100 protein-coding genes and 1 tRNA gene (2 of these 101 cut by a window edge) are annotated in these 115,343 nt (G+C 47.4%); 84 read left to right on the top strand and 17 right to left on the bottom strand.

Annotation, left to right across the window (positions count from 1 at the left end):
* A protein-coding gene (locus NYE45_RS08135; protein WP_340016333.1) for a DUF4272 domain-containing protein crosses the window boundary here: on the top strand, positions 1-403 show its 3' end. It extends 776 nt beyond the left edge of the window; the window shows 403 of its 1,179 coding nt (coding positions 777-1,179); its start codon lies beyond the left edge, outside the window; it ends in the stop codon at positions 401-403.
* An 81-nt stretch (positions 404-484) separates the two neighbouring features.
* On the opposite strand, the gene NYE45_RS08140 is transcribed toward NYE45_RS08135, so the two are convergent.
* A complete protein-coding gene (locus tag NYE45_RS08140; protein ID WP_340016334.1) occupies positions 485-1,522 on the bottom strand; it encodes a LacI family DNA-binding transcriptional regulator in 1,038 nt (345 codons plus the stop codon).
* A 530-nt stretch (positions 1,523-2,052) separates the two neighbouring features.
* Here NYE45_RS08140 and NYE45_RS08145 point away from each other — a divergent pair.
* The 19 genes from NYE45_RS08145 (at position 2,053) to NYE45_RS08235 (ending at position 28,418) form a co-directional block, all read left to right on the top strand.
* On the top strand, positions 2,053-3,432 hold the full coding sequence (locus tag NYE45_RS08145; protein WP_340017333.1) for an extracellular solute-binding protein: 1,380 nt from the start codon (positions 2,053-2,055) through the stop codon (positions 3,430-3,432).
* Between the two features lie 249 nt (positions 3,433-3,681).
* The gene (locus NYE45_RS08150; RefSeq protein ID WP_340016335.1) at positions 3,682-6,609 is read left to right on the top strand and encodes an extracellular solute-binding protein; all 2,928 of its coding nucleotides are present in this window, start codon (positions 3,682-3,684) and stop codon (positions 6,607-6,609) included.
* A 75-nt stretch (positions 6,610-6,684) separates the two neighbouring features.
* Complete coding sequence (locus tag NYE45_RS08155; protein WP_062833376.1) at positions 6,685-7,596, top strand: sugar ABC transporter permease; 912 nt, start codon at positions 6,685-6,687, stop codon at positions 7,594-7,596.
* A 2-nt stretch (positions 7,597-7,598) separates the two neighbouring features.
* The gene (locus NYE45_RS08160; protein WP_017689719.1) at positions 7,599-8,462 is read left to right on the top strand and encodes a carbohydrate ABC transporter permease; all 864 of its coding nucleotides are present in this window, start codon (positions 7,599-7,601) and stop codon (positions 8,460-8,462) included.
* An 11-nt stretch (positions 8,463-8,473) separates the two neighbouring features.
* Positions 8,474-9,940 (top strand): NHL repeat-containing protein, encoded by a 1,467-nt coding sequence (locus NYE45_RS08165; protein WP_340016336.1) that lies wholly within the window; start codon positions 8,474-8,476, stop codon positions 9,938-9,940.
* Positions 9,921-10,541 (top strand): YIP1 family protein, encoded by a 621-nt coding sequence (locus tag NYE45_RS08170; RefSeq protein ID WP_340016337.1) that lies wholly within the window; start codon positions 9,921-9,923, stop codon positions 10,539-10,541. Before NYE45_RS08165 ends, NYE45_RS08170 begins: the two co-directional genes overlap by 20 nt.
* Positions 10,542-10,555: 14 nt before the next feature.
* Entirely contained in the window at positions 10,556-13,141 is a 2,586-nt protein-coding gene (locus NYE45_RS08175; RefSeq protein ID WP_340016338.1) for a DUF5696 domain-containing protein, read from the top strand.
* The gene (locus NYE45_RS08180) at positions 13,138-14,037 is read left to right on the top strand and encodes a sugar ABC transporter permease (protein WP_340016339.1); all 900 of its coding nucleotides are present in this window, start codon (positions 13,138-13,140) and stop codon (positions 14,035-14,037) included. Before NYE45_RS08175 ends, NYE45_RS08180 begins: the two co-directional genes overlap by 4 nt.
* A 28-nt stretch (positions 14,038-14,065) precedes the next feature.
* Complete coding sequence (locus NYE45_RS08185; protein ID WP_340016340.1) at positions 14,066-15,076, top strand: carbohydrate ABC transporter permease; 1,011 nt, start codon at positions 14,066-14,068, stop codon at positions 15,074-15,076.
* Positions 15,077-15,105: 29 nt separating this feature from the next.
* A complete protein-coding gene (locus NYE45_RS08190; protein WP_340016341.1) occupies positions 15,106-16,068 on the top strand; it encodes a glycosyl hydrolase in 963 nt (320 codons plus the stop codon).
* Between the two features lie 223 nt (positions 16,069-16,291).
* Complete coding sequence (locus NYE45_RS08195; protein ID WP_340016342.1) at positions 16,292-16,828, top strand: hypothetical protein; 537 nt, start codon at positions 16,292-16,294, stop codon at positions 16,826-16,828.
* A 205-nt stretch (positions 16,829-17,033) separates the two neighbouring features.
* Positions 17,034-18,611, top strand: a complete 1,578-nt coding sequence (locus NYE45_RS08200; RefSeq protein WP_340016343.1) for an extracellular solute-binding protein — start codon at positions 17,034-17,036, stop codon at positions 18,609-18,611.
* 45 nt (positions 18,612-18,656) lie between these two features.
* Positions 18,657-19,604: a sugar ABC transporter permease gene (locus tag NYE45_RS08205; protein ID WP_340016344.1), complete on the top strand. Its 948-nt coding sequence runs from the start codon at positions 18,657-18,659 to the stop codon at positions 19,602-19,604.
* 68 nt (positions 19,605-19,672) lie between these two features.
* On the top strand, positions 19,673-20,536 hold the full coding sequence (locus NYE45_RS08210) for a carbohydrate ABC transporter permease (protein ID WP_157116298.1): 864 nt from the start codon (positions 19,673-19,675) through the stop codon (positions 20,534-20,536).
* A gap of 43 nt (positions 20,537-20,579) precedes the next feature.
* Complete coding sequence (locus NYE45_RS08215; protein WP_340016345.1) at positions 20,580-22,934, top strand: AraC family transcriptional regulator; 2,355 nt, start codon at positions 20,580-20,582, stop codon at positions 22,932-22,934.
* Positions 22,935-22,976: 42 nt separating this feature from the next.
* A complete protein-coding gene (locus tag NYE45_RS08220) occupies positions 22,977-24,494 on the top strand; it encodes a sulfatase-like hydrolase/transferase (protein ID WP_340016346.1) in 1,518 nt (505 codons plus the stop codon).
* 150 nt (positions 24,495-24,644) lie between these two features.
* Positions 24,645-26,543 (top strand): hypothetical protein, encoded by a 1,899-nt coding sequence (locus NYE45_RS08225; protein ID WP_340016347.1) that lies wholly within the window; start codon positions 24,645-24,647, stop codon positions 26,541-26,543.
* Positions 26,544-26,636: 93 nt separating this feature from the next.
* Positions 26,637-27,641 (top strand): formylglycine-generating enzyme family protein, encoded by a 1,005-nt coding sequence (locus NYE45_RS08230; protein WP_340016348.1) that lies wholly within the window; start codon positions 26,637-26,639, stop codon positions 27,639-27,641.
* 168 nt (positions 27,642-27,809) lie between these two features.
* Complete coding sequence (locus NYE45_RS08235) at positions 27,810-28,418, top strand: DUF1349 domain-containing protein (protein WP_062833387.1); 609 nt, start codon at positions 27,810-27,812, stop codon at positions 28,416-28,418.
* Positions 28,419-28,444: 26 nt separating this feature from the next.
* Here NYE45_RS08235 and NYE45_RS08240 read toward each other — a convergent pair whose 3' ends face one another.
* The gene (locus NYE45_RS08240; protein ID WP_340016349.1) at positions 28,445-29,551 is read right to left on the bottom strand and encodes an MFS transporter; all 1,107 of its coding nucleotides are present in this window, start codon (positions 29,549-29,551) and stop codon (positions 28,445-28,447) included.
* An 88-nt stretch (positions 29,552-29,639) separates the two neighbouring features.
* A complete protein-coding gene (locus NYE45_RS08245) occupies positions 29,640-30,170 on the bottom strand; it encodes a TetR/AcrR family transcriptional regulator (RefSeq protein WP_340016350.1) in 531 nt (176 codons plus the stop codon).
* A 191-nt stretch (positions 30,171-30,361) separates the two neighbouring features.
* Between NYE45_RS08245 and NYE45_RS08250 the strand changes: the two genes are divergently transcribed.
* From NYE45_RS08250 to NYE45_RS08350, 21 genes are all read left to right on the top strand, one after another.
* On the top strand, positions 30,362-31,207 hold the full coding sequence (locus NYE45_RS08250; RefSeq protein ID WP_340016351.1) for an AraC family transcriptional regulator: 846 nt from the start codon (positions 30,362-30,364) through the stop codon (positions 31,205-31,207).
* A 178-nt stretch (positions 31,208-31,385) separates the two neighbouring features.
* On the top strand, positions 31,386-31,973 hold the full coding sequence (locus NYE45_RS08255) for a nucleotidyltransferase family protein (RefSeq protein ID WP_340016352.1): 588 nt from the start codon (positions 31,386-31,388) through the stop codon (positions 31,971-31,973).
* 50 nt (positions 31,974-32,023) lie between these two features.
* Complete coding sequence (locus NYE45_RS08260; protein WP_340016353.1) at positions 32,024-32,758, top strand: YdcF family protein; 735 nt, start codon at positions 32,024-32,026, stop codon at positions 32,756-32,758.
* Between the two features lie 162 nt (positions 32,759-32,920).
* A complete protein-coding gene (locus NYE45_RS08265; protein ID WP_340016354.1) occupies positions 32,921-33,442 on the top strand; it encodes a hypothetical protein in 522 nt (173 codons plus the stop codon).
* 117 nt (positions 33,443-33,559) lie between these two features.
* On the top strand, positions 33,560-34,450 hold the full coding sequence (locus NYE45_RS08270) for a TIGR01777 family oxidoreductase (protein WP_340016355.1): 891 nt from the start codon (positions 33,560-33,562) through the stop codon (positions 34,448-34,450).
* Between the two features lie 343 nt (positions 34,451-34,793).
* Entirely contained in the window at positions 34,794-35,795 is a 1,002-nt protein-coding gene (locus tag NYE45_RS08275) for a beta-ketoacyl-ACP synthase III (RefSeq protein ID WP_340016356.1), read from the top strand.
* On the top strand, positions 35,785-37,077 hold the full coding sequence (locus tag NYE45_RS08280) for an ATP-grasp domain-containing protein (RefSeq protein WP_340016357.1): 1,293 nt from the start codon (positions 35,785-35,787) through the stop codon (positions 37,075-37,077). Before NYE45_RS08275 ends, NYE45_RS08280 begins: the two co-directional genes overlap by 11 nt.
* Entirely contained in the window at positions 37,074-38,069 is a 996-nt protein-coding gene (locus NYE45_RS08285) for an SDR family NAD(P)-dependent oxidoreductase (protein ID WP_340016358.1), read from the top strand. The genes NYE45_RS08280 and NYE45_RS08285 overlap by 4 nt, the downstream gene beginning before the upstream one ends.
* Positions 38,063-38,923 carry an MBL fold metallo-hydrolase gene (locus NYE45_RS08290; RefSeq protein WP_340016359.1) on the top strand — a complete coding sequence of 287 codons (861 nt, stop codon included), beginning with the start codon at positions 38,063-38,065 and terminating at the stop codon, positions 38,921-38,923. Before NYE45_RS08285 ends, NYE45_RS08290 begins: the two co-directional genes overlap by 7 nt.
* Positions 38,920-40,248 (top strand): F390 synthetase-related protein, encoded by a 1,329-nt coding sequence (locus NYE45_RS08295; RefSeq protein WP_340016360.1) that lies wholly within the window; start codon positions 38,920-38,922, stop codon positions 40,246-40,248. The genes NYE45_RS08290 and NYE45_RS08295 overlap by 4 nt, the downstream gene beginning before the upstream one ends.
* Positions 40,249-40,307: 59 nt before the next feature.
* Positions 40,308-41,228, top strand: a complete 921-nt coding sequence (locus tag NYE45_RS08300; protein ID WP_340016361.1) for an SDR family oxidoreductase — start codon at positions 40,308-40,310, stop codon at positions 41,226-41,228.
* 49 nt (positions 41,229-41,277) lie between these two features.
* Positions 41,278-41,424, top strand: a complete 147-nt coding sequence (locus NYE45_RS08305) for a hypothetical protein (RefSeq protein ID WP_340016362.1) — start codon at positions 41,278-41,280, stop codon at positions 41,422-41,424.
* Positions 41,425-41,440: 16 nt separating this feature from the next.
* Positions 41,441-42,022 carry a DJ-1/PfpI family protein gene (locus tag NYE45_RS08310; protein WP_264930205.1) on the top strand — a complete coding sequence of 194 codons (582 nt, stop codon included), beginning with the start codon at positions 41,441-41,443 and terminating at the stop codon, positions 42,020-42,022.
* Entirely contained in the window at positions 42,019-42,597 is a 579-nt protein-coding gene (locus NYE45_RS08315) for a GNAT family N-acetyltransferase (protein WP_076330232.1), read from the top strand. Before NYE45_RS08310 ends, NYE45_RS08315 begins: the two co-directional genes overlap by 4 nt.
* Positions 42,594-43,478, top strand: coding sequence for a serine/threonine-protein kinase (locus NYE45_RS08320; protein WP_340016363.1), 885 nt, complete (start codon positions 42,594-42,596; stop codon positions 43,476-43,478). Before NYE45_RS08315 ends, NYE45_RS08320 begins: the two co-directional genes overlap by 4 nt.
* A 92-nt stretch (positions 43,479-43,570) precedes the next feature.
* Complete coding sequence (locus NYE45_RS08325) at positions 43,571-43,939, top strand: hypothetical protein (protein ID WP_340017335.1); 369 nt, start codon at positions 43,571-43,573, stop codon at positions 43,937-43,939.
* Between the two features lie 2 nt (positions 43,940-43,941).
* The gene (locus NYE45_RS08330; protein WP_340016364.1) at positions 43,942-44,661 is read left to right on the top strand and encodes a GNAT family N-acetyltransferase; all 720 of its coding nucleotides are present in this window, start codon (positions 43,942-43,944) and stop codon (positions 44,659-44,661) included.
* The gene (locus NYE45_RS08335; protein WP_340016365.1) at positions 44,658-44,822 is read left to right on the top strand and encodes a hypothetical protein; all 165 of its coding nucleotides are present in this window, start codon (positions 44,658-44,660) and stop codon (positions 44,820-44,822) included. The genes NYE45_RS08330 and NYE45_RS08335 overlap by 4 nt, the downstream gene beginning before the upstream one ends.
* A gap of 114 nt (positions 44,823-44,936) precedes the next feature.
* Complete coding sequence (locus NYE45_RS08340) at positions 44,937-45,275, top strand: hypothetical protein (RefSeq protein ID WP_340016366.1); 339 nt, start codon at positions 44,937-44,939, stop codon at positions 45,273-45,275.
* Between the two features lie 238 nt (positions 45,276-45,513).
* On the top strand, positions 45,514-46,296 hold the full coding sequence (gene murI, locus NYE45_RS08345; protein WP_340016367.1) for a glutamate racemase: 783 nt from the start codon (positions 45,514-45,516) through the stop codon (positions 46,294-46,296).
* A 15-nt stretch (positions 46,297-46,311) separates the two neighbouring features.
* Complete coding sequence (locus NYE45_RS08350) at positions 46,312-46,872, top strand: histidine phosphatase family protein (RefSeq protein ID WP_340016368.1); 561 nt, start codon at positions 46,312-46,314, stop codon at positions 46,870-46,872.
* Positions 46,873-46,943: 71 nt separating this feature from the next.
* Here the strand turns inward: NYE45_RS08350 and NYE45_RS08355 are convergent, their stop codons facing one another.
* Both NYE45_RS08355 and coaA read right to left on the bottom strand, forming a co-directional pair.
* Entirely contained in the window at positions 46,944-47,306 is a 363-nt protein-coding gene (locus NYE45_RS08355) for a DUF423 domain-containing protein (protein ID WP_339169297.1), read from the bottom strand.
* Between the two features lie 68 nt (positions 47,307-47,374).
* Entirely contained in the window at positions 47,375-48,304 is a 930-nt protein-coding gene (gene coaA / locus NYE45_RS08360; RefSeq protein ID WP_340016369.1) for a type I pantothenate kinase, read from the bottom strand.
* 194 nt (positions 48,305-48,498) lie between these two features.
* Between coaA and NYE45_RS08365 the strand changes: the two genes are divergently transcribed.
* The 6 genes from NYE45_RS08365 (at position 48,499) to odhB (ending at position 56,076) form a co-directional block, all read left to right on the top strand.
* A complete protein-coding gene (locus NYE45_RS08365; protein ID WP_340016370.1) occupies positions 48,499-49,287 on the top strand; it encodes a DUF3891 family protein in 789 nt (262 codons plus the stop codon).
* A 230-nt stretch (positions 49,288-49,517) separates the two neighbouring features.
* On the top strand, positions 49,518-50,027 hold the full coding sequence (locus tag NYE45_RS08370; protein ID WP_340016371.1) for an 8-oxo-dGTP diphosphatase: 510 nt from the start codon (positions 49,518-49,520) through the stop codon (positions 50,025-50,027).
* A 291-nt stretch (positions 50,028-50,318) separates the two neighbouring features.
* On the top strand, positions 50,319-50,804 hold the full coding sequence (locus NYE45_RS08375; RefSeq protein WP_062833408.1) for a GNAT family N-acetyltransferase: 486 nt from the start codon (positions 50,319-50,321) through the stop codon (positions 50,802-50,804).
* A gap of 53 nt (positions 50,805-50,857) precedes the next feature.
* Positions 50,858-51,292, top strand: a complete 435-nt coding sequence (locus tag NYE45_RS08380) for an NUDIX domain-containing protein (protein ID WP_340016372.1) — start codon at positions 50,858-50,860, stop codon at positions 51,290-51,292.
* 633 nt (positions 51,293-51,925) lie between these two features.
* Positions 51,926-54,799, top strand: coding sequence for a 2-oxoglutarate dehydrogenase E1 component (locus NYE45_RS08385; RefSeq protein WP_340016373.1), 2,874 nt, complete (start codon positions 51,926-51,928; stop codon positions 54,797-54,799).
* A gap of 5 nt (positions 54,800-54,804) precedes the next feature.
* A complete protein-coding gene (gene odhB / locus NYE45_RS08390) occupies positions 54,805-56,076 on the top strand; it encodes a 2-oxoglutarate dehydrogenase complex dihydrolipoyllysine-residue succinyltransferase (protein ID WP_340016374.1) in 1,272 nt (423 codons plus the stop codon).
* A 116-nt stretch (positions 56,077-56,192) separates the two neighbouring features.
* Here odhB and NYE45_RS08395 read toward each other — a convergent pair whose 3' ends face one another.
* The 4 genes from NYE45_RS08395 to NYE45_RS08410 form a co-directional block, all read right to left on the bottom strand.
* Positions 56,193-57,173 carry an alpha/beta fold hydrolase gene (locus NYE45_RS08395; protein WP_340016375.1) on the bottom strand — a complete coding sequence of 327 codons (981 nt, stop codon included), beginning with the start codon at positions 57,171-57,173 and terminating at the stop codon, positions 56,193-56,195.
* A 41-nt stretch (positions 57,174-57,214) separates the two neighbouring features.
* Positions 57,215-58,192 (bottom strand): type I phosphomannose isomerase catalytic subunit, encoded by a 978-nt coding sequence (locus NYE45_RS08400; protein ID WP_340016376.1) that lies wholly within the window; start codon positions 58,190-58,192, stop codon positions 57,215-57,217.
* 189 nt (positions 58,193-58,381) lie between these two features.
* The gene (locus NYE45_RS08405) at positions 58,382-58,966 is read right to left on the bottom strand and encodes a class I SAM-dependent methyltransferase (protein WP_340016377.1); all 585 of its coding nucleotides are present in this window, start codon (positions 58,964-58,966) and stop codon (positions 58,382-58,384) included.
* Positions 58,967-59,920, bottom strand: a complete 954-nt coding sequence (locus NYE45_RS08410; protein WP_076330245.1) for a TIGR01212 family radical SAM protein — start codon at positions 59,918-59,920, stop codon at positions 58,967-58,969.
* Positions 59,921-60,359: 439 nt separating this feature from the next.
* Here NYE45_RS08410 and NYE45_RS08415 point away from each other — a divergent pair, with 439 nt between their 5' ends.
* Both NYE45_RS08415 and trmB read left to right on the top strand, forming a co-directional pair.
* Complete coding sequence (locus NYE45_RS08415; RefSeq protein WP_036610190.1) at positions 60,360-60,560, top strand: hypothetical protein; 201 nt, start codon at positions 60,360-60,362, stop codon at positions 60,558-60,560.
* 152 nt (positions 60,561-60,712) lie between these two features.
* The gene (gene trmB, locus NYE45_RS08420; RefSeq protein ID WP_340016378.1) at positions 60,713-61,468 is read left to right on the top strand and encodes a tRNA (guanosine(46)-N7)-methyltransferase TrmB; all 756 of its coding nucleotides are present in this window, start codon (positions 60,713-60,715) and stop codon (positions 61,466-61,468) included.
* A gap of 129 nt (positions 61,469-61,597) precedes the next feature.
* Here the strand turns inward: trmB and NYE45_RS08425 are convergent, their stop codons facing one another.
* Positions 61,598-63,850: an AraC family transcriptional regulator gene (locus NYE45_RS08425; protein WP_340016379.1), complete on the bottom strand. Its 2,253-nt coding sequence runs from the start codon at positions 63,848-63,850 to the stop codon at positions 61,598-61,600.
* 398 nt (positions 63,851-64,248) lie between these two features.
* Here NYE45_RS08425 and NYE45_RS08430 point away from each other — a divergent pair, with 398 nt between their 5' ends.
* The 3 genes from NYE45_RS08430 to NYE45_RS08440 all read left to right on the top strand — a co-directional run bounded on the left by NYE45_RS08430 (position 64,249) and on the right by NYE45_RS08440 (position 67,768).
* Complete coding sequence (locus NYE45_RS08430) at positions 64,249-65,154, top strand: ABC transporter permease subunit (RefSeq protein ID WP_017689672.1); 906 nt, start codon at positions 64,249-64,251, stop codon at positions 65,152-65,154.
* 30 nt (positions 65,155-65,184) lie between these two features.
* Positions 65,185-66,114 carry a carbohydrate ABC transporter permease gene (locus NYE45_RS08435; RefSeq protein ID WP_340016380.1) on the top strand — a complete coding sequence of 310 codons (930 nt, stop codon included), beginning with the start codon at positions 65,185-65,187 and terminating at the stop codon, positions 66,112-66,114.
* Positions 66,115-66,220: 106 nt separating this feature from the next.
* Positions 66,221-67,768: an extracellular solute-binding protein gene (locus tag NYE45_RS08440; protein ID WP_340016381.1), complete on the top strand. Its 1,548-nt coding sequence runs from the start codon at positions 66,221-66,223 to the stop codon at positions 67,766-67,768.
* Between the two features lie 141 nt (positions 67,769-67,909).
* Here NYE45_RS08440 and NYE45_RS08445 read toward each other — a convergent pair whose 3' ends face one another.
* The gene (locus NYE45_RS08445; RefSeq protein ID WP_340016382.1) at positions 67,910-69,061 is read right to left on the bottom strand and encodes a glycosyltransferase; all 1,152 of its coding nucleotides are present in this window, start codon (positions 69,059-69,061) and stop codon (positions 67,910-67,912) included.
* A 50-nt stretch (positions 69,062-69,111) separates the two neighbouring features.
* Positions 69,112-69,639, bottom strand: coding sequence for a phosphatase PAP2 family protein (locus NYE45_RS08450; RefSeq protein ID WP_340016383.1), 528 nt, complete (start codon positions 69,637-69,639; stop codon positions 69,112-69,114).
* A gap of 712 nt (positions 69,640-70,351) precedes the next feature.
* Here NYE45_RS08450 and NYE45_RS08455 point away from each other — a divergent pair.
* From NYE45_RS08455 to NYE45_RS08495, 9 genes are all read left to right on the top strand, one after another.
* Positions 70,352-71,590 (top strand): glycosyltransferase family 2 protein, encoded by a 1,239-nt coding sequence (locus tag NYE45_RS08455; protein WP_062833421.1) that lies wholly within the window; start codon positions 70,352-70,354, stop codon positions 71,588-71,590.
* Positions 71,591-71,933: 343 nt separating this feature from the next.
* A complete protein-coding gene (gene infC / locus NYE45_RS08460) occupies positions 71,934-72,428 on the top strand; it encodes a translation initiation factor IF-3 (protein ID WP_062833422.1) in 495 nt (164 codons plus the stop codon).
* A gap of 24 nt (positions 72,429-72,452) precedes the next feature.
* On the top strand, positions 72,453-72,656 hold the full coding sequence (gene rpmI / locus NYE45_RS08465; RefSeq protein ID WP_017689665.1) for a 50S ribosomal protein L35: 204 nt from the start codon (positions 72,453-72,455) through the stop codon (positions 72,654-72,656).
* 88 nt (positions 72,657-72,744) lie between these two features.
* Positions 72,745-73,104, top strand: coding sequence for a 50S ribosomal protein L20 (gene rplT, locus NYE45_RS08470; RefSeq protein WP_017689664.1), 360 nt, complete (start codon positions 72,745-72,747; stop codon positions 73,102-73,104).
* Positions 73,105-73,682: 578 nt separating this feature from the next.
* Positions 73,683-74,723, top strand: a complete 1,041-nt coding sequence (locus NYE45_RS08475; RefSeq protein ID WP_340016384.1) for a BMP family ABC transporter substrate-binding protein — start codon at positions 73,683-73,685, stop codon at positions 74,721-74,723.
* 183 nt (positions 74,724-74,906) lie between these two features.
* Positions 74,907-76,445: an ABC transporter ATP-binding protein gene (locus NYE45_RS08480; RefSeq protein WP_145146709.1), complete on the top strand. Its 1,539-nt coding sequence runs from the start codon at positions 74,907-74,909 to the stop codon at positions 76,443-76,445.
* Entirely contained in the window at positions 76,438-77,517 is a 1,080-nt protein-coding gene (locus NYE45_RS08485) for an ABC transporter permease (RefSeq protein ID WP_169478866.1), read from the top strand. The genes NYE45_RS08480 and NYE45_RS08485 overlap by 8 nt, the downstream gene beginning before the upstream one ends.
* A complete protein-coding gene (locus NYE45_RS08490) occupies positions 77,518-78,480 on the top strand; it encodes an ABC transporter permease (protein ID WP_062833426.1) in 963 nt (320 codons plus the stop codon).
* A gap of 215 nt (positions 78,481-78,695) precedes the next feature.
* Positions 78,696-79,085: a hypothetical protein gene (locus tag NYE45_RS08495; RefSeq protein ID WP_076330250.1), complete on the top strand. Its 390-nt coding sequence runs from the start codon at positions 78,696-78,698 to the stop codon at positions 79,083-79,085.
* Between the two features lie 6 nt (positions 79,086-79,091).
* On the opposite strand, the gene NYE45_RS08500 is transcribed toward NYE45_RS08495, so the two are convergent.
* Positions 79,092-79,538, bottom strand: a complete 447-nt coding sequence (locus NYE45_RS08500) for a GNAT family N-acetyltransferase (RefSeq protein WP_139331817.1) — start codon at positions 79,536-79,538, stop codon at positions 79,092-79,094.
* A 600-nt stretch (positions 79,539-80,138) separates the two neighbouring features.
* Between NYE45_RS08500 and ilvB the strand changes: the two genes are divergently transcribed.
* From ilvB to NYE45_RS08520, 4 genes are all read left to right on the top strand, one after another.
* Positions 80,139-81,890, top strand: a complete 1,752-nt coding sequence (gene ilvB, locus NYE45_RS08505; protein ID WP_062833428.1) for a biosynthetic-type acetolactate synthase large subunit — start codon at positions 80,139-80,141, stop codon at positions 81,888-81,890.
* Positions 81,887-82,369, top strand: coding sequence for an acetolactate synthase small subunit (gene ilvN / locus NYE45_RS08510; RefSeq protein WP_024628317.1), 483 nt, complete (start codon positions 81,887-81,889; stop codon positions 82,367-82,369). The genes ilvB and ilvN overlap by 4 nt, the downstream gene beginning before the upstream one ends.
* 266 nt (positions 82,370-82,635) lie before the next feature.
* Entirely contained in the window at positions 82,636-83,628 is a 993-nt protein-coding gene (gene ilvC, locus NYE45_RS08515; RefSeq protein ID WP_062833429.1) for a ketol-acid reductoisomerase, read from the top strand.
* A 139-nt stretch (positions 83,629-83,767) separates the two neighbouring features.
* Positions 83,768-85,309: a 2-isopropylmalate synthase gene (locus tag NYE45_RS08520; RefSeq protein WP_062833430.1), complete on the top strand. Its 1,542-nt coding sequence runs from the start codon at positions 83,768-83,770 to the stop codon at positions 85,307-85,309.
* A gap of 311 nt (positions 85,310-85,620) precedes the next feature.
* Here NYE45_RS08520 and NYE45_RS08525 read toward each other — a convergent pair whose 3' ends face one another.
* The gene (locus tag NYE45_RS08525) at positions 85,621-86,601 is read right to left on the bottom strand and encodes an aldo/keto reductase (protein ID WP_036669756.1); all 981 of its coding nucleotides are present in this window, start codon (positions 86,599-86,601) and stop codon (positions 85,621-85,623) included.
* Between the two features lie 232 nt (positions 86,602-86,833).
* Between NYE45_RS08525 and leuB the strand changes: the two genes are divergently transcribed.
* The 14 genes from leuB (at position 86,834) to zapA (ending at position 107,600) form a co-directional block, all read left to right on the top strand.
* A complete protein-coding gene (leuB, locus tag NYE45_RS08530; RefSeq protein WP_076330251.1) occupies positions 86,834-87,919 on the top strand; it encodes a 3-isopropylmalate dehydrogenase in 1,086 nt (361 codons plus the stop codon).
* Positions 87,920-88,196: 277 nt separating this feature from the next.
* The gene (locus NYE45_RS08535; protein WP_036610146.1) at positions 88,197-88,736 is read left to right on the top strand and encodes a peroxiredoxin; all 540 of its coding nucleotides are present in this window, start codon (positions 88,197-88,199) and stop codon (positions 88,734-88,736) included.
* Between the two features lie 356 nt (positions 88,737-89,092).
* A complete protein-coding gene (locus NYE45_RS08540) occupies positions 89,093-89,509 on the top strand; it encodes a hypothetical protein (protein WP_062833433.1) in 417 nt (138 codons plus the stop codon).
* A 449-nt stretch (positions 89,510-89,958) separates the two neighbouring features.
* Entirely contained in the window at positions 89,959-91,065 is a 1,107-nt protein-coding gene (locus tag NYE45_RS08545) for a PAS domain-containing sensor histidine kinase (protein ID WP_062833434.1), read from the top strand.
* 121 nt (positions 91,066-91,186) lie between these two features.
* Positions 91,187-92,152, top strand: coding sequence for a MoxR family ATPase (locus NYE45_RS08550; RefSeq protein WP_340016385.1), 966 nt, complete (start codon positions 91,187-91,189; stop codon positions 92,150-92,152).
* 4 nt (positions 92,153-92,156) lie between these two features.
* Positions 92,157-93,272 (top strand): DUF58 domain-containing protein, encoded by a 1,116-nt coding sequence (locus NYE45_RS08555; RefSeq protein WP_340016386.1) that lies wholly within the window; start codon positions 92,157-92,159, stop codon positions 93,270-93,272.
* Positions 93,269-94,582: a hypothetical protein gene (locus NYE45_RS08560; protein WP_340016387.1), complete on the top strand. Its 1,314-nt coding sequence runs from the start codon at positions 93,269-93,271 to the stop codon at positions 94,580-94,582. The genes NYE45_RS08555 and NYE45_RS08560 overlap by 4 nt, the downstream gene beginning before the upstream one ends.
* 83 nt (positions 94,583-94,665) lie before the next feature.
* A complete protein-coding gene (locus tag NYE45_RS08565) occupies positions 94,666-95,622 on the top strand; it encodes an aldolase catalytic domain-containing protein (protein ID WP_076330255.1) in 957 nt (318 codons plus the stop codon).
* Between the two features lie 409 nt (positions 95,623-96,031).
* Positions 96,032-98,158, top strand: a complete 2,127-nt coding sequence (locus tag NYE45_RS08570; RefSeq protein WP_062833439.1) for an EAL domain-containing protein — start codon at positions 96,032-96,034, stop codon at positions 98,156-98,158.
* Positions 98,159-98,320: 162 nt separating this feature from the next.
* Positions 98,321-98,391 (top strand) — tRNA-Gly (locus NYE45_RS08575).
* A gap of 451 nt (positions 98,392-98,842) precedes the next feature.
* Complete coding sequence (gene abc-f / locus NYE45_RS08580; RefSeq protein ID WP_340016388.1) at positions 98,843-100,735, top strand: ABC-F type ribosomal protection protein; 1,893 nt, start codon at positions 98,843-98,845, stop codon at positions 100,733-100,735.
* 414 nt (positions 100,736-101,149) lie between these two features.
* On the top strand, positions 101,150-102,184 hold the full coding sequence (pheS, locus tag NYE45_RS08585; protein ID WP_047842255.1) for a phenylalanine--tRNA ligase subunit alpha: 1,035 nt from the start codon (positions 101,150-101,152) through the stop codon (positions 102,182-102,184).
* 82 nt (positions 102,185-102,266) lie between these two features.
* Positions 102,267-104,720 carry a phenylalanine--tRNA ligase subunit beta gene (pheT, locus tag NYE45_RS08590; protein WP_340016389.1) on the top strand — a complete coding sequence of 818 codons (2,454 nt, stop codon included), beginning with the start codon at positions 102,267-102,269 and terminating at the stop codon, positions 104,718-104,720.
* Positions 104,721-104,858: 138 nt separating this feature from the next.
* Complete coding sequence (gene zapA / locus NYE45_RS08595) at positions 104,859-107,600, top strand: cell division protein ZapA (protein WP_340016390.1); 2,742 nt, start codon at positions 104,859-104,861, stop codon at positions 107,598-107,600.
* A gap of 104 nt (positions 107,601-107,704) precedes the next feature.
* Here zapA and NYE45_RS08600 read toward each other — a convergent pair whose 3' ends face one another.
* Both NYE45_RS08600 and NYE45_RS08605 read right to left on the bottom strand, forming a co-directional pair.
* Positions 107,705-108,091, bottom strand: a complete 387-nt coding sequence (locus NYE45_RS08600; RefSeq protein WP_062833443.1) for a cytochrome C oxidase subunit II — start codon at positions 108,089-108,091, stop codon at positions 107,705-107,707.
* A gap of 221 nt (positions 108,092-108,312) precedes the next feature.
* The gene (locus NYE45_RS08605; RefSeq protein WP_036610114.1) at positions 108,313-108,672 is read right to left on the bottom strand and encodes a phage holin family protein; all 360 of its coding nucleotides are present in this window, start codon (positions 108,670-108,672) and stop codon (positions 108,313-108,315) included.
* A gap of 188 nt (positions 108,673-108,860) precedes the next feature.
* On the opposite strand from NYE45_RS08605, the gene NYE45_RS08610 reads away from it, so the two are divergent.
* The 4 genes from NYE45_RS08610 to NYE45_RS08625 all read left to right on the top strand — a co-directional run bounded on the left by NYE45_RS08610 (position 108,861) and on the right by NYE45_RS08625 (position 113,749).
* A complete protein-coding gene (locus tag NYE45_RS08610) occupies positions 108,861-111,227 on the top strand; it encodes an endonuclease MutS2 (protein ID WP_340016391.1) in 2,367 nt (788 codons plus the stop codon).
* 71 nt (positions 111,228-111,298) lie between these two features.
* Positions 111,299-111,718: a DUF350 domain-containing protein gene (locus NYE45_RS08615; protein WP_062833445.1), complete on the top strand. Its 420-nt coding sequence runs from the start codon at positions 111,299-111,301 to the stop codon at positions 111,716-111,718.
* A 119-nt stretch (positions 111,719-111,837) separates the two neighbouring features.
* Complete coding sequence (locus NYE45_RS08620) at positions 111,838-112,404, top strand: hypothetical protein (RefSeq protein ID WP_340016392.1); 567 nt, start codon at positions 111,838-111,840, stop codon at positions 112,402-112,404.
* Positions 112,405-112,534: 130 nt separating this feature from the next.
* Positions 112,535-113,749 carry an MFS transporter gene (locus NYE45_RS08625; protein ID WP_340016393.1) on the top strand — a complete coding sequence of 405 codons (1,215 nt, stop codon included), beginning with the start codon at positions 112,535-112,537 and terminating at the stop codon, positions 113,747-113,749.
* 128 nt (positions 113,750-113,877) lie between these two features.
* Here NYE45_RS08625 and NYE45_RS08630 read toward each other — a convergent pair whose 3' ends face one another.
* Positions 113,878-115,098 carry an FAD-dependent oxidoreductase gene (locus tag NYE45_RS08630; protein WP_340016394.1) on the bottom strand — a complete coding sequence of 407 codons (1,221 nt, stop codon included), beginning with the start codon at positions 115,096-115,098 and terminating at the stop codon, positions 113,878-113,880.
* Positions 115,099-115,196: 98 nt separating this feature from the next.
* On the opposite strand from NYE45_RS08630, the gene NYE45_RS08635 reads away from it, so the two are divergent.
* Positions 115,197-115,343 carry the 5' portion of a hypothetical protein gene (locus NYE45_RS08635; protein WP_062833449.1) on the top strand. The gene runs 87 nt beyond the window's last position, so 147 of the gene's 234 nt are visible here — the first part of the coding sequence; its start codon is at positions 115,197-115,199; the stop codon falls past the right edge of the window.

Raw genomic sequence — 115,343 nt, forward strand, 5'->3', positions numbered from 1 at the left:
AGAGAAGGCATTTATCAATCAGCACGGAGCGGAGCAGCAGGAGATCATCTCCTTCTCCTGGGGATATGAAGCCTACCACGTGATGTTGTGGGCGCTCGGCTATGTGAAGGAACTGGATGCACCAACGGAGTTGTGTAACGTAGGGAAGGATGTCGGTTATTTGCAGCAGAAGGATAGCTTTACCGACTTTCTCTCGGATGCCTCTCTGCGTAGCAAGAGCGAGATTTTGGATGAAGCCGACCTCATCTACCGTTATAACTGGGTGTGTGTGGATAGTCGTGTAAATGACAGAACACCTCCCGCTGGTCTGAATGGCGGAGTGGCTTACGAGCGTCATCGTGCATTGAACTGGCTGATCTGTTATCTGGATCAGGACTGGGATGATGTGCGTACGGATACGTAGAACGTGATATTACAGAACATACAACAATACAAACACCCCTATAGCCGTAACAATACGGTTAAAGGGGTGTTTGGCGTGCTTTTATCCACTATGCCTGCCGAACTGTTCACGAATAATGACATCAGCAAGAATCAGCTTTTTCTCTACGCTGCTCTCGGGGTTCGCAATGCGCCACAACATCTGATCCACTGCACGTGAGCCCAGCAATTCCTTGTTCACATTGACTGTGGCCAGTAATGGAATGTTGTCGTATAGATTATCAAAACCGGTGACTACACACTGATCGGGTACACGAATACCCATACTCTCAAGGGCTTCTATGGTGTATAGCCCATAGAAATCATTCGCACATACAAAAACTTCAGGCAGATTATCCGCATTGATCACCGAAGTGAACGTCTGGCGGAACTCGTCCAAGGCCTGATTACTCAGCTCGGGAATCTGGTTAATCTCCATCCCGTGACCCATGAGTACAGAAGTATAAGCAATCCAGCGTTCATAGAAGCTATGAGCATCACTGATATTGCCGACGAACTGGAAGGTTTTGAAGCCCTTGCGGAGCAAATAGAGCATGATCTCGCGCATGGATGCAAAGTTATCGGTGAATATGCTGTCGCTGTGGAAAACAGGGTCCAGATGATCCACCATCACGACCGGAATACCAAGCCGCTTGATTTCAAGCAGAATTGGCGTGGAGATGGAGCCGACGGTGATGATTCCCCGAATGGCATCCGGATTTAACAAGGTGAACAACTGGTCTGCTGATGGTTCCGTTAGCGTCAGAATATTAATGCCTTTCTGATTTAGCTTGGACGAGATCCCGTTAAATACGGGTCCCCAGTATACGGATTCTTGATTTTGATAACGAACATTGGGAAATAAAATTAAGATCGTACCGCTTGAACGGGTGTTCTTCGGGTCCTGAGATTCATTGTTGTTATACAGTTCACCAGACAACATGCTGTTATCTTTGAAATATCCAAGTTTGCCAGCGGCCTTGAGAATGACATCCCTCGTCTGATCGCTAACGCCCGATTTTCCAGACAAAGCCCGTGATACCGCGAATTTCGACAAACCCGTAAAATGTGCAATTTCCTGAATTGTTACCTTCGTCTTCATCATACCATCCTTACACTCGTAGTTCTGCCGTATTCCTTATTTGGAGCGATATCCAACTGATTCTAGTATAGCATGATGTATTTCTCTTAATCTAATAACGGACAGAGAATTCAAAATGTTAGTGATGCACAGCATTTTACGATAGACATTGAACATGAAGGTAAGCATATTTTCAGATAGTATGACGAATTTTGTCTTATGAATTATCATTTTGTTATTTTTAAAAAATAACAAAATAACGAAAATTACTACTGCTTTCAATAAGCGTGTACTTAGTGAACGTACTCATGAATAAGCTGAAATACAGGAAAATTTGAGCTTAATCAGCATTTTATCAGAATAAATAGAAAATGTTAACAACAAAAATGTTGACGCTTACATTTTGCTGTGTTAAATTTTGTTTGTCAAAAACAAACAAGAAAATAACAAATGGTGGTGGTCGTTTATTTTCGATTGGTTGATGAGCGGGGTTAATGATGTAGGGTGAACCATGATTGGTATACACATTCGGGGAGGTTGTTAAAATCATGATGAGAAGATGGAATGTTCTACCTCTGATGTTATTGGCTGTGATGCTTTTTGTATCCGCTTGCAGTGGTGGGGGAATAGCGCAGACGGGGACCGATGCAGAGGGAACGACGAACTCAGGCAACAGCACCGAAGTCGCTGAGACAGAGAAAGAAAGCGTAGCGGAAGAAGCTGTGGTGGATGTTCCTGATCTGGGTGGACGTGTCATCAAGCTTGCGGCCTGGTGGGATCTGAAACCGGCAGGAGAGACGGCTTCCGATAAGGCCAGACTTGATAAAATTGCAGAGGTCGAGAAGAAATACAACGTAAAACTGGAGTTCATCAACGTACCTTTTGAAGAGTACATGAACAAATTCACAACGTCTGCACTGGCTGGCGAACCGTTCGCCGACATCGTTCAGATGGAATACAAATCCGCACTACCCGCTATCCTCAAAGGGCAGCTATTGCCCATCTCCGAATTCACTACACCTGAGAACAACATCAACCAAGAGGCTAACCTAATTGCAAAATTTCCTGCCATTGCAGGCAATGAATACGCCTTCGAATCTCCAACCAGCATCGGTCTGGGACTTCACTATAACCGTGACTTGTTCAAAAAACTGTCATTGCCTGATCCGCAAGAACTGTATAACCAAGGCCAATGGGATTGGGACAAATTCATGGAACTCGCCAAACAGGCAACCAAAGATACCAATAACGATGGCAAAATCGACGTATACGGATTCTCAGGCTGGGCCCTTGATGTCGTTCGCCATTTTACCGCAGCCAATGGTGGCACGATCGTAGATGATGCAAATAGCAAAGAAGGATTGTCTGATCCGAAAACGATTGAAGCTGCCGAATTCGTCAAACGCCTATATAACGTGGAAAATGTCGTGAAGGTCAAAACTGGCGACAAAACCAACTGGGAGGAAAGCAATACGTTCAAGGATGGAGACGTAGCTCTGTTCACCGCCGCCGAATGGCAGTTGGGCGATCTCACCTTTGCAGTCGGTGTTGTGCCGATTCCGAACGGGCCACAGGGTAGCAAAGAGGTAACCTATGCAAACAACGCGGCATCGGCGAAGTTCATTCCAAAAGGCGTGGAGGATCCACAGATCGTCTACCAAATCTATGAAGAGACCTTCGACATCCCGCAGATTGAAGAGTATCCAGGTCAGGATTATCTGGAAAGTCGTTATACCGATGAGAAGGATATTGCGATCATTCGCGAGCACATCGCTGGAACAGGCCGTATCTTGCTGGATGATGCCTACACAGGATACCCTTTCGGAGATTTTGTGAATGATATCATCAAAAACAATGCTTCCGTGACGGCAACAGCCGAGAAATATAAGGCACAGGCACAAGCGGCCATTGATAAACTCGGCAAACAATAAGAACACTTATCATCGAATCAATTTCATAATACCTTCAGTAACTTCAATCAAGGCTAGATATAGATCAAAATGATTCAATTTGTCTATATCTAGTTACAAAAAACGAAAATTTAATGAGTTATGAAATTGATATCACCAGCAAACGATTCAGGCAGGGGGCTCGTGTCGGCAAAGTTGCACGGAGCCCCTTTTTCCTGAACCACCAAATCGGCATTGCTGGCATCAGCCTTGATGAGGAGGACTCGTAGGATGGCTGGAATTCTACAACGCAAGACATGGATATTGTCCACAGTGATCATCGTGGCGGCAGCCTGCATCATTCTATATGTAACTTCCGGCCCTGATGTGAAGAGTGCAGACATTCCACCTGGCAGTCTGCCTGCCATTGAAGTGGATGCGATCTTGCAGCAGACCCGGCAGAAAAAGGGATACGAACAGTATCGATCCGGAACGGGCCAGGCTTCGCAGCCGAATGTGGACATCACCATTGAAGCAGGAGATTACATAAGAGCCGAAGGTGAAGACGTCCGCAAACTGACTAATTATGAAGAAATGGATGGTGTATCTCTCCATACCGGAGAGACCGGACAAGTCGACTGGACCATTAACGTACCGGAGACCGGGCTGTATAACCTGTCCGTGATCTATTTTCCCGTTGAAGGCAAGAGTTCGGCCATTGAGCGTGCATTGTACATTGACGGTGAACTTCCATTTGCGGAAGCCGCCTATTTGCAGTTTGACCGGGTATGGTCGAATGAGAAAGATGTTGTTGAACAGGATAACCAAGGCAATGACCTTCGCCCGAGACAAGTGGAGCAACCTCGCTGGATGGAAGAAACGTTTCAGGACTCAGACGGGTACGAACAGGCTCCATTCAAGTTTTATTTGGAAAAAGGGGAACACACGCTAACGCTAAAATCATCGCGTGAGCCCATGGTGATCCGATCCATTCGCCTTTTCAATGAGAAGACAGCCGTTCCTTACTCGGAGACTGCGGGGGCACAACAATCGGATTCCTCAGGGCAGCCGAAGGATGTACTTATTCGCATTGAAGGAGAAGCCGCAATTGCCAAATCTTCACCTACGTTATACCCGACGAGCGAAAGGTCAAGTTCTGCTGTATCTCCTTATAGCGCTTCCCAGGTACGCATCAATACGATTGGTGGCTTTAATTGGCGTCTGCCAGGACAATGGATTGAATGGGAAGTGGATGTGCCGGAGAGCGGACTTTATCATATCGGTTTTACCGCACAGCAGAATTTTGTCAAAGGCATCTATTCTACACGCAAACTGACCATTGACGGTGAAGTTCCGTTTGCAGAGATGGCCAAAGCACCTTTCCGTTACCAAAGCGACTATCGCATTGACGTCATGGGAGGCAAGGAAGCATACAAGTTTCAATTGGACAAAGGAAAACATGTGCTACGGCTGGAGAACAGCCTCGGTGACTTTGCACCCCTTATCCGCAATGTGGAGGATAGTCTGTACAACTTGAACTCCATGTACCGACGCATTCTGATGATTACAGGTACCAAGCCTGATGAGTTCCGGGATTATCGGGTGGAAAAGCAGATCCCGAATCTGCTGGAAGTATTCAGCAGAGAAAGTAAACGTCTCAAGGACGTGGCTGCACAGCTTCGTCTCTTGTCAGGACAGTCCAGCGATCAGGAAGCCTTGATTAAGACGATGGCGCTTCAACTGGACGAGATGATTGACAAGCCAGATACCATTCCAAGACGGCTTGCGGCTTATAAAACCAATACAGGCGGTCTCGGCACATGGGTGCAGCAGGCACGAGAACAGCCCCTGGAGATCGACGCACTGTACGTCACTTCGATCGACCGCGATATTCCCGGCACAGGCATGGGGCCACTTGCCAAGCTCGGTCATGAAGCGAAGATATTCTATCATTCGTTCTTCATTGATTACAACCAGATCGGCAATGTAGCCACATCGGAAGATCAGCGGACGGTAACCGTCTGGATTGGTAGCGGACGTGACCAGGCGAATACGATGAAAGCGATGATTGACAAGACCTTTACACCAGACAGTGGTATCAATGTCAATCTGAAGCTGGTGAATATGGGAACCCTGCTGCCAGCGACTTTGTCTGGTGAAGGACCGGACGTAGCGATGCAGATTGGCAATGATCTGCCGGTGAACTTTGCGATGCGGAACTCGGCTGTAGATCTGACGCAATTCAGTGATTATAGCACCGTGGAACAGGAGTTCAGGGAAAGTGCGATCGTGCCGTATGCGTATGATTCAGGCGTATATGCTCTGCCGGAAACACAAACCTTTAATATGCTGTTTTATCGTAAAGACGTGCTTGAAGAACTGGGGCTTGAAGTGCCTCAGAACTGGGAAGATGTTGAGGCTCTGCTCGCGATTCTGAGCAAGAATCATATGGAATTCGGTATGCCGATCGTGACCCAGGCCAATATGCAGGGTGTCAATATTCCGCCGAACTCGCAGTATGCAACGATGCTGCTTCAGAACGGAGGCGCTTTCTATCGGAACGATGACAAGGAGTCGGATCTGGATTCCCGGATCGGGATCGAGACGTTCAAGCAGTGGACGGAGTTCTATACCGATTACAAGCTGGAACGGGAATATGATTTTGCCAACCGTTTCCGGACAGGACAGATGCCTATTGGACTAACGGAATACACCATGTACAACCAGTTGTCCGTATTTGCACCGGAGATTCGGGGACTATGGGGATTCGTTCCTGTCCCGGGAACCGTTCAGGCGGATGGAACCTTGAATCGGGACGTACCGGGTGGAGGCAGCGCGGTCATGATGCTGGAGAGTGCCAAGGATCAGGATGCTGCGTGGGAGTTCATGAAGTGGTGGACCAGTACGCCGGTTCAGGCGGAATTCGGACGGGAGATGGAAGGGCTGATGGGTGCGGCTGCCCGTTATCCAACGGCAAACATCAAGGCACTGGATTCCCTGCCGTGGCCTGCGGAGGATTACGCCAATCTCAAGGCTCAATTCGAAACGGTGAAGGGCATTCCTGAAGTACCTGGTGGTTATTTTACAGGCCGCCATCTGTTCAATGCATTTTACAAAACCGTTGTTGGCCAAGTGGAAGCCAGGGAATCCATTATGGATTATACCCAATATATTCAGGACGAGATTCGCGTCAAGCGTAATGAATTTGGTCTTCCGTAAGCAGAGGGAGGGTTAATCGTGCCACAAATATCACTCCGAGACGGACAAAACAGTCCTCCTGAGAAAGCGTCAAGGATGGGCATGAAATCGTGGTGGAGCTGGAAGCTCCAGGAAATGAAGGCCAGCAAACATTCCTATGTCCTGCTTGCACCTTATATGCTCCTGTTCATCATGTTTACCGTGATTCCGGTTGTCATCTCGATCATACTCAGCTTCACCTACTTTAACATGCTGGAATTTCCGCGTTTTATTGGCTGGCAGAACTATACTCGTCTGTTTCTGGAGGATGATGTATTCCTGATTGCCATCAAGAATACGTTGCTGTTCGCCATTATTACCGGACCAATCAGTTATATTGCCTGTTTTGTCTTCGCGTGGATCATTAATGAGTTAACACCGAAATGGAGAGCGTTCATGACGCTGATCTTCTACGCGCCCTCCATCTCGGGCAATGTGTATTTTATCTGGCTGATGATCTTCTCGGGAGATCGTTATGGCATTGCGAATGGGTTGTTGATTAAATGGGGCTTTCTGCTGGAGCCGATCCAATGGCTGAAGACAGAAGCTTACATTATGCCGATCCTTATTCTCGTGCAGCTGTGGCTGAGTCTCGGAACCGGATTTCTGGCGTTTATCGCTGGTTTGCAGACGGTGGACCGGACGTTGTACGAAGCAGGAGCGGTGGATGGCATCAAGAATCGCTGGCAGGAGCTATGGTACATTACCTTGCCTTCGATGCGTCCGCAGCTCATGTTCGGCGCAGTCATTCAGCTCACAACCTCGTTTGCCGTGGCCGATGTGTCGATCGCACTGGCCGGGTTCCCGAGCGTGAACTATGCGGCAGAGACGGTGGTCACCCACTTGATCGACTTCGGTACAACACGGTTTGAGATGGGCTACGCATCAGCGATTGCCACCGTACTGTTCATGATTATGGTGGGTACCAACTTGCTGGTACAGAAACTGCTTCGAAGGGTGGGAGAATAGCTATGGCTGCAATTGCGACAGGCAAAAAGCGGGTAAATCGATCGCTATCGGGAAGTCTCTCCCTGTTTGCCCTTCTGCTCGTATTTGGTGCCTTCATGGTGCTGCCGCTGATCTATGCAATCAACAATGCATTCAAACCATTGGATGAGATTTTCACCTTTCCACCAACGCTGTTTGTCAAAAATCCGACGTTCAGCAACTTTACTGATCTGCTGAATCTGCTGAGTGACTCGTGGGTGCCGTTCTCACGTTATATATTCAACACGGTGTTTATAACCGGCATCGGTATCGTAGGCCATGTGCTGCTAGCTTCCGCAGCGGCCTACCCGCTTGCCAAACACAAGTTTCCGGGCAAAGTATTCATGTTCCAAGTGGTCGTACTGTCACTGATGTTCACACCTGCGGTGACGGCCATTCCGAACTATATGATCATGTCATGGCTCGGATGGATCGACACGTACTGGGCCGTCATTATTCCGGCATTTGCCTATTCACTCGGGTTGTATCTGATGAAACAGTTCATGGAGCAGATCCCGGATGCGCTGCTGGAAGCGGCCAAGATCGATGGTGCCAGTGAATATCGGATCTTCTGGTCCATCGTCATGCCCAATGTGAAACCAGCCTGGCTTACATTGATCATTCTGTTGTTCCAGATGTTATGGGGCAGTGATGGCAATGGATACATCTACAGCGAGCAGCTCAAGACCCTGCATTATGCAGCAGGTCAGATTATTCAGGGCGGAATATCCCGGGCAGGAGCGGGTGCTGCGGTAGCACTGATTTTGATGAGTGTGCCGATCACGCTATTTATTTTCTCTCAGAGCCGAATCATTGAGACGATGGCGAGTTCGGGCATGAAGGATTAAGGGGGAACGATATGGCACCCACAGTGAAAAGATGGCTTGTTCTCCTGGCGGCAGTATCTCTGCTGCTGGTGAATGCCGTGCCTGCGGCGGCCTCCGCGGCGCCGTATGAGAGTTATAACTACAACTACTGGAAAGAGGCTGTTCCTTCACCAGATGCCTATCTGCCCGAGCGTACCATATCAGGCCGTGATCTCGGCATTAGTGAGTTCAAAGACCCCGGTGATGTGAACGTTTCTCCCTCTGGATTGATCTATATTTTGGATAGCGGTAACAGCCGAGTTGTCGTATTGGACCCGGGCTTTAAGCTGCTGCGCGTCATCGATGGATTCATGATGGAGGGTAGCAAGGAGACCTTTAACCTTCCAGGTGGATTGTTTGTAGATGAAGAAGAACGCATATATGTCGCCGATACGGGAAACAGTCGTGTGGTTGTCCTTGATGGAGAGGGGACACTGATACAAACCATCACGAAGCCCGAGTCAGATATCCTATCGACCCAATTCCAGTTCCAGCCCTTGAAACTGACGGTGGACCATGTAGGCCGAGTGTATGTTGTGGCACAGGGGGTCTACGAAGGCATTATGCAGTTTGACGAGAGTGGGAAATTTATCGGATACGTCGGTACCAACAAAGTGGAGCGGGACTACGGCGAATATATCTGGCGCATGTTATCGACCAAAGCCCAGCGCGCACAAATGGTCCTGTTTGTACCAACGGAATTCTCCAATGCGGATATCGACCACAAAGGATTTGTGTATGCGACGAATATTGATCCCGGCTCAAATGAACCGATCAAGCGGCTTAACCCGTCTGGCGAAGATGTACTGAAACGGTTTGGTTATTACGATGTCAAAGGCGATATCCGGTTCCGTAACAATCCCGGTCCATCCAAACTGATCGATGTGAAAGTGCTTGGCAATGGCATGTACAGTGTACTGGATGCGACACAGAACCGGGTGTTCACGTACGACGATGAAGGTCATCTGCTCTACATATACGGTGGCAAAGGAAATCAGGTGGGCACACTCAAAACACCTGTCGCGATTGAACAATCGGGTGAGCATCACTTGGTTTTGGATCGGGGCAAGAACAACCTTGTCGTCTATGAGCCGACCCGTTTTGGTGCCCGTGTGAATGAAGCGGTGGCACTCCACTATCGGGGCGAGGACACAGAGGCCGTGAATATATGGAGAGAAGTGCTTAAGCTGAATGCTAACTATGACATCGCTTATATCGGTATCGGCAAGTCCGTATTAATGGAGAAGAAAAACGAGGAAGCGCTAGGTTACTTCGAACTTGGAATGGACCGCAAGAGTTATTCTGTCGCGTTCAAGAGGCACCGGCGGGAGATGATGAAGGAACATTTCGGTACATTCCTGACCGCTGCAATCGCGCTGATTGTCATTCTGATCCTGACCCGGGTAGCGGTTAAATGGAGACGGAGGAGGCAGGTTGATCGTGAAGCAGGATTTCATTAAGTTTCCGCTGCATCTCATTTTTCACCCCATTGATGCATTCTGGGACCTCAAGTCGGATAACCGGGGACGGCTTCTTGTTGCTTATGCAGCACTGGCGCTTACCATTGTCATGATGATTTTGCAAAAGCAGTACGCAGGATTTCTCGTCAATTACATCGATCCTCGTACGATTAATAGCATCATCGAGATCGCCACGGTTGCGGTCCCTTTCTTTCTATGGTGCACGGCCAACTGGGCGGTAACGACCTTGATGGAAGGGGAAGGCAAGTTCAGGGAGATCGTTCTGGCGACAGGTTACTCGCTCATTCCAATTATTCTGATCTATGCCCCGATGATCGTGATCAGCCGGTTCATGGTGCAGGAGGAGACTGCTTTTTATTATCTGTTCAATAGTATTGCATTCTTCTGGTTTATACTGCTTCTGTTCATTGGCATGATGACGGTACACCAGTACACGGTGATTAGAACAATGATAACGATGGTGCTGACACTCATTGTGATGGGCATTATCGTATTCCTTGGCGCACTGGTCTTCAGCATGCTGCAACAGTTGTACGAATTCGGTTATAACATTTACCGCGAGTTGATTTTTCGGACCTAAAGGAGGCGGCATCCGTGAACAAAAGGCAACGATTATATACGGTGCTGGCTGGTGGTACAGCTGTGATCATGATTGCAGCCGGGCTGCTGTATATAAACAACAGGGGGGTTCCTGCCGTAGAAGCCGCGGCTTATCTGGATACGACAACCAAAGCCATGCCCGTGACGGAGGACCCATTGCAGTTCCTTAGCGACTCCTCGCAGGGGGTGCCTGGTATGCAACTGGTCGCCGAAGATCAGGGGATGGCCCTGTATTATAACGAGGAGACAACGGAAATTGCAGTACGTGACGGGAAAAGTGGAGAGATCTGGTATAGCAACCCGAAAGAACGGGCTGAGGATGGTCTTGCTTCTGCATATGAAAAAGAAGTGCTGTCCTCCCAGCTGAATGTGTCTTTCCGGGATGCGATGGGCACACTGGAGAACTTTCCAAATTTCAGTTCGAGTATTAGCAATAAACAATTCACAGTGGGTCAGATCGATCAGGGCATTCGGGTGAACTATACACTTGGTGATACATCACTTGGTATTGATGCACTACCGAAGTTGATCAGCAAGCAGCGACTGGAGGAGAAAGTGCTTTCCAAGCTGGATGCTACTGTCGCAAGGTACACATCTGCCCGATATTATCCAACCAAGAACAATCCGGATGTTCTGGAACGGCTGGATGGACAGATTTCGAAGCAACTTGTGCTGAACAAGATGCTGGGTGCCTTTGAGACGGCGGGTTATACCGCGGACGATCTGGCTTTTGACAATCAGGAGAATGGAGTCGAAGGCGGAGGCGTATCGGATAAGCCCAGCTTCGTCATTTCTGTGGAATATCGACTTGAGCAGGGGGCACTTGTTGTGACCGTGCCTCTGAGCCAGGTAGAGGAAAGTGGGCAGTACCGCATTCGGAATATTGATTTGCTCGCTTATTTTGGTGCTGCGGATACAAAGGGCGAGGGTTATATGCTCGTGCCTGACGGTTCCGGCAGCCTGATCCATCTGAACAACGGAAAAACCCAGGAAGAGCAGTATGTACAGCGTGTATATGGCGCAGACCCAAATGATAATTCGCTCAGTCGTCCTCAGGTTAGTGAATCCGCGTATATGCCTGTGTTTGGTCTGAAGAACGGGGAAAATGCCTGGTTTGCAGTCATTGAAAAAGGGGATGGCATTGCCAGTATCTCCGCGGATATTGGAGGCAGACAGAATAGCTACAACCATGTACACGCGACCTTCTCCCTGCGGGGGGAGGATGAGCTGGAGATGTACACCTCGCAGAAAATGCAGGAGATCCAGCTGCTTAGCGATGAGCCTTTCCGTGGAGACATTCAGGTTCGCTATCATTTCCTTCATGGAGAAGATGCCAGTTACTCGGGTATGGCCCGCCTGTATCAGCAGCAGTTGATCGAGCAGGATGTACTGAAGCCGCTCGCAGAACAGACGGAGCTGCCGTTCTATGTGGATGTGCTTGGTGCAGTGGATAAAAAGGCTTCGTTCCTGAGTGTGCCCTATCGGACCACCTTAGCTATGACGACGTACGAACAGGCCACCGAAATGGCGGCGAAGTTACAGCAGGAAGGTGTGAACCGCGTACAAATGCGTTATCAGGGATGGTTCGGTGGCGGCATCAGCCATCATACGCCAACCCGGGTGAAATTGGATAGTGAAGTAGGTAGTCGTTCCGAGCTACAAGCATTGTCCGCTAAGCTGGAGCAGTCGGGTGGAGCTCTGTTCCCGGATGTGGCTTTCCAGCATATGTATCACGATGATTTGCGCTTTGCTCCTTCCTCGGATGCAGCTCGGTTTGTAACGAAGGAGACAGCGGAACTGTATCCATACAATCCTGCCCTTAATCGCATGGATCAGAGTAAGGACAGCTATTATTTGCTCTCAGCGGCCAAGCTTCCTTATGTGGTGAGTGAGTTTGCTGACAAATTCAATAAACTGGGCCTTGGTGGATTATCTCTTCGTGATCTCGGGCAGGTCCTGACTTCAGATTATCGGGATAGTCGGGTGATTCATCGGGAGACGGCGAAGAACATTGTGAAGGAGCAGCTAGGCAAGCTGGAACAGTCATATCCGAACCTGATGGTATCCGCAGCAAATAGCTACGCTTGGGGAAGTGCACAACATGTTGTGAATGTACCCGCAGGGTCGAGTCGGTTCAATATTACCGATGAAGAAGTTCCTTTTTATGCGATGGTCATACATGGATACATGAACTATGCGGCATCTCCAATGAACACGTCGGGGGATCAGGATCTCCGCAAACAGTTGCTGCGCAGTCTGGAGCTTGGGGCAGCTCCATATTTTCAATGGACCTATGAAGCATCATCCAGGCTGAAGCTGACGAATTATGATTCGGCCTACGCAACGGAGTATGCATATTGGGTGGATGATGCCGTTGCCTTGTATAAGCAGGCCAATGAAGTGCTGGGAAATCTGGCGAATGAGCAGATTCTCAAGCATGAACGCATTCAGGATGGCGTGGTCCGGATCACCTATACGGGTGGGGCATCCATCCTTGTGAATTACAATGCGGATGCAGTAACCGTGGATGGCACAACGGTTGGCGGGACGGACTATGTGGTGGGAGGAGTGAACCGATGAGAACCATTCGATTATCGCTGAAGTCACGGAGAGCGCTGCTTGGACTTGCATTTATTTCTCCGTGGCTGCTGGGTTTCATCTTCCTCTTTGCCACACCACTCCTGCAATCGATTCGGTTCAGTCTGAGTAATCTGTCCGTTGCTCCGGGCGGGTACGTTCTGGACTTCGTTGGATTAAAAAATTTCAAGGATGCACTTCTGGTTGATGCTACATTCAACCGGATTCTGGTGGATTCAGTTGGAGCGATGGTGCTGAACGTACCGATGATTCTGTTCTTCAGTTTGTTTACGGCGACATTGCTCAACCAGAAGTTCAGAGGAAGAACGATGGCACGTGCGATCTTTTTCCTGCCGGTTATTCTGGCTTCCAGTGCAGTCGCAGCAGCTGAGTCTGCGGGATTAATCAATCTGATGGGGGATGCGAGTGCGGTGGATGCATCAGCCGATGGCGGTGCTTCGTTCAACGTGGTATCCATTGTGCGGATACTGGCGGATGTGGGATTGCCGATGGCCTATGTGGATTACATCGTTGAAGCCATCATGCGGATCTATGAGATTATTAGCAGCTCAGGCGTTCAGATTCTGATCTTCCTCGCCGCGCTGCAATCGGTACCGGGATCGATGTATGAGGTTGCGAAGATCGAAGGGGCGACAGCTTATGAATCGTTCTGGAAAATTACATTTCCCATGGTCAGTCCGTTGATTCTGACGAATGTCATCTATACGATCATTGATTCATTTGCCGGGAGTCCAGTCACACAGGCCATCTACCAAACCGCATTCAAAACCCAGAACTTTGGCTTAAGCTCGGCGATGTCCTGGCTGTACACGCTGGTCATTGGTCTTGTATTGATCGTAGTGGGCTGGGTCTTGTCACGGCGGGTTCACTACAACTGACGGTTAACGTTGAGGGAGGCTTCAGATTATGGCTGCGTCAGGGACAGATCGCATGGTGGTGGTTCCGAAACAGAATTATCACATGCATCGGGTGCGAAACAAAACATCGGACCTTCTCTATTCCATATTCAGATATGCACTGGTCATTGGTATTTCATTTATTATTTTATACCCGTTATTTCTCAAAGTGTCAGTTGCGTTCAAGGATAAGCAGGATATCTACAATCCAACGATCTATATGATTCCCCAGCACTTTACATTGGATAATATCCGGCTAGCGGCGCAAGTAATGGATTACCTGCCTCTGCTGGCGAACACGTTATTGTTTGTTACCATCACAACGCTTCTGACAGCCATGTCCTGTGCGCTTGCAGGATACGGCTTCGCCCGGTTTACTTTTCCGGGTAGCAATGTACTCTTTGTGCTGGTAATTCTCACGATTCTGGTACCGACAAGTACGCTCATGGTGCCGATGTATCTGCATTTCCGCAGTTTTGACTTTCTGGGCATCTTCCAGTTGTTCACCGGAACGAATGGCATCAATCTGCTGAATACGTATTGGCCTTCAATAATTACGGCTGCTACAGCGGGAGGACTGAAGGCGGGACTGTTCATCTATATTTTCCGTCAGTTTTTCAAGGGCATGCCAAAGGAAATCGAGGAGGCCGCACTGATTGACGGTGCAGGTGGATTTAAAACGTTTGCTCGAATCATGTTGCCCAATGCAATATCGCCATTGATTACGGTCATTTTGTTCTCCTTTGTATGGCAGTACAATGATACATTCTATTCGGCATTGTTCATGAGTGAAAGCCCACTGATCTCGCTGAAGGTGGCTTCCTTACCTGCGCAGGCGAACCAGTTGATTCCGCAACTCATGGGATTTGGTTCGAACTCGGGCATTAAGGCCGATCCGAACTATGTGGCCATGATCGTGGATACAGGCATTTTGCTGGCGATTGCACCGCTGATTATTTTGTATCTGTTTGTACAGCGCTATTTCGTGGAGAGTATTGAACGTTCCGGTGTCGTTGGTTAACATGGTAAACCCAATTGGAGGTGTTAGTGATGACGGTGCGTACGATCAACAGTGCTCCGGTGAATGAAGCAGCGACATCTGAAGCGAGAGAACTAATGGCGTTTCTGATCGAGCGTTATGGGAAAGGGATGTTGTCAGGTCAGCAGGATTACAGCAATCTGAACTGGATTAATGAAAACACAGGCCGCAAACCAGCTGTGATTGGCTTTGATCTCATGGAATATTCGCCATCAAGAACAGCGCGCGGCGCGGTCTCCCAGGAGACCCGGGATGCGATTGCATGGCACCGACAAGGTGGCATTGTGACGCTGTGCTGGCACTGGAATGCACCGACGGATCTGATCGATGAACCAGGTAAAGAGTGGTGGCGGGGGTTCTATACGGACGCGACCACCTATGATCTTGCCTCCGCGCTAGCTGATACTGAATCGGATGCATATCAGTTATTGATCCGGGATATCGATGCGATTGCATTTCACTTGCAAGAGTTGAAGGATGCTGGTGTGCCTGTTTTATTCCGACCACTTCATGAAGCGGAGGGCGGCTGGTTCTGGTGGGGAGCGAAAGGCCCCGAACCTGCCATACAGTTATACCGGTTGTTGTATGATCGATTGGTTCAAGAACATCAGCTGCACAATCTCATCTGGGTCTGGAACTCAGAAAAACCGGAATGGTATCCAGGGGATGATGTCGTGGATATTGTGAGTGTGGATGTGTATCCGGAAGCAGGAGACCACAGCCCCCTGGCTGCACGTTACACCAACCTGCGAGAGCTTGTGAAGGATAGCAAAATCATTGCACTGGCCGAGAACGGCTCCATCCCTGACCCTAAGCAAATGAAGGAACAGGATGTACACTGGAGTTGGTTCTGTACCTGGACAGGTGGATTCCTGAGAGACGGGAGTCATAATGAACTAACGTTTTTGAAGAAAGTGTATAACAGCGAAGAGGTTATTACGCTCGATCAGTTACCGAAGTGGAGTTGGTTGTAAGGCTGTCATGGAAAGGATACTCAACTTACCAAAAGCGTCAGCAAGGCATGAGAGAATTATGCCAATGCTGACGCTTTTTATATGAAACGATCTCATGCGAATGGATACAGGTCTCGATGAATGAACTAATTTGCTACAGTTATTTCCATAAATGTTGGCATGATGTACACTATGACTAACGAATACGGATACGGAACGATTTGTTGGAGGTGGTGAGAATCCTATGACGGACTTGAAGGCGTATCATTATTTTGAACAAAGTCTTGGACCTTTCCGCAATCTCTCTAGCCTGTCTAATGAAGAAGCCGAAATAGTTACTCAACAAATCCGTGATCAAGGCCGGAATTTTGCCAGTAAGCGATCAGCGGACTATATGACCATCCGTAGAGCACTTGAATATAAAGCCTACGAGCAGTTTAAGGCCAAGGGAGGAACCCCCACCAATCGATATCCCCACTATCTGACTCTTGGTGCATGTGAATGGCTGTCATCCTGGTATACCGAACCGGATCTAGTGATGATTCTGTGGGAAGATCTGCCTGCCGAAATTGTGAGCTTCACGTATGGAGACCTCTTTCCAACAATGCGATATATGGATGATAAACCTTACCGTAAGCAGATATACACCAAAGATGAAATCCTGGAAATTATTCAGGCCTATGGTTGGCCTCAAGAATGGAACCGTCAAGGCAATCAAGGCCCGGAACGATATATTGAAGTACAAGTGTGGGACGAGCGCATCATCAGACCTTATCGTTGAAAGCCAAGGCGTTTAGGGCGCGTTTTTACCGTTTCTAACAGGTGCAAAAAAGTGCAATTGCAGGAAATACGGGTGTTCGTTATAGTGAGTGAAAGCTTTGACCGGTCAGGAAGAATCTTCTTCAAGAGCCTGTCAAAGCCCCTTTTTTAATCGTTAATCCGATTAAGACTATAGGTTTAAGAGACTAAGGAGGATGGGAAAGCCTATGCAAAAAGTGGGGAAACGCAACACCCGTAATCTGGCCTGGATCATATCGGTTGTCATGGTCATGTCCGTGGTGCTTAGTGCATGCGGAAATAATGAAGAAGGACAGGTAAGTGGCAGCAGTGGCAATGCCGACGATCCGTTGGAAGTCAGCATTATGACCATCACGCCGAGTGCCGTCCCCGCTGCTGATGATAATGTAATCAAACGCGCCATTGAAGAAGCGACTAACTCCAAAATGAATATCCAGTGGGTCTCCAACAATATCTACGGTGATAAGCTCAATCTGACCCTGGCTTCCGGGGATATACCTGATCTCATCATGATTAATGATCCATTTGGAAGTACCTTCACCAAGATGGTCAAACAAGGTGCTTTTTGGGACATCACCCCTTATATCAAGGACTATACCAACCTTAGCGGAGGCATTCCCGATATTGCCTGGGATACAACCAAGGCAGCAGACGGCAACAATTATGGGATCCCGCGACCTCGCCCGGTCACTGGAGATTCTTTTTTCATCATCCGCAAGGATTGGCTTGACCGATTGAATTTGCAGGTGCCAGAGACCACGGATGAGTTGTTCAACGTGATGGAGGCTTTTGTGGAGCGGGACCCCGATGGTAACGGAACCAAAGATACCACCGCACTTGCCGCTTATATCAGTCCTGATGATCTCGGTTGGGGAGGTAATCTGGGCCCAGTACTCGGTGCCATTGAGAATTCTTTTATCGGCACCAATAGCAGTTGGAAATGGGATGAGTCGCAGGGGAAGCTGGTCTACAGGGAGTTGCTACCTGAGGTGAAAGAATCCCTTCAATATCTAACCAAAGCCTATAGCAGCGGCATGATGCCGGAAGATCTGCTTTCGCTCAAGCTGACGCAGGCCAGGGAACTGTTCAAGCGCAATCAGGCGGGCATTATCGTGGACAAGACAGGTACAATGCGCAAAATCTATGCCGATGACCTGAAGAAGGTTGATCCCTCTTTCAAATATACGGATTTCTATCCTTTGACCAATCTGAATGGATATAATCCGAAGGGTTCGGGATACAACGGTATTCTGGCGATCCCAGCGAGTGTGCCGGAAGAGAAGATGAAACGAATTCTCCAACTCGTTGATACCTGGATGAATCCGGAAGTATTTGAAATCCAGCAGTTCGGGATTGAAGGTACGCATTATGAAGTGGTCGATGGCAAAAAGGTAGCGAGTAGTGAAAAATTGACGGCGGATAACGCGTCGGATTTCAATCATATCGTTAACGTCATCGACCTGCCTTGGGATACCACGGGTGAAACGGATGAAGAGACACAGGCCAATGAACTGTTCAAAAAAGTGGAGGCAGAGCGAGACAAAACGAGCGTAGCGGATCTGGCCGCTGGTCTTCAGTCCGAGACTGGGCAGAAAGTGCTGCCTGAACTCAACAAGAAGATCCAGGATCTGAAAGCGAAAATTATTTTGGGCCGGGAGCCGATTGAAGCTTGGGATGCCTTTGTGGAAACCCTGCGGAATGATCCGAATTTCCAGGCGATGAGTGATGAGATGACCGAAGCTTACAAGAAAAGAAATGGACAGTGAATCTGAGGGAAGGAGCTGCACACCATGAGCACCCATGAGCAACGAATGAGTAAGGTTAAGGGGAGGCAGACTTCATCCAAAAAGAAAGGCTTAAACCTGCTGTCCGCACTTCGGCGTGACCGGTCGTTATATTTGCTCGCATTGCCGGGCATATTGTTCTTCCTCGTTTTCAAATACATCCCGATGTGGGGCATCATCATTGCATTTCAGGATTACTCGCCCTTTCGGGGGATTCAGGGCAGTGAGTGGGTGGGCTTGCAACACTTTACAGCACTCTTTGGTAATCCGGATTTTGCTTTGTTGTTCCGAAATACGCTGGCAATCAGCCTGCTCAATCTGATTTTGTTCTTTCCTTTTCCGATCCTGATTTCCCTGGGACTCAACGAACTGCGAAGTGTGGCGTATAAGAGACTGATTCAAACGATTATCTACATGCCGCATTTCCTCTCCTGGGTGATCATTGCCGGGTTAACACTGCTGCTGTTCGCCAAAGGAACGGGACTGATTAATGAGTTATTCACTTTATGGGGGTGGCCCCGCGTGGATATATTGACGAACCCGGACAGCTTCTGGATCATGGTCACCTTGCAAGCGATGTGGAAGGAAGCTGGTTGGGGCACGATTGTGTTCCTGGCCGCCATGGCGAGTGTGGATACTCAGCTGTATGAGGCAGCACGCATGGATGGAGCGGGACGATTGCGCCAGATCTGGCATATTACGTTGCCTGCCATCCGCAGTGTCATCATCGTGCTCTTGATTTTAAGACTCGGAGACATCATGGAGGTGGGATTTGAGCAAATCTTCCTTATGTACAACGGCGCTGTATCTGAAGTGGCCGAAGTGTTCGACACCTATGTATACCGCACAGGGATCGAGCAGGGCGATTTTAGCTACAGTACAGCAGTTGGACTGTTCAAATCCGTAATTGGTCTGGTACTGGTCGTTGTCGCAAATCGTGTGGTTAAGCGCATGGGTCAGGAAGGCGTCTACTAGTTCGATCCGGCACCTATCCATACCCGGTCAGCCATTAATCAATGGAGAGGAGGTTTCGAATGCATCGCATGAAATGGAGTGAGCGGATTGGACAGTCCCTAAATGTGGTTACGCTTGGACTACTGGCTGTGGTCATGTTTTTCCCGCTATATTATGTTTTCGTCGTTTCATTCACGGACCCGGGAGAATATTTGCAAAAGAAAATTGTACTCTTTCCGGAACGCTGGTCTGTTGAAGCCTATACGTATTTGTTATCCACGCCTGCCTTTGCACGCTCGCTGGGGAACAGTGCATTTCTGGCAACCGTCGGCACGGTGTGCAGCCTGGCTGTATCATCCTCTCTGGCTTATGCGCTGTCCCAGAAGCGATTCCACTTCAGAAAAATACTGATGTTCCTGATTGTACTAACCATCTTGTTTAGTCCGGGCATCATTCCAAATTACCTGCTGGTGCGGGAACTCGGGCTGATCAATAATATCTGGGCATTAATTCTGCCTGCGCTCGCCAATGGCTGGACGGTGTTGTTGATGAAAAATTTCTTCGACAGCCTGCCCGCAGAGATCAGCGAAGCGGCATCCATTGATGGCTGTAGTGCCATCCGAACCTGGTACACGATTGTGTTGCCCTTATCGATGCCTGCGCTTGCTGCTTTTGGATTGTTTTTCGCTGTAGGCTACTGGAATCAATTCTTCGCGGCACTGTTATACCTGAATGATTCTGCCAAATGGCCCATCCAAGTATTATTGCAAAACATGTTGCTGAACGCATCCAATATCGATCTGGTTGCGCCTGGACAGCAGGTGGAGACACCGCCGACAGAAATGTTGAAGATGGCCGCGATTATTGTAGCCATATTGCCAGTACTGGTGGTGTATCCATTTATACAAAAGCATTTTGCCAAAGGAGCACTGATCGGCTCGGTCAAAGGATGAATCTGCATTCAGGCGGGTATTCCCGGGAAGGAGGTCCATACAGATGATATTCAAGCGCACAGCAGACCCATTACCCAAAGGGCGTTATTTCAGGCGAAGCCTGATGATGATTCTGTTTATCGCCTGCATTCCGGGAGTCATTACAGGGGTGCTGCTGTATGGCTGGGTCACCGTCAAAATGGAAAAGATTTTGCAGCAAACCCATCTGCATCAGTTTGAACAACGTACCGTGTGGGTTGGCGATCAATTGGATGCACTTGAATTGACCTTCTCGCAGTGGGCCTTCGATCCGGTTTTCGATAATCGTCTGAAAGAGCTCGATTTTGTATTCAAGTATAAACAGGTGCATGAACTGTACCGATTGCTGCTGATGATTCAGAATTCCAATACATTGATCGGCAAAGTTCAGTTGTATCTGGGGGAACCCCAGGCCGTGAAGATGGATTCTGAACGGTATGATTTTATCAAAGACGCTGGGGAGATTGAGAAGTATGAACGGTTGACTCACCAGCCCCAGGCCACATATTGGTCACGTTCCATGGAGGGCACATCCATGATGATGGTGAATCGACTTCCGGGTGGAAGCGACGATGCACTGGGGGCACTAACGATCACGCTAGATAACAAGCAACTGGGTAACATGTTACAGACCTTGTCTCCGTATAATGGCGGGACGACATTCCTGCTGGATGAGCAGGGGAAGCCCATGCTTCCACAAGACCAGGCGCTTGGTGGATTACAGCATGCTGTCCGTGAACATCTGTTGAACCAGGAAGGGAATCTGTCTTCATTTCTGATGGAATATGAGGGCCTGACCTACTCGGTTCAATCGGGCACCTACCGCAGACTGGGTACCGATTGGACTTATGTGTCCGCGGTTCCCCTCAATGAAATTGTAGCTCCAATTGTGTCTGTGCCCCGAATCATTCTTCTCGTCAACGGATCTGGACTCTTGCTGGCTCTGATCCTGTCGTGGGTCGGTTCACTGCAGCTCTATAAACCGTTTACGAAATTACTGCGAATATTTACCGTGGCTTCTGTCCGCCCGAATGGGTCTGTACAACTGGATGAAATCAAGCATATTGAACAGCGCTGGATTGGCGTTAATCAGGAGAGAGAATCGTTGCAGCAACGGTTGGAAGAGCAACTTCCACTCGCTCGGGAAAGCTTGCTGATTCAACTCACGCTGGGTCATCTGTTACTGTCATCCGACCATGAATGGAAGCAACGTCTGGCACAGCTGGGCTGGGTCCTTCGGGATGAGCGGTTCATCATCCTGTTTGCTCACATTCGTCCGAGTACAGTTCTTCTGTATGGGGCAAAGGAGCGAAATCAGAGTGAATCTCAGGAGTGGATCAGTTTTGCCGCAACGGACATGCTGAACAGGCAGTTGGAGGATCTTCCTTACCTTGCCGAAACGATTAATTACCATGACATGTCCATTGCACTGTTGCTCGCTATCCCTCCAGAGGTCCAGCCAGAGACGCCTGAATTCAGAGATGAATTATCTCGGATGGCTCAGCATTGGCTGGAAGCCGTGCATTCGGAATGGAACGTTCGTATGACAGTCTCGATCAGTAAACTCACATCAGATGCCTCCCATATCCCACAGCTGGTCAGAGAATCGAGGACTGTGTTGAGGAAAAGACAATTCTCTTCCAACGCGACCATCATTGATATGAATGAGGAGGCAGAGCAGGATGTGAATGAACATGGAGTATATCCGCTTGAGCTGGAGCAGGCCATCATCTCGGCATTACGTAGTGGTGAACAGGACTCTGCCCTGGAACAGTTCAGCATATTTATTGGCACGTATGCTGGATCTGAAGTGCCGGAGAAGCATGTTCGTCAGGCTTTATTCCAACTGCTGGCACGCATACAACATACCCTTTTGCAATTAGGGGAAGATCCGGTCGAACTGTTTGGGGTAGGGATGTATGAAGAGGTGCTGCAACTGCATGATCTGGATGAATTGTTCCTGTGGTTCAGGGAACGGATTGTGCACGTATGTGTAGAGGAATTCACAGGCAAGGAAGAGAAGCAGATACAGATGGCTGTTCATCAGATGAAGGAGCATGCGCAGCAGCAGTATGCAGAAGCGTTATCGCTGGATGAATTGGCCGATCGTCACGGGATTCATTCCTACACGTTAAGTCGGGCGTTCAAGCAGACATTCGGGCAAAATTTTGTGGACTATTTGACTGAGGTAAGGCTCCACCGGGCCAAGGAGCTGCTTGAATCAACAGACATCAAGATCAGTGAAATTGCGGAGCAGGTGGGCTATCAGCCCAGTTACTTCAATCGTTTGTTCAAAAAAAGTGAGGGAACGACGCCAAGTCGTTACCGGGAAGACATTCACAAGCATACCGGGCACAATCGGGGTAACCGCTCCGTTTAAATCACGCCTTAGTTTTCAGCCGAAAGGAGAGTGGGATGTGACGTGTCACAGGACAAGCCAAATATTATTTTTCTCATGACGGATCAGCAGCGATGGGACTGTATTGGAACGTTCAATGAACATATTCATACACCGAATCTCGATAAACTTGCAGCCGAGGGAATCACGTTCCGCGATGCGGTCTGCCAATCGCCAATGTGTGCGCCAAGTCGAAGCTCCATGATGATGGGGTATTATCCGTCCCAGCTTGGGGTCCGAACGAATTATGGCGGATTGTTCGAGGAAGACAAGCTGCCTTCCGAACCTTTGCCGGAGTTAATGCACCGCGCAGGGTATCAGACAGCGGGATTTGGGAAAACGCATTGGAACCATAGTGATGGTGTAGATGAGCCTTCCACGCGAGGGTTCGAAGTAAGATCGATCGGTCTTTCCCGTCAAAGTGGTCATTATGAACAGGGAGCAACAATGATGGGTGACTTCCATCCCGAAGCACTGGAAGCCTATCATCAGGAGACCAAGGATTTTGGCAGCGGTGAGGAAAATGTCAACGGTTATACAGGGCTTACGAGTCAGATTCCGATGAATCAGCATCGGGATGGCTGGGTAGCCGAGCAGGCGCTGCAGTTTTTGGATGAAGGGGTCGACCCGGAGCGGCCGTTATTTTTTTATCTGTCTTTCCTGAAGCCACATGCCGGGTTCAATGTGCCCAAAGCATTTGAAGACCTGTATAGGCTGGAAGATATTCCGGATATCCCACAACCGCCGTGGGAGGATGAAATGCAGACTCACCTGGCAGCTTCCGATGAACTGAATTCGAATAGTCGACAGTCATACCTCGACAAGAAGAAGGTATGGGACCAGCGAAGTTTGGAGGAGCGAAGGAGGACTACGTTAAGATACTGGGCGAATTGCTCCTGGCTCGATCATTACTTTGGACTCGCTTTGGAGAAGTTGGAGAACCTGGGAAGGCTGGAGAATGCGCTGATTGTATTTGTCTCGGACCATGGAGAGATGCTGGGGGAACGACAGTTTCGCTTCACCAAATACAATCTGTATGACAGTAGCGTGAGGGTGCCGCTTATCTTGTCCGGTACCCACATTGAGGAGCAGAAGCGCGGAACGATTGACCAGGGGCCTGCGGAATTGGTGGATCTGGTGCCGACATTGACACGTGCAGCCGGACTTGAAGCGAATCTGATGCTTCCTGGTGTCGATCTGCTGGGCGATCTCCGGCATCGAGGAACGTTCTGTGAATTTCATGGAAAGGGCGTAACGGCGCCTCATTCGGCTCCGGCCTATATGTGGCGGACCACGGAGTGGAAGCTCATTCTGTACATGGAAGGCTCTGTCGCGGAATCCGCATCCAGAGTGCATGAAACGAAGGGGGAATTGTATCTCCTGACGGTTGACCCTCATGAGTGGACGAACCTGTATGATGAGGAGCAGCATGCTGTAATTCGGGAGCAACTAAAGACCGAACTGCTGATGCATCTGGCGGTCAGTTGGGCGAAAGGGCCCTTTTTCTATGATCGTGGAGGAACCAAGCCGTTAGAGCGGTAGATAGACCATGTTGACCGGGCAACCGGAGGCAAAGCAGTTATTGCTGAACCAGATCAGTCGATCTCATTAGATTGGCTCGTGGGGACAGAGATAACCGGCTTTGCTTTTTTTGTAAGCATATACTAACCAATCGACGGAGGGGAATTGTAAATGAAAACCAAATCAACTGTGGCCAGAGGAACAAAAGTACTATTCACATTGCTGTTAAGTGGAGTTATTGGATGGACTGGTGTTGTTTCACCGGGAGGGGGCGTACTTCAGGCAGATGCAGCAGAAGGATCTGCACCACGTCTGGTTGAAAATCTGGGAAGAGGTCTCACTGCCGTATATCTGGGAGAGAGCAAGGTATATCTGAGCTGGCGTCTGCTTGGGACCGAACCGCAGCAGGTTACATTTGATATCTATCGTCGGACGGGTACAGAAGAGGTGAAGCTGAATGACCAGCCTTTGACACAGGGAACCAATTATACGGACACCAATGTAGATGTAACCCAGAGCCATACGTATATCGTGAAGTCTTATGTGGAGGATAGCTTACAGGATGCGAGTGCCGAGGTCGTATTGGCAGCCAATCCCGAGATCCGCAGTTATTTCAGTATTCCGTTGCAAAATATAACATCCAATCCGTCCGATTATTTTGTGCAGCATGGTTGGCCTGGGGATCTGGACGGTGATGGGGAATATGAATACGTCGTCACCCGCATTCCGGTGAACGGAGGCAATAAATATGTGGAGGCCTACAGTCTGACCGAAGGTTTCCTGTGGCGGATTGATCTGGGGCCATACAGTGTCACGACGATAGATACATATAATGCGCCGCCTGCTTCCGTCAGTGAATTTGGGGTGCCGGGACTTGGAGGCTGGCGGGACAACGACAATATAACGGTGTTTGATCTGGACAGTGACGGGAAGGCTGAAGTGCTGCTGCGTACCTTTGAAGGGGTAGCGTTTGCGGATGGTGAGGTCGTTCCTGCCACAGCGGAGCGTGCACAGTATGTTTCCGTCGTGGATGGATGGACGGGAACAGAAGCGGCACGCACAACGATAACCAATGATTATGCAGCCGATGGTCCGCTCAGTGGGCACTTTGGCATTGCTTATCTGGATGGTGAACATCCAAGCCTGATTACGGCGCTCAAAAATCGTGCGCTCAGCCGCAACTTTCAGTATGTGACGTCAGCCTATGACTATGCAGGCGGTGCCCTGACCGAGCGTTGGAGACATGCGGGAGCGGACGGCGAGTTTTTCCACCAGATTCGTATACTGGATCTTGACGGGGATGGGAAGGATGAGGTGTCATTCGGAGGCTGGGCGCTGGATGATAATGGGGAGACCCTATACAGTCTGCCGGGTGTAGTCCATGGCGATCGTTTCCACATTACAGACATTGATCCGGCTCGACCGGGGCTGGAGCAATTCGGGATTCAGCAGGCGGAGAACGGAAACGTCAATCAATTCCCTTGGTTTTATGCCGATGCGGCGACGGGCGAGATCATTCGTACAGGGGAAATCCCGCAGGATGTCGCACGGGGAACACTGGCAGACATTGATCCAACGCACAATGGGCTTGAGATGTGGTCCAGTTCAGGCAATATCTACAATGTGGACGGCGAAGTGATCAGCTCAGTTCAGCCCTCAACCAATTTCAGAATTTGGTGGGATGGTGATGTGCTCGGCGAGCTACTGGATAAGAATTTTGTGGAAAAGTGGGATTGGGAGCAGAACACAACAACACGTCTGTTTACAGCCGATGATGTTCGCGTGAATTCCAGAAACGCCCCTGTACTCTATGGCGATCTGCTGGGGGATTGGAGAGAAGAAATTCTCTATGAAACGAATGATTTCACAGCATTGCGTCTGTATACAACAACGATACCATCCGATGCCCGCATCTACACGTTGCCACATAACCCCGCCTACCGCAATGGGCTGGCGGTGAAAGGATACATGCAATCCTTGTTGACGGATTATTATCTGGGTGAAGGAATGACAACACCAACCGTCCCGAACATTCTTCCCGTCGTGTACAATGGGGATCATGAGTCTTAAACCAAAGGGAAGGGGATGCTTTAGATGCATGGTCAGATATCCAAAAAGGAAACTTCCTGCTGTTGTTCTGCAAGCCGAAGCGGCAGGATGGAAGTGAAAATTCAATCAGAGGACACGCCAGAATTGACGGCTTCCCGTGACATGAGTGTAGCGTCTGACCATGCATCTCCACTTTCCGTTGACCGCCTACCGCTTAGTACGCTGGCGGGAGATGATGGATACATCGCCGGGCGAAAGGACAGGGACCGCCTATGGATTGAAGGTGGACGTTTCCTTATGGGCACCAATGATCCGGAAGCTTTTGCAGGTGATGGGGAAGGGCCTGTCCGGGAAACCGAGGTGGACTCCTTTTATCTGGATGAATGCACGGTGACCAATGCGCAGTTTGAACAGTTTGTAAGGGAGACAGGTTATCGAACGGAGGCCGAGCGATTCGGCTGGTCCTTTGTTTTTCATTTATTCGTTTCTTCGCAAACGGCTGCTCATGTTCGTACCGTGGTGCAGCAAACGCCCTGGTGGTGGGTTGTTGAAGGTGCGGACTGGTCACATCCCGAAGGGCCTGACTCTGATGTAAATGACAGGGCTGACCATCCCGTTATCCATATCTCCTGGAACGATGCCAATGCGTATTGTGGCTGGGCGGGTAAGCGCCTGCCCTCAGAAGCCGAGTGGGAATATGCAGCCCGAGGTGGATTAATCCAGAAGAAATATCCCTGGGGCGACGTTCTGCGGCCGGATGGACAGCACCAGTGCAATATCTGGCAGGGAACCTTTCCAACTCAAAATAATGCCGCAGATGGTTATGCGGGTACAGCTCCATCCCGATCCTTTACTGCGAACGGATATGGATTGTACAACATGTCAGGTAATGTATGGGAATGGTGCGCTGACAACTATGTTACGGATCATGAAAAGTCTATACTTGCTCAGACTGTTGCTTCTCCCGATGAAGTTCGCAAGGTGTTAAAAGGTGGTTCCTACCTTTGCCACCGTTCCTATTGCAATCGGTACAGAGTGGCAGCACGGATTCCCAATACGCCGGATACATCCACCGGACATATCGGTTTTAGATGTGCATCCGATGTATTGCCGGTATAGCGTGTTATTGATAGGACATACCGAATACGATTATGTATATGAAAGGAATACAAGCGACTCATGTGAGTCGCTTTTTTCCTTTTACTGATCCGAAAGGATAATTCCGTTATTTCACGAATACAACAGAGAACTCAGCGAATTCAAAATTACAGACAAAGGGTGTGCCACATGACGAATCTATTCGAACAATGTTCAGGTCAAACATTATCTGCTAATCTGGGATGGCTGAACGAGCCAGCAGATTGGTCCATTGAAGACGGCAAAGTAACGATAACCGTTTCGCCGATCAGTGACTTTTTTATTGATCCGGGAGGTGACCCGGTGAAAGCCTCAGCTCCATTTTTACATACGATCATCAAGGGAGATTTCAGCATTGTCACTCAAGTACAGGTGGACATGAAAGAACAGTATGATTCAGGCTGCCTGATGGTGAGAGTGGACGATACGAATTGGGCTAAAGTTTGCTTTGAGTATTTCGAAGAACAGCCGTCCATTCTCAGTGTCGTGACTCGTGGTAACTCGGATGATTGTGTATCAGCACCTGTAGAGGTTAGCAAGCCTTATTTACGTGTAGCCCGGGCAGGCAACAGCTTCGCTTTCCATTATTCTCAGGATGGAGAGAAGTGGAAGCTGGTTCGTTATTTCGGACTCGACTGCCCGGAAGAGATCAAAGTTGGCATTGTGGCCCAATCCCCCATTGGGCAGGGGACGACGGTTACTTTTACAAATGTACAGCTTCAACATGGGGTGACCGGAAGTGTTCGCCGAGTAGAATAACATCGATCAGAAGGTAGTTCTGTCATTTATTTCACCCGAATTAGCAAGCCGAACAGGCCGAGTACAGCAAAGGCCAGAAATGCCGTTGTATTGGAAAACACTTCAATCGTGTAACCTGCCATGGATGAGCCGAGGAATTGCCCCACACCCAGCGCGAGAAAGGCAAGGCTGATTCCGATGGATACATTCGGACTGAATAGTCTCGTGGCCCAAACGATGAACACACTGGTCAGGAAAATATACGTGCTGCCAAACATGATTGCAGAGATGAGGCTGGCAGTCATCGATGGCAGAAGGATAACCCCGAGCGAAATAGCCAATAACAGTATGCCTATTCGGTAGGACCACCCAATCTCGAACCGTTCAATAATGCGACCAGCGCATCCGCCGAGTATCCCCATAACCCCCATCACAATCCAGAACAACACGGCTTCCGAATCGGAGGCCCCTTTCTCGTCTGTCAGGAAGTTGCGGGCAAAAGTCCAGTAGATTGCTGAACTAACACCTGTCAACAGACAAGCCATCAGCAGAGCAGAACCCGCTCTGGTTGGTTTCATGCATGTCCAGATGGATTTGGTACAAGGCAGTGTCCTTGTAGGTGGAATAACACGTCTGTTCCACAGCAGAACCACAACACCAATCACAGCAAACAGGATGTAGGTTAGACGCCAGTAATCCGTGAACAGCCAGTAGAGTGGACCCGATATTACAATCCCGAAGCTGGTCCCTGTGTTAATCCAGCTGTTGCCTCTTGCTTGCAGATTGGGTGCAAGCTCGGCATTAACCGTGTTACCGAGGGCTGGAGAGGCCCAGCCTGTACTCAAACCTGCTAGAAATACACTAAGTGTAAGAACCCATGCATTCTGAGACAGAGCGATGCCGGTTAATCCGAGTACTGCGCTGATCCCGGCCAATTGGATGACATAATGATGCCCTTTGCGATTGATTAACAGCGGTGCACTTAGAAGGGACAGACAATATGCAATATACGTTCCGGAGTTAATCGCACCGGACGCTGCATCGTTCAATTGTAAGGCTTCCGAAATTTCCGGCATAAATAGTCCATAACTGAATCGTCCGAATGCATAACATACAGCGATCAGTGCAATGCCTGGAAAGATAATTTTTTTCATTAAATTCACCGCCTTTTAGATAGAACGATCATTATATTTCTTGTGAAATAAAAAAGTGAGTTGAACTACTAACTCACCCGGAATGTCATTACTTGAAACTGGTCTGCGTCATGTGGATCAGTTCGCGGCAGACTTCATTTACATTTTCTGTCTCGGCCAATGCAGTAGAACCCTCCAGTAGCAGGGAGAATCGCAACAGATCTCGATCACTTGCGGAAGGCGCCAATGTATGGATTAAAGTTCTCATATGTCTTTTATGCGCATTCACTGTCTGGACGATAATATGGTCTGCATGACCTCCGAATTCTTCTTTGGCACGTAAAAATAAGCACCCTCTTGATTCATGTTCCTTTAGCCAGGTTGCATGTCCTTCAGCCAGATTGAGAAACATGGGTTGTGCTTTATTGTCTGCATATCGCCTGAGCTGTTCCAAATAACGCTGTTCGCGCCGCAGAAGCACCTGCACGATGAGGTCATCCTTGGACTCAAAGTGGTTATATAACGTCATGATGGCGATCCCGGCATCCGTGATAATCCGCTTTAAGCCAATGGAATGGAAGCCGTGGAGGTAGAATAATTCTTCAGCCACGTTTAAAAGCATTTCCTTTTTGCTGCTCATGATCAGTGATACTCTCCCTTCAAAATGAGATAGAACGATCATTATACTCGTAGGCTATAATAAATCGTTTACATTGTCAAATTCTGTGGCTTATCTCGTCTTGTGCGCTTGAACCGGACAAATGAAAGCACAGCATGACAGGTTATGGCGTTGTTTTTCAGTTATATTAGACATCAAGGAGTGATTAACACATGAACTGGATCAACGCATTACAGGTCGCTATTCAATATATGGAAGACCACTTGCTCGAAAATATGACGATGGAGCAGATTGCAGCGCAGGCCCATATCTCTCCTTTTCATTTTCAACGTACCTTTGCCTTATTAACTGATGTTACTGTAGCCGAGTACATAAGACGCAGACGGTTGACATTGGCAGCACATGAGCTGCTTCAGAGTGATGTTAAAATTATCGATTTGGCACTTAAATACGGTTTCGATACACCCGAATCTTTCTCCAAAGCCTTTCGTAGACAACATGGTATCGCACCCAGTGAGGCTCGAAAGAATAGTAACGCTGTCCAATCGTATAATCGTCTGGTTATTCAAGTGAGTCTAAAAGGAGCAGAACCGATGAAATATAAAATTGTTGAACATCCTGAATTTACGTTAGTGGGAGTGAAGCAGGCTTTCTCATATGTAGATGGGGAACATCTGCAAGGGATCGGGAAGATGTGGCAGGAAGCGTGGACGAGCGGTACAGAGGATCGTTTGTTTGAACTGAACAATGGGGCTATTCCAGGGTTACTCGGTGTCGTTGTGGATCAGAGCGAAATCAAGGAAAAGCAACTGGAATACTGGATTGCTACGGCTTACGATGGTGAAGTACCGGAAGGATTATCAAGCTTCACAATGCCTGCTTCCAAATGGAGTGTATTTGAAGTAGAAGGCCCGATGCCGGAGAGCATGCAGCTACTGTGGAAACAGATTATTTCGGAATGGTTTCCATCCAATCCTTATGAGCACGCGTATATGCCAGAGCTGGAAGTATACCCGGGACCCAACCAACCGCCGCAAATCTGGATACCGATTAAATAAATATTAACCATCTCAAATGCTATACAAATGTAGCCCATAGACAGTCGGATAACCGCCGATGTTTACGGGCTATTTGGTTGTGATTGGTCAGAAATGCGAAATAGTGAAGAGGATGTTCAAGCGTTGTTCATTTTATTGCAGATAGGTAAACATGATATATTGGAACAAGGGTTTATTAATGAGAGAACATAAGGTGAACCGCAGGGAGGCAGACATGTTGCATGAGGAGAAATTCGTTCGAGCGATTATGGATCATGAGGAATTAATGCACGACCTGCGGCGAGTTCGAAGTCTGCAATTGCCTCAATGTTACATAGGCGCAGGATATGTTCGTAATTATATCTGGGATCTTCTTCATGGATATGCCCTTCGCGAGCTGCATAGTGATATCGATGTTATCTATTATGATGCGTCAGACCTGCGTGAGGAACGAGATATACAGCTCGAACAACAGCTTCGTGAAGAGACGGGAAATTCAAAGTGGTCGGTCAAAAATCAGGCGAGAATGCATCTGCGCAATGGCACAGTTCCTTATCATTCTACTAAAGATGCTCTTCGCTATTGGCCAGAAATTGTGACTGCTATAGGAGTACAGTTGGATGAAGAGGATCGGGTGAACATCTGCGCTCCGCATGGTCTGCATGATCTGTATCAACTCGTAGTCCGCAAAAGTCCGTTCTTCACGGATGCTGACTATTATAATCAACGCGTACAGAAGAAGTGCTGGCAGGAACAATGGCCGAAACTAACGATAATAACAGCTTGAATAATAAATGATTTGCGGAATAGCGGGTACAAGAAGGAGTGTCTACGGATTTGATAAAAAAGTTCTTACAAAAAAATGGACTGATCATTGATCTTGTCCTGTTGGCATGTTTTGTGGCATTTCTGATCTTCTGGGGCCAAAGGTTTGCAGTCATGTTTTTCGGAATGATCACGGTGGCTTTTATCGTGCTAAGACGAATCGACTATCAGAAGCATGTTATTCTGAAACGGATTATCCTCACCGGATTTGGCGTGGTTGCCGTCTCTTTTGTCATTATTGAAGCACTTGTATTCACACAGCTTGGTGCGAATGATCCGGAAGAAGCGGACTATGTCATTATTCTGGGTTCGGGTATCAGAGGAACAGAATTGTCATTGACCCTGAAGCAAAGGCTGGATACCAGTCTGGACTACATTCGCAGTCATCCTCAGACACCGGTCATTGTATCGGGTGGGCAGGGACCGGGAGAATCGATTCCTGAAGCGCTCGCCATGAAAAACTATCTGATTGAACAGGGGATTAGCCCCGCCCAAGTCATTATGGAAGATCGCTCCACAAGCACACAGGAGAATTTGGCCTTTTCCAAAAAAATCATTCTTGAGTCCGGGCTGGAACACCCCGAGATCATGATCGTCACCAGTGACTATCATATGTTCCGATCCAAATATATCGCTGCCAAGAACGGTTATGCGGCAGAATACGGCATATCTGCCCCGTCACCGGGATATTTGAAACCGGTCAACATGATCCGTGAATATTTTGCTGCGATCAAAACATTTATCTAATGCATCGGCATGAATACAAAAAGACAATTTCAAGAAGACAACTCCAAGAAGACAGCGATTGACTCCTGACAGCGTGTGAACGTTGTCTTTTTGTATTCAGATATATGAATCTCAAACCATGCTATAATATAGGTCATTAATAGAAGAACGATGTAGGAGTGAATGATCATTACAGCATATCAATTACCTGCTCTATATGAGCAGAAGAAAGTTTCAATGCAAGAGATGGAAGAGATTGTACGCCTGTTGGCCCAAGCACCGCTACTATATGATGATGGACAGAGCATTCAGGTTCAGGATTACATGGGAGGATTGGAGGTCGAACTTGAGCATGTGGTACGTCGTGCAGTGATCGAGTTGTATGGACTGGCTGTTCAGGCCTGCCGCGCCTTCGCTGATCCATTGGCGTACGAGCAGTTTCAGGATGCGCTTGGGTTACAGGCTGAGTTATGGCAGGAGGGAGTGCTCACTCTTGCGAAGTGGATGGACTGGTTGAAGCAGATTAGTGAAGGAAAGAAAACACTGCCAGAGTATAACTTTACAGCCATGCTTGGCAACTTGCCAGACGGATTCATGATCCATGACTTTTATGATGAACTCCGATATCAACTGGAACAAAACTCTGCAAACGCATGGGCGATCGAAGAGCGGGATCGTTTGTACGCAGCTCTGGGTGCGAATTAAATCAAACCAAATGGTCACCAGCGGTGTTTAATCTAATATAAGCATTATGCATGCATAGAAGCATTCCAATCTATATCTTGCGAATTCTTTACCCAGTATGGGAAATGAGGGGATACCGTGAAGAAGGTTGTATTGGCTGGTGGAACGGGATTTGTCGGACAGGATTTTGCACAAAGGTTCAAGAAGCTGGGTTACGAGGTGCTGATCATCTCGCGGCAGGCCGGTCATATTGGCTGGGAGGATCGAGCAAGAATCATAGAGGCACTCGAAGAAGCAGAGATGCTGATTAACCTGGCAGGTAAATCGGTGAACTGCCGTTATACGGATGAGAATCGCAAAGTCATTCTGGAATCCAGAACCCGTACTACGCGTATTCTCGGCGAAGCCGTCCTGGCCTGTAATCATCCTCCAGAGTTATGGATTAATTCGAGTACAGCAACCATATACAGACATGCCGAAGATCGTCCCATGACGGAAAAAGAGGGCGAGATTGGCTCCGGCTTCTCGGTTGACGTTGCCAAGGCGTGGGAACAGGCTTTCTTCGAATTCAGTCTGCCGTCTACGCGTCAGATTGCATTGCGGATTGCGATTGTGCTGGGTGAGGGCGGCGTGATGGTACCCATGACGAACCTGGTCCGTTTTGGCCTGGGTGGTTCGCAAGGAGCGGGAACACAGCAGTTCAGCTGGATTCATATCGAGGATCTGTTCCGCATGGTGATCTATCTGCAGGAGCATCCACACCTGAATGGTGTGTTCAATGCCTCCTCGCCGCATCCCGTTACGAATCGCGAGCTGATGGCGAGCCTGAGAGAACAGATGGGTGTTCGGATCGGACTGCCTTCCCCTCGCTGGATGCTTGAAGTGGGCGCACGTTTTATTCAGACTGAAACAGAGCTTGTCCTCAAAAGCCGATGGGTGATTCCCGAGCGACTGGAGAGGGAAGGATTCACTTTCACATACGGTACGCTAGATACCGCTCTTGCGGAGATTTTGAATAAGAAGAAATGACACTTCATAACAAAAGAAAACACAACAGGAAGGGCAGAGGCATCTGCCCTTTTATTATATATTTTAAGGTTTACGTCATGGCGTTTCGCCATTTGAGGTGGAGGATTCATTTCATTTATATATGTTCAACTAAACATTTACACGATAACGGAGAGGGCAGAAAAAACTGAAGAAGCGAAGCGGTCGCCTTTATCCCCGGATTTTCCCTTTTTAAGAAGGGAATCAAAAAAATCTGGGGATAACAGCGATCGGAAGGTTGTTCTGTCATCGGAGTGTCAGTGTAAATACAATACTAATTAGCTGAACTTATTATCAGTCAGATGAACAGAAAGAGGTTGGGGAAATGCAACTTAGAAGAGTAAGGATCGCGGGAACAGGGAAGTACCTGCCTGAACAGGAAGTTACCGATGAGGAACTGGACCGTCGCTTGGGCGTGCCTGCCGGCTGGGTTAGCAAAGCAACAGGCGTAGGTGTACGCCACTATGCTTCGGGTGAAGAAACCTCTTCCTTCATGGGTGCGCGGGCTGCCGAAGCTGCACTGGCGGATGCAGGACTGCAATTTGGGGATATCGACTGTCTGGTGTGTACCAGTGGCACGAAGGAACAACCGTTGCCAAGTACGGCGGTATTTATCCAGCAGGCCATGGGGCAGCAAGATTCGGGCGTACCTGCCTTTGATATGGATGCAACTTGCCTAAGTTTCCTGAACGGACTGGATGTAATCTCCTATATGGTAGATGCCGGACGTTACCAGCGAGTACTGCTCGTAGCCACTGAGATTGCCTCAGCGGGACTGAATTGGTCGGATAAAGAGAGTGCTGCCCTGTTCGGAGATGGAGCGGCCGCCGTTATTATTGAACGTACGCCTGAAGGATCATCGTCACAGATCGTCCATGCTTCACTTCGGACCTACAGTCGAGGTGCTCGCTTCTCGGAGATTGCCGGTGGAGGCACACGGCTGCATGCATCTAATTACAAGGCAGATCAGCCGGAGCCCTATTTATTTCATATGGATGGACAGGCCATCTTCCGCATGGCTTCCAGACTTCTGCCTGGATTCATCAGCGACATGTTACAGGCGACCGGGAATCGTATGGAGGATTTTCAATTGGTCATTCCACATCAGGGGAGTGCCATGGCGATGAGATTGATTCGCAAGAAGCTTGGGATTGCTGAAGATCGGTTCATGGACATCACACGAAATCACGGCAATACGATTGCGGCGTCCATCCCGATGGGGCTGCATGAAGCGATTAGACAACAGCGCATTCAGCGGGGGGATCGAGTGCTGATGATTGGCACGGCTGCCGGATTATCATTGGGAGGACTCATTTTTGACTACTAGATCTGGGGAAACCGGACATCACACATCTGCTTCTCTCCGTGTGTTGCTTACAGGCGGAAGGGCCCCCGTAACGCTCGATTTGGCACGCATGCTTCATCGGGCAGGCCATCGGGTCTATGTTGCGGAGAGTGCCGTACGGCATCTGACCAGATCATCCAGTGCAGTGGAACAGTGTGCTGTGGTCCCATCACCGCGTCATGACACACGTGCGTATCTGACGGAGCTGGAACGGTTGGTTCAGAAGTGGCAGATTGATCTGTTGATTCCGATGTGTGAAGAAGTCTTCTATGTTGCTCAAGGGGCAGACAGACTGCGTGCATATTGTCGTGTCCTGGTTTCAACTCTGGAGCAACTGCATGAGCTGCACCATAAATATGATTTTATCCAGCTTGCAGGGTCACTCGGTCTTTCGGTTCCAGATACACGCCTGATCAATAGTCAGCAGGAATGGATGGAAGCTCAGTCTGTTCTGGGGAGAGTAGGAGATTGGGTGTGGAAACCGGTGTATTCCCGCTTCGCAGCCAAAGTTCGCATGCCGACACTCATGACCGATGACACGGGGGCAAGGACTGATCAGCAAGGGAATGTAAGCCAGAAGAATCATCGACATTTACGTAACGATCCGCCGGACGAAGGGGAATTATCCTCTATTTCACCTTGGGTTGCACAGGTATTCATTCCAGGTCAGATGTTATGTACATACAGCATAGCGCATGAAGGGCAACTGGTTGCGCATTCCACTTACGACAGCTGCTATCGTACAGGTAGCGTGGGAGCCAGTGTTTTTTTTGAACAGGTGGAACATGAAGGTGCCCTTGCGTGGGTGAGACAATTTGCCCAGGCAACGGGGTTTAGCGGACAGATTGGGTTTGATTTTATAGAAGGTCAGGATAGGCGAGTGTACGCAATTGAGTGTAATCCGAGGGCAACGAGTGGGATTCATCTGTTTCACCCCGGAGATGACTTAGTGCGTGCACTAACTGAACCGGAGACGTTGGTCAAGGAAGGAAAAATGATCACACCCGCACTGGGCAGCAAAGCCATGCTCATGCTTCCCATGCTGGGAAGCGGGGTTCAGCAGATCTTCGGCAAAGGAAAGTTCCGGGCATGGATAGCAGCGTGGCGTGGCACCAGGGATGTGGTCTATGCACGACAGGATCTTCAACCTTTAATGGAACAATTTGGAGTGGTGCTGGCCGCATGGCGCCTGGCAAGATCGCAGAAGTGCTCGCTGACTGAAGCTTTGACTCACGACATAGAATGGAACGGTGAACAACAATGAACAGAGCATTGGTTACAGGAGCTACAGGATGTCTGGGTAGGCACCTCGCGATCCGACTTGCAAAAGAGGGATGGGAAGTCACCGGTATGGGCCGACAGCCTAAGGTTGGTGCAGAACTTGATTCTGCAGGAATCCGATTCCTGAATGGAGATATACGGGATGAGGCAGCAGTAAACGAAGCGTGTGCGGGGCAGAATGTGGTGTTTCACTGTGCGGCACTATCCTCGCCATGGGGCCGATATCGTGACTTTTATAGCAGTAATGTAGAAGGGACACAGAATCTCGTAGATGGCGGTATACGTGGTAATGTAGAGCGATTCATACATGTCTCGACGCCAAGTATATATTTTAACTACAACCCGCGATATGACGTACATGAGAATGATCCGTTGCCATCCAAACCAGCCAATCATTATGCCGCCACGAAGCTTCTCGCTGAGCAGGTCGTGATGGAGGGGCATGCGAAGGGACTTCCGTCGATCATGATTCGACCGCGAGCGATCTTTGGCCCGTATGATCAGACGTTATTTCCCAGAATTGTAGCAGCAAATGCGAAATCGGGCGTGCCCATGATCGGTGGTGGACAAGCATTAATCGATCTGACATGTGTGGATAATGTGGTGGATGCCCTATTATTGTGCCGCGATGCCTCTGACGAAGCGCTCGGCCGAGCTTACAATATCTCCAACGGCGATCCGAGGGCGTTCAGTGAGTTGGTAAGCAGCTTGTTTGGCATGCTGGATATGCCATTGCGTCGTCGCAACATTCCTTATCGGACGGCATATGGAGCGGCAGCATTGCTGGAGCGAGTTCATGGCTTTATTCCTGCGTTGGGTGAACCTCCGTTGACACGGTACACAGTCGGCTCCTTATCCATTCCACAGACATTGGATATTACAGATGCACGGGAGCGATTGGGGTACATCCCTCGGGTATCTATTGAAGAGGGTTTGCAGCAATTTGCAGACTGGTGGAGGGCTGAATCATGCTGACGACAAATCCGGTGGAACTATATCTGGGTGCGGCGGGTTATTGTACACATCCAGAGTTTCTGACGCTGCGCGCTGGTCGGTTGAGCCCAGTACCTTTCCCGGCAGGATTTGCCTGCATCATTCATCCCATACATGGACCGATCCTGTTGGATACGGGATATAGCTCCCGCTTTTTTGAGGAAACGGCTCATCTGCCCAACGCACTGTATCGTCATATTACACCTGTGGTTTATCGTGAAGAGGATAGTGCCCTTCATTTTTTGGCTGGGCTTGGACTGAAAGCTTCCGATATTCGGTATATCATCCTCTCGCATTTTCACGGCGATCACATCGCGGGTGTACGAGATTTCCCGGAGGCTCAATTCATCTATCTGCCCAGAGCTTATAATGCTGTGCGCTCACTCGGTCCGATTGCGGCTGTAAAAGCAGGCTTTCTTGCCGGGCTGTTGCCCGAGGATTTTACGGCCAGATCATTGCCTGTTACGTGTCAGCCTGAGCGGTTGACGAGAATAGGGGAAGGATTCCCTTTTGATGAGGTCTACGATATCTTTGGCGATGGCAGTCTGCTGGGGGTGGATGTATCTGGTCATGTGGAAGGCATGATGGGGCTCCTGCTGTGTACGGAAGAACACGACTATTTCCTGTGCGCGGACGCGGTGTGGTCGAGTCGGGCTTTTCGTGAACAGCGCAGACCTCATGCGCTCGCGGGTATTATTATGTCAAATCGACAGGAATACCATCGTAACTTTGACCGACTGGTTCAGCTGCATCAGCAGTTTCCTCACATTCGGATTGTGCCGAGTCATTGTCGAGATGTACTGGACGCTTGGGGTACAGGAGGGCTGAAACGATGAGCAATACCCTTCGTATTGTGGTTCATTATGCGCTTGCACGTGGGCTGCGAACATGGAAAACGCGAGAACAACTGGAGCGCTGGCAAGAGCGCCGGGTTATTCGGCATGTCGATCAGATCCGTGCCCGCTCTCCGTTTTACCGGAAGTGGTGGGGTAGCTTGAACGCATCCGACTGGAGAAGATTTCCCTTGATTGACAAATCGATTATGATGGAGCACTTCGATACACTGAACACGGTAGGCATTACCAAGGATGAAGCGTTGGCCCTTGCAGGCGAAAGTGAAGAAACGCGTGACTTCAAACCTTCCATTCAAGGCGCGACGGTTGGACTGTCTTCGGGTACGTCAGGGAACCGGGGGATATTTCTGGTGAGTGATCGGGAACAGGATGCGTGGACGGGCACGGTGCTGGCCAAGTTGCTGCCTGGTGGACTGTGGAAACCTGCAAAGATTGCGTTTTTCCTGCGGGCCAACAGTAATTTGTATGAATCCGTGCAGCGTGGCAAATTGCAGTTTCAGTACTTTGATCTGCTGGAACGTGTGGAGACTTTGGTTAAGCGGCTGGAAACCTACCAACCTACCGTGTGGGTGGCTCCTCCATCCATGCTGCGTCTGTTGGCGGATGCCTATGTGGCAGGCAATTTGACCGCTGTACCGGATAAAATCATCTCTGTTGCCGAGGTGCTGGATCCCCTGGATCGCAAGGTGTTGGAGCAGGTCTTCGGACAAACCGTTCATCAAGTCTATCAGTGTACAGAAGGGTTCCTGGGTGCTACTTGTCGTTATGGCACGCTGCATTTGAATGAAGACATCGTGCATATTGAAAAAGAGTTCATTGATCCCGCCACCCGGCGGTTCGTGCCCATTATTACGGACTTCTCCAGAACATCACAGCCGATTATCCGGTATCGGCTGAATGATATCCTGACCGAGGCGGCGCTGCCATGTGCCTGCGGTTCCCCGTTTACCGCCATTGAGCGGATTGAAGGCCGCTGTGATGACACGCTTTATTTTTCAAACATACATACGGGTGAGGCAGTACCGGTCTTTCCGGATTTCGTGACCCGTGCAGTCATTGCGGCTTCGCCGGATATTGAACATTATCGTGTGGTACAGCAAGAGGACGGGACAATGGAAGTATCCCTTCGACTTGGCGGGAGCGCAGTGATGGCTCAGGTTGAGACCAATGTACTGCTGGAACTGATGAAGCTGGGAGAGCGGCTGGAATGTAATCTGCCTGAGGTCAGATTCGTTCCGTATACGTTCGAACCGGGAGTCACGAAGCTGCGCAGGGTGGAGCGACGGCATAACGGAGTGGCGGATTAGAAGCAGTCTTGCGATCTAGGTAAGAAGTAAGCAATTTACCGAGGAAAGAAGGTCACGCCGTGACAGTAGAGGAACACTTAATAGAGGCCGGACAGGGACGGATTAACACAGGTTCTGATGCAGTGAAAAAGACGAAGGAAGGAGCTAACGTTCCTGTGGCCTTAATTACAGGTACATCCAGTGGTTTCGGTATGCTTACGGCAATCACCCTTACCAAGCAAGGATATCTTGTTGTGGCTACAATGCGTGACCTGAGTCGAAGAGAAGAATTGGTGAAGCTGGCTGAACAGGCGGGGATATCCGAGCGTTTGCAATATGTGCAACTGGATGTGACCGATGCTGAATCGGTGCAGAAAGCTGTGAGTACCGTACTTCACAACCATGGCCGAATCGACATACTGGTGAACAATGCGGGATTTGCGGTGGGCGGATTCATTGAGGAAGTATCCATGGAGGATTGGCGGCGTCAGATGGAAACCAATCTGTTTGGATTAATCGCCGTTACACGTGCGGTTCTGCCTGTGATGCGTGAACAAGAGCAGGGGCTGATTATTAACTTGTCCAGCGTAAGCGGGTTGTCCGGTTTTCCAGGGTATGCGCCCTATGCTGCCTCCAAATTCGCTGTGGAAGGGTTTACGGAAAGTTTGCGCCATGAGATGTCTTCGTTTGGCGTTCGGGTGGTATTAGTAGAGCCTGGCTCTTATCGCACGCCGATCTGGAATAAGGGTCTGGGGGAAATTCACCGTAACGAACATTCTCCATACAAGCATAAGCTGGATGCGGTTCTTCGTTATTCCAAACATGCGAGTGAAACTGCACCTGACCCACAGGAAGTGGCAGATCTGATTGGCCGAATTGCGCGGATGCGTGCACCAAGGCTTCGATATGCGCTGGGAAAAGGTTCGCGTGTGCTGATCATAGGCAAAGCGGTACTACCCTGGAAGTGGCTGGAGCGGATCATCGCCCATGGCTTGAAGTAAAGGACACAAGAATTATGATTACGTAATTTCCAAAAGGGAGGGACTAGCCGTGTTCGAAGTTATAGTCATTATGTTACTTCTTATCATTGTGAGTCTGCTCTTTCATATCAATAGCAAGCTGCCAGCGCGTGACCGGCTGAAGGAAGCGATGGAACGTGATCGGATTCAGAAACATAACCAGGATGCTCCAAATTAAAACGCGGAGGTTACCAATGAAAATTGCATTCGTTTTGTTTGATGGACTGACTTTTCTTGATTTTGCCGGATTTTATGATGTGATCAATCGGTTGAATTTCTTTGAACCAACCAAAGGAACGACGTGGGAAACCTGTGCCATGACAGATCAGGTCACGGATGAGTCTGGTTTAACGTTGAAGGTGGATCGAGTGAAGCCTGACCTGTCGGAATATGATCTCGTGTTTATCCCCGGGGGCATGGGAACGCGCAAGCTTCGATATGACGAGGCCTTCGTAGGTTGGCTGAAACAGGCTGAGTCTGTGCCTTTGAAGGTTTCGGTGTGCACAGGCTCTCTGCTGCTGGGTGCGGCTGGTTTTTTATCCGGTAAAAAAGCAACAACACATCCCCGTGCATATGATTTGCTTGAGCCGTATGTCGCCGAGGTAATTCAGAAGCGGATTGTAAAAGATGGAAATGTAATTACAGCCGGTGGAGTAGCCACGTCCATTGATCTGGGGATTTATGTTGTTGGTTTGCTCGCAGGGCAGGAAGCGGCGGCGAATGTGAAACTTCAGATCGATTATCCTTATGAGATGCAGGGAGTGGTAGAAGAATGAACGAAGATCGAAAGCAAGAGACCTATATCATTCGCAATATTCAGCGAGATGAAGCAGACATCTACTGGCCTTTGCGACTGGAAGCACTGAAAACACATCCCGAAGCCTTCGGGGCTTCGTTCGAGTTGTCCATTCAGATCCCCATGAATGAAGTGCAAGAGCGCATACATAATGAGCCCGATGATTATATTCTCGGGGCATACACAGCAGAAGGAACTCTCGCGGGAATGATGGGGTTCAAAAGGGAGTATGGCCTAAAACTCAGGCACAAAGGCATGATCTGGGGCGTCTATGTTGCTCCGTCATATCGTGGAAGTGGCCTAGCTTCGCGCTTGCTCCGCGAGGTGCTGGATCGCGGAAGACATCTGGAGGGCATCAAGCAGATTAATCTGAGTGTTGTTACAACGAATGAATCAGCCCGACGTTTATACGAGCGATATGGATTTGAAGTTTATGGCATCGAACGTAACGCATTGGAAGTCCATGGCCAAGGATATGATGAGGCGCATATGAATTACTTTTATGCGGAGCGTTCAACATTGGATGATGATATCAGCACAGGAGGAGTCCGATGACAGATCATGTTGAACATGAGATCGATGGTGTTTCCTTTGTCTTGAAAGAGTCTCATTCTTTCGATTGGTTACGGCCCTTGGGTATGGTCTTTCGCGTATTCGATCAGCAGGATTCAGGGAATCTCTCCTTCGGTATTGTGCAAAAGGATGGAAAGCGATTGTTCGTTAAATATGCGGGAGCACATACAATTCATGCAAATCATACGGGAAGTCCCCCGGAAGCCATTCGTCATCTGAAATCATCTGTTTCCGTCTACGAAGATTTGGCTCATGACACGTTGATTCGACTAACGGATCACTTTGCAACGGATGAGGGGTATGCCTGTGTCTTCGATTGGGTGGATGGCGAGTGTCTGCATTCCCATTGGTATTTCCCGCCTCCGGCCAAGTATGAAGATCCACGTTCGCCCTACTATCGGTTCAGACAGCTTCCGGTGAAAACACGTATTCTGGCAATGGAGCAGATTCTGAATTTTCATATCGAGGTGGAACGAAGAGGTTATGTGGCTGTTGACTTGTATGATGGCAGTCTGATCTATGATTTTGACAAAGAATTTATGAAAATTTGCGATATCGATCTGTATCGGAAGGGCTCTTTTACCAATACCATGGGGCGTATGTGGGGATCTTCCCGCTTTATGTCTCCCGAAGAGTTTGAACTAGGCGCACCCATAGATACGGTTACCAATGTATTCAATATGGGGGCAACGGCGTTCGGGTTGCTTGGCGGGGAGAAAGATCGTTCCTATGCCAGATGGGATGCCGGAGAAGCATTGTATCAGGTTGTGATGCGTGCAGTGAGCGACGATCGGTCCGAGCGGTATGCAACGATTGCGGAACTCGGTGAGGCATGGAAAGAAGCTGTGATGCAAGGTCAATGAGTGAGTGGGCGGGATTTTCGCAAATATGCAAAATCCATTCGTATGTGCATGTGAAATCCCGTATAATGGAAATTATTAAGGGGGTGCAGACGATGTGCAGATATGCCATGTCAGGACCATATAAAGATATCTATGCCTGCTTCAACTGTCGCAAATCATTCAAACAAGTTTCCAGATACGACGTTAGCCCTGAAGTGGCTGCAAAGCTTGAATATAAGTGCCCGCAATGCGCCGCATCTATGGTTAACATGGGACAGGATTTTCAGGCACCTAAGCAACGTGATAGCAAACAATGGACCAAAGTGATGACGCTGTATCGTCATGGTTTTACCTACCATAATTGCGGGTGCGGAGCTGGATACCGTCCTTCTGATTTACGTGAATTGCCCGAATTTCTGGAGCAGCAGGAAGCTGGTAAAGGCAGTGTAGGCGAACGATTATTGCAAAGGTTAACTTCATAGTTATGCTTCCAAAATCGAACCTGTCACCTATGGAAATGTTGAAAATACAAGCGAATACTTTATATACGATGAACGAGCAGCAGCGCCTCCTAAGCATTAACGAACCGGGTGGTGGGCAGGCTCCAGCCATTTTTATCGGCATGACTTCTGCCGGTTCACTGACCTATTACCATGAGCAGTTACCGCCGAATCTAATGGATGAGTTGGGTAAGGATAGCGAGCTTCCATTGGATATTCCGAAACTGATTCGAAAGGTGGAAACCTTTGAGCCAGTTAACCATGTATGGATGGGACCCGCCTATGCTTTTCCTGAAGCATCAGATGAGTGGGACCTGAAGGTGCAGTTGATCGGTCATGAGCAGCGTTATTTGCTGACGGAGTATTTTCCTGAATTATCGGCTCACTTGCATGAAAAAAGCCCTGTTGCCGCTTATGTTATTGGGGATTCGGCAGTGGCAGTATGCTGCTCTGCAAGGGTCTCCATTCATGGTGCAGAGGCGAGCCTGTATACGGCCCCTGGTTATAGAGGGCATGGATATGCAGCGGAGACGGTAAAGTGCTGGCAGTATTATGTTAAGGAGCGTGGACGCATGCCGATCTACAGTACATCCTGGGATAATCTTGCTTCACAGCATGTTGCCCGCAAACTGGGACTAATTCAGTTTGGTGTGGATTTCAGCATCACCACTCTGAATTCGAGGAAGGGCAGTGACGTCCAATGATCCGCGCTTTCGTACAAAAGGACCTGCAATATGTCATTGAAGCGCATATCCGTATTTATCGAAAAGAGTATAATTATGATGATAGCTTTGCTGAATTTATCACAAATACGGTGAATTCGTTTGGACTTACAGCCGAAGAACAATGGGAACTTGTTCTGTAGTTTGCCGAGAGCTCAAGCATTACAGCCGAACCTGTTGCGTTAACTCGTTGTTGATAGGAGTGGTACAGTGAATCGCAGAAGACTGATTCTGGGTTGTTATCCGTATGCACAGCATTGACGGTAGCAGCATGTTCGACTCGGATAGAAGATCAAGTATTATCAGCAACAATTGAAAGTAACCTGCAGCAGATGGTTAGCGACCCTGTCCTCCTGACCAGCAGCAATCCCAATGATTATATTGCTGGTAACCCGGAGGTATACGAGGACATCCTGAATACGGGTGAGGCAGGACTAGGTCTTCTGTTACGGCAACTCGAATCCAGTCCGGATAATGGTCTTAAGGAATGGATTATGGCTCAGGCAAGTACTGAACTGCTTGGAGAGCATCACCCTGTAGAGACGTGGCATAGTGGCAAGGACTGGCTCAGACAGTATAAAATGAGCGTAGAATAATGGCTTATCTTCTCTATAGTACCTGACTTAGCGGAAGTAATGGAGGAGGCGGAATCGATTCTGAAGAAGCGATAGCGTTCGCCTTAGTCAGCGATCAGAAGAACGATCCGTAACCGGAATGGTTCCCGCAAGTCGTCAAGCACTGTAGTGTGTGATGAGCAAACCTCACCTCCAGTCAGCATGAGCAGCATTGAGAGGTTCCTGGAACCCGAAAGAATACATTATAGAGGTGAAATCCTTGACTAAGAAAATTGCTTTTTTTGATTCAGGCATTGGTGGTTTAACCGTTTTGCATAAGGCATTACAACAGTTTCCGGAAGAACAATTTCTGTATTATGCGGATACCTTGCATGTCCCATATGGAACCAAGTCTGCGGATGAGGTTAGAGGACATATTTTTGATTGTGTGGAAGCCATCGTTCAGGAGGATGTTCAAGCAATCGTTATTGCTTGTAATACAGCAACCAGTCTGGCTGTTAAGGATCTGCGCGCCAAGTACGATATTCCGATTATTGGCATGGAGCCTGCGGTGAAACCAGCCGTGGAGATGAATCGTGACAGTGGGAAGAGAGTGCTTGTATTTGCTACGGCCCTCACCTTGAGCCAAACCAAGTATAACGAACTGGTATCGCGTGTTGATGATCACCACAGTGTGGATTCCATTGCGCTGCCGGAACTTGTGGAGTGGTGTGAACAGCTGGACTTCGATCCGAGAAAAATCGGTGATTATTTCCGGTTCAAGCTAGCAGATCTTGATCTTCAAGGGTATGGCACAGTGGTGCTTGGCTGCACGCATTATCCATTCTATACGTCCATTCTGCGCACGGTTCTGCCCGATCATATACAGATTATTGATGGCAGTACAGGTACGGTGAACCATCTGAAGCAGAGGCTTGGACTGGTGGGTCAGCCTGGAGGCAGAACAGGGGAACAGGTCACTTTCCTCAGTTCATCAGGCCGACCGGAAGAGCAGGAGAAGATGTACAGAGCACTTCAATATCTTGAGATGAACTCCAAGTAAGTTACACCATAGGAGGTGATAGCTTTGCAGTCCATTTACCTTATTCGTCACGCCAAGGCTACGGGGCAGGAACCCGATGCAGAGCTTACAGATGAAGGGCTCAGGCAGGCTGAAAAACTTGCCAATATCTTGGCTCATCATTCCATATCGTATATTGTCTCCAGTCCATGGAAAAGGGCCGTTCAGACGGCTATGCCACTGGGCATAGCAACGCTGCAACCTATACATACGGATGATCGTCTCCAGGAGAGAATACTTAGCTCCGTTAATCTGCCTAACTGGATGGATGTGCTGAAACGTACATACGATGATGTGGATTGGGTGGAAGAGGGCGGGGAATCTTCCAGAACCGCTGCTGCAAGGGGGATCGCACTTCTGGAAGAGTTGTGGAACAGACCGGAACAGCACGGGGCCGTAGTTACACATGGGAACTTGTTATCCCTGCTTATTCGTGAGCATGAACCATCCTTTGGTTTTGAAGAGTGGGCCAAACTTGCGAATCCGGATGTGTATGTGCTTGAGCGACAACGACCAGATACAGGACTGCCCACCATTCGCAGAATATGGACTGATTGAACAGCAAAAAGAGTGCTCCAGCGATTATTCATATCGGCCAGAACACTCTTTTCGTTTATTCAGTGGGATGTTTACAATGCGGCAACAATGATCATAACCCAGCCAGCTAGAAATGCGACTCCGCCGATTGGGGTAATGGCTCCCAATTTGCGAACACCCGTTACACTTAAAGCGTACAAGCTGCCAGAGAATAAGATGATCCCGGCGAACAACAACCATCCGGCAAGCATGACGAGTGAAGAGGATTCGAGGCGGTCTGCCAGCAGTCCGATCAGGATGATTCCAAGTCCGTGGATAAGGTGATATTGAACGCCGGTTTCATAAATTTTGATCATGTCAGCGGATAATTTGCGCTTGAGCGCATGTGCGCCAAAAGCACCCAAAGCGACAGCCAGGAACATCATAATACTGCCTAGGATAATCAGGGTCTGCAATGTGTTTTTCTCTCCTTTTAAGGGTAATTAGATACAACATCAAATGAGTTGTCCAGCATGAATGTTGTTTACAGTTTGCGCAATTGAATCTGCCCAATGGAGTGATCGGCTTCCTTTTTCAGAATCAGCCTGGCCCGTCCTTTGGTTGGCAAAATGTTTTCATGCAGATTCTTGGCATTGATATCCTGCCAGATCTGGTTGGCCGTACGCACGGTTTCTTCTTCATCAATATTGGCGAACCGTTGGTGGAAAAAGGAATCCGTGTTCTGAAAAGCTGTATTGCGTAGCAACTTGAAACGCTCAACGTACCAGTGCCTTATATGTTCTTCTTCCGCATCAATGTAGATGGAAAAATCAAAAAAATCACTAACCAGCAAAGGCGTTTCCTTTTTGATCTGAAGTACATTGATGCCTTCAATAATGAGAATATCCGGCTGACAGATCTGCTTCTCTTCCCCTTGAATGACATCGTAGGCGAGGTGAGAATAGACCGGTGCTTTCACTTCGGGTTTGCCTGATTTCACATCGCCCATGAACTGAATCAGGGATTTGATATCATAGCTTTCCGGGAATCCCTTGCGGTTCATGATGCCCTTCTCTTGCAGCACGGCATTGGGGTATAAGAAACCGTCGGTTGTGACCAGGTCAACCTTGGGGTTATTCTTACCTCTGGCGAGCAGTGCCTGAAGCAAGCGGGCTGCTGTACTTTTGCCCACGGCAACACTTCCCCCAATTCCAATGATGTAGGGAGTGGGGAGAGCTTCTTTTTTCATAAAGGAGGCCGTCAGTCGATTCAGTTCTCGTGAAACTCTTGCATATAAGTCAATAAAGTGGGTAAGAGGCAAATATATATCTTCGACTTCTTGAATCGATACCTCTTCATTCAATCCCTTTAACTGTTCTAATTCGGCTTCCGTCAGTGGAAGAGTGGTCTGATGTTCTTTAAGCTCAGCCCATTCCTTGCGGTTAAACTCGATGTAAGGAGAGTATAAATTCATGAGATCCCGCTTTCTGTATGTAATATAATCGTGGACACAACCTTTAGTGTACCAAATTTCAGGAAACTGACAACACCTTTACATTGTGCATTCCACAATGCCTTTCGTCAAAATGGAGTGAAAAGCAACTTATAGGAAAGTTTAACCCAATTTATGTTAAAGTCAACGTATACCATGCGGAAGGGTGACAGCAAATGATCGTATATGAGAGAGAGCATGATTTTGTTTTGACCGCACAGCATGAGCATGGATTAGTAGCCGGAGAAATGGCTTCCCATTGGAAAAGTGAATTGCTTGCCGATGCTGCGCATCGGGATGATTTAATCCTGGCGGCGAGAGAACACGACCGTGGCTGGATCGAACTGGATTCATCTCCGTTCTGGAATGATTACAGTCAATCGCCGTATTCGTTTCGTGATTTTCCGCTGCGTCCGCGTTTTGTATTCTACCATAAAGGCATTGAAGAAGTTCGGAAGAAAAACCTCTACGCCGGATTACTGTGTAGCTTGATGTATACGGAGCTATTTCAGAAAAATCTGGGGGCCAATGCTCAGGATGATGAAGACATCCGAGATTACCTGAACGAAGAGCTTGAACATCAGTTGAGTTGGGAGAAACAGCTTGGTGGTGATGTTGAAGCGTTAAAACGAAGGCTGCAAAGCGATGTGGAAATCATGTTATTCTGTGATCAGCTCAGTCTGTTTCTTTGTATGGAGGAACCGGGAACACCTGCTGCGCGTTATGATTTTTTTGCAGAAGGACTCAGTTGTACGTTTGATGCCTGTTCCAGACAACCGATTCAGGCAGAGTGGTTATCCAATGAGAAAGTGGGCCTGTCTTTTTTCCCGTTTGATGAGGACTTTACGGTCGTTTTACCCTACAAATCGGTACCGAAGGCAAGTATCCGCAAATTTGGTATGCAGCAGGCTTATCGCCGGGCGGAGTGGAAGGAACGTCGGGTGTTGATTACAAAATTGAAGTGAGAACTCGAACATCCGAGCTCGAGGAATGCACAGCATAGAATATCACAAAACAGGCGGGCTTCTGATGTACAGGGCGTCCGCCTTTCGTATGCATATATAGCATGATGGACTACACTTCGAGACTATTAAAAATACTAATGAATCAGCGTGGGAATAAAGAAGGAAAACACAGGTTATTCCCAGAAATGTTAGTGTACAGCAGAGAAGCGCACGTTAGCGGGAGGACGAAAATGAACACCAGAATAGAGATATTAACGATGTGTATGGTATGGGACAAAATGAATGATCAGGTGCTGCTTATGAATCGGCCGGATCGCAAAGGATTTCCGGGATACATCGTTCCTGGAGGAAAGGTAGATTTTCCAGAGAGTATCGTGGATGGTGCCGTGCGAGAGGTTTTGGAGGAGACGGGGTTAGCGGTTAATGAGATTACGTATAAAGGACTGGATGAGTTCTGTGATCCCGAACAAGGATTGCGGTACATGGTATTCAACTATTTGGCAACTTCATTTGAGGGTCAATTATTGCAAGATCCGCCCGAAGGCGAACTGTTATGGGTGCCTATGAAGCAGGTGTTCGATCTACCTATGCAGGATTGGTTTGCTGAACGTATCCCGCGTTTTTTCCAGGCGGGTACCTTTGAGCGGAGCGTGATCTGGGAGAAGTCATCCGGACGTACTCTGCAAGAGACATTTATGGTGTATAGCGATTCGGTTCTTGAACAGAGTGAAGTTAGATAAGCCTATAGAAAGGTTGGATACAGCATGTAAAATTTCCATTACATGATGGATCATATTGTATCATCCCTATCTATATATTTATATCCATATATTATGATATAATGAAGTTTACTTTTTTTATGGGAGATGACGAGTGACATTATCAAAATCAATCCGGGGCAGATCGTGGTTAATAGATTGAGTGAACTAGTTTGTTGGAACGAAGAATAATATATTTGTAGATTCGCCATACATAGGCTTCTGCAAACAGGACGTAAATGAATATTGTACGATGAAAAGGTGGAGATTGGCATGAAATTGTCGTTCCGGATTTTGGACTGGGAAGAAGAGAAACCGTATGAGCTCTTATTGATGGCTGATCCTTCGAAAGCGATTGTTGACGAATACCTGAGCCGGGGTGTTTGTTTTATTGCCGAGTATGAAGGAGAGATGGTTGGGGAGTTCGTATTGTTGAAGACTCGTCCGGAGACTGCGGAGATTGTTAATATTGCCGTACAGGAAGAACTGCAGGGACAAGGTGTAGGCAAACATATGATTAAGGAAGCGATGGAAGCTGCGCGGAGACTGGGCTGCCGAATTCTCGAGATTGGAACAGGTAACTCAAGCTTTCATCAATTGAAGTTATACCAACGTTGCGGCTTCCGCATTATCGGGGTCGATCGCGACTTCTTTGTGAGGCATTATGAGGAAGAGATTATAGAGGATGGCATCCGCTGTGTAGATATGATCCGTATGGCCATAGATCTGGATGCTGTTACAGAGGATGAAAAGAAATAGGAGATACTCGCTGGGAGTAAGGACCATCTTACAGACGAGGGGAAGAGATCTAAGTGCAACGGTATACGCATATTGGTGTATATGGTTTGGTCGCTTGGGAGCACCAATTCCTGTTGATTCATAAGGCTCGCGGAGCATATCAAGGCAAATGGGATTTACCAGGCGGAAGGCTGGAATTTGGCGAGCAGCCAGAAACTGCTCTTCATCGTGAGATCGAAGAAGAGACGGGCCTAACCCATTTACAATTGGTAATTCGTTCTGCGGAGTCTAGTCTACTTGAATGGGTGCATCAAGGTGAGCCGGAAGAGCTGCACCATATCGGGATGTTGTACGATGTAGTTTTGACCGAAGCGAGTAAGCCGAATCATATCAAAAAAGAGCCCGATGGTGAAGACTCGTTGGGAGCCGACTGGTTTACCCTGGAGCAGGTTAGAGATCTTTCTCTAACGCCGTTTGCAGAGTATATGATTAGTCAAAGTAGAGCTTGATGCGCATCATCAATTATTTTGTTGACTCAAACTTGCTGTATCCAAAGAAGCTGCTCGGATAGTTTATGTCTGGGCTGGCTTTTTTCTGTTGAGCTTCTGAAGAAAAACCCAATTATTTGTTGAATGTGACGTCAAATGGTTAATGTTTAACTTGACGGTTTGTTTTTGAACATAATGGACCACAATTCAATTAAGGAGGTAAAATGGGAGATCGTATGCCTATTTGCTGTAATTAAGCGTTCGTTGTTCTACTCAAATTGCTCGATTTATTCGATTCATCTAATTTATGCATCAATTGAACTAAAAATAGGAAATGCTCCTGAGCGTAAAAGTTTATAGAATAGATATTAGAACACGGACTTCACTTGAAAAAGAGGAGAAGGTGTAACCTTCGAACGGATCAGGACAGTATTCGACATCTGTGCGACGGTATATACAATCATTGTTTTACTATGATTTTGAAAACGCAGACAAACCTTGACGGGAGCGTCGGACTAACGTTACTACCACCAACAGCACGATTATTGGACTTCATGAAAAATTTCGCTTAAAATGTTGAACGAACGCAAATTACGGCTTAGTCAATGATTTCCGTCAAAAACTTATGACTAAATCAAGACGGAGGGAACGTCGATGACGATCGTGGAAGGCAACAAGAAGCCCTGGGAAAGTTACTATGGCCCCAATATGGGATACGTACAGGAACAATATGAATTATTCACTCAAGACCCTGGTTCGGTAACACCGGCCTATCGGGAATTATTTGAACAATGGGGTGCACCGCCGATGTCTGGCAGGGATGCACGTACAACCTCGAATTCCGGCAACGCCCAATCGGCTTCCGGAAACGTAGACATTCAATTATTACAGAAAGCGGTTACAGCGGGCAAACTGGTATGGAATATCCGTACGTATGGTCATCTTGCTGCAGATATAGATCCGCTTGGAATCAGTGAAGATACAGATACATCTTTGCTGGAACCTCAGCATTTTGAATTGAACGAAGAAGATTTGAAAGCTTTACCTGCTTCCCTGATCTGGGAAGGTGCAGATGGGCAGACAGCAACCGGATGGGATGCAATCCAGCGCTTGCGCCAGATTTACACTGGACCCATGGCCTATGAGTTCAGTCATGTGCACGAAGTTCAAGAGCGTGAGTGGCTGAATCGCCGTGCGGAATCTCGGACATCACCTGCCCCGCTTACGCCGAAGGAACGCAAGACGTTGCTGGAGCGTTTGGTGGAAGTCGAGCAGTTTGAGGATTACCTTCACAAAACTTTTGTTGGGCAGAAACGTTTCTCCATCGAGGGTAATGATGTGCTTGTACCGATGCTGGATGAGGCTGTTCGCATCATGGCAGAAGCCGGATCAAGCCACATTTTGATGGGGATGGCCCACCGTGGGCGGTTGAATGTACTGGCTCATGTATTGGGCAAACCGTACAGCAAGATTTTCTCTGAATTCCATCATGCTCCGAATAAGGACATGGTTCCATCGGAAGGTTCAACCGGAATTAACTATGGTTGGACGGGGGATGTCAAATATCATATGGGTGCCAACCGTTTTGTGAAAGACGGTGAGACTGTGCAAGCCCGCCTTACTTTGGCGAATAACCCGAGCCATCTGGAATACGTCAATCCGGTTGTACAAGGGTTTGCGCGTGCGGCTCAGGATGACCGTCGTGACCCTGGATATCCGAAGCAGGACGTAACGAAGGCAGCCACCATTTTGATGCATGGTGACGCAGCCTTCCCTGGAGAGGGGATCGTTGCAGAGACGCTAAACTTCAAAGCTCTGCCAGGTTATCAGAATGGCGGAACTATTCATATTATCGTCAACAACCGTCTGGGCTTCACTACAGATAGCAGTGATTCCCGTTCAACGTACTACGCAAGTGACCTTGCCAAGGGGTACGAAATTCCGATTGTACACGTGAATGCGGACAATCCGGAAGCGTGTATTGCAGCCATTCGTATGGCGGCAGAGTATCGCAATCGTTTCAAAAAGGATTTCCTGATCGACTTGATCGGTTATCGTCGTTACGGCCATAATGAAACGGATGATCCTGAAACGACGCAACCTACCGTTTATGACAAGGTGAAAAACCATCCAACGGTAAGCCACTTGTATCAAGATCACTTGAAGCAAGAATCGGTTATCGATGATGCGTCTATTGCGAGTATTCGCGATGGAGTAATGAACAAATTAAAAGAAGCTTACGACCAGATGAAGAAAAATGAAGTACATGAATATTACCAACGAAAAATCAGCGAGCCGGAAGCCGTTACGATTACGCCAACTGCGGTACCACTGGAGAATCTGCGCAGCATTAATGCAGATCTGCTGAAATGGCCTGAGAGTTTCAATGTGTATCCGAAGTTGCAGCGGATTTTGCAGCGCCGGAGCACTTCCTTGAACGAAGGGGAAAAAGTGGATTGGAGCCTTGCGGAGACACTCGCATTTGCAACCATTCTGGCAGATGGCAAGCCAATTCGGATTAGTGGACAGGATGCTGAGCGTGCTACATTCGCTCATCGGAACCTGGTATTGCACGATTCGGAGAATGGATCAAAGTTCTGCCCATTGCATCACTTGCCACAGGCAAGAGCATCCTTTGCAATCTATAACAGTCCGTTATCAGAAGAATCGGTTGTTGGATTCGAATACGGATATAACGTATATTCACCAGATACACTGGTTATCTGGGAAGCCCAATTCGGTGATTTTGCCAACTGTGCACAGGTTATTTTTGACCAGTTTGTATCAGCGGGTCGCGCCAAGTGGTCTCAGAAATCCAGTCTGGTTATGTTACTTCCACATGCGAATGAGGGTCAGGGACCTGAGCATACAAGTGCTCGTCTTGAACGCTTTCTGCAGCTTTGTGCAGAAGACAACATGACGGTTGCCAACTTGTCGAGTGCTTCCCAGTACTTCCACTTGTTGCGTCGTCAAGCTTCGTTGACTGAAACGGAAGATGCTCGTCCGCTTGTGATGATGTCACCGAAAAGTCTCATTCGGAATCCGCGTGTTGCTTCACCAGCAGTCGAATTCAGCGAAGGCAAGTTTGAGCTTGTGCTGGAGCAAGCTGGACTGGGTACACAGCCGGATCGCGTGGAGCGCATTATTTTGTGCAGTGGCAAGATTGCCATTGACCTGGAAGATGCTTTTGAAAAAGATAAAGCAGATTGGTCATGGCTTCATATCATTCGAGTGGAACAGCTGTATCCGTTCCCGGCAGAAGAGATCAAACGTGTACTCGCACGTTTCAGCAATGTAAAAGAGCTGGTATGGGTGCAGGAAGAAAACAAAAACATGGGTGCCTGGACATACATGGAGCCTCGTCTTCGTGAAGTCGCCCCGGAAGGCACAACCGTTAGATACGAAGGTCGCCCGGAACATGCAAGTCCTTCCAGCGGTTATCAACTTGTGCATAGTATGGAACAGCAACAGATTATTACATCTGCGTTGAAGCAAACGACGAAGAATAATATTCCACTGGGGAGGTAACAGCTGTGAGTGAAATTAAAGTACCTGCAATGGGTGAGTCAATAACTGAGGGAACTGTATCCAGATGGATGGTCAAAGAAGGGGATACCGTTAATCAGGGTGATGTGCTTCTTGAACTGGAAACGGACAAAGTAAATATTGAAATCAGCGCAGAAGAAAGTGGAGTGCTGGAGAAGATCATTCGTCAGGAAGGGGAGACGGTAGAGATCGGTGAAACGATCGGTACACTCTCGGCTGGATCTGGAGGAGGAAGCGGTGCACCCGCTTCCGAACCGGCAGCAGCTGAAGAGAAAAAGGCCGCTACGCCTGCACCTGAAGCTCCAACACCACCGGCACCTGTTGCGGCAGCACCAGAGTCATCCGATAGTAACAAGACAGCTTCACCATCTGCCCGTAAACTGGCACGTGAGCGTGGTATCGAGTTGGATCAGGTTCAGAGCAAAGATCCGATTGGACGGGTATACCAGGATGATGTGAAGAGCCATAGCAATCAGGCGCCTGCTCCTGCTGCTCCACCTGCAAGTAAAGCTCCAGCAGCACCAAGTGCTCCGGCAGCGGGTAGTTCCACCTATACCAAACCAGTTGAGCGTCAACGCATGTCTCGTCGCCGTGCGACCATTGCCAAACGTCTGGTAGAGGCTCAGCAGACAGCAGCTATGTTGACTACGTTTAATGAAGTAGATATGACTGCTATCATGGATGTACGTAAACGCCGTAAGGACAAGTTCAAAGAGAAGCATGAGATTAACCTGGGCTTCATGTCCTTCTTCACCAAAGCAGTTGTGGGCGCTTTGAAAAAATTCCCGACAATCAACGCAGAGATTGATGGCGAAGATGTTGTGCTCAAAAAGTATTATGACATCGGCATCGCCGTATCTGCGAAGGAAGGACTGGTTGTACCGGTTGTACGTGATGCTGATCGTCTGGGCTTTGCCGAGATCGAGAAGAGCATCGCGGATCTGGCATCCAAAGCTCGTTCCAACACGCTGGCATTGTCTGATCTACAAGGTGGAACGTTCACCATCACCAATGGTGGAACATTTGGTTCCTTGTTGTCTACACCAATTCTGAATACACCTCAAGTGGGTATTCTAGGGATGCATAAGATTCAGCTTCGTCCAGTGGCAATTGATGCAGAGCGGATGGAAAATCGTCCGATGATGTATATCGCGTTGTCCTATGATCACCGCATTATCGACGGCAGTGAAGCTGTACGTTTCCTGGTGACCGTAAAAGAGCTGCTTGAAGACCCGGAATCCCTGTTAATTGAAGGTTAATCCATAAGGTTTGATCATAGCTATTATTCATATTCTTTAACAAGAAAGCCCCTGAACTGGAGCGCAGCGTGAGCTGTACATCCGATTCAGGGGCTTCTTGTAATTAGTTATATCATTTATATAGAGTCAGCCATCTCAGCAGGGCTCACTGCATCGTCGTGTTCACTAGAGTCAGGTGTATTCCGCTCTAGCCAGCTCACCACGTGCTGGGCCACTTCTGTTCGGTTCGTCTCATGCAGCATTTCATGGCGCCCACCTGGATACAGGTGGTATTCAATATTCTCCAGATGAAGCTTCTTATACTGAGAGACCAGATTAAGAACGCCTTTGCCATGAAGTCCAACAGGGTCCTTCTCACCGGAGAACAGATATACGGGTTTATGTTTAGGTATGCGCTCCATATTGTGTGGAAGATGAACTTCAAGCAGCAATTTGAAGAAATCACGGAAGAATCCTGCTGTACAGACCGCTCCGCACATGGGATCATCAATAAACCGTTGAACCTCTTGCGTGTCCCGGGACAACCAGTCAAACGGAGTTGTCGCAGGGCGGAAAGAGCGGTTAAATCCACCGAATACAATCGCATTAAGCAGCATGCTGGGATGAGTAGCCCCCTGAATGCCACACTGCAAGAAGGCCAGTTTCTCTCCAAACCGGAGAAGACCACGTCTGCCATTGGTCCCGGATAAAATAAAGGCATGGTACCGTTCATGACCAGCGTACATGAGATGCTGTACCAAGAATGAGCCCATACTGTGCCCCATTAGAAACAGAGGCACCCCAGGGTTCTCCTTGGCGGCTACTTCGCCCAGATTGATCATATCACTCGCCATCCAGCGGAAGGCATCGATACCAGCATTACCGAGCAAGCTGGCACTCTCCACGGTTTTGCCATGACCCCGATGGTCATTGGCATAGACCGCGTAACCGTGTCTGGTGAGAGTGTCGGCAAACTCGGCGTAACGGGCCGCAGTCTCACCCATGCCGTGTGCGATTTGCACGACGCCCTTAACATTGCATTCCGGATCGGGAAGCCAGCGGTACACATGAATACGGGTACCTTCACTACCGACCAAGGCAAAGGTAGATTCCTGCATCTCGTGTAATTCCTCCTTCACAGGTTACATATAAGCTTGATTTATGGCAGATAAGAGCGAAGAACAGTGGTATTTCCATCTAATGTATAAGAACCCAGATTGGCTGGCAAGAGATAACATTGTCCGGCCTTCAATTCAATGTTGTCTGATTCAGCATGTGCCCACGACAGTGTTCCTTCGCCTTCACAGACGACGAGAATCGTGAAGCTGTCAGGATTGGTGGAGAGTTCCCAACGTTCAGTCACGATGCCTTTTTCAACCACAAAATAAGGGCATTCCGCAAGCTTGAGCCATTCACCAGGAGTAGCGTTGTTTGTTTTCATTGTTGAGGCACCTGCGCCCTCATAGGCGGTTACATTCAGCGAGTCTTCAACATGCAACTCACGTGGCTTGCCGTCCAGGCCTGGACGATTGTAATCGTAGATCCGGTACGTCGTATCCGAGTTTTGCTGAATCTCAGCGACAACCACACCCGCACAGAGCGCGTGTACCGTTCCTGCAGGGATAAAGAACGTATCACCAGCTTCAACAGGAACCTGACGAAGGGTATCCATCACCGTACCGTTCTCCAATGCTTCTTTCAATGTTTCACGATCCACACCTTCATTCAAGCCATAGATGATGTGTGCGCCCGGTTTCGCGTCGAGGACATACCACATTTCTGTTTTGCCAAGCTCGCCAGGAGGAAGTGCCTCGTACTCGTCTGTCGGATGAACCTGAACGGACAGGTCATCGTTACAATCCAGCAATTTAATCAAAAGGGGGAAACGTCCACCTTTCTCGGAAACGCCTTTGGTTCCAAGCCATTCTGTGCCCAGCTGTTCACGAACTTCATCCAGACCCTTGCCAGCAAGTGCTCCATTTAATACCTTGGTTGTACCATTGGGATGATCTGCAATCATCCAGCCTTCTCCAATATGTCCTTCAGGGGGCGTAAGGCCAAATTGCTCCAGCGCACGACCGCCCCACACACGTTCTTTGAATTCAGGTTGGAATTGTAATGGGTATGGCGTAGACATCAGTAATCTCTCCTCTAGTATATGAAATGGTGGATCGCTTTAATCAGTCATGGGCATGTAGTCGCCATGAACAAACAAGTGAATACGTTTGCATATGTGTATGTAGAACACAGATCGCAGTAAGAGAACGCCAGTAATGGCTCACCTTGCGACTGTGTCTAGTTTATTGTATTTGGTGAACAAAGGAAATTATTTTTTCTCGATTCCGATCAGAAAAGGAGAAGTCTCTCGCTGTAATTGGCGATACATCACGACCTGTGCCTGTTCTACCGGCAGGGTGGAGGACCATTCCAATACAGCTTCTGCTTCCTGTGCCCCTCCGTCATGACCGGGGTAGAGCACAACCGTAATGATCCCGCGAGGACGTAATAAAGCGAGTGCGGCTTCGAGTGCAGCGATCGTGCTGTCTGTCTCGGTGATGATGGAGGAGTCTGCACTTTCTGAAGGCAGGTACCCCAAGTTGAACATGACCGCCCCAACTTCACCAACCCATGACTCAGGCACCGCTTCTGCCATGCGATCATGACTCAGTTGAAGCATGGAGATGGAGCCAAGCTTGGCTTCGTCATCTTGCTTTCGAATCCGAGCCTGTGCCAGCGTGAGAGCTTCACTTTGAATATCGAACCCAATCACTTGACCACGCTTGCCTACTTGTTGTGCCAAAAATAGTGTGTCTGCTCCTGTACCCACCGTTGCATCTATGGCCAGATCACCTGGCTGCAGACGGGAAGCAATCCACTGATGCGCACAGCTGAGAACTGAAAGAAAGCCCATCTATGCTCGCCTCCAATACTTACCTTGCCAGGAATCCCGCTCTCGCAGCTCACGATCAATGGAGTTCAACACTTCCCATTTGTTCATGGACCACATCGGTCCAATCAGCAGATCACGCGGTGCGTCCCCTGTAAGGCGGTGTACAATCATTTCCGGTGGAAGCATCTCCAGTGTATCTACGATCAGCTTGATATACTCGTCCTGATCCAGAAAACGTAAAAGACCGGCTTCGTATTGCTTCACCATTGGTGTTTTGCGCATCAGATGTAGCAGGTGAATCTTGATGCCCTGTACATCCATGTTGGCGACGGCACGTCCAGTATCCAGCATCATTTCATGCGTCTCTTGAGGCAGACCATATATGATATGTGTACACACGCGTATATTCCGTTTGCGCAGTTTCTCAACGGCTTCTTCGTAACACTTCGTGTCGTGCGCTCGATTGATCAATGTCGATGTGGAATCGTGGATGGTTTGAAGCCCCATCTCAACCCACAGGTAGGTGCGCTCGTTCAGTTCAGCCAAATAATCAACGACGTCATCTGGCAAACAGTCCGGGCGAGTGGCGATGGACAAACCAACAACACCGGGTTGCTCCAGAATCTCTTCAAAATATTCGCGCAGCTCCTCAACCGGAGCATATGTGTTCGTATAGGCTTGGAAGTAGCCAATATAATGGGCAGTAGGCCACTTGAGATGTTGTTTATCTCTTATCGTATTGAACTGGGTGACCAGATCTTCACGTCTGCTGCCAGCAAAATCACCTGATCCACGCGCACTGCAGAAGGTGCAGCCACCTTTGGCAATGGAACCATCACGGTTCGGACAGGTGAATCCGGCATCGAGCATCACTTTGAAAACCTTATTGTTAAATTGGTCGCGCATCTCGTAATTCCAGGTATGGAATCGTTTATCTCCCCACAGGAGAGGGGGCTGTAATGCAGGTGCATTCATCTTTACGGTACTCCTTTGACTGTCGAATTACAGTAATCATACGTGAACAAAAGAAGAAGCGCTATGCGATTTCCATCAATGACGATCGATAGCGATTATTGGTGTCTTCATGAACATTAGCATTTTGCATTATTCGATTTGAATCGCTCAAGGGTACAAGATATGGACAGGAAAAAGCATCCTGATCCATATCTTGCTGATTGGAAGACGCTTATGGGATTTATGCAAAATGCTCACTTTATCATTGTATCAAAAAACTGAAAAAAAAGGGAATCGAAACGCAAAAATAGGCCGTAAAATCAAGGTTTTCTGCTTGCTATAGTTTACACCTTGTGTTATATTTAAATCAACGTCAGACACCATCTAGTGGGTATTATTCATCATAGCATTTGAATCAACGTTGACGTCATGGACCATACTATACCGTGAGGTGATATGAATGAATTCCCAAGTTAAAAACAATGAATTGAATCATGTGTCTGTTGAATTGACGGCAGAAGAAGCCCTGGCTTTAACAGGTGTTCGTTTTAATGGAAATCCGAAAGTGAAAGCGGCTGCAAGACAAAAAGTTCGCGATGCTTTCGAAAAGACATTTGATTTTTCACACCAAGATAAGGTAGACTATGAACTACTAAAGTAGTTGGACCCCAATTCCAAATAAATCGAAGAGGGAATCTTTGAGATTTGCCCAAAGTGGCAGATCCGAAGATTCCCTTTTCATTGCTCTTTACAATTTGCCAGTTCTTCGGCAAAATAAGTCTGAGACAAGTATGGGACAAACGGAGGAATAAAATGCGTTTACGTGGCAGAAAAGGGATAAGAGAAAATCTGGAGCAACAAGTCGATCTTGTTGTACTGGACCCCAAGCAACATAAAGGAAAATGGTCTGAACTGTTTGGCAATGATCACCCGATCTTCGTGGAATTTGGTATGGGTAAAGGTCAATTTATTAGCCAAATGAGTTATAAATATCCGGAATTTAATTTCATCGGTATTGATATGTATGATGAACTGGTGCGTCGTGCCAGTGAGAAAGCTCGTAATGCGTGGAGTCAGGCTGATGTGGAGACACCTCCGAACCTGAAGCTTGCGCTGGCGAATATCGAACAGATCGAAGAAGTTTTTGAGCCGGAAGAACTGGAACGCATTTATCTGAACTTCAGTGATCCTTGGCCAAAAGCAAAGCATGCACGTCGTCGGTTGACGCACCCGCGCTTCCTGAAGAAATATACGGAACTGCTTAATGCAAAAGGACAGATTCATTTCAAAACCGATTCGGAGACGCTGTTTGATTTCTCGCTCAACGCCATTTCCGACTTTGGTCTGCAAATGACGAATCTGTCTCTGAATCTGCATCGCGATGGACTGAACGAAGAACATGTAATGACCGAGTACGAGCAGAAATTCATGGGCAAAGGCATGAACATTCACCGCGTTGAAGTGATCGTTGGTGAAGAGGCCTTGCGTGAGTATCAGGAGATACGTCTGGACAAGTATAAAGTTCGTGAAGCTTCGGATGAGTCTGGCGAAGGTCAGGAACAGGAATAAATCGAAATCTAATTTAAACTCGTTAAAGAAGAGCGACACATGAGGTGAATGATTCATTCTCATAGGTCGCTCTTTTTTTGAATTTACAATCGATGTGCATTACTCCGTAAACTCATGTCTGGTATGAATTCAAAAGTTCTCTGAATGGAACTCTTTGCGGCGATAATCGTTTGGTGTAACACCATTGAACTTTTTGAACATGCGGTAGAAGTAGGAACTGTTGGTGAACCCGGTTCTCTCGGCAATATCGGCAACGGAGTTCTCTGTCTCTATCAGCAGATGCTGAGCTTTGGCTATGCGGGTTTCGTTAATCACATCCGTGAGCCCTTTCAGGGTGAGCTGTTTGTAGAGTCTGCTCACATAGATGGGCGACATGCCCAGTTCATCTACAATCGAAGTTAGACAGAGATTGGGATCGGCATAGTCCCGCTCAATAATGCCATTGATTTTACGAATCAACTCTTCATGCTTCAGTGTGCGTTTCTCCTCGACTTTGGAACCAAGCTCATCAAACATCCGATAGAAGTGTTCATGTACTTCACTGATGTCTTCAGCGTCTTTGACAGGCAGCATTAAACCATCGGAGACGGAATCAAGCGTGAGCTGATTGTTCTTTTTGAGGGTATTTCGTACATGATTCAATGTCATCGTCAGATGGGATAAGGCTAGCTGGAAGACGGTAAACGGATAGGCGGCTGTCTCGCCGACGATGTCTGCATAGACTTGTTTGGCTTCTCTCGTCTTGCCTGTCATTAGATAATCGACAAGTTGTCTTTCCTTACCTGCTGGGAATGCGTATTCTTTCGTGTGATAAGCCATGATGTCAGCGGTATAGATCAGACAGCCAGGTCCCATGAACAAACGATGCAGTGAAGCTTCGGCTGATCGGGTGTAGGATGCAATGCTGTCTTCCAATGATGCTTCTTCCGTGCCGATGGTACAGGAGATGGAGCATTTCAAATGGGTCATTACAGCAGCCTGCATCATACGTAACAATTCTTCGATCCGGTTAGGAGCAGGTTGGCCAAGTTCAGGGAGTTCCTCTTTTTCATTGAAGATGAGTGTGATCAGATCGCCGCCCATGTCTACAGCTTCCGCATTGTAGTGGAGATCAGCCGTCTCGGTGCATATGTTCATCATGGCGTATTTTACAAGCTGGGTCTCGTCACGATACGTTTCATTAAATTCGGTAAAATGGTCAATTCGCAGCAAAACTAGCCTGGATACACGCTGAACGTCAATGGAGGAACCATAGAACTTCATCCGTTCTTCCAGCATACCTCCGGTTACTGTTTCACGGCCCTGCAGAGCCCCTCGCAGAAAATCCTGCCGTAACAAATGAAGACTGCCACGTCGCTCCGCTTCCATCACACGCAAACGTACAAGCACCTTATCAATAGGATGATATAGTTTTCGAGACACAAGGTAGGAGAGCAGCAAGCCTGCGATGAGAAGCCCAACACAAAACAGAACGGTATGTGTACGCATACTCCGTATATCTGAGGTAATCAGATCATACGGTGTTATTCTCACATAACGCCAGCCCAGGTCATCGGGAGCGGTGTACGTAATGAGCGATTTTTCTCCGTCGACCTCTTCAGTAAAGTAAGCGGACTGCTGCATGTCCTGCATGATCGGCTGCATAAATGCTTCGCTGGAGAGATTTTTCATCAATGCACGGTCGCCAAAGTCAGATAAAAGGTCTCCATTCTCATTCACGATAAAGGTCTTGCCTGGTTGATCCACAGCATTCATATTCGGACTGAGCCAATCATCCTTGATATTTACGATGACAGCATAGTTTAATTTGGCGTTATCATTGATCGTGTCATAACAGAGATAGGTGTAGCTGTTAACCTCTGTTGCTTCGGTAGAACCGACCTGATATGTACGCGGGATGGGCACAAAAGGTTTATAGTCATGGAAGCTCTGGAGGATACTTGTAATCCCCTGATCGTCGATCTCCGAGATGGACTGCTGCCCATTGCGCACGTTGGAACTGATAAAGAATTCATTGCTTTTGGAGTTATATACATAGATGGATTCGATAAAAGGAAGGGACATACGGTAGTTGTCGAGCTGCTCCATCGCCGATGTGATCTCATAGATATTGGGTTTGGAATAGAGCAGTAATGAAGAGATGGTGTAGTCTTGATAAATCTGATATGACAATGATTTTGCAGTCTCGGTCATTTTGGCCACTTCACGGCTGGTTTGAGTAAGACTGTTCATATCTGTCCGATATACCTGACGAAGAGCAATACGATTATAATTGACGTACAAAATAGAGGAAGCCACAAGCAAGGTAGCGACAGTGCTGATAATAATGCCGATCAGAATTCGTGTGAAGACCATCTGACTGTCCTCTGAACGTTTACGCATTCCCTTTCCCCCTCGGACCTCCTGTTTTGGGTGAACAACGTAGAACTTCATATACATACGCTAGATTTCATATATGGATGAGCAGAAGAGCAAGAGTAACTTGAATTATATATTATGTATGCGTTTACATCAATGCTGGACAGGCTGTTTTGCCTGCTTTCTCTATATAAAGTTCAACTTTCGCTGGATTGTTCACTAGGTTTAGACTATGCACGATATCAACATTTGTGAACGGATGTGTGTTCATTTCATGGTTCGTTCGTTTTGTTCATAGTTCATTTCGCAGAATCGTTCATTTTCTGACGGGAAGCTTCAGTATCCGTGAGCGAAGAGAGCATCTACAATAAAAAGAGAGCTCCACCAGGCAGCACCGCAAGAAATTCGGGAGGGATCGAGCCATGCTCAAAGAATTGAACAAGAACAAAATCATGTTTCTGATGCTGTTGCCCACGCTGATCTTTTTTCTGATTAACTCGTATTTTCCGATGGTCGGCATCTATTATGCGTTTACCCGGTATGATTTTGAAGGAGGATTATTCGGCAGTCCATTTGTCGGTCTGGAGAACTTTAAGTTCCTATGGCAGTCGGGAATGCTGCTGAAGCTCACAACCAACACCGTAGGTTACAATCTCGCCTTCATTATATTAGGAAACGGTCTGGCGATCTTCTGTGCGATCATGCTTAGCGAAATCCGGGGCAGGTTATTCAAGAAAATTACGCAATCCGTCATGTTCTTGCCGTATTTCATCTCGTTTGTACTATTAAGTGTAATCGCTTACAACATGTTTAACTACGAGTCGGGTTTCGTGAACACGGTGCTCAAACGTTTCGAGGCCGGCCCCGTAGACATTTATAACACACCCTGGATCTGGGTGTTCCTGATCATCATCTTTTATCTGTGGAAAAATCTTGGATACAGCATGGTCATCTACCTGGCCGCCATAACGGGGATCAGTGACGAGTATTATGAGGCTGCCCGAATTGACGGGGCCAATATTTTTCAGCGAATCTGGTACATCACGGTACCGATGCTGAAGCCAACCTTTGTCATCCTGCTGTTGTTCTCGCTTGGCAGCATTATGAAGGGTCAGTTCGACCTTTTCTATCAACTGATCGGCAACAACGGGGTGCTGTACAACGCCACGGATATCATCGATACGTATGTGTATCGTTCACTGAAAGTAACGTTTGATATCGGGATGGCAACTGCTGCCGGTCTGTATCAATCGTTATTCGGATTCATTTTGATCATGACCGTCAACTATATTATCCGCAAAGTAAATGAGGACTACGCCTTGTTCTAGAACGCCCGCAGGGCAGGAGGGAGAACGATCATGAACACGCCAATGAATACTCACACTCGAACGAATACGCGTCTCAGAGATTCAGAATTCACCTTCATGTTTCAACTGATTGCCTACAGCGTCATCATCATTTTATCGATCATGTGTTTGATACCGTTTCTGCTCATTCTATCCGGTTCATTCAGCAGCAACGAGTCCATTGTGAGGGACGGGTATCACCTCTTTCCGACAGACTTTTCCCTGGAAGGCTACAAAATGGTGTTCAAATTCCCGACTCAGGTACTCAAGGCTTATGGGGTAACGGTCTTTACAACGGTGGTGGGAACTACGCTGGGGCTTTTCCTCATCACGATGGCCGGATTTGTGCTCCAACGTAAGGACTTCAAGTATCGGAATACCTTCTCGTTTTTTATCTACTTCACAACGTTGTTTGGTGGGGGACTCGTGCCTTGGTATATTATGCTGGCGAACTACTTCAATCTTACGGATACTTACACGGTACTGATTTTCCCGGGGTTGATGACGCCATTTCTCATTATCCTGATGAAAAACTTTATTCGTTCGGCTGTGCCGGATGAGTTGATTGAATCCGCCAAAATTGATGGAGCGAATGACTTCCGCATCTATTTCAGCATTGTGCTGAAACTGGCGATGCCTGGTATCGCAACCGTAGGTCTGTTTCTGGCACTGGGTTACTGGAATGACTGGTTTACTTCATCCCTCTTCATTAACAACCCAGATATGTACCAGCTGCAATTTTATCTCTATAACACGATGAATACGATTACTTTCATTGACCAGATGGCGATTGGCACAGGGATCACGCTCAGTCAGGATGTGCCTACGGAATCAACCAAGATGGCCATGGCTATCGTTGTGACGGGACCAATTCTGTTCCTGTATCCGTTTGTACAACGTTATTTTGTTAAAGGGCTTACCATTGGTGCAGTGAAAGGTTAGAACGTGAACACGCTGTGGGTATCAGGCTTCTGGCATCATTTCCGGTCTGAAGCATGGCGAGTCTGCGCTAACATATAAAGGTTCACCACAAAAAGGGAGGATGCGTATGCGTAACAAAACAATTCGGCACCTGTCTCTGGTACTTGCCCTGATGTTGTTCGCCGGGGTGCTTGCCGCATGTAATAACGGTTCGGGGGGATCGACGCAAGGAAGCGAGCAGGGAGGAACATCCGAGAACAAAGGCGAGAAAGTTACGCTTCAATTTTACATGCTTGGGGATGCTCCCAAAGATCTGCCTGTCATTGAATCCGAGATTAACAAGCTGGCTGAGGCTGATCTGAATGTCAATGTGAAATTCAACTACACCTCCTGGACCGACTGGGATCAAAAATATAAACTGCTGCTGTCTTCCGGACAGCCGATCGATCTGATCTTTACAGCGGATTGGACATTCTACCAGTCCTATGCGAAGAAGGGCGCGTTCCTGCCGCTGGATGAAATGCTGCCAACAGCAGCGCCAGCACTGAAGGCTCATGTACCTGAAGATATGTGGAATGCAGTCAAAATCAATGACAAAATCTATACGGTTCCATCGACATGGATTGAGTATGTAACCGAGGGAATTGCGTATCGTGAGGACTTGCGCGAGAAGTACAATCTTCCGAAGCCGGAATCGCTGGAGACACTCGAAGCATATCTGGAGGGCATCAAAGCCAATGAACCGAATATGATTCCGATCGCGGATAGTAATGCCAACCATACCCATGGTATTCGTCAATTGACATCCAAACTGGTTAATACAGCAGGTCAACTCCCATATGGACTGGATATCATGTACGACACACCGTCGACTGTGGCGTCCTACTGGGGATCGGCACAGCATCTGGAAGACCTGAAGACATACAAACGCTGGATGGATAAAGGCTTTTTCCCGAAAAACGTACTGAATGTTAAAGATACTTCCAACTCATTGCTGCAAAATGGAAAAGCGGCTGTTGTTCTCTCCGGGGAGAACCCGAACAAATTTAACGCAGATGTCATCAAGGTGCAGTCTACGCATCCAGATTGGAAACTGGCTTATTTCCCATATCCGAATGCGAAAGGGTTTGCACAACCGGTTCACCCGATCCATAACGGATTTGCGATTCCGCGTAGCAGTAAAAACCCGGAAAAAGCATTGGCATTTTATGAGAAGCTCGTGACAGATAAACGCTACAACTGGTTGACTGAATACGGCGTTGAGGGCAAAAACTTCGAGGTAGATAATGGTTACTATAAAATGGTCGGCGATGCACAAACAAACGGCTTCCCGCGTGAAGGCATGAATGGCTGGGCATGGCGTAATCCGGAATTCATGCTCTATGATAAAACCTTTGATGATGTCCTGACCATGTTTGAAGATCTCGACAAAATCAAAAAGCCGGATATTTTCACAGGATTTGCTGAAGACTGGACTCCGTACCAAGCAGAGAAGGCTGCATTAGAGCAAGTGGAAAAACAATATTTGTATCCGCTTAATGTGGGATTGGTGGCAGACGTGGAGGCTGGATTGAACACATTTATGGAGAAGGCTAAACAAGCAGGGTTGGAAAAAATTCAGGCAGAGTACACCAAGCAGTGGCAGGAGTACCTGAAGTCAGCGGGCATCCAATAGTTTGTACTTTCCTTCATACAGAAAAGGTGCCTTCAGATCCGAAGGCACCTTTTCAATGTGGTTGCAGGCTTGTTTGAAGCCGGCGGTTAGAGGCGTGATTGAACGAAGTCTTCGGGAAACAGCCTCCCGTTTGGCATAAAATCATAAACGAGCCTCTTCTGCGGATGAAGGACGAACGTCCTCCAGGAGATCGATAATACTTTGAGCGCTCTCCATCGGATGAACCTTAGCGATTTCCGCCAGATGGCGTTGGCGTTTACGTACAACATCCGGGTAGTGATGCAACAACTTGTTCATCCATTTGACCACTACGTCGAGCGAAGTTATGGGTTCTCCCAAACCTCTTGCAGTAAAATAATGGACGTTTTCTTCTTCCTGACCAGGTATGGGGTTGTGAAACAACATTGGAATTCCTTTGGCCAAGCCTTCGCTGCAAGTCATTCCCCCAGGTTTGGTGATCAACAGGTCGGATACTTCCATCAATTTGTCGATTTCATTCGTGTACCCGATAATATGAATGTTATCTTTGCGATACATGGGGTTCTGTTCCATGCTGATCCGTGCTTTATCGTTGCGCCCCAGACAAAAAATGATTTGAATATCTTCATGCCAGCGAGTTAGCAACGGATGGATCAACTTATCACTTAGCATCCCCCAACCGCCTCCCATTACCAGTACAGTGGGCATGTTCTTGAGGTTGAATCTGCTTCGGATCTCATCTCGTCCGGGATGCTCCCAGAAGTTCGGATGCACAGGAATGCCTGTGACTCGAATTTTGTCTATTGGTACGCCACGCAACATCAGTTTGGACTTAACCTCATCTGAAGAAACCAGATAAAGGTCTACTTCACGGTTAATCCATGTCCCATGTGCATCATAGTCGGTGATGACTGTGCATAGGGGAACCTGTACACCCAGACGTTTCAGTCTGGATATGACAGCACTTGGAATCGGATGGGTACAGACGATCGCATTGGGACGTAACTGACGCACGACGCTGCGTGTGTGTGTATAGAACAGTTTATGCAGCGCCAGTGTTGTCAGCCGGTTCAATGATTTTTTATATTGATGTCTGTATACATATCCCACGAGTTTGGGTTGGTTGGTAACCGTTTTTTTGTATGCCGTTATAATAAGAGGTGCAACCTTGGGATTTAAAAAACTTCCAAGTTCAAGCACTTTCGTCTGCACGTCTGGCGACAGCTTTCGCAAATTGCTGGACAGTGCATAGGCAGCTTGAGTATGACCCGTACCAAAGCCTTCAGATAATAGTAATACTCTTTTTTTCTCCACGCTTGCTTCACCTGTTCCTGCTAGGTTTTTCTGAGTCTAACATATCGGCTTTAAGACCAGAATGCAACTGTTGCAAGTGCGACTAAAGTACCTATTGTGGCACCTGCCAGAACATCGGAAGGGTAGTGTAATCCCAGATATATTCGAGAGAATCCGACAATAAGGGCCACAGGCAACAATATTAGCAATAAGATCGGATCAGTGGTCATAAATGGAACCGTGACCGAAAAAATGGCAGTCGTGTGTCCTGAAGGAAACGAATGATCCGTCAGGGGATTACGGAACGTGATGGTATCCGGCAAGGCCAGATAAGGCCGAATGCGGGGATACAATTTTTTCGCGATGGCTACGGGAATGTGGCTGACCGCAAGAGCGATACAAGCCTGAAGTCCTGTTGTGCTCCATGGAGCCGGAGCGAGCAGCCAGATTAACAAGGATACTGCAATAGAAGAAGTTGCTCCACCCAGATGGGTGAAATAATACAGCCAAAAATTCATAAAACGATTATGAAGTCGGCCGTTGATCCACATAAAAACATTTCGATCATACTCTTGAAACTTTAAGAATAAACGGCTCATATTGGCCTCCTGCCAGTCAGGCCGCCCGTAATGGCGGCAGTATTTCCGGTGATTTTTCTGCATCCGGTTTCGTCCTGATTAGTATATAACCGTTTTTCGTGAACTTGAGGTTATTTCAGGTATATGTTTATCATATTTTTAAATGTTGTCCTTTTCAAGAAGAACACATGTAAAGAACGTAAAATTCATGTTAAAGAGTGGATATATACCCATCTTAACTTTTTGACTTGGGTTAGCCAAAAAAGATACAATGATTCAACATGGCTGAAATGAGGTAAAAAAAATGTGAGTTTTGGTTTAAACTTTTTGAGGTCTGTTTGCGTTATTTGTTATAGAGCCTCTGACGAAGAATGACATGCTGATGAAAAAAGCAGGGACTTTAGAAATAAAAATCAAGTAAACGGCTGAAAATAAGATATAACAGGCATGAATGCGAGGTTGTGGTATCACGAAGTGTCTATTCAGCGTTTAAAGATCACATTTCTGCTTCAGAAAGTGGAATTGGGGTTTTGACAAATGACTGAAAAGAATACAGAATCGATAAAGCAGCCAACTGATAGCAACCAAGCTTTGAAACATTGCCTGATATAATCACGTAGTACACAAAAGAACAGGGTCATATTCTGCAGATCACAAAAAAATAAATTGCAGAATCAGGAAGAGAAATGCTTGAGTAAACTGGGTTTTGAAAAAAAGGGGGTAACAGAGAACGATGTTGGACGCTATATTCGTCACGATGCAGGTCATTCTGGCACTGCTAGCCGTGTACCAATTCACGTTTTCGCTGTTCGGTCTGATTAAGAAAAAGAAAAAGAAACATTATCCGGCGACAAAATCATTCGCTGTACTCGTCGCAGCACACAATGAGGAACAGGTCATTGGTGCCTTGATGGAGAACTTGAAACAACTTGATTATCCGGAAGATCTGTATGATGTGTTCGTCATCTGTGACAACTGTACGGATGGAACGGCTCAAATTGTCAGAGAACATGGGTTGAATGCCTGTGTACGTACCAACGCTGATCTGAGAGGTAAAGGGTATGCCATCGAATGGATGCTTAAATACCTGTGGAAATTGCCACGTCAGTATGATGCAGTTGTTATGTTTGACGCGGATAACCTGGTTGACCGTAACTTCTTGCTTGAGATGAATGATGACTTGAACAATGGTTCGCGTGTTATCCAAGGATACATTGATACGAAAAATCCGGAGGATTCCTGGATCACTGCAGCATACGGTGTATCTTACTGGTACATCAACCGTCTGTGGCAGTTGTCTCGTCATAACTTGAATATGGCGAACTTCCTCGGAGGTACCGGAATGTGCTTCGAGACCAACCTGTTGAAGGAAATTGGCTGGGGCGCAACAAGTCTGGTAGAGGATCTGGAGTTTACGATGCGCAGTGTGCAACGTAATGTGTATCCTGTTTTCAACTATGATGCCAAAGTATTTGATGAGAAGCCTTTAACGTTCAAAGCTTCAGCGCGACAACGTCTCCGCTGGATGCAAGGACACTTTACAGTTGCGCGTAGATACTTCTTCCCACTGCTCTGGCAGTCCATTAAGGAAAGAAGCTTGGTGAAATTCGACCTTGCTATCTATGGAGCCAATGTCTATGTTGTATTGCTTACATTCCTGATGACTGCTGCAATGTGGGTAGACATGGCAATATTCAATGGTCCGCACATTGCGAACATTTATGGATACTTCCCGTTATGGGTCGGATTCGTGGCCATTGGCCTGAATATTCTGACGTTCCTGTTGTCCATGGCTCTGGAGAAGGTTACATTCGCCAAAGTTTATCTATATCTGATTTTGTTCCCGATTTACCTGTTGTCATGGTACCCGATTACGTTCTACGCTTTCTTTACGCAGAACAACAAACAGTGGAGTCACACTCAACACACGCGTGTTGTGCGCTTGGATGAGGTACAGAGCAAACAAGGGTAAGGAACATGCAAGCTTGACTTTGTCGGCATCGGATATAACAAATGTATAATTTCAGAAAAAAGTTGTAGAGATGTTGACAATGCATTTCGTGGATGTTATAGTATTCAAGTGCTTTAAAACGGCTTTGAAACGAATAGCAATGGAATCACAAGTAGAAGTCCGACTTCTCACCTGATCAACATGATGTTGGCTGGTCAACGATCCCAATAATTTATGAAGTGTATACTCATGAAGAATTGTGTTGATTACAGGGATGTCGGTAGCTTGACCGGCATCCCTTTTATTTTTGTGTAACAGGATATTCAAAATGACCTGGAGGTGGACGGTTATTAGTAAAGATCACATGATTAATGATGAGATTCGGGCGAAGGAAGTACGCCTTGTCGGAGCTGAAGGAGAACAAATTGGGATTACGCCCATTCGCGAAGCACTGCAAATGGCGATTGACCTGAATTTGGATCTGGTCAATGTGGCACCACAGGCTAAACCGCCGGTGTGTCGCATCATGGACTATGGCAAATTCCGCTATGAGCAACAAAAGAAAGAAAAAGAAGCCCGTAAGAACCAGAAAATTGTTGACATTAAAGAAGTATGGTTCCGTTCCAATATTGAGGAGCACGATTATCAAACGAAGCTTCGTAATGTAGTTAAGTTTTTGAACGAAGGCGACAAAGTGAAATGTTCTGTTCGTTACCGCGGACGTGAAATTGCACATGCCGCGATTGGTCAACGGATTTTGGAGCGCGTAAAGGTAGAAGTTGCAGAACTTTGTACTATTGAACGTCAACCGAAATTGGAAGGCCGCAGTATGATCATGATTTTGGCTCCTAAAGCCTGATAACATTGGAGGAGGAAACACAAAATGCCTAAAATGAAAACACACAGCAGTTTGAAAGGACGCTTCAAAATTACCGGTTCCGGTAAAGTCCTTCGTTACAAAGCTCACAAAAACCACTTGCTTTCCCACAAATCCAAACGTGCTAAGCGCGTTCTGAACGGTAACCCAGTTATGGCTGCCGGGGATGTTAGACGTTTGAAACAAGGTTTGGCTAACTTGAAAGGCTAATTCTAATTAGTACATTCCGTATGGGGGATCGGCTACGGCCGTACACATACCACGGATACATTTATATTTATTTGGGAGGTTCTTTAATATGGCAAGAGTAAAAGGCGGTTTTGTAGTACGTCGTCGTCATAAAAAGGTTTTGAAACTGGCAAGAGGTTATTTCGGTTCCAAACACCGTATTTTTAAAACAGCTAACGAGCAAGTAATGAAATCCCTGGTATATGCATACCGTGACCGTCGCAACACGAAACGTAACTTCCGCAGACTGTGGATCGTTCGTATCAATGCTGCAGCACGTATGAATGGTTTGTCTTACAACAAACTGATCCATGGTTTGAAACTTGCTGGAGTAGACATGAACCGCAAAATGTTGGCTGATCTGGCCGTTAACGACATCAATGCGTTCAACTCTTTGGCTACTGTAGCTAAAGGCAAAATCAACGCTTAAATTGTATGATACAAGCCGCCGTACCTATATGGCGGCTTTTTTTACGGCTTGGAAGAAATCCGAAGATGAATCTCTGAATGAGTAGAGCGAATAGGCTATAGTCTGAAAGGGAACAATGAAACCAGATGACTTGTGAATAACAGACCATGGGAATACATAAAATACGAACGGTGAAATAATACAAATGAAAACAGGGGAATTCCACTCATCACTAAAGTATGCGGTATGTTTTTGTTATATAACATCACATCGCTGTAACGTTAGTGTGTTAAATCGCTAAATTATTAAGCGTTTTCAATAAAAAAAGAACAAAAATATGTGATATTTGGTGATGAAACATCTGGATTTTAACACTGGTTGATTGTATAATCACCTCTAGTAGGCTAGTCCTAATTTTTCTCTCCATGTCATAATGTTCGGTTTTTCGACAGATGATAGGATGCTTCAAGGGTGAGAATGCGCTTTTTATGTCGAAGAAACCATACATTCTGCATAAAAGTCATTCCTGCTATCTGTTAACCGTTCAAATGTAGGCTGGATTGGAATGAGGATATATCATTAAGGGGGAAAAAGAGAAAATGAAAAAGATGCTCAGCTTGTCTTTGGTAATGTTGCTGGCGGTATCGGTTATGCTCGCAGGTTGCGGTAGCAAACCGAAAGAAGAAACAAATGCCGGAGGAGATACAGGTGGCACATCCACTGAAACTAAATCCGATCTCAAAATTGGTATGGTTACTGACGTAGGTGGAGTTAATGACAAATCCTTTAACCAATCCGCTTGGGAAGCTCTGCAAGCGACTGAAACAGAAACAGGTACTGCAGTTAAATACCTGCAAAGTAAATCCGATGAAGAGTACATTCCTAACCTGAACGAATTCGTTAAAGGTGGATATGATCTGACTTGGGGTATCGGTTTCCAATTGGCTGATGCAATCAAAACGGTTGCTGACCAAAACGCCGATGCTAAACTCGCGATCATTGACAGCGTAGTGGATTCTCCTAATGTTAAGTCCGTAACTTTTGCTGAAGAAGAAGGATCTTTCTTGGTTGGTGTAGTTGCCGGTCTGACAACAAAAACGAACAAAATTGGTTTTGTAGGCGGTATGGAAAGCCCACTGATCAAAAAGTTTGAAGTAGGATTCAGAGAAGGCGTTAAAGCAGTTAACCCTGATGCTCAATTCATTTCTAACTACACAGGTGCATTTGATAAACCTGACCTTGGTAAAGCAGCAGCAGCAACACTTTACAATGAAGGCGTAGATATTATCTTCCACGCTTCTGGCGCAACAGGTAACGGTGTGTTTAACGAAGCAAGTGCTCGTAAGAAACAAGGTCAAGATGTATGGGTTATCGGTGTTGACAAAGACCAATCTCTTGAGTTTGGTGATGAGATCACTTTGACTTCCATGATCAAAAAAGTTGACGAAGCTGTTAAGCGCGTTAACCAAGAAGTAATCGACGGTACATTTGCTGGCGGTTCCGAAAACCTGACTTTGAAAGAAAACGGCGTAGGTATTGCTGATACTTCTACTGCCAACGTACCTGCTGATACACTTGCAAAAGTAGAAGAGTACAAAGAAAAAATCATCAGCGGCGAAATCAAAGTACCTACTGAGTAATTTGATCTTCGTTGCAAAAGAATAATCATTGGGGCCGGTCTTGACCGGCCTTATGACTGCAAGAACAGGAACATTTGATCAAGTCATCATAACAATTGTACAAGGTCACTGTGTATCAACGCTCCGGTAGGAGCTTTTCTTTCGTTTGCGGAACCACACTATATCAGTTATAAGGGTGATTACATGGGTGCAGCAACCCCCGTCGTTGAGTTAAAACAAATTACGAAGCGTTTCCCAGGCATTGTTGCCAACGACGCCATCAGCCTTCAGCTTCGTAAAGGCGAGATCCATGCGCTACTGGGCGAAAATGGCGCTGGTAAGTCAACGTTGATGAATATTGTATTTGGTCTCTATCAGCCAGATGAAGGTTCCATTGAAGTGAATGGCAAGCCTGTCATCATCGACAGCCCTAACCGAGCGATCGATCTTGGCATCGGCATGGTGCATCAGCACTTTAAGCTTGTACAGCCGTTCACGGTAACAGAGAACATTATTTTGGGATCTGAACCAACGAAGGGTCTCAATATTAACTATAAAAAAGCAGCTGCTGAAGTTCAGCGTCTGTCCGAACAGTATGGACTCAAGGTGAATCCTCATGCCAAAATTCATGATATCTCTGTCGGAATGCAGCAACGTGTAGAGATTGTTAAAACGTTGTATCGTGGTGCAGATATTTTGATTTTTGACGAGCCTACAGCCGTATTGACTCCTCAAGAGATCAAAGAACTGATGACCATCATGAAGAAGCTCGTCGCCGAAGGCAAATCGATTATTCTGATCACGCACAAACTGAAAGAGATCATGGAGATCTCTGACACGGTAACGATTATCCGTCGGGGTAAAGTGATTGATTCGGTCAAAACATCGGAAACCAATCCAAATGAACTGGCTGAGAAAATGGTAGGTCGGAATGTCACATTCAAAGTGGACAAAAAGCCGGCTACACCTGGAGCGAATGTGCTCGAAGTCAGCAAACTAACCGCCAAGAATAAAGAAGGCATTGCAGTTCTGAACCAACTTAACCTGAACGTACGTGCAGGAGAGATTGTCGGAATCGCAGGCGTGGATGGTAACGGCCAAAGTGAACTGATTGAGGCCCTTACCGGACTTCGTAAAGTAGAGAGTGGTTCGATTCTGTTGGAGGGCAAGGAGCTGTCCAATCATTCTCCGCGCCATATTTCGGAGTCAGGTGTAGCCCACATTCCGGAAGATCGACATAAACACGGACTTGTACTTGATTTTTCAGTGAGTGAAAATATCGTTCTGGAATCGTACTATAAGGCACCATACACCCGTAAAGGGTTCCTTAACTTCGATGCGATCAAAAAGCAGGCGAAGCGGCTTGTGGAGGCATTTGACGTGCGTACACCAAGCATCGAGACCAAAGCTCGTTCCTTGTCCGGAGGAAACCAGCAGAAGGCCATTATCGCCCGTGAGGTGGATAAGAACCCTGAACTGCTTATCGCTGCCCAACCAACGCGTGGTTTGGACGTAGGGGCTATTGAGTTCGTGCAAAAGCAATTGATTGCACAACGCGATCAAGGTAAGGCTGTTCTGCTGATTTCATTTGAGCTTGATGAGATTATCAATGTATCTGACCGAATTGCTGTTATCTATGAAGGCCAGATCGTTGGCGAGGTGCTGCCGGAAGAAACCAATGACAGGGAGCTCGGCTTGATGATGGCGGGCAGCACCCAAAAGAGAGGTACTGCGCATGAATAACGTATTGAAATGGTTTACCCGAGATTCATTTATTTTGCCTGTAGTCGCCATTGTTATGGGTCTGATTCTCGGTGGGGTTGTCATGCTGATCGGTGGTTACAATCCGATTGAAGCCTATGGCGCATTGTTCACCAAGGTATTTGGAGACATGTACAACTTTGGTGAAGCAGTACGGGAAATGACACCACTGATCATGACAGGACTTGCATTTGCATTCGCGTCACGTGCAGGGCTGTTCAACATCGGGGGAGAAGGTCAATTTCTCGTCGGTATGACCGCTGCAACATTTGTTGGTGTTAAGTTTGCAGGTTTGCCGATCTATCTCCATGCGCCACTGGCTTTGATTGCTGGTGCATTGTTTGGTGGTCTTTGGGCCGCAATTGCTGGTTATCTGAAAGCAGCGCGTGGGGTCAATGAAGTTATCAGTAGTATCATGTTGAACTGGATTGGTCTGTATTTGGCCAACCTTATCGTTCGCCAATTCTTGCTGTTGAAAGGCGAGAATCGTTCCGTGAACATCAGTGAATCGGCTTCGATTAGTTTGACATGGCTCTCTGAACTGATGGGCAACTCCCGTGTACACATGGGAACGTTGATTGCCATTGTGATGGCTGTGCTCTTTTATATCTATATGTGGAAAACAAAACAGGGTTATGAAATCCGCGCGGTAGGTTACAACCCTAATGCGGCTGAATATGCAGGTATGCATGTTAACCGGAATATCGTAAAAGCGATGTTCATCAGTGGTATGCTTGCAGGTCTTGGCGGTGCATTCCAAGTGCTTGGGGTGTTCCAGTACCAGACTGTAATGTCAGGTTCACCGGGAACAGGTTTTGACGGAATTGCGGTTGCCCTGATTGGTTTGAATCATCCATTTGGGGTGTTATTGGGGGCAGTGCTGTTCGGTACCCTCACGTACGGATCTGCAGGTATGAGTTTTGCTGCGGATGTTCCGCCTGAGATTATTCGGATTGTGATCGGTTCGATTATCTTCTTCATTGCGGCACAAGGCATCGTGCGCTGGATACTTAAACCGTTCTATTCGAAGCGTAAGAAAGAGAAGGTGTTGTAGATGGACTTGTTGACAATTGGGCAAATTATCAATACGACGCTTGTCTTTGCTACGGCATTGATTTTTGCATCACTCGGCGGAATTTTTTCGGAAAAATCAGGTGTAACCAACCTTGGACTTGAGGGCTTTATGGTCTTTGGTGCCTTTGCAGCTGGAATCGGGGCCCATTATGCGCAAGAAGCGGGCATGGGCGGAACGACATCTGCCTGGATGGGGGTTTTGCTCGCGATTGTATTGGGCGTACTGGTATCGCTGATTCATGCCGTTGCGTCTATCACATTTAAGGCAGACCAGATTATCAGTGGTATCGTCATTAACTTTTTGGCAGCAGGAAGTACGTTGTACTTGGTTAAACTGTTGTTTGAAGGTTCTGGTGATTCACCGTTGGTTCAAGGCTTCAGCAAGTTTGATGTGCCATTCTTGAAAGACATTCCTTTGCTTGGAGAAGCCTTCTTCAAGAACGTGTATCCAACGACATATCTGGCCATTCTGTTCGTATTCCTAACGTATTACATCATGTTCAAAACGCCATTTGGTCTGCGCCTTCGTTCTGTAGGTGAACATCCAAGTGCGGCTGATACGGTTGGTGTTAAAGTGCTTCGTTACCGCTATATTGGCGTTATGATCAGTGGTGCGCTTGCGGCCATTGGTGGAGCTGCAATCACGTTGACGACTACGGGTACATTCTCACACAATACGGTTTCCGGCCAAGGTTATATTGCCATTGCAGCTATGATCTTTGGTAAGTGGAATCCGATTGGTGCCTTTGGTGCGGCTGTGTTCTTCGGATTCTCACAAGCGATCCGAAACTATGTACAGTTGTTCGAATGGTCACAAAGTATTCCCCAGGAAATTATTTTTATGTTGCCTTACCTGCTTACCATCATCGTTCTCGTTGCAGCGGTTGGACGTTCCTCGGCTCCGTCTGCACTCGGTGAAGCATATGATCCGGGTAAAAGGTAACAACCTTTTCCATATCAGGTTAGTTATTCAGAGTTTTGATAAAGGGTCCGCCTTGTGCGGGCCTTTTTTTTATTTTCTTGAAAACCCATCGACTTTTACATGCTTACCTTGGTTCTCGTGCAGATACCCATATTTTCAGGTAGGGACAAAGAAACAGGCGAATTCAGTCATGGACGAATACACTGTTTTGAACGATCCGAGGAGGAGGGGAAAATATGAAACAACAAGTTACGCGTGATGAAGCGATGAAATTAATAGGCAAAAATATTGTTGCAATCAAAAAAGACGGCACTCGGGTTACGGGAAAGCTGTTGAAAGTATCGGGCAACAAACTGGTACTCAAACGTCTGAATGGCAAGAAAGTACGTACAAAAGCGATTCTGCCACTGGTATTGTTTGATCTGCTCGCTATTGCCACACTGCCTTATGCTTATGGAGGTGGTCCCGGCTTCGGTCCCGGATATGGACCTGGACCAAAACCAGGCCCTGGATATGGTCCAGGCTACGGACCGGGATATGGACCTGGAGGACCTGGTGGCGGGTTTGGCCCGGGTCCTGGATTCGGCCCTTATGGTCCAGGTCCACGCCCACCAGGATTTTTCTAGGATATTCTATAATGTTTTTTCCATTTCGTAGCAGCGGCTTATCATAATGTATCGAATGGCACTATATCCATTTTTTTGATAAAAATGAAGTCCTTTGGTATTGCCTTCATCCACCATGACTTTCGATCTTTTACACCCCCGGGACGCCGCAAAGCTCTCTGCTTTGAGTAACAAAGTTTGCCCATAACGTTTGCGTTGTTCTTTCGGACTAACGGCCATCATATCGACATAGAGCAGTTCCCCGTGCATGAGAAAATGGATGAATGCGACAGCAGCTTTGTCTGGCTCCGGCGAGACAACAAAGGTCATGCCCCTGTTCATTCGCAGGGGTATTTCTTTGCGGATTTTGTTAATTTCTTTTTCACTCATGTGAGAGAGAGGAACAAGTTGAGTGTCAATCAGCTTCATGATGGCGCCATCATCCAGCTTGGATGTGCGTTGCCGAATCACCATGCGGAGCCTCCTTTCAGGACCAGTCGTGCTGCTCGTATATCCTATGCCCGGAGCAAGATAAAAGGTGACTGAATGAAGTGCTGGGATTAGGGCAACCTTAAAGGCTAAAGAGTGAGGTTGAAAGGCTCTCTGAATTTTTATGCAAAACAGGTATTGACTTATCGGTTAGAGGAATCATATAATGTTCCTAACATTTAACGAGAATATTTCATCGGCTATGAAGAGGACGAAGTTTTAAGGGCTCTTTTGCTCAGAGAGTGGCTGGAATTGCTGAAACCACCACCATTATCCCTTATATACGAGCTCACCTCGGAGCTGTTTTCCTGAAAAGCACTGGATGTCACTCCTTTCGCGTATTAGGGAAAATCGTATGTCTGCGTTACAGACAACAGGTATGGGAAACGACTATGTTCGTTTGAGCTATTCGTTTTGTTGTACCTGGTAAGGTCCGTTATTGCGAAATTTCGGACAAAGTTGGGTGGTACCACGGAAGCGATAACCTTTCGTCCCTCGCAAGCATGAACTTGTTTGCAGGGATGGAAGGTTTTTTTTGTAACTTTAAATGTCAGAATGGTGTAAATTCCGAGAGGAGGATGACTGATGGGAGCTCAAATTCCAGAAGTGCGGTCAACAGATGAATTACGTGAAAAATGGATGAAGCCGGAGGTCATTAGCGGATCTGAAATTCTGCTGAGAAGCTTGTTGCTTGAAGGTGTTGAGTGTGTATTTGGTTACCCGGGCGGCGCAGTGTTGTACATTTACGATGCGATGTATGGTTTCGAGGATTTCAAACACGTCTTAACTCGTCACGAACAAGGTGCGATTCATGCAGCTGACGGTTATGCACGGGCGAGCGGCAAAGTTGGTGTCTGTATCGCTACCTCCGGACCAGGAGCAACGAATCTGGTAACCGGTATTGCAACAGCGTATATGGATTCAGTACCACTCGTAGTCATTACGGGGAACGTCATTTCGAGCCTGATCGGTTCAGATGCCTTCCAGGAAGCTGATATTACGGGGATTACAATGCCAATAACCAAACACAGTTATCTGGTGAAAGATGTAAAAGATCTGTCGAGCGTAATTCATGAGGCATTCCATATTGCCAACACGGGTCGCAAAGGTCCTGTACTGATCGACATCCCGAAAGATGTATCAGCGAACAAAACATTGTTTGAACCGACAACTGAACCTGTTATATTGAGAGGGTACAATCCACGGACAGTACCGAACAAACTTCAGGTTGACCGTTTGGCTCAGGCCATTCAGGAAGCAGAACGTCCAATGATTCTGGCTGGTGGCGGTGTGGTATACTCGGGTGGACATGAAGAACTGTTCGAGTTTGTTGAGAAGACAGGTATTCCAATTACGACTACGCTTCTTGGTCTTGGCGCATTCCCGAGTGGTCATGAATTATGGACAGGAATGCCGGGTATGCACGGAACATACACTTCCAATCAGGCTATTCAAAAAGCGGACCTGCTGATCAATATCGGCGCACGATTCGATGATCGGGTAACAGGCAAGCTGGATGGATTTGCTCCACATGCCAAAATCGTTCATATCGATATTGATCCGGCTGAGATTGGCAAAAACATTGCAACCGATATTCCAATCGTTGGTGATGTGAAGACGGTACTTGAAATAGCCAACAAAGAGGTTGGGCGTGCAGAGCGCGCAGATGCATGGAGAGACCAGATCAAACAGTGGAAACAAGAGAAGCCTTACAGCTATACGGATTCAGACGAAGTGCTGAAACCCCAGTGGGTTGTTGAAATGCTGAATGATACAACCAAAGGTGAAGCGATTGTGACTACGGATGTGGGACAACATCAGATGTGGGCAGCACAATATTACAAATTTAATCAACCGCGTTCATGGGTAACTTCGGGTGGTCTCGGAACGATGGGCTTTGGATTCCCTTCTGCAATTGGTGCTCAGATGGCCAATCCCGACAGACTGGTTATCTCCATTAACGGGGATGGCGGAATGCAGATGTGTTCCCAAGAACTCGCGATCTGTGCCATTAACAATATACCAGTAAAAATTGTGATCATTAACAATCAGGTACTCGGAATGGTTCGCCAATGGCAGGAAATCATCTATGAGAACCGTTACAGCCACATTGATCTGGCAGGAAGTCCGGATTTTGTAAAACTGGCTGAAGCATATGGTGTTAAAGGATTGCGTGCAACGAATAAAGAAGAAGCGGCGCGTGCTTGGCAGGAAGCACTTGATACACCAGGACCAGTCGTTGTAGAATTCGTGGTACGCAAGGAAGAAAATGTGTATCCAATGGTTCCGCAGGGAGCAACAATTGATCAAATGCTGATGGGGGATGCTGACGAATGATTAGACATACGATTTCAATATTGGTTAACGATCAGCCAGGCGTCCTTCAGCGTGTATCAGGGTTGTTCGGTCGACGCGGATTTAACATTGAGAGTATTACAGTAGGTCAATCGGAAGAACCTGGACTTTCCCGGATGGTTATTGTCACCATTGGTGACGATAAAACGCTGGAGCAGATTGAGAAACAATTGTACAAAATCATCGATGTCATTAAAGTGGTTGATTTCAGCCTGAAGCCGATGGTAGCTCGTGAACTTGCATTAATTAAGGTAAAAGCTGAGCCTTCTGAACGTCCAGAAATTCTGGGTGTGGTGGAAACATTCCGCGCATCCGTTGTTGATGTTGGTCCAGGGAGCCTGATTGTACAGGTTGTTGGCGATACGGACAAAATCGATGCCATGATTGAATTGCTCAAGCCATACGGCATTCGCGAATTGTCTCGTACAGGCATAACTGCATTGGTACGCGGCAACGTATAAGGCTATAATGGATGAAGAGGGGACGACGGTTAGCTAACATATACAGTTGATCTTTATGTGAGAGTGTCAGTCCCTTAACAGTTGCAATGTAACATTTTAGTGATGTAACGCTTGAAAATATAGCTACATTCCCGCATTAATGGGCGGGTGTCTGAACGGATCGGATCAGACCCAAAGACGCTCTCGACACACCAAGCGAGCCGGTCCATTGAGACACCCGCTCATTAATGAAGGGTTCTTTACAATACAAAGGAGGACTTATAAACATGCCAGTAACTACTTATTATGAACAGGATGCAGAGCTTAACGTATTGAAAGGAAAAACGATCGCGGTAATCGGTTATGGTAGCCAGGGCCACGCCCAAGCTCAAAACCTTCGTGATAGCGGATTGAACGTAGTCATCGGACTTCGTGAAGGTAAATCCTTCGACACTGCAAAAAATGACGGATTTGAAGTTCTGTCCCCGGCTGAAGCAACAAGCCGCGCAGATGTAGTTCAAATCTTGCTGCCTGACGAAACGCAAGCTTCTGTATACAAAAACGAAATCGAACCAAACCTCAAAGAAGGGGCTGCATTGCTCTTCTCACACGGTTTCAACGTTCATTTCGGTCAAATCGTTGCTCCAAAAAACAGCGATGTATTGCTGGTAGCTCCTAAGTCCCCTGGTCACATGGTACGTCGTACGTACGTAGAAGGTTTTGGTGTACCGGGCCTGATCGCGATTGAGCAAGATGCAACGGGTAAAGCTAAAGAAATCGGTTTGGCTTATGCTAAAGGTATCGGTTGTACACGCGCAGGGGTTATCGAAACTTCCTTCCGTGAAGAAACAGAAACAGATTTGTTCGGTGAGCAAGCTGTTCTGTGTGGTGGCGTGAGTGCATTGGTAAAAGCTGGATTCGAAACATTGACAGAAGCAGGTTACGCTCCTGAAATGGCATACTTCGAATGTCTGCACGAACTGAAGCTGATCGTTGACATGATGTATGAAGGTGGACTTGCAAGTATGCGTGATTCCATCAGTAACACAGCTGAGTACGGTGACTATGTAACTGGACCTCGCGTGGTAACTGAAGATACGAAGAAAGCAATGAAAGAAGTCCTGACGGATATCCAACAAGGTAAATTCGCACGCGACTTTATCCTGGAGAACCAATCCGGACGTGCATTCTTGACAGCAACTCGTCGTAACGAAGCTGAACACCCAATCGAAGTGGTTGGCGGACAATTGCGTGAGATGATGCACTGGATCAAGAAATAATCATTAACTTTTAAAACATGCACTTTAAGGTATTCAAGTAAACTTAGAGCTTTAACTGGGAATAGCGGCCGTGCTTATGCGTGAGCCGCTATTGCTGGTTCAGAGAAACAATATAATACAAGTACAGGAGGTGCGAAGCGTGCGTAAAATCTATGTATTTGACACAACGCTGCGTGATGGAGAGCAATCCCCGGGAGTCAATCTGAACACTCGTGAAAAGGTGGAAATTGCCCATCAGCTCGAGCGGCTTGGCATTGACCGGATGGAAGCTGGTTTCCCGGCGGCATCTCCAGGTGACCTGGCAGCTGTCAATGCAGTAGCAAATGCGGTCAAAAATGTGACCGTAATTGGCTTGTCCCGTTCCAGAGAGCAAGATATTGATGCGGTTAAGGAAGCACTTAAAGGTGCACAGGACCCGTGCATTCACGTTTTCCTGGCAACTTCGCCTATTCACCGCCAACATAAATTGCGTATGGATAAAGCGCAAGTACTGGATACGGCTCGTTCCGCGATTCGTTATGCGAAGAAAACATTTTCGAAGATCGAATTCTCACTTGAGGATGCAGGTCGTACCGAGTATGATTTCCTCGTAGAAATGGTGAATATGGCTGTTGAAGAGGGTGCAGCCGTGGTGAATATTCCCGATACAGTCGGTTACCTGAGCCCATATGAATACGGAAACATTTTCAAACATCTCAAGGAGAATGTACACGGCATTGAAAAGGTACAGCTGAGTGCCCACTGTCATAATGACTTGGGTATGGCGACAGCCAACACACTTGCAGCCATTCTCAACGGAGCCGATCAGATCGAAGGTACGATCAATGGCATTGGTGAACGTGCAGGGAACACGGCGATTGAGGAGATTGCTATGGCGCTGGAGACACGTCAGGAATTTTTCCAGGCAAAAACATCGCTGCAGTTGTCTGAGATTGCACGGACCAGTCGTCTGGTTAGCCGTTTGACTGGTATGGTTGTACCTGGGAACAAAGCTATTGTTGGGGCGAACGCCTTTGCACATGAATCCGGAATTCATCAGGATGGTATGCTGAAGGAGAAAACCACGTACGAGATCATGACTCCAGAGTCCATCGGTCTGAAGGAAAGCAAGCTAGTACTGGGTAAACATTCCGGTCGTCATGCGTTCCGTGAGCGGTTGATTGATCTGGGATATGAGCTGGAAGAAGAAGCGTTGAATCGTGCTTTTGCCCAGTTCAAAGATCTGGCTGATAAGAAGAAAGAAGTGACTGACGAAGATCTGCTCGCGGTAATTGAAGAGAAATTGCAGGATGCACCTGAGGTGTATAAACTGGAATCGATCTTCGTTACGTATGGAGATGAATCGGTACCAACGGCCAAAGTCCGCATTGCAACGCTTGACGGGGATACGGTTGAGAAGCAAGCAGAGGGTAATGGATCGGTAGATGCAATCTACAATGCGATTGACCAGGTGAGTGGGGAAGACGTAACGTTGTCTGACTATTCCATCAAATCGGTAACGCATGGTAAGGATGCATTGGGTGAAGTACATGTTGTGCTGACTCAAAATCAAGTTTCGGTACAAGGACGTGGCGTGAGTACGGATATACTTGGTGCAAGTGCACGTGCTTATGTGGACGGTCTGAACCAATTGATTGAGAAACGAAAAACATATACGAACCGTGTAAACGTGAACCTATAGGTTCTGGTGCAGCAGAAAGCACGAATCCTTCATTGAACTGAACTTCAAGCTGGAACGCATATAAACTGCCAGGATGATCTGTCTTAATCTTAACGGATATAGAAGATCGTTCAGTCTGCTTTGATCATTACAGTGAGGTACGTAAAGAGTCTGACTCTCTTGTGGAGGGTCAGACTCTTTTGGTTTTATTTGAGCATTTTGGTGAGCGGTATGATTCGAATTATGCAAAATGCTGATATATATGATTATGACAGTGGAACACAGTGTATGTTATACGGTTATCTATTACATTGGCTTACGCTATCAAGCTGTTACCACGCATAAGCATTAGGTGCATGTCCACCTGGACCCGGGAAAATCTCATCCAGACGTTTGAGCACGGCTTCATCCAAAGTGACATCCAAACATTTGAGCGCGGTTTCAAACTGTTCCAGCGTACGTGGTCCGATAATTGGGGCAGTCACTGCCGGATTGGCTGCAACCCAAGCCAAAGCCACTGTATCCTGCGGTTCACCGAGATCACGACATAGTGCTGCGAAGTCTTCAAGCTGAGTTTGCTGCTGCTCGATCCGTCCAGCGATACCTCCGCTACGTGTTCCTTCCAGCTTCTGCAGCGCATTACGTCCCAGTAATCCACCATCCAGTGGACTCCATGGGATGACGCCGAGACCCAGCTCTTTGGCGGCAGGCAATACTTCCAGTTCAGGCAAACGACAGTTCAGGCTATATTTATGTTGTTCGGACACCAGACCGAGGAAGTGGCGATTCTTGGCCTCGCTTTGAGCAATTGCAATCTGCCATGCAGCAAAGTTGCTTGATCCTACATAACCGATTTTACCCTGATGAACCGCATTCTCGAACGAACCCCACAGCTCATCCCACGATATGGCAGGGTCTACATGGTGCATCTGATATAGTTCGATATGATCTGTCTGCAAGCGGCGGAGGGAACCCTCCAGATGACGTCTGATTTTATAAGCGGATAGTCCGGCTTCGTTGTTGGGGCCGTCTGTATCATCATGCATGGAGCCATAGACTTTGGTAGCCAGCACTACTTTTTCACGTCTGCCACCGCCCTGATTGAACCAGCGTCCGATAATTTCTTCGGTAAGTCCGGAATTCTCACCCCATCCGTAGATGTTAGCGGTATCAAAAAAGTTCACGCCTGCATCGAGTGCTGCGTCCATAATACGGAAAGCTTCTTTCTCATCTGTAGCAGGCCCGAAATTCATGGTACCAAGACAGATTCGGCTGACCTTAAGGCCTGATTTACCCAAATACGAATATTGCATGTTAACTATCCCTCCTGCGTACTGATTTGATTTCAGCTATATTTTACCCCACCAGGAGGGTCAGGAACAACTTGTGAAGGCTAATCTCAATTAGCTTATAGGTAAAATCTATTAAAGTCATAGATTGTATATCTTGGTCAAATGACCTTGGAATATGATACAAAAGAGAGAGTTATTATGAGACGTTACTTTATGAATAATTAATGAATGAAATATAAGGAGTGGACAACCCATGGCAGACGTGAAAAAAATTGCAGTTATTGCAGGTGACGGAATCGGTCCTGAAGTCGTAGCTGAGGCTGAGAAAGTTCTTAAACGTACAGAGGAAGTTTTCGGTTACCGTTTTGAGACAGAGCATGCGTTGTTTGGTGGAATCGCGATTGATGAGAAGGGTACACCTCTTCCAGAAGAAACACTGACGGTATGTAAAAGTGCAGATGCGGTCCTGCTTGGAGCGGTTGGCGGTCCAAAATGGGATAACAACAGCAAGGAACTTCGTCCGGAAACAGGCTTGCTGGGTATTCGTAAAGCGCTCGGATTGTTCTCCAACCTGCGTCCGGCTGTCGTATTTGATTGCCTGAAGGATGCTTCAACTCTGAAGCCTGAAGTACTGGAAGGTACGGATCTGATGGTGGTACGTGAGTTGACTGGTGGGATCTACTTCGGTGAGAAGTTCAGACGTGAAAGTGCACAGGGCGAAGAGGCGGTAGATACTTGTGCATATAATGTAACGGAAGTGGAGCGGATCGTTCGTCAGGCGTTCGAGATTGCGCAAGGACGTCGCAAAAAGCTGGCTTCGGTAGACAAAGCCAACGTATTGGAAACTTCCCGTCTCTGGCGTGAAGTCGTGAACCGGGTAGCACCGGATTATCCGGATGTTGAACTGGAGCATGTACTTGTGGACAACTGCGCGATGCAATTGCTGCGCCGTCCAGCCAGCTTCGATGTCATCGTAACGGAAAATATGTTCGGAGATATCCTGAGTGATGAAGCAGCGATGCTGACGGGTTCCATCGGCATGCTGGCATCTGCATCACTGGGAGAGGGCAGCTTTGGACTTTATGAGCCGGTACACGGTTCAGCACCGGACATCGCTGGTCAAGGCCTTGCTAACCCGATTGCAACCATTCTCTCTTTGGCGCTGATGTTCCGCACAACCTTCGGTTATGCAGAAGGCGCGGACGCTATTGAAGCAGCTGTGTCTGATGTACTGAACGCAGGACACCGTACGAGTGATATTGCTGTAGACAAGAGCACAGCAATCAGTACAACTGAAATGGGCGATTTGATCGTCGCGGCTATTCAGAAACAGGCGTAATAATAGTACCAACAACATGGCAGCCCTTTGTTTCCAGTTATGGAATGTACAAAGGGCTGTTCCTTTATAATTTTGGCACGAAAAATCCTTATTTATAATTATTATAAAAAAATAATGTTTATAATCTTGACTTTGGGAAGTCCGGATGATAACATTTTACTTGTACTTGTTATCAAGTATCAAATCATTTTAATTACAGGAAAAACGTTCGCGTTTTTCTTGATGATGAGCAATCCGCAAGGATGCTTACATAATCCCAAAGGAGGAATTTTTAGTTATGGCAGAACGTTTGGTTGGTAGACCAGCACCGGATTTCGCAATGGAGACAGTATCGGGAGACGGACAAGATTTCGGTTCCGTTAAACTGTCCGATTATCGTGGCAAATGGCTCGTATTCTTCTTTTATCCTTTGGACTTCACATTTGTGTGCCCAACTGAAATTACAGCTTTGAGCGTTGCTTCCGAGCAATTCAAAGCTTTGGATACTGAAATCCTTGGCGTGAGCGTAGACTCCGTACACAGCCACAAAGCATGGATCAATACACCTGTAGACAGCAATGGTCTGGGTCAATTGAACTTCCCACTGGCTTCCGATATCACGAAGCAAGTGGCTAAAGATTACGGCGTTCTGATCGAAGAAGAAGGCGTAGCATTGCGCGGTCTGTTCATCATCGATCCAGAAGGCGAACTGAAATATCAAGTAGTTAACCACAACGATGTAGGCCGTAGTGTTGAAGAAACACTTCGCGTACTGCAAGCACTGCAATCCGGCGGATTGTGTGCAATGAACTGGAAACCAGGCGACACTAACCTGTAAGCCAGGTTAACTTGAACGGTTTTTGTTCAAGCCCTCATCCCGTTAGGGATTGAGGGCTTTTTGCACCCTTTTGCGGGAAGTTATCACGAAGTTAATCAAAAGTGTTTGAACAAGCAGCTAAACGTGTTAATGATGTATTAGAAGAAAGTCTTCTTTTTATCTGTTGAAAGAGGAATTGATGGCCTTCAAGGCGAATAGGGTATGGAAACCCGGTAAATATTCCGGTGCTCTGCATTTATAATCTGTACATGAATGTGATACACTGATGGAACTATTCCTTTTCGGAAGTGCTGGAAGTGTACGGGATTGCATTGTAATAAAAAAGTCCCGGCACGTAATAAGGAGGGTGAACAAAAATGAGTTACTGTTGTGGGGCAAGTATGGTTGGAACGAAGGGCACGCTGAAGCATTACCGCACCCAGGTTCATAATGTTCCCCTGCTGTTTTGCCCGGTGTGTCACCGGGTTGAGGTGCATTATAAAGTGGAAAATGAATATGAAATTCTCGCAGAATACGCGCATGGAGACGGTGCATCCGAGATCGATTTTCAAGATTATGTAACAGAAGATGAAGATGCCATTTTCGAAAACTGTATAAACCGTGAGAGTGAGGATGCCATGGTCATTGTACAGCGCCAGATTGATATGGCTCTGGATCTGCTCAGACTCGCGAAAGAAACAAAAGACGAGAAGTGGGAAAGTGAACTTAAACGTCGATTAGCTGTGATGAGTCAGCGCAGACTGAAAATTCAGCATAATAAGACCGGACTATAGATGATCTCGGATATATCATAAAGTAAAGATATTAAAAACGAAGCTGATTTGCCCTTCTGGGTGAAACGGCTTCGTTTTTGTGCATTGATCCGGAACTAATTCGAGGTTTTTTTTAAAATAATTTCCATTCGACACTTTCTCCGATTGACTCTCTTCTATAAACTTGTCTATGATAAAAACAGACTTGCAAAAGAGGCGGAGCAAAAAAATGTTCGTGTTTGGGAATAGGAGAATGTCAGAATGGGACAAACGTATATGATTTTCCGGATCGACTGTTGGTTACCGGGAATAGACCAGCTTGAGTTCCGGACATGCCATCCATATTTTCGGCTCAGCCCCCCAACGAAAGGGCACCGGTAATGAAAAATAAAATCGGCCCTTCCTGTTTCTGTGATGATATGATGTCCGAATGGCAAGTTTATCATTTACGTGAAAAGGAGGAACCTGACATGATTAGTGAATTTCAGGATACAGTGCCTCAACCAACGGATGGATTCCCGCCCGTACATCTGGATAACAACAAGTATGAGAATGTACTGGAACATCTGGATAGCGGTATTATGTTGTTTGACAGCCACGGTGTATTGACGTTTATTAACGTTCAGATGGCAAAATTGTTGGAGCTTCCAAGAAGTCTGTTGAGCGGCTGCACCCTGATGCAAATGCTGCATCATCCCCAGATGAGCCGATTCAAGAAAAAGAAAATTTTACGTATTTATCGGGAAACCATCTTCCACCGTAAGCGCTATCATGAGTTGATTGATGAATATGGAAGGCATTGGCTGGTTACTGTGACGTACGGGGATCAGATGGACGGAGACTTCTTGTTCAGTGTCAAGGATGTATCTGATTATAAACAGATTGAACAGACCGCTTATCAAAATGACAAACTTGCGATGCTGGGGCGCATTTCGGCATCTATTGCTCATGAAATTCGCAATCCGTTAACCGCAATTCGTGGGTTCATCCAGTTGCTTCGGCCCCATCTGCTGCAGCTTGGCAAAGACGAGTACGCTCGCATCATACTGACAGAAATTGATCGGGCGAACGACATCATCTACGAATTCTTGAATTCTTCCAAACCGTCAGCCCCTCAGAAGACCGTGATGTCTGTCGACTCTTTGCTCAAAGAGGTGGTCTTGCTGACAGAGAGCGAAGGTTTGATGAAGGGATGCGAGATCACGTTGGATGAAGGGGATGCCCCGCTGAATGTGTCCATCGATGTCAAACAGATTAAGCAGGTTATTTTGAATATGGTGAAAAATGCAATGGATGCCATTGAGGAAGTCGGCGAAGAACACACCGGCCTGATTCGAATATCTACCGCTACGGAAAACAAGTTCGTGCAGATCTCCATCGCCGATAACGGTCAGGGAATGGACCATAACACACTTGTGCGTCTGTTTGATCCATTCTTCACGACGAAGGAGAGCGGAACGGGCCTGGGACTCTCGGTGAGTTACCGGATCATCAAGAACCACGGAGGTACCATCTCGGTAGATAGCAAAAAAGGCGAAGGTACGCGGTTTATGATTATGTTACCCTTGGTATATTGAGAAGAGTGGGGCGTAAAGGAGTCGGCAAATAGCCGACTCCTTTGTTTTTTGTTGCCAAAAAGGGTTATAGTTAGTAATGAATACGAATACATAAGCTCCATTAACGGAAGGATGAGATACGATGGATATCCAAGGAATGGAACGAATGAATCAACAATTGATGGATCACGTGGGAAAAGTGATCGTGGGCAAAGAGCATACCATAGAGCTGGTGATGACAGCGATCATAGCATCAGGACATGTGTTGCTGGAGGATGTACCGGGTACCGGGAAAACGATGCTCGCCAAATCGGTAGCCTCCTCATTGGACTGCACATTCCAGCGTATACAGTTTACACCGGACTTGCTGCCATCTGACTTGACAGGTATTCATTTCTTCAATCAAAAAGAAGGGGATTTTGAATTCAGACCTGGCCCCTTGTTCGCCAATCTTGTGCTAGCAGATGAGATTAACCGTGCTACACCGCGTACGCAATCAAGCTTGCTGGAGTGCATGGAAGAGCGCCAGATCAGTATCGATGGTTCAACGAGACAGCTGGAGCGGCCATTTATCGTTATTGCTACCCAGAACCCCATAGATAACCAGGGAACTTTTCCGTTACCTGAAGCGCAGATGGATCGCTTTATGATGAAAATTCGCATGGGTTATCCAAGCAGTGAAGAGAGTGTAGAAATTTTGAGACGCACGGTAGCCAGTCGCTCTGTTGACGACTTGTCGGCAGTGATCAGTCGTGAAGAACTTTTGAAAGCCCAGGATACGTATAAAACAGTGCAAATCAACGAAGATTTGCTACGATATATCATTCAGTTAACCGAAGCGACAAGGCAACATCCCGAGCTCTCGCTTGGCGTAAGTCCACGAGGTGCTCAGGCATTACTCAAGGCAAGTCAAGCCTGGGCTGCACTTCATGGTAGAGACTTTGTTTTGCCGGATGATATTAAAGTTCTGGCGGAACCTGTGCTGGCCCACCGCCTTGTATTCCGTAACCGGATCAGACAACAAGAAGGCTTGGCAGAGCGTATCATCCAGGAACTTCTGAATCAGACAGAAGTGCCAACGGAGAACCTCGCTACAAGCGGGCGTTAGTCTTATGGCATTATTATGGCTTGTCCTTGTAGGAGGCATTGTCGTTGGCATACACGGTGTATGGTTCGGACGACCTGCACTGCGGAAGCTCAAGTACAGCAGACAATTCAGCAAGCTGCGTTGTTATGCTGGAGATGAACTTGAGATGGTGGAGACAATATCGAATGAAAAACGAGTCTCCGTTCCCTGGCTTAGACTTGAAGCGATGATGCCTGTGTCGTTTGTATTTCGTTCTGGTTCAGGTATGGATATTAGCCAAGGCGAAATCTATCAGAACCATAAGAGCATTTTCACACTAAAACCGTTTACGCGTATCACGCGCAAGCATCCGTTCTCATGTACTCAGCGTGGCATCTATCCACTCAATACAGCAAGCATGACAGGTGGGGACCTTTTTGGCGTGTGGCGTTCCACCAAACCGATTCCTTTGCATATGTCCATGGTCGTGTATCCTTCATTAGTGAATGCAGAGGATCTTCCCGCCATATATCAAGTGTGGCAGGGGGAAGTGGAAGTATCGCGATGGATTGTCGAAGATCCGTTCCTGATTCTTGGTGTTCGCCCTTATGGCGCAGGCGACCCCATGAATCGTATCCACTGGAAAGCGAGCGCACGTACGGGTGAATTGCAAGTCTACAAGCAGGGATGGACAGCAGATCCGCAATCATGGATTGTAGTTAACATTCAGGAGTCAGCAGATATGTGGAGTGTAGTCACTCGACCAGAAAAGATCGAACGGGCCCTTCGTTACGCTGCTACAGCTGCAGTGGAAGCGATCAGTAGAGGGTTGCCGGCAGGCTTCGCTCATAATGGTTATCATGTGGGTGGAGGTCGCGATGCACTTCGGATTGAGCCGGATTATGGCACACCCCATCTGGAAAGGGTACTGGAAGCCATGGCTGCGACCGAGTTGAAATGCATGGTGCCTATGGAGCAATTCCTGAATGATGAAGTACGTTTGAACGAAGAAGCACAGCAAATCCGCAGCTATCTGCTGATTACATCCTATGTATCTGCCGCTATGGAGCACGAGATTGCCCGTCTGCACGAACAAGGACATCGCGTGACGATTCTTCCGGTAGAAGACGTGAAGGGTGATACGAAGGCGGTGAGTGCATGAGGGACAGACAGGTAGCGACGACCAAGGGACTCATAGCGATGCTTGCCGTCTTGATGGCGGCCATATACCTTTTTCCGATATTTACGATTGCTTCATTTTACGCCATGGAACATTTGCCGTACACACTATTCATCCTGGTTGTTCTAGTGGGTGGATTGGGACAATTCATTCAGCATAAAATTCCGGTCATTAGCGAGAAAAGTACATTTATTCGTGGAGTAACGGCACTCGTCATAGGGCTTTTCTTCGGAATCGTAGTTGGGATGAGCCTCATTCTTCCAATGCCGGATATCATCACCTTGGTGCTGTGTGGAGTCATCTCGGCTTATGCAGGTCTGACCTTCGAGTCAGCTTTTCATTCTGTTTTGTTATGGCGTTTGCAGATTGCCGGGGTAATCAGTGCGATTGTGCTTACGGTTGCTTCGAACCAGTTGGAATTCATGCAGCCGATACAAGCCTATACCCTGTGGATCTATGTTGCGGGAGTGATCAGCTTTGCCTTCTGGCTGGTTGGACGATATATGTTACAACTGGACCGGGCAATACTTAATGATGGCAAGCGAAAATTAGTATTGCGCGATTTTGCGCGTGCGAATCATCAGCGGTTCATGTGGATGTTTATTGTCATCGTCGCGATCGGTGCTTTCCCAAGTTTGGCTGCGTTGTTGAAGCCGCTACGCGACCGTTTACTCGCATGGATCAGGGGATGGTTTGGCCCGATTTCCGGCGAGGAGCCACCACTACCAATGGACGCCCCTAATCAGCCAATAAATATACCGAAGGAATGGAGAGAACCGCCCTCCGAACCTTCAATCTTCTGGAACATTCTCGGATGGGTAGTGATGTGTGCTTTAGCAGGAGCAATCCTGTGGCTGCTTCTGAGGTTCGGACAAAAAACGATAAACAGACTTATGGATCGATTCAAGGGGATGCTACAACCAGGTGCGAAGAAGGCAGAACCACGTACGGAGTATATGGATGTCAGTGAGACGCTTGAGTCGCCGGAAAAAGTTCGAAAGACTTGGTTTCGGAAGAAAGAAACGCCACCTGTGCAGGATGCTGAACGTGTTCGGTATTACTATCGAACTTGGATTGACAAGGCTGCCCATCGAGGAGTGGGAATACAGGGGACGCACACTCCGCTGGAGGCTGCCCAGACCATCATTCAAAATGGTGTGAAGCAAGAAGAAGATGAGCTGTCTACGAAACTGCCAGATACGTATAACAGCGTGCGTTATGGAGGAAAAGTCCCGGATCGTTCCGATATGGTTGAGATTGATCGAATATGGAAATCTTATCGAAGTAAATAAGTCCGGAATCCCTTTACTTTTCTTGTCACGTTCAAGTATCATGAGAGGAATACACAAGTTGGTCAGAAAAGGAGCAGACATTAATGAAGACAAATCATTGCAAAATTGTAGATTGTACGATCCGTGATGGCGGATTGGTGAATAATTGGGACTTTAGCGTGGACTTTGTTCAACAGCTGTATGCTGGGTTGAATGAAGCTGGCGTTGATTATATGGAAATCGGATATAAAAACTCTCCGAAGTTGCTGAAAGGTGCGGAGGAAGCGGGACCTTGGCGTTTCCTGAATGATGATTTCTTGCGTAAAGTTATTCCTCAAAAAGGAAATACCAAACTGTCTGCATTGGTTGACGTTGGACGTGTGGATGAGAACGACATCTTGCCTCGCAGCGAGAGCATGCTGGATCTGATCCGGGTTGCCTGCTACAGCAAAGATGTAGACAAGGCACTTGCTCTGGTTCAAACATTCCATGATCGTGGATATGAAACAACACTGAATATTATGGCACTCTCCAATGTTATGGAGAATGAGTTGCTGGAAGCATTTGAATTGATCAAAGAAAGCTCCGTAGATGTGGTTTACATTGTAGATTCCTACGGTAGCCTGGATCATAATGATGTGAAATACCTGGTAGAGAAGTTCAAGACTCACTTGCCTAACAAGCGTCTTGGGGTTCACACACATAACAACATGCAACTCGCGTTCTCCAACACATTGGTTGCGGCAGAACTGGGAGTTGAACTGCTTGATGCTTCTGTATATGGTATGGGACGTGCAGCAGGTAACTGCCCAACCGAATTGCTCGTAGCTCATCTGAAAGGTACGAAATACAATCTGCGCCCAGTACTTGGTGTACTGGAACAGCTGATGGTACCCCTCAGAGAAAAAGAAGAGTGGGGCTACATTCTGCCTTACATGATCACAGGTGCATTGGACGAGCATCCACGTTCGGCGATGGCGCTTCGTTCATCGGAAGACAAGGATAAGGTTGTTGATTTCTATGATAAATTAACAACACCAGAAGTGAATTTCGACAAGTAATCATTTGGCATACATCCTTAGAGCGTCTTCCAATTAGCAAAATCTTGACGAAATGATCGTATTCATCTAGGTTTTGTACCCGTAAGCGAACTAAATCGAATTATGCAAAATGATGATAATATAGTCTGAAATACAGTTGCAAACTAGGAAAACATGGACTCTCTCCCGAGATCCATGTTTTTTTAGTTCTTAATGCCTTGTTTTTCTCCATTTTTATGAATAAATATTCCTAGGAGTAACTATTTTTTAGTTCACGTATACAGAATTAAATGTTATTATGTACCAGATAGCATGTGTATGCATGTGAATTGAACGTTGGTAAATATGTTTTTTGTCGAATTGTGTAGCGAGCTTGGCAAGTTTGGTTAATGTAATTCAGGATAGGTGATCCCGGGAAGGAAAACACGGCATGAAGGTTAATCTGCAAGATCAGAGAAAAATAGGTTGGGTCGCTGTATGCGGCTTATTGTGTTTCCTCGCAAGTCAATGGTTTCGTTCTTCTTCAAGCTCTGATCTGATCATATCGGGTTACCCTGTTTTGACACTCTTGGGTGGATTCGCTGCGGCGGCGGCTTGTATCGGCATTTATAATCAAAGCTGGTTGTTTCGGACACAGAAGCTTACCCTGCGGAGGGTGTTATTGACAACACTCTTTTTATTGATTGGTCTGTTTGAACTGGTTCATATCGTTTCATTTGCAGAAGAGATTCCGAACGGAGCGATGATGGAATCGGAATTCTCCTTGATGATGTCAACCATGGGATCTATGGTATGTTCAGTAGGTTTACTGCTCGTGTATACCATAAATGAGAAGGAAATTGCATTACCGCGCAAATTCTTACTGTTCAGTGGCACATTGGGTACCTTTGTTATTTTATACACATTGGCTATTCAGGAATGGAGCATGTTGCCGAATATGCTTGAGGGTGAAGTGCTTGGTGGGATTTTCACCCGGGTTCATTTTATGGTCGGATTGCTGTATGGCATTATTGCCGTAATTTTGTTTGTACAATGGAAAAAAACCAAGGACGGTGACTTGCCGTCCATTCTATGCGGCATTCTGTGTTTCTTTTTTGGGGAATGTTATTTTGTTTCCGCCACAGGGGTGAACGATCTCAATCTGCTGCTCGGATTGCTGAGTAACTGTATGGCATATTTTTTCATCCAAAAAGGGTTGTACACGTCCGTTGTGGATACGCCGTTCCTGCAACAGCAGGTTGCTGAAGCCAAGATGAATTATATTGCCCATCATGAGGATGTGACGGGGCTTCCAAACCGTCGTCGCCTTTCGCAGCGGTTGAAAATGATGATGGATGATGCCGTGGTGGAGGAACAGCTTGTCGGTGTGCTCGTCCTGAATATTAATCGGTTCAAGACCATTAATGATTCGCTCGGACAGCAAGCAGCTAACCGGGTTCTGCGCCAGGTAGGTCAACGTCTGAAACATTCGTCACTTCCAGGAGAAGAAGTATTCGGCCTGGGAAGAGATGAGTTTGCATTGACGATGACAGATTTCAGCACAACGGATACAGCGTTGCGGAGAACAAGATCCATTTTGCAACTCTTCGAGAAGCCAGTCCTGGTTGATGGTAATGAGTATCATCTTACACTTGGAATCGGGATGGCGATTTTCCCGCACGATGGCGAGTCACCGCAGGAGATTATTCAGAATGCAGATACGGCTCTGCACAATGCCAAGGAACAGGGCATGGAATTGAACCGTTATGCTCATGCGATGCAGATGAAAGCACAGGAGCGTTTGCAGCTTGAGAATGATCTGCGCAAAGCGTTGGATCGAGGTCAGTTCTACCTGGTCTACCAGCCGCAGGTTAATCTGCAAAGTGGGCTAATCGTCGGCATGGAAGCATTGGTGCGTTGGCAGCATCCGCAGCGAGGCTCGGTATCTCCGGCGGAATTTATTCCTCTGGCAGAAGAGAGTGGATTGATTGTACCGCTTGGTGAATGGGTGCTTCGTGAAGCATGTGCACAGAATAAGCAGTGGCAGGAAGCGGGTTATCGTAAACTGTGTGTTTCGGTGAATCTGTCCATGAGACAGTTCAGGCATTCGCATCTATTGGACAATATCAATGGCATTCTCAAGGAGACTGGGCTTGAGCCGGTATGGCTTGAACTGGAGATTACAGAGAGTATGACATTTGATAAAGACCGGGCATTCGAGCAGTTACGTAAAATCAAAGAGATTGGTGTGCATATCAGTATTGATGATTTTGGAACGGGATACAGCTCGTTGCATTATCTGAAAGATCTGCCGATTGACCGTCTCAAGATTGACCGTTCATTCGTTAACGAGGTCATGGAGGACAGCAATAACGCTGCGATCGTATCCACCATCACTTCAATGGCACATCATTTACATCTGAAAGTTACGGCTGAGGGCGTGGAGAATGAAGATCAGATGGTCTTTCTTCGCAATCAGCATTGTCACGAGGCTCAAGGGTATTTCTTCAGCAAACCGATTGAAGCCGCTGATTTTGAAAAACGGTTTTTGAGAGATGTGGATAAACCCACAGGATAGGGAACAGCGGGGGCGCGTGAGTGCTCCTGCTTTTTTATAGATGGATGCTTAATGAAAAAAATGGTAAATATGACTTGCATGCTACAGAGGATCATGGTATATTATTCTTTGTAAAATCACTGTTAACTTCCGAACGGAACTTAATTATGAATCATCAATCATGCGGGTGTAGTTCAATGGTAGAACTTTAGCCTTCCAAGCTAATAGCGTGGGTTCGATTCCCATCACCCGCTTAACGATGCAGTACCCAGAGCCCTTGCGATGCAGGGGCTTTTTTCTTTTGCCCTAAAAGAAATATGCGGGTAACCTTTGCTTTTTAACAATGATCTGGTACAATAACGGAGAAATTGATACTACACATGAATGAGAGGTAACCATACGTCCCATGAAGTAAAACACATGAATTGAACCCCAGTTAACTGCAGACGGTTTTATGACGCAGTCAGCCAGAGCGGCTGAGCAATGAGGGGATTCGTGTGTCCAAATTCAGCTATGGGAAAAGGTATGGAGCAAGTAAGCCTTTGAGGTTTACGTGTACCCTGTATTTGGGGTTTCTTTGTTCATGCCGTAGCTTACCTTAGATCTGTCTTTGAATGCTTGATCCAACCCTGAATTGCCAAACCGCCGGCTGATGCCAGCGGTTTTTTTTGTTCAGCAAAAAGGATGCAGGAAGGATGAGGCCTCATGATGACATTGGTACGCTTACATGAAGTATCAAAAGAATGGAACGGCAATGAATTGTTTACAGGATTGAATTTGGAGATTAATGAGGGCGAGCGACTCGCCATTTTGGGTCGCAACGGATGCGGAAAGACGACATTGTTACGCATCATTTTGGGTGAAGAGCATGGTGGTGGAAGAATTGAACGTCATATCCCGCAGCAGGAATGGGGGTTCATGCGCCAGCGCTCGGAGATTGAGGATGGCATGAATGTACTGGATGCGGTCCGGCGTGAGAGCGGTCAGATCTATGAAGTGAAATGGAAATTGGAAGAACTGGAACAGCGCTTGAGCATTAGCAGTGAGGCTGATGATGAGCTGCTTGCAGCCTATACGCAAGTCATGGAGCAATATGAACAGCTGAACGGTTATATGTGGGAGACCGAGGTAGAGAAGGTGCTAACACGCCTTGGATTATCCGCAGAGCATTGGAACAGACCTTATCATTCCTTGAGCGGTGGACAAAAAACAAAGGCTCGTTTGGCAGGCCTGCTTGTCAGTAAACCTAAATTCCTGATCCTGGATGAACCGACGAATCATCTGGATGAGGGAAGCATGCGCTGGCTGGAAGAGTGGTTATCCTCATATGAAGGTACGCTGTTATTTGTATCACACGATCGTACGTTTATTGATCAGGTAGCCACAGGAGTGATTGAATTCAGTGCAGATGCCCTGACCAAATACAAGGGTGGATACTCGGAGTACAAGATCCACAAAGAGCGTGAGTTAAGGGAGCAGGAAACGATCTACCGCAGGCAGGAGCTGGAACGTAAGGCGCTGGAAGAGACGATTCGTAATTATCAGCTATGGTTTCATAAAGCGCATAATTCAGCGACCGATGTGGAGGTGAAGATCACACAGAGCTTCTACAAGGCCAAAGCTAACAAGAATATTTCACGTTACCATGCGAAACAAAAACAGTTGGAACGTTTGGAGCAGGAACGGGTGGATAAACCTCGTGAAGCTGCAAAGTTAAACATGGAACTGCATATGAATACACTGGCTGCACGCCAACTGCTTGCGCTGGAAGAGGTGAGTTTTTCATATACAGGTAACCAGACCTTGCTTCGCGACCTTCGAATCACTGTGGAACGCGGAGATCGTCTTGCCATACGGGGACCTAATGGAACGGGCAAGACGACACTGTTGAAGCTGATGATTGGTGAGCTTGAGCCCTCGCAAGGCAAGGTCACACGGCATCCACAGCTGAGAATCGGTTACTTTTCACAGGAGCTGGAAGGACTTCCCGAGAATCTGACGCTGCTGGACAGCTTGCTTACCCTTCCATCCATGACACAAAGTGCGGCACGTACCATTCTGGGATGTTTCCTGTTTTCCAGGGAGGATGTGTTCAAGCGCATTGGGGATTTGAGCATGGGAGAAAAGTGCAGAGTGGCATTTCTGAGACTGTATTTTGGCGGAGCGAATCTGCTGGTGCTGGATGAGCCGACCAACTATCTGGACATCGATACCCAGGAAGTCATGGAGAATGTATTAAAACAGGCTTCAGGTGCTTTGGTGCTTGTATCCCATGACCGTATGCTGACGAAGTCACTAGCGAATCGCTTGTGCGATCTGGAACTTGGTGGCACAGCAACCCTGTTTGAAGGAAGTGTGCCGGATTGGGAGGAGTCCATTAAACTTCGGGAGCTGGCGCTCGAGACCCGGGAATCCGATGACGAACGGTTGCGATTGCAGATGCGCTTATCCGAGTTACTGTCTCCTGTGAGCGCTGCTGGAAAAGACAGTCTGACACTGCCTGAACACGAGAGTGAACGAGCAGTCGAGGCAACGGAGATTCGCGAAATCCAGCAGCGCCTGAAACAATTGAAAGATAAGGGGGCAAGCACAAATTAGAAGATGGACGGCTTGCTATTTCAATCTATTTTGCATATAATTATGAACGATCATCGATGATTACATCGATATAGGTTTAACTTAAAAGCAAACGTGATGATGGAGATAAGTAAGCAGTGCCTCTGGACAGGGAGGAAGCGCCGTAGATTGAGAGCGTTTCTGTAGAACAAGGCTGCCGAAATTCACTCCGAAGCGGTTCCCTGAACCTGTTTGTGTCCAGACACAGAGGCAACAGTAGGGGCAAACGGTTAACGGTCGTTATTCCGTACAAAGTGAGACAGAACGAGTTGCAGGCCAAAGGGGCCGTGCAGCAAGGGATGTCTAACAAGGGTGGTACCACGGTCTTTTCGTCCCTTCAGGGGAGAGAAGGCCTTTTTTTGTTGCAAAAACACCACAAAAAGGGGGCAATTACACATGAAAGAACGTTTAGAGGCATTAAAGATCGAAGCGCTGGAGCAGTTGTCTGGTGTGAATGATCCGCAGACGCTCAGTGATCTGCGTGTGAAGTATTTGGGGAAAAAGGGTGCATTGACTGAAATTTTGCGCGGAATGGGTGCGCTTAGTGCAGAGGAACGTCCAGTTATTGGTCAAGTAGCCAATGATGTTCGGGCTGCCATTGAGGAAGTCATCGACTCCAAGCAGGATCAGTTCCAGAAGGAAGAGACAGCGAAGCGTCTGCAATCCGAGAAAATTGATGTGACCCTGCCAGGACGTCGTGGACGTCAAGGCGGACTGCATCCACTGACCAAAGTGGTACAGGAGATCGAAGATATTTTCATCGGTATGGGATACCGCGTAGCGGAAGGTCCTGAAGTCGAAATGGATTATTACAACTTTGAAGCATTGAATCTGCCGAAGAATCACCCGGCGCGCGATATGCAGGATTCCTTCTATGTTACAGAAGACTTGTTGATGCGTACCCATACGTCTCCGGTTCAAGTACGTACCATGCAGAGCATGAAGGGCGAAGTGCCTGTCAAAGTCATCTGTCCAGGTAAAGTATACCGCCGTGATGACGACGATGCGACGCACTCTTTCCAATTCAACCAGGTTGAAGGATTGGTCATCAGCGAAAACATTCGTATGAGCGATCTGAAAGGAACCCTGCTGCAATTCGTGCGCGAAATGTTCGGTTCCCATACGGAAATTCGTCTGCGTCCAAGCTTCTTCCCGTTCACGGAGCCAAGTGCGGAAGTGGATGTAACGTGTGTACAATGTGGCGGCAGCGGCTGTCGGGTATGTAAGCAAACAGGCTGGCTTGAAATTTTGGGTGGCGGTATGGTTCACCCGAAAGTGCTTGAAATGGGCGGCTATGATCCGGAGAAATACAGTGGTTTCGCATTTGGTATGGGGGTAGAGCGTATCGCCATGCTGAAGTATGGTGTTGATGATATCCGTCACTTCTACAATAGTGATCTGACCTTCCTGAAGCAATTCGGACGGCTGTAATTTTAAGACAAGATAGATTAACCATATAGAGCAAACGAATGAACCGGGAACACCAATTTATAGATGAAGGAAGTGAACGTCCATGAGAGTATCGACAGATTGGCTGTCTGATTATATTTCCCTTGAAGGTGTGACGCCACAGGAATTGGCAGAGAAAATCACCCGTGCGGGAGTAGAAATTGATGTAGTGGAGAACCGCAACAAGGGCGTGAATAAAGTTGTTGTGGGTTATGTGAAGAGCAAGGAGAAACACCCGGATGCCGACAAACTGAATGTATGTGTCATCGATGCCGGTCAGGAAGAAGATCTGCAAATCGTGTGTGGCGCGAAAAATGTGGATGCAGGCCAAAAAGTAGTCGTAGCCCTGGTTGGAGCGAAGCTCCCTGGTGGATTGGATATCAAAAAAGCCAAACTGCGCGGTGTTGTATCCCTTGGCATGATCTGTTCCGCCAAAGAGCTGGGCATGAACGACAAATTGCTGCCGAAAGATCAGCAGGAAGGTATTCTCGTTCTGCCAGAACAAACGGAGGTTGGCACGCCAATCAGCCAGGTTCTTGGTCTCGACGATCATGTGCTTGAACTGGATCTGACACCGAACCGTTCCGACTGTCTCAGCATGCGTGGTGCAGCTTATGAAGTGGGTGCCATCCTGGGTCGTGAAGTGAAGCTGCCGAGTCCCAAAGACCAACTGGTTGAAGTTGGTGATGCGGCTGCGAATCATATCTCGGTAGAGATTAAGGCACAAGAGCAATGCAGTCACTATGCAGCTCGTTATGTAACAGGCATTAAACTGGGTGCTTCCCCGCTGTGGATGCAAAACCGTCTCATGGCGGCAGGTGTTCGCCCAATCAATAACATTGTTGATATCACGAACTATGTCATGCTGGAATACGGTCAACCGCTACATGCATTTGATGCGGATAAGCTGGAAAAAGGACATATTGAAGTGCGGATGGCCAACGAAGGCGAAACGATTGTTACACTGGATGGGCAAGAGCGTAAGCTGGAACCGCACATGTTGCTCATCACGGATGGCGTGAAACCGGTAGCCATCGCTGGGGTTATGGGTGGCGAAAATTCCGAGGTATCGGAAGGCACGGTGAATCTGCTCTTGGAGTCCGCCAAGTTCGATGGCGGAACTGTTCGGAAAACGTCGCGCCAACTGGGGCTGCGTTCCGAAGCAAGCATGCGTTTTGAGAAGGAAGTAGATCCGGGTGCGGTCATTACAGCTTTGGATCGTGCAGCTGAACTGATTCAGCGTTATGCTGAAGGTGAAGTGCACCAGGGAATCGTGGAAGCTGGAGCGGAAGCTGCGGAGAAACGTGTAATTCAATTGTCGCTGGACAGACTGAATCGTTATCTGGGAACAGATCTGTCTTTGCTTGAGGTTAAAACGATCTTCGCTCGTTTGCACTTTGCATGTGGTGATGCTGATCAAGGATTGCTGGATGTGGAAGTCCCAACACGCAGAGGAGATATTACGCTCGACGTAGACCTGTTTGAAGAGATTGCACGTCTGTATGGATATGACAACATTCCAACCACTTGGATTGAAGGACCGACGACTCCAGGTGCTTATACACGCTCTCAAGCGATGCGTCGCACCATTCGTGGATTGCTCTCAGGCAGTGGCTGGCAGGAAATGATCAGTTACTCTTTTATACACCCGGATAAAGCGACTCTGTTCCCGGCGTTGACAAAAGGAAGTAAAGCCGTGAAGCTCGCGATGCCTATGAGTGAGGACCGCAGTGTGCTTCGTACGAGTATTTTGCCGCAAATGCTGGATGCAGCGGTGTATAACATGAACCGTAAACAGGATTCACTGGCTGTATTTGAAGTGGGCAATGTGTTCTTCACCGAAGAAGATCAGTTGACCAAGCAACCGCATGAGATCCCAGTACTGGGCTTGCTGCTCACCGGGAATCGTGCAAGCCAGCAGTGGAATGTTGGAGCCGAGAAAGTAGACTTCTTCGATCTGAAAGGTGCGCTTGAGCATCTGTTCGCCTATGTAGGTCTGGAACAACGCATTCGCTTGGTAGCAAATAGCCCTGAAGGATTCCATCCGGGACGTTCTGCATCGGTTTACCTGGAAGGGAAGGATGGCGGAGAAGGCATATTGATCGGTACATTGGGTCAATTGCATCCGGAACTGCAACAGCAGTATGATCTGAATGATGTGTACATCGCAGAGATTGCACTTGAATCGATCTACAGTGAAGCAGACGCTGACATCCGTTATCGTGAACTTCCGCGTTTCCCAGCAATGGAACGGGATATTGCGGTTGTTGTGAATGAGGATATTGAAGCTGGAGATATGCTGCGCGCCATTCGTGAATCTGCGGGTGAGTTGCTGCAAACCGTACAGGTATTCGATGTGTTTACGGGAAGTAAATTGGGTGAAAACAAGAAGAGCGTGGCGATGGCACTGGTGTACCGGAATCGTGAACGCACACTGACCGATGAGGAAGTTACTGAAGTTCATGCCCGTGTAGTGGCTCGTCTGGAAGAGCAATTCGGAGCGGAATTACGTAAATAGGACAGAAGAAGATTTTTTGAACAAAGATTAGCAGGAATTGTTTGAAGTCACATCGAATCCTTAGCATTAGAGGATCGATGTGACTTTTTTGTGATTACAGCTTAGAATCAACATACAGACTTGAAGGAGGGCACAACTGTGACTACACCTGATCGTACACGCGTCACCGTAGATATCTACGGGACTTCCTATAAACTGGTTGGCAGCAGTGCCGACTATATGAAACAAGTAGCTAACCTGGTAGATGAGCGTATGAGCGCGATCTCCAAGCAAAATTCCCGTCTGGATACTCCGCGTATCGCGGTACTGGCGGCTGTACATATGGCTGAACAGTCTCTTCAGACTCAGGAAATCCGGAATGAGCTGAAGATGCTTACTGGAGAACGTACAGAACTGAGAAACGAATTGAATCGGTTGAACGCCATACAAAATGAACATCAACAAGAATTGGAACAGCGTGACCAGTCTCTTGCTGAATTGCAGAAGCTGAAGCTTGAAGCAGAGCAGGCGCTGCAGAAGGCCGAAAAGGACAAGCAAGCCGAAATGGCCAAGTTAAACACATTGCTTGAGCAGGAGCGTACCCAGGCAACAGAGCGAGTGCAGAAATTGCAGGCTCAAGCTACCGCACAACTCAAGGAAGCAGAGACTAAGGCAGCGGCACAACTCAAGGAAGCAGAAGTTAAGGCAACGAGACAGCTGAAGGAAATGGAAGAAAAAGCGGCTAATCAGCTCAAAACTGCACAGGCACAAGCCGCTTCACAGCTTAAAGAAGCTCAGAACCGTTCTGTAGCCGAACTGCAACAAGCACAGGCCAAAGCTGCCGCGCAATATAAAGAATTGCAGGACAAGACTGCAGCTCAATTGAAAGAAGCCGAAAGTCGTGCCGTTGCAGAACGTCAACAAATTGAAGCCAAGGCTGCACAGCAAGTTCAGACAGCCAAAGAAGAAGCCGAATCCGCCATACTGTCCGAGTTGGAGCAGGCTGAGGCCAATTTGAAGAAAGCCCAGGAAGAAGCGGCACTGCAATATAACGAACTTCAACAACAGATGGAACTTCGCCTCCAGCAGGCTGAAGAAAAAGCGCTGGAACAGACTCAGGCACTGACGGAACAAGCGAATCAAGAGCGGGCTGCTTTGCAGGAACAAGCGGAGCAGAAGCACCTGACTCAGGTGAATCAATTGAATGCGGAGTTCAAAGCGTTATCCGAGCAGTCGGAACTCGAATGGATGGAGAAAGAAGCAGCCCTCGAGGAACAATTGCAGCAAGCTAAGGAAGCAGCGGCATCTCGCGCAACAGAAGCCGCATCCGCTGCAGAAGCCTTACTGCAAGAAGAACGTGGCAAGCTCATGCAGCAGCTGGAGGAACAACGTAAAGAGGCGGAGACTCGACTATTAGATGTCGAAGAGCAATTGGAAGAAGTGATGACCCAGCTCATCAGTGCACAGGATGTGGTTGCAGAGCAAGAACAGCAGCTTCAGCACGAGCGTGGTCAATTGGAAACATTGCGTCATGAGCATGGGGTCCGTAAACAGGAGCAGGAAGTTCAGACTCGCCGAATCACGGAACTGGAGCAGCAATTGGAACAGTTAAAAGAGGATCGTTCCCAGTTGCAGGAGCTTCTGCGTGAGACGGAGCAAGCTGCCCAGCAATCCCGTGATGCGCAGGAACAATGGAAGCAGAAGTATAACGAAACTGTGGATAGAGAAACCTCTCTCACAGCGCAGCTGCGCAAACTTCAGGATCAACATGCACAGCTTGAACAGGAAGCCCAAAACCTTCGTGAGGCTGAAGTGAAGTCGGAAGAGGAACAGCGCAGGCTGCATAAGGTGCTTGAACAGGCTCATGCTGCGGTGCGTACATTGCAGCATGAGATCGGCACGCTTACGGAACGTGAGCAGTCCTTGAAAGACCTTGCAGAGCAACGGTTGGCTGAGATCGGCGACCTGGAGAACCAAATTCTCGAAGTTGCTGAACAAAATGAAACGCTGGAGTCTGGTGTGCAATCCCTTCATGATGAATTGTCCGTGGTGAAGGAAGAGTCTCGTTTCAACCATGAAGAGGCTGTGCATTATCAGAAGGAAGCAGAGCTTTTGGAAGAGAAACGTAAACAGCTTGAAGTTGAGCTGAATGTTGTTCGGGAAGAGTTGAACCGACTTCAGGATAATTATAAACAAATACGTAACGACTACAGTGATGCATTACAACGGGAAGAGAATTACAGTTCCAAGCTGGATGAATTGAGTACGGAGAAGCAAGAGATTGTAAGAGCGCTTGAAGAAGCAAGACAATCTTCAGCGAAACTATCCGAGCGCTACTCGGAGCAAGAGAGCCGGCTAGCCCAGACTGAGGAAGAAGCGTTGGAGTGGCAGATCAAACACGAAGAACTGTCAGCCAAACAGGCCGAGTTGTCATCCCGTCTGGAGCAGTTGACGAGACGTGAAGAAGAACTCCGCTCCAGCATTGCACAAGCAGAGCAGAACGACCAGGTGTGGCAACGCCGTGCAGATGAATGGGCGTCTCAGGAACAATCCTGGCAGGAACGCTGGGCTGCGCTTGAGAATGAACTGACGGTATGGAAGAGAGAAAGCGCGGCAAGTAGCGAGTTGCTGGAGGGACTGGAGCAAGAACGACAGCAGCTGGATCAGTTACGGGCAGAAGCAACTCAAGAGAAACAGATCATGGAAAATGAACTGCTTGAGATGGGCGAGCGTTATGAACTGGCAGCCAATCAATTACGTTTGTTACAGGTTGAACGCGAAATGGAGCAGGAGAAGGCAGAGCAGCTGAATACGGAATATCGTCAGTTGCATGATGAATATACGAAATTGCAGACGGAATATAACGAATGGATTGAATTGATTGAACAGGACCAGACCTAGCGGAATGATTGTAGCAGAACTGGCTCGTGGGCAACGCACTCTGGTACAATTTGTTATACTAAAGAAGGAGCTCCCGTCGCTGCGGGGGCTCCTTGTCTTGAATACTATTCTTCAACGATAATTTTGGAGATCATGCTGCTGTGTCCCGAACCACAGAAGACCGAACAGGACATTTCAAACTCACCGACTTTGTCCGGGGTAATCACTTTGGAACTGTTCCTGGTGTCCAGCATAAGATTCAGCTCAGGCACGAGTATTCCATGATTTCCGTTTACATTTTCATAAACAATGTTAACCGGGACACCTTTTTTAAGATGGTACTCGGGTTGATCGAATTCGTAGTTGCTTGCCTTGATGACCAGTTCTTCGCTGGCTGTAACGCCAGCATCGGACCCATTACTGCCAGAGTCTGCGGACTGATTCGCCCCTCCGCATGCAGCGAGGACCAGAATTAACATACAGGCAGCGAGCCATGCTATGCCCTTCTTCATCATGTGCCTCCTTAAACGTGATATGGATAAAATGTGAATGATTGCTTCAGTCATCATACCGCAATATATGGATGCCTGTACACGCTGCGTATGTCGTTTTGTTGAAAATTGTACATGCTTGAGTGGATGGTTTGTTACTACTTCAAATGAAATAAACCTCATCCGGCACAGGCCTTCAGAGGTTTAGAAGCATTCAAGGGATGAAAAAGGAGAAGCTGGGATTAGCTTTTGGAGCTTCGTCCGGCATCAAAAGGGGTGGATACCGGGATGAAGAGATCGATAATCCCGATAACCAGCGCAGCGAGAATGGCGCCGAGCAGGCTGACCTCAACATGATCTACAACATATTGACCCAGCCAAATCACCAGTGCGCTAACGATAAATCCGACAATACCGCGACCAAACGGGTTGACCCTTTTGCCGAAGATACCTTCAACGATCCAGCCGAGCAGGGCAATGACAAGAGCAAGCAACAGAGCGCTCCAGAAGCCACCAACGGCGAATCCGGGAACGATCCAGCTGACCACCATTAATACAATTGCAGCGATGACAAATCGCACGACATGTCCCAGGAAATTCATGGTGTGTACCTCCTTTTATTCGGATTGAACTGAGCAGGGCAACTCCAAGAGGCTCGGAGAGGTTGCACAATCCTGACACCTGTAGTTTGTGATGCTATGGTTGAAGTTATGTGTGGAAGGATTCGTTAAATAGCGCAAGAAAGTTTCTTTCGTTATAATACAGATATAGTTTGGAAGGAGTTGTACACTTGGACACGAAAATTTTACAGACACTGGAATATCGCAAAATTTTAAATACATTGCTTAGCTATGCCCAGACCACGATGGGGAAAAAGAAAGCGGAGCAACTTGAACCGATCAGTGAACTTGAAGAAGTGAAACGGTTGCTTCAGCAAACCGATGAAGCCTTTACGTTTGATCGCTTGAAGGGCTCGCCGTCATTTGGGGGAATTGTGGATATTACGGCCTCCATCAAACGTGCTGAAATTGGAGGAACGCTTAACCCTCACGAGCTTTTGGGAATATCCAATACGACCTTTGCTGCACGACGATTGAAACGTCTGATTGCCACTCTGCATGAAGATGAGCCCATCGAATCCTTGTTTTATATCAGTGATCAACTGTCAGAGCAAAAGACGCTTGAGGATGCCATCAAAATCTGTATCGACGATAATGCAGAAGTTGCCGACAGTGCAAGCGTAACGCTGGCGCAGATTCGTCGTGAGCTGCGAGGCGGAGAAGCGCGAATTCGCGAGAAGCTGGATTCCATGATTCGATCCTCTACCGTATCCAAGATGCTGCAGGATCAGCTAATCACGATCAGGGGAGACCGTTTTGTTATCCCGGTGAAAGCCGAATATCGTTCGTACTTCGGTGGGATTGTGCATGATCAATCCGGATCGGGTGCGACATTGTTCATTGAGCCGGAATCCATCGTTGCAATGAATAACAAATTGCGTGAGACCCGTATTCGGGAAGAACGCGAAATAGAAATTATTTTGCAGAAATTGACGGCACTTGTCAGTGAACAGGGAGAATGGCTGCTGTATGATGTCGACTTGCTGGGATCGCTTGATTTTATCTTTGCCAAGGCACGTCTTGCTCGTGAACTGAAAGCAACGCTACCACGCATGAATGACCGCGGATTCATCAAACTCAAAAAAGGCCGTCATCCGTTAATACCGATCGAAAACGTGGTTCCAATCGACATTGAACTAGGCAATGATTACACATCCATTATCGTGACAGGCCCGAATACGGGTGGTAAAACGGTAACGCTCAAAACGATTGGATTGCTGAGCTTGATGGCAATGTCCGGTTTATTTGTTCCGGCAGAGGATGGCAGTCAGCTATGTGTATTTGATGCGATCTATGCGGACATTGGGGACGAACAGAGTATTGAGCAGAATCTGAGTACGTTCTCAAGCCATATGACGAACATCATTCGCATCCTGAAGAACATGACGCCAAAAAGTTTGGTATTGCTCGATGAACTTGGAGCAGGAACAGACCCGGCTGAAGGGTCCGCACTGGCGATCTCCATGCTGGAGCATATGCACCGGACGGGATGTCGCATGGTTGCAACCACGCACTACAGTGAACTGAAAGCATACGCATATGAGCGCAAAGGCGTCATTAATGCCAGCATGGAATTTGACATTAATACACTGAGTCCGACATATCGCCTTTTGGTGGGTGTACCTGGACGAAGTAATGCATTTGCCATTGCAGAGCGACTGGGACTGCCGGGTTACATTCTCGACTACGCCCGTGGCGAAGTGAAGGAAGAAGATCAACGGATCGAGCACATGATTGCTTCTCTTGAAGAGAACCGTCTTACGGCTGAACAAGAGCGTGAAAAGGCAGAGAGCTTGCGCCAGGACATGGAGAAATTACGCAGTCGTCATCAGACGGAACTGGAGAAGCTGGAACAGCAGCGTGATCGTCGGATTGAAAAAGCAGAAGAGGATGCACGCAGCATTGTGGACAAGGCTCGTGCCGAAGCGGAGAAGATTATCGCAGATCTTCGTCTGTTGGCTATGGAAGAAGGGGCTTCCGTGAAGGAGCACAAACTCATTGCCGCCCGCAAACAGCTGGATGAAGCTGAACCGGAGAAGCGCCGGAAAACTGTCAAGAAGACGGCAACAGCACCGAAGACGCGCGCCATCGGTCCTGGTGATGAAGTGCTTGTCTACAGTTTGAATCAAAAAGGCCATGTTGTGGAAATGTCTGGTAGCAAAGACGCGATGGTGCAGCTGGGGATCATGAAAATGAAAGTATCCCTGGATGACCTGGAACTGCAGCAATCGGCTCCCGCAGCCAAACCGAAGCAGAAACCGGTAACTGGCATGAAGCGCACGCGTGATGACAATGTGAAGAGTGAACTGGATCTGCGTGGTACCAACCTGGAAGAAGCCCTGATGGAGACAGACCGTTTCATTGATGAAGCTTTCCTCGCCAACCTGGGCCAAGTTTATATTATTCACGGTAAAGGTACAGGAATTTTGCGTTCCGGTATTCAGGATTACCTGCGTAAGCATAAACATATTAAAAGTTACCGGCTGGGCAATTACGGAGAAGGCGGAAACGGTGTGACCGTCGCAGAATTGGAATAGCCGGACCATGAATCAATGATATTCTGCGGCCTTATGCATGAAGGTCGCAGATTGGGAGAGGGGAACGGTGCGTGAAAGAAAGCATTGACCAATTGCTGTCTCATCCCTTGGGGATGGTACTCGGTTTTTTCTCGGTAGCGATTATGGAGCTGCTTGTATTTCTGGCTTGCTTCGAACTGGTGACCAAATATAAATGCTGGACGGAGATTAAGAAGGGCAATGTGGCCGTTGCGATGGCCACTGGAGGCAAGATTTTCGGGATCTGTAACGTACTGCGTTTCTGCATACAGGCTAAATCTTCGGTGTATGAAGCCATGACGTGGTCATTTGTCGGATTTATTCTTTTGCTCGTTGCCTATTTTTTGTTCGAATTCCTCACACCTGTGTTCTCCATTGATAAGGAGATCGAAGCGGATAACCGAGCTGTCGGATTGATATCCATGATTATTTCCGTCTCGTTGTCGTTTGTTATTGGCGCGAGCATTATCTAGGGGGACCGGTCATGAAAATATTGATACGGATTCTGTTTGCGGCATCGATTGTTTTTTTTGCCATCGGTGTCATCTATGTAATGAATACATGATTATATAAAAGAGAAAGGTTGATCAATATGGAAACAACAGTATGCCCTTGGTGTCAGACGGAGATTGTATGGGATGAGGAGCTCGGTCCTGAAGAAGAGTGTCCTTATTGCCACAATGAATTAAAAGGATACCGTACGCTCAACATTAACATCGATGATGAAGAGAACGATGAAGCTGAGGACGACATCTATGATGTAGATGATGTAACGAACGAGAAACAGACCACGGATCTTTCTGATCTGTGGGGGGATGAAGTCGAACTCAAATTGCCGGAGTTGCGAACGTTAACCAAATACGCGGATGAAGGTAATGATCTGATTCAGTATGAACAAGGTGTGCAGCAGCAACTTGATCATCAGGAAGAAGTACCAGAGTGCCCGAATTGCCGGGAATTCATGATTCTCGCAGGTACACAAACCGCAACACAGGATAACTTCACACCAGTTGCTAACGCTGCTTCAGGTGAAGGGTCACTATTGTCAACACCATTCAAGGTGTTAACCTATGTGTGCTCTGGATGTTTCCAAGTTCAATACAGTCTGTCTGAGGATGACCGTCTACGTCTGATCCAGAATCTAAGTGCGCAGAAATAAGCATTTCCGGAGATTCAAATTAATTTCAAAGCAATCCTGAATATTCATCATGTTTTCCTCTTGCTTGGGGTACGTTAACCCTGAGACCTACCTGTGTACAGTTCACTTCAGGTGGATTAAGGAGGAGCAGATGAAGATTACTTTAGGCCGACAATCCATTCTGCTTTTGGGCGTGAATGGATTGTTTGCGTTAGCCGGAGCATTGTCGGGAACCTTCTTAAATGTGTTTCTGTGGAAAAGCCGCCCGGATTATGCCATGTTGGGTTGGTTCACCATCAGTCAGCAACTGGCTATCGGACTCACGTTCTGGCTTGCTGGCAAATGGGTCAAGGAACACAATAAAATGAGTGCATTACGTCTAGGTACTGCGCTGTCTGGCCTTTTCTATATGATTGTCCTTTGGGCGGGTTCCAACGCTGTAGACTGGATTTGGCCTCTAGGCATACTACTGGGTTGTTCGCTCGGTCTATTCTGGATCGCGTTTAATGTCGTGTATTTTGAAATAACGGATCGGGCAAACAGGGATCTATTTAATGGCTGGGTTGGGTTACTTGGCTCAATGACAGGAATTATAGGTCCATGGTTCTCCGGTCTGGTTATTACCCGAATGACAGACAACACAGGATATCGCTCTATATTTACAATATCGCTCGTCATTTATGTCATAGCGGTAGTCTTCAGTTTTTTTCTCAAAAAAAGAAAGGTGAGCGGTACATACCGTTGGTCGGAGCCTTTGACACAGCTATCCAAACCGGATAGTCCCTGGAGAACCTTGGCTTTGGGTTTATTCGCTCAAGGTGCTCGTGAAGGTGTCTTTGCCTTCCTGATTGCACTGCTTGTCTACGTGGCTACAGCACAGGAGTACAAATTGGGACAGTTCTCACTCATCACCTCAGCCGTGGCACTTGTAAGTTATTGGGCAGCGGGGAAATGGTTTAAACCGCAGTATAGATCAAGAGGTATGTTCATCGGAGCCCTGATTCTTCTGCTTGTGCTCCTTCCTCTACTATGGAAAGTCACCTTTGGTACGCTGTTAATCATGGGGATTGGGAGTGCTGTTGCAATGCCACTATATGTATTGCCAATGATATCAGCGGGATTCGACATGATGGGCACGAGTGGCGAAAATGTGGAGAAAAGGGTTGAACTTGTCGTTTTGAGAGAGTTATGCCTGATGCTCGGCAGGCTTTTTGGATTGGCCGTATTTATTGTAACGGTCATGAACGCTCCGTCTTTACGCATGTTAACCTGGCTTATTATTGTCCTGGGTGCTTTTCCGTTAATCGGCTGGATCTTTATGCACAAATTATTGAATCGAACGGAAGGGCAGGAGCCCTCGGCTTAGAGGGGAGTCAATATATAGGGGGTTCGTAACCAAAAGGGTACAGATCCGGGAAAGAGATAACTTTCCTGGCCCTGTACCCTTAATTATTTATAACGCATGCATAGCTCATATACAGTTCATATCGGATGTTATACGGGAGATGGTTTACTTGTACGTGTGAGTGAGAATAGATCCATATCAGGGTTTTGCTTGCCAGTTATGGCATCTGCAATCAGGGAAGCAGCAATCATACTATACACCGTCCCGTTGCCTCCATAGCCTTCCACAAAGTAAGAATGCGGATAATCGGGATGTGTACCGATCAGTGGCAGACCATCATTCGTATTACCAAACACGGCACCCCAGGCATAATCGACTGCAAGACCATCTAAAGGGAAATAGGAACGGACCTCTTCCAGAAGTGTATCTCCCCGGTGTTTTGCCCGAATTTCACGTTGATCCTCCCGAGGTATTTCTTCATCCAAACCACCTGCGATGATTCTTCCATCCGGTGTTGTTCGCATATACAAATAGGGGCGTGCGGTCTCCCAAATCATGCTGTGCTCAAACCATTCCTTAAGATTAGGTAGCGGCTTGGTAGCAATCGCATAGGTCGTTTTCAGATAGGCTCCGCGATCCTTTTTGATATCCTGTGTCTCGTAACCGGCAGCAAATATGACTTTGTTGGCACGGATTTTACCGTTCGAAGTGTGGCATACTACACCATCTTCATCGTATTCACAGTGTATCATTTCGGTCTGACCATAGATTCGGGCCCCACGCTTATTCGCAGATTCAAATAAGGCATGAACGAATCGATAGGGGTTCACTTCCGCATCTCCCATCGTATACAGTGCAGCTGGTTTGCTGAAGGGGAAATGTGTTTTGATTTTGTCGGCACTCCACAGTTCAGCTTCAAAGCCGTAGCGCTTCAGCGTTTGATATTCTTCCTCCAATAGGCTTACATCATCTTCACTACTTGCAAAACAAAGACTTGTTCGTGGAATAAACCAAGGATCGGTATCCAGAGTACCTGCAATCTGAGTAAGTTGTTTCATGGCTTCCCGGCAAAGTTCATAAAATCGTACGCCTTTGGCTTCACCAAAGGTATGAATACATGAGGTTAGGGTCTTGTCATTCGTGTATTGCAAAAGACCTGTATTGGCAGAGCTGCTGCCTTGGGCAATATCTCGCTTATCAATAACAACCGTGTTAACACCTTTCTCTGAGAGCAGTTTCGAAGTCAGGGCGCCCCCCATACCACCGCCAATGATGAGGCAGTCACACGAGATGTCTTCTCGAAGAGCAGGATAATTGAACGTTGAATTAAAAGTGGAAGGCCAGAACGGTGTGCCATAGACCAGATCCATTAGAAACATCTCCTTTATGATTTTAAATTTGTATACTTTTGTGTGACCGGGCTAACAATAATTGCGCATAAACTTTATGCCGAGGAGGCCATCGAAACATGCAGAATCAAGCTATGCAAGCGTTGAGTCCCAAGGAATTGAACTACATTGCGGACTCGATTACCAATGAAGAACTGCTGATTAAGCAGTGTGCAGCCACAGCATCCATCACACATAACCCACAAATTCAACAGGCACTGAATCAT

The sequence above is a fragment of the Paenibacillus sp. FSL K6-1318 genome (assembly GCF_037976905.1).
Taxonomy (GTDB): Bacteria; Bacillota; Bacilli; order Paenibacillales; family Paenibacillaceae; genus Paenibacillus; species Paenibacillus amylolyticus_A.

What these genes read in the sequence shown, in the direction of transcription:
- ilvC (WP_062833429.1), top strand. Translation starts at nt 82,636, where the DNA reads ATGCCAGTAACTACTTATTATGAACAGGATGCAGAGCTTAACGTATTG.
- NYE45_RS08325 (WP_340017335.1), top strand. Translation starts at nt 43,571, where the DNA reads ATGTGCAGATATGCCATGTCAGGACCATATAAAGATATCTATGCCTGC.
- NYE45_RS08560 (WP_340016387.1), top strand. Translation starts at nt 93,269, where the DNA reads ATGAGGGACAGACAGGTAGCGACGACCAAGGGACTCATAGCGATGCTT.
- NYE45_RS08245 (WP_340016350.1), bottom strand. Translation starts at nt 30,170, where the DNA reads ATGAGCAGCAAAAAGGAAATGCTTTTAAACGTGGCTGAAGAATTATTC.
- NYE45_RS08290 (WP_340016359.1), top strand. Translation starts at nt 38,063, where the DNA reads ATGCTGACGACAAATCCGGTGGAACTATATCTGGGTGCGGCGGGTTAT.
- trmB (WP_340016378.1), top strand. Translation starts at nt 60,713, where the DNA reads ATGCGTTTACGTGGCAGAAAAGGGATAAGAGAAAATCTGGAGCAACAA.
- NYE45_RS08545 (WP_062833434.1), top strand. Translation starts at nt 89,959, where the DNA reads ATGATTAGTGAATTTCAGGATACAGTGCCTCAACCAACGGATGGATTC.
- NYE45_RS08205 (WP_340016344.1), top strand. Translation starts at nt 18,657, where the DNA reads ATGAGTAAGGTTAAGGGGAGGCAGACTTCATCCAAAAAGAAAGGCTTA.
- NYE45_RS08150 (WP_340016335.1), top strand. Translation starts at nt 3,682, where the DNA reads ATGGCTGGAATTCTACAACGCAAGACATGGATATTGTCCACAGTGATC.
- NYE45_RS08215 (WP_340016345.1), top strand. Translation starts at nt 20,580, where the DNA reads ATGATATTCAAGCGCACAGCAGACCCATTACCCAAAGGGCGTTATTTC.
- ilvB (WP_062833428.1), top strand. Translation starts at nt 80,139, where the DNA reads ATGGGAGCTCAAATTCCAGAAGTGCGGTCAACAGATGAATTACGTGAA.
- NYE45_RS08500 (WP_139331817.1), bottom strand. Translation starts at nt 79,538, where the DNA reads ATGGTGATTCGGCAACGCACATCCAAGCTGGATGATGGCGCCATCATG.
- NYE45_RS08425 (WP_340016379.1), bottom strand. Translation starts at nt 63,850, where the DNA reads ATGCGTAAACGTTCAGAGGACAGTCAGATGGTCTTCACACGAATTCTG.
- NYE45_RS08405 (WP_340016377.1), bottom strand. Translation starts at nt 58,966, where the DNA reads ATGGGCTTTCTTTCAGTTCTCAGCTGTGCGCATCAGTGGATTGCTTCC.
- NYE45_RS08195 (WP_340016342.1), top strand. Translation starts at nt 16,292, where the DNA reads ATGACGGACTTGAAGGCGTATCATTATTTTGAACAAAGTCTTGGACCT.
- NYE45_RS08165 (WP_340016336.1), top strand. Translation starts at nt 8,474, where the DNA reads ATGGCACCCACAGTGAAAAGATGGCTTGTTCTCCTGGCGGCAGTATCT.
- NYE45_RS08600 (WP_062833443.1), bottom strand. Translation starts at nt 108,091, where the DNA reads ATGAAGAAGGGCATAGCATGGCTCGCTGCCTGTATGTTAATTCTGGTC.
- NYE45_RS08265 (WP_340016354.1), top strand. Translation starts at nt 32,921, where the DNA reads ATGATCATTACAGCATATCAATTACCTGCTCTATATGAGCAGAAGAAA.
- NYE45_RS08415 (WP_036610190.1), top strand. Translation starts at nt 60,360, where the DNA reads ATGAATTCCCAAGTTAAAAACAATGAATTGAATCATGTGTCTGTTGAA.
- NYE45_RS08285 (WP_340016358.1), top strand. Translation starts at nt 37,074, where the DNA reads ATGAACAGAGCATTGGTTACAGGAGCTACAGGATGTCTGGGTAGGCAC.
- rpmI (WP_017689665.1), top strand. Translation starts at nt 72,453, where the DNA reads ATGCCTAAAATGAAAACACACAGCAGTTTGAAAGGACGCTTCAAAATT.
- rplT (WP_017689664.1), top strand. Translation starts at nt 72,745, where the DNA reads ATGGCAAGAGTAAAAGGCGGTTTTGTAGTACGTCGTCGTCATAAAAAG.
- NYE45_RS08320 (WP_340016363.1), top strand. Translation starts at nt 42,594, where the DNA reads ATGACAGATCATGTTGAACATGAGATCGATGGTGTTTCCTTTGTCTTG.
- pheT (WP_340016389.1), top strand. Translation starts at nt 102,267, where the DNA reads ATGAGAGTATCGACAGATTGGCTGTCTGATTATATTTCCCTTGAAGGT.
- NYE45_RS08430 (WP_017689672.1), top strand. Translation starts at nt 64,249, where the DNA reads ATGCTCAAAGAATTGAACAAGAACAAAATCATGTTTCTGATGCTGTTG.
- NYE45_RS08555 (WP_340016386.1), top strand. Translation starts at nt 92,157, where the DNA reads ATGGCATTATTATGGCTTGTCCTTGTAGGAGGCATTGTCGTTGGCATA.
- NYE45_RS08630 (WP_340016394.1), bottom strand. Translation starts at nt 115,098, where the DNA reads ATGGATCTGGTCTATGGCACACCGTTCTGGCCTTCCACTTTTAATTCA.
- NYE45_RS08200 (WP_340016343.1), top strand. Translation starts at nt 17,034, where the DNA reads ATGCAAAAAGTGGGGAAACGCAACACCCGTAATCTGGCCTGGATCATA.
- NYE45_RS08395 (WP_340016375.1), bottom strand. Translation starts at nt 57,173, where the DNA reads ATGCAGGAATCTACCTTTGCCTTGGTCGGTAGTGAAGGTACCCGTATT.
- NYE45_RS08145 (WP_340017333.1), top strand. Translation starts at nt 2,053, where the DNA reads ATGAGAAGATGGAATGTTCTACCTCTGATGTTATTGGCTGTGATGCTT.
- NYE45_RS08450 (WP_340016383.1), bottom strand. Translation starts at nt 69,639, where the DNA reads ATGAGCCGTTTATTCTTAAAGTTTCAAGAGTATGATCGAAATGTTTTT.
- NYE45_RS08535 (WP_036610146.1), top strand. Translation starts at nt 88,197, where the DNA reads ATGGCAGAACGTTTGGTTGGTAGACCAGCACCGGATTTCGCAATGGAG.
- NYE45_RS08255 (WP_340016352.1), top strand. Translation starts at nt 31,386, where the DNA reads ATGAGAGAACATAAGGTGAACCGCAGGGAGGCAGACATGTTGCATGAG.
- NYE45_RS08240 (WP_340016349.1), bottom strand. Translation starts at nt 29,551, where the DNA reads ATGAAAAAAATTATCTTTCCAGGCATTGCACTGATCGCTGTATGTTAT.
- NYE45_RS08570 (WP_062833439.1), top strand. Translation starts at nt 96,032, where the DNA reads ATGAAGGTTAATCTGCAAGATCAGAGAAAAATAGGTTGGGTCGCTGTA.
- NYE45_RS08185 (WP_340016340.1), top strand. Translation starts at nt 14,066, where the DNA reads ATGGCTGCGTCAGGGACAGATCGCATGGTGGTGGTTCCGAAACAGAAT.
- leuB (WP_076330251.1), top strand. Translation starts at nt 86,834, where the DNA reads ATGGCAGACGTGAAAAAAATTGCAGTTATTGCAGGTGACGGAATCGGT.
- NYE45_RS08485 (WP_169478866.1), top strand. Translation starts at nt 76,438, where the DNA reads ATGAATAACGTATTGAAATGGTTTACCCGAGATTCATTTATTTTGCCT.
- NYE45_RS08475 (WP_340016384.1), top strand. Translation starts at nt 73,683, where the DNA reads ATGAAAAAGATGCTCAGCTTGTCTTTGGTAATGTTGCTGGCGGTATCG.
- NYE45_RS08225 (WP_340016347.1), top strand. Translation starts at nt 24,645, where the DNA reads ATGAAAACCAAATCAACTGTGGCCAGAGGAACAAAAGTACTATTCACA.
- NYE45_RS08235 (WP_062833387.1), top strand. Translation starts at nt 27,810, where the DNA reads ATGACGAATCTATTCGAACAATGTTCAGGTCAAACATTATCTGCTAAT.
- coaA (WP_340016369.1), bottom strand. Translation starts at nt 48,304, where the DNA reads ATGAATTTATACTCTCCTTACATCGAGTTTAACCGCAAGGAATGGGCT.
- NYE45_RS08330 (WP_340016364.1), top strand. Translation starts at nt 43,942, where the DNA reads ATGCTTCCAAAATCGAACCTGTCACCTATGGAAATGTTGAAAATACAA.
- NYE45_RS08140 (WP_340016334.1), bottom strand. Translation starts at nt 1,522, where the DNA reads ATGAAGACGAAGGTAACAATTCAGGAAATTGCACATTTTACGGGTTTG.
- NYE45_RS08315 (WP_076330232.1), top strand. Translation starts at nt 42,019, where the DNA reads ATGAACGAAGATCGAAAGCAAGAGACCTATATCATTCGCAATATTCAG.
- NYE45_RS08370 (WP_340016371.1), top strand. Translation starts at nt 49,518, where the DNA reads ATGAACACCAGAATAGAGATATTAACGATGTGTATGGTATGGGACAAA.
- NYE45_RS08495 (WP_076330250.1), top strand. Translation starts at nt 78,696, where the DNA reads ATGAAACAACAAGTTACGCGTGATGAAGCGATGAAATTAATAGGCAAA.
- NYE45_RS08455 (WP_062833421.1), top strand. Translation starts at nt 70,352, where the DNA reads ATGTTGGACGCTATATTCGTCACGATGCAGGTCATTCTGGCACTGCTA.
- NYE45_RS08210 (WP_157116298.1), top strand. Translation starts at nt 19,673, where the DNA reads ATGAAATGGAGTGAGCGGATTGGACAGTCCCTAAATGTGGTTACGCTT.
- NYE45_RS08385 (WP_340016373.1), top strand. Translation starts at nt 51,926, where the DNA reads ATGACGATCGTGGAAGGCAACAAGAAGCCCTGGGAAAGTTACTATGGC.
- NYE45_RS08335 (WP_340016365.1), top strand. Translation starts at nt 44,658, where the DNA reads ATGATCCGCGCTTTCGTACAAAAGGACCTGCAATATGTCATTGAAGCG.
- NYE45_RS08550 (WP_340016385.1), top strand. Translation starts at nt 91,187, where the DNA reads ATGGATATCCAAGGAATGGAACGAATGAATCAACAATTGATGGATCAC.
- NYE45_RS08375 (WP_062833408.1), top strand. Translation starts at nt 50,319, where the DNA reads ATGAAATTGTCGTTCCGGATTTTGGACTGGGAAGAAGAGAAACCGTAT.
- NYE45_RS08435 (WP_340016380.1), top strand. Translation starts at nt 65,185, where the DNA reads ATGAACACGCCAATGAATACTCACACTCGAACGAATACGCGTCTCAGA.
- NYE45_RS08565 (WP_076330255.1), top strand. Translation starts at nt 94,666, where the DNA reads ATGAAGACAAATCATTGCAAAATTGTAGATTGTACGATCCGTGATGGC.
- NYE45_RS08180 (WP_340016339.1), top strand. Translation starts at nt 13,138, where the DNA reads ATGAGAACCATTCGATTATCGCTGAAGTCACGGAGAGCGCTGCTTGGA.
- NYE45_RS08625 (WP_340016393.1), top strand. Translation starts at nt 112,535, where the DNA reads ATGAAGATTACTTTAGGCCGACAATCCATTCTGCTTTTGGGCGTGAAT.
- NYE45_RS08365 (WP_340016370.1), top strand. Translation starts at nt 48,499, where the DNA reads ATGATCGTATATGAGAGAGAGCATGATTTTGTTTTGACCGCACAGCAT.
- NYE45_RS08525 (WP_036669756.1), bottom strand. Translation starts at nt 86,601, where the DNA reads ATGCAATATTCGTATTTGGGTAAATCAGGCCTTAAGGTCAGCCGAATC.
- abc-f (WP_340016388.1), top strand. Translation starts at nt 98,843, where the DNA reads ATGATGACATTGGTACGCTTACATGAAGTATCAAAAGAATGGAACGGC.
- NYE45_RS08620 (WP_340016392.1), top strand. Translation starts at nt 111,838, where the DNA reads ATGGAAACAACAGTATGCCCTTGGTGTCAGACGGAGATTGTATGGGAT.
- NYE45_RS08540 (WP_062833433.1), top strand. Translation starts at nt 89,093, where the DNA reads ATGAGTTACTGTTGTGGGGCAAGTATGGTTGGAACGAAGGGCACGCTG.
- NYE45_RS08605 (WP_036610114.1), bottom strand. Translation starts at nt 108,672, where the DNA reads ATGAATTTCCTGGGACATGTCGTGCGATTTGTCATCGCTGCAATTGTA.
- NYE45_RS08400 (WP_340016376.1), bottom strand. Translation starts at nt 58,192, where the DNA reads ATGTCTACGCCATACCCATTACAATTCCAACCTGAATTCAAAGAACGT.
- NYE45_RS08190 (WP_340016341.1), top strand. Translation starts at nt 15,106, where the DNA reads ATGACGGTGCGTACGATCAACAGTGCTCCGGTGAATGAAGCAGCGACA.
- NYE45_RS08250 (WP_340016351.1), top strand. Translation starts at nt 30,362, where the DNA reads ATGAACTGGATCAACGCATTACAGGTCGCTATTCAATATATGGAAGAC.
- NYE45_RS08410 (WP_076330245.1), bottom strand. Translation starts at nt 59,920, where the DNA reads ATGAATGCACCTGCATTACAGCCCCCTCTCCTGTGGGGAGATAAACGA.
- NYE45_RS08480 (WP_145146709.1), top strand. Translation starts at nt 74,907, where the DNA reads ATGGGTGCAGCAACCCCCGTCGTTGAGTTAAAACAAATTACGAAGCGT.
- NYE45_RS08275 (WP_340016356.1), top strand. Translation starts at nt 34,794, where the DNA reads ATGCAACTTAGAAGAGTAAGGATCGCGGGAACAGGGAAGTACCTGCCT.
- NYE45_RS08160 (WP_017689719.1), top strand. Translation starts at nt 7,599, where the DNA reads ATGGCTGCAATTGCGACAGGCAAAAAGCGGGTAAATCGATCGCTATCG.
- ilvN (WP_024628317.1), top strand. Translation starts at nt 81,887, where the DNA reads ATGATTAGACATACGATTTCAATATTGGTTAACGATCAGCCAGGCGTC.
- NYE45_RS08310 (WP_264930205.1), top strand. Translation starts at nt 41,441, where the DNA reads ATGAAAATTGCATTCGTTTTGTTTGATGGACTGACTTTTCTTGATTTT.
- pheS (WP_047842255.1), top strand. Translation starts at nt 101,150, where the DNA reads ATGAAAGAACGTTTAGAGGCATTAAAGATCGAAGCGCTGGAGCAGTTG.
- NYE45_RS08490 (WP_062833426.1), top strand. Translation starts at nt 77,518, where the DNA reads ATGGACTTGTTGACAATTGGGCAAATTATCAATACGACGCTTGTCTTT.
- NYE45_RS08155 (WP_062833376.1), top strand. Translation starts at nt 6,685, where the DNA reads ATGGGCATGAAATCGTGGTGGAGCTGGAAGCTCCAGGAAATGAAGGCC.
- NYE45_RS08295 (WP_340016360.1), top strand. Translation starts at nt 38,920, where the DNA reads ATGAGCAATACCCTTCGTATTGTGGTTCATTATGCGCTTGCACGTGGG.
- NYE45_RS08440 (WP_340016381.1), top strand. Translation starts at nt 66,221, where the DNA reads ATGCGTAACAAAACAATTCGGCACCTGTCTCTGGTACTTGCCCTGATG.
- infC (WP_062833422.1), top strand. Translation starts at nt 71,934, where the DNA reads ATGATTAATGATGAGATTCGGGCGAAGGAAGTACGCCTTGTCGGAGCT.